Genomic DNA, 93,679 nt, shown 5'->3' with positions numbered 1-93,679 from the left:
GATCGACGGATAAAGCTGCGATTGGGCGACGCCGATATTGGCGGTCGCCGCTGCCAGATTGCGCTCGGCCACGCGGATGTCGGGACGGTTGCGGATCAGGTCGGCCGGGANGCCGGAGATGATGCCGGCACGGTAGACCGGCTGGGCCGACCCCTTCTGCAGTTCGGCCATCAGCGAGGAGGCCGGCAGGCCGAGCAGCGTGGCGATGTGATGCGCCGAGACGCGGAAGTTGGTTTCCAGACCGGGGATTTCGGCCTGCGTCGACTGCACCAGGCCCTCGGCCTGGACGACGTCGAGCCTGGAGGCGGCACCGGCTTCCAGCTGGAACTTGGTCAGGTCGTAGGTCTCGCGGCGCGATTGCAGGTTGGCCTTCGACAGCGCAATGCGCTCCTGGAAGAAGCGGGCGTCGATATAGGTCGAGACGAGATCCTGCAGGAAGGCAAGCCGGGCCACGTCGGCGCTGGCATAGGCCGAATCGAGCGAGGCCAGCGCGCTTTCCTTGGAGCGGCGGTACTGGCCGAAGAGATCGAGCAGCCAGGAGACATTGGCCTCGCCGCCGGAGGTGTTGGTAGCACCCACCCGGGTGCGCTCCGAGCCCATCTGGCCCGACACCGTGTGCGAGGCGCCGACCACCAGGCTCGGCAGCGAACCGGCCCCGGCGACCGTCACATTCGAGGACGCCGAATTGATGCGCTCCATCGCCTGCAGCACGTCGAGGTTCTGGTCGATGCCGCGCGCCACCAGGCTGTCGAGCTGCCTGTCGCGATAAGCCGACCACCAGGCCACCGTCGCAACATCACCGATATTCTTGGTGCTGCCCTCACCGAATTTTGCCGGCAGCGGCATCTCCGGAGGCGTGTGGTCCGGTCCGCTCACGCAGCCAGCCAGCAAAGACGCGATTACGAAATACGCTGTGCTACGAGCTAGTGCTGTTCGCCCCCTCAACCTGTCGACCTCCTTGGTTTTGCTAAAAGTACGCTAAACGTGGTTAATGAAGCGTTGCATTCACGCGTTCGGTCGACCTGCTGCCGGAATGCGACGATGCGGAGGGCTTGGTCTGTGATCGGGGCAACCATTTAAAGCTCACGTCTCGCGGGCACACCCGCCAACGGGGTGCGGGGAGAGCGCGGCACAAAAACCGGCGGACGGAAACGAAAAGCGTCGTTCGGGTCAGCGCTCGTTGGCGCCTGGAGGCAGGATGAGGCATCGGCGCAAGCCGTCAGGCGAGAGGTCTTCCCCGCCATCCTCGCTGCTTGAGGACGGGAGCTTTGCCGCGAAGAATCCTGCGCCGGCCCGGGTCGCGGTTCAAAGATCGGATATATGGCGACGCCCACAGCAAGACTGACGGAAACGCACGTTACAATGTAAAACAGCACAAACCTCATGGCACGTATAACGGCAGTGTCCCGGCGACATATCAACCCGCCCAATATGATTAGGAAGGGCCGGAGATAACCTTCGCTGATGCGCGCGCTTGGCTTTTCAATGCCTTCTAAGCGCAGCAGGCATCCTTGCCATGCGCAGGCCTGCAGCAGGCTTCAGTCTTTCGTGCTTCCTCTTTGAGCCATCGGTCGCGCGGCTTGCAGCTTGCCGGGCGAGGCGCAAGTTCGACGTGCACCAGGCCACCCAGCAAGGCCGGCATGGCCGCGCAATAAAGCTGAATTGGCCGCACGCCGTCGCTGACTTCGAATGTCAGCCTGGCAGAACCGTCGAGCTTCACATGCTCGGTCACCTTGCGGATGATTGCATGAAATTTTCCAGCCGGCATATGCGTGCGGTCGTCCTCGTCGATGTCCCATAGCTGGATGAAAATCTCTCGCCATGCTTCCGGGTTGGCGCCGCAGTCGAGCGCTGCGAACTCACCGGCCTTGACTTCGGTGACGTGGTAGCCCGGTTTCACTGGCCGGCCGTCATAATGGAAAACCAAGGGCGAATCCTTGGCGCCCGCCAGGAAGTCGAGAAGCAGGCCGAGGCTGATGTCGCGGTCCTGCATTTTGCTGTTGTCGATCGCGTTCATTTGCATTAATCCTAATTTCAATAATTCAAGGATTATTGAAATATGGATCAACGTCAAGCCCTGAGCGCCTTTGCCGCGCTCGCCCAGGTAACCCGTCTGCAGATCGTCCGCGTGCTGGTGGTCGCGGGTCCAGACGGCATGGCCGCCGGCATGGTTGCGGAGAAGACGGCCGTCTCGCCGTCGAATGTCTCCTTCCATCTCAAGGAGCTCGAACGATCCGGCCTCATCACCCAGAAGCGTGAATCCCGCTCGATCATCTACACCGCGAACTATAATACGCTGGGCGGCCTGATCCGCTTCCTGATGGAAGACTGCTGCGCCGGAAACCCTGAAATCTGCTTACCTGTTGCGGCGGTCGCCGCATGCTGCGCGCCTAAAGTGGAGGAGAAACTGCAATGACTGCTGACCGTGTCTACCATGTGCTGTTCCTGTGCACCGGCAATTCCGCCCGCTCGATCCTGGCCGAATCCATTCTCAACGCCGAAGGCAAGGGCCGCTTCCGGGCGTTTTCGGCAGGGAGCCAACCCAAGGATAAGGTCAATCCCTATGCGCTGAAGGAGCTGCAGGTGCTGGGCTATCCTTCGACCGGCTTCAGCTCGAAGAGCTGGGACGTCTTTGCCGAGGCGGGCGCGCCGGAAATGGATTTCATCTTCACAGTCTGCGACAGCGCTGCGGGCGAAGCCTGCCCGGTCTGGATCGGTCATCCGATGACTGCCCACTGGGGCGTCGAGGATCCGGCCGCCGTCGAGGGCAGCGAAGTCGACAAGGGCCGGGCTTTCGCGCAGGCCGCGCGATTCCTGAAGAACCGGATCATGGCCTTCCTGAGCCTGCCTTTGTCGTCGATCGACAAGCTCGCTCTGGAGCAGCACCTGCGCCAGATCGGCGCCATGGAAGGTTCGACGAACAATCCGGTGAAGGCAGGATAATGATGATGTTCGATCTGCCGCGCCGCCTTGTGTCTGAGGGCCTCGGCACAGCACTTCTCGTCGCGACCGTGGTGGGGTCGGGCATCATGGCGACATCGCTGACGCACGATGTAGGACTGGCGCTGCTCGGCAACACGATGGCGACCGGCGCGATCCTGGTGGTGCTGATTACCATCCTCGGGCCGGTTTCCGGAGCTCATTTCAATCCGGCGGTCTCGCTGGTCTTCGCGATATTGCGGTCGCTGCCGAAACGCGATTTCCTCTGCTACGTCCTGGCGCAAGTTGCTGGCGGCGCCATCGGGACGATCGCGGCCCATCTGATGTTCGATCTTCCGTTCGTCCAGCTGTCGACAAAAGTGCGTACCGGCGGGGCGCAATGGTTTTCCGAAGGTGTCGCGACCTTCGGGCTGGTGGCGGTGATCCTGGCCGGGAACCGCTTCGAGCAGAAGGCGGTGCCATGGTTGGTAGGGCTTTATATCACGGCCGCTTACTGGTTTACCGCTTCGACTTCCTTCGCCAATCCGGCCGTTGCGTTTGCCCGCTCACTGACCGACACCTTTTCCGGAATCCGTCCGGTCGATCTTCCAGGCTTCTGGATCGCCGAAATCGCCGGCGCGGTCGCGGCCCTCTTTTTTTTCACCTGGTTGCTGCAGCCAGGCGCATCGTCAACCCTTTCACCTGAGGCAAAGCTATGAAAGCCACCATTTATCACAATCCGGAGTGCGGCACGTCGCGCAATACGCTGGCGATGATCCGCAATGCCGGGATCGAGCCGACCGTCATCGAGTATCTGCAAACCCCGCCGTCGCGCGCGGAGCTGGTCAAGATGATCGCCGACGCCGGCCTGACGGTGCGCCAGGCCATCCGCGAGAAGGGTACGCCCTATGCGGAGCTCGGGCTCGATGACGCGGCCCTGACCGACGATCAGCTTCTCGATGCGATGCTGAAAGATCCGATCCTCATCAACCGGCCCTTCGTCGTGACGCCGCTCGGCACGCGACTGGCGCGGCCATCCGAGGTGGTTCTGGATATCCTGCCGGATACCCATAAGGGCGCCTTCGCCAAGGAAGACGGCGAACAGGTTCTAGATGCGGAAGGCAGGCGCATTGTCTGATCTGCCGGCTGCCTCGCGCGAACATCTGCGGCCGCTCGATCTGGCAGCGCTGCGGCCGCCATTCTCCAAGCACAAGCCCCGTATCCTGATCCTCTACGGGTCGCTGCGCACGGTCTCCTATAGCAGGCTGCTCGCCCATGAGGCGGCGCGCCTGCTCGAGCACTTCGGCTGTGAGGTGCGGGTATTCAATCCGGAGGGATTGCCGCTGCCTGATGCGGAGCCGGTGAGCCATCCGAAGGTCCAGGAGCTGCGCGATCTCTCGCAGTGGTCGGAAGGGCAGGTATGGGTTTCGCCCGAACGCCATGGCGCCATGACCGGCATCATGAAGGCGCAGATCGACTGGATTCCGCTTTCGGTTGGGTCGGTGCGGCCAACGCAGGGCAAGACGCTCGCTGTCATGCAGGTATCGGGCGGTTCGCAGTCTTTCAACGCCGTTGGGCAGATGCGCATTCTCGGCCGCTGGATGCGGATGATCACGATTCCGAACCAGTCGTCAGTCGCCAAGGCTTTTCAGGAGTTCGACGCGGACGGCCGCATGAGATCTTCGTCTTATTACGATCGGGTGGTTGACGTGTGCGAGGAATTGGTGAAGTTCACGTGGCTTACCCGCGACGCCTCTGCCTATCTCACCGATCGCTACAGCGAGCGCAAGGAAGAGGCCGATAAGCTCGAACAGCGCGTGAGCCTGAAATCCATATGACCGAACCTCCGCCGATTGCCGTCATTATCGCCCTTGGCATCACGCAGATCATCGGTTACGGCACGCTCTATTACAGCTTCAGCATCCTCGCGCCCGATATGTCTCGGGATCTCGGATGGCCATCCGAGGCGGTCTTCGGGGCATTGTCCGCGGCTCTCCTGATCGGCGGCCTTATGGCACCTGCGCTCGGCAAATGGATCGACCGCTTCGGCGCCGGGCGGATCATGATGGCGGGATCGGTGATCGCGGCGGCGGCACTTGTCGCCTGCGCGCTGGCGCCCGGCAAAATTTCCTTCGTGGCGGCGCTGATCGGCATCGAGGCGGCGTCGAACCTCGTTCAATATGGCGCGGCTTTCGCGCTGCTCGTGCAGATCCGGCCGCAGGCGGCACAACGGAGCATCACCTACCTGACGCTCATCGGCGGGTTTGCCTCGACGATCTTCTGGCCGATCACGACGATGCTGCACGCTGAGATGTCGTGGCAGCACGTCTATCTGGTTTTCGCGGGCCTCAACCTCGTCATCTGCCTGCCGATCCATGCCGTGCTCTCGCGGCAGATGCACCGAAACCGGGCGCGAAGCGGCAAGGCCTCGCCGGCGAGACGCGCGGAAGGAACGCTTGCCGCATCGGCGCGCAGGATTGGTTTCGTTCTGATGGCGCTTTCCTTCTCGCTCCAGTCGCTGGTGAGCTCGGCAATTCTCGTCCATATGGTGCCGCTGCTTTCCGGCCTCGGGCTCGGCGCGACAGCGGCGCTGGTCGGGACGTTCTTCGGCCCCTCGCAGGTGCTCAGCAGGTTCACGAACATGCTCTTCGGCGTGAACCTGCCGCCGCTCAAGCTCGCCATCATCGCGGCCACGCTGATGTCGTCAGCGGTATTCCTGCTCATCCCGACCGCGCCTTCCATTGCCGGCGCTATCGCATTCGCAGTTGTCTTCGGCCTGGGAAACGGCCTTTTCAGCATCGTCACGGGAACGCTTCCGTTGTTGCTCTTCGGAAGCGACGGCTATGGAAAGATGCAGGGCCGGGTGATGGCGGCGCGCCTGATCGTATCGGCGGTCGCACCCTTTGCGCTGGCCTACCTGATCGGGAGCATCGGCGTCGTCTGGTCGCTGGCGCTGACATCGGCGGCCGGCGTCCTTGCCGTGCTGGTTCTGGTGGCCATCGGACAACTCGCCAGGAACGGATCGGCCTCGGACGCTGCCGCGACGCAGACGAGCGGCTGACGGAACCGGCTGACAGACTTGCGTAAGTTCACTGGCGCCTAAGATCGATGTTGCTGGTGACGACAGACCCTCCGGTCGCATGGTCGCGATCGACCGTCCGCAGGCGCAAGCCATCCGCCCCGACCTTCTCGATGGTCATGGTGGCGTTCCGGTCGCCGTTCACGGGGCGGGCCCAGCGTACGGAAAGATTGATGGCGTTTCCGCGGCGGCTTCCAGAAAGCGCAGACGGCAGGCCCATCGGTCCGACATAGGTCCCGGTATAGCGCCCGCCGCTGACCCTCAGATTTGCCGAAACGGCCCGGCGCACGACGACAAAGCCCCGGCAGCTGCCGTTCATGGAGAAGTTGGCTAGGCCCGCTGTCGTTGCGAAGCTGCACCGCACGTTGACGGGATCGGAGCCGATCCGCATCAGCACCTGGCCCGCGCCTTGCCAGTTTCCGGCAAGCGACCGGAGGAAATTGGCTTCCTGAGCGGCTGCCGCAAGCGGCTGGGAGCCGGCGAGTGCGAGGGAGAGCAAGAAAACGGCGCGGCGCATGGCGGTGACCTCGTGAACGGATATTGCCGAACGTCTTTGAGGCAGTTCAGTTCCCGGATTTTGGGCTGCCGGAAGCGCAGTCATCATCTGGCCGTTGCCGAAGAGATGCGCGGGCAAGCTCGACAGGTGTCTTCATGATGATTTCGCGATGCGGGAACGGGATCGAAATGCCGGCTGCCTTGAATGCATCCCATAAGGCCATGAGTACTTCACCGCGCACGTTGGTAAGGCCGTTGCTCGGGTCGGAGATCCAGAATCTCAGCTTGAAATCCACCGATGATGCCCCGAAGGCCGTCATCCAGCAGACCGGCTGGGCGTAGGTGCCGGCAACCCGCGGAATGGTCTTCGCGGCCTCGATCGCGATGCGGGCAACCTCGTGCGGATCGCTATCATACGAAGTTCCGAAATCCACCTCGATGCGGACATAATCGCTGGAAAACGACCAGTTGACGACTTGCTGGGAAATGAAGTCTTCGTTTGGAATGAGGTACTCCTTGCCATCTCTCGTGATGACGGAGACGAAGCGGGAGCGCAGGTCGCGGATGGAGCCGAAGGTCTCCCCCAGTGTAATCGTGTCGCCCGGTTTGATGGATTTATCGAGCAGGATGATGATTCCGGAAATGAAGTTGGAGACGACCTTCTGCAGGCCGAAACCAATGCCGACGCCGACAGCACCTGAAAAAACCGTGAGCGCCGTCAGGTCAATGCCTGTCGCAGACAAGGCAATCGTGCCCGCAAAGACAATGAGCCCAATCTTGATCAGTTTGCTGATGAGAACCTTCAAGGAGGGCGTGAGATCCGCGGACTTCTGGATCCAGTTCGAGGACATGTTGCCGATCAGAACCGCAAGCCAGATCAGCGCGACGGAAAGGACGATGGCCTTCAAGACGAGCAGCATTGAAAGGCGAACGGCGCCTAGATTGACGGCAATACCATCGAGTGCTGCCAGCAGCGCGCGATCCAGCCCAAGCGCGTAAAGTGCAAAGTAAAGCCAGCCGGCAGCGGCAACGACACGCGCTAGCATCTGGTTTCGGATGATGCGCGTGAGTACCGAGATGACGAACCACGCCACTACGAGAGTGAGGGCTGTTGCTACCAGCCACCGGTGCGATGGCCACGCAAATCGCAACAGCACCACATCCGCAATCGCCAGCAGCACAATCAGAAAGAGCCAGCGTGTTCGCCGCATGAATGCGATGATGACGCGTAGCAGATCCGGGTTTCCCTTGATGGTGCGGGCGCGCGATTCCAGTGCCGGCTCGATCCGTTTTGCCAGCAAGCCGGAAAGCAGGTAACCGGCGACAATCAGGGCGGACTGATAGAACGTCCACTCATTGAGAAGGAAAGCCTGCAGCCAGGATCCGGCAGCGTTGACCGCCTCTAGGAAATCCATCGTCGTTCTCTCGCGATTTTGCAGAATAACCAGCGGGATCGGGCTTTTGTTCAAATCCGAGTGTCGAGGCAGTTTGTCCGGCCTGAAGTGGGCACGCGGGTGCCTGGTCTTCTGCGGCCGAACTCATCAGGTAAAATCGACCGACCGCGGAAGGGCGCTTGCTTGATCGGGTGCATCTGAGGCTTCGGGTTCAAGCAATTGTGCTTGACGCCGTCGCCACTGATAGGTTTGCTTTCATATCTATATCAAGACCGGCGATGACGGGGTCGTCTTCAGAAACCTTCCCCGACACTTGTCTCCGATTGCGCGATATTCTGCCCGAGAGCTGCCCAATTATCGCGATTCGTCATCGCATATAAATGTGAAATGCATGCGGCTAACAAGAATTTCCTTAGGAAGGAGAGGAAACGCAGGCATTGTTGGGTTCACGGCGACAGCGATTTCGTAGCTGTCGTCGACCTCCGCCGGATTGAATATTTCCTTTTTGGTGCCGATGATATGTTTTGTGAGATCGAGCATTGCGCCCTCCATCTTCAGCTTTGGTATCTCGTCGAAGGCCTTCGCGGACGACCTGACTTCATTCAACGCGGTGGCGATGAGGCCAATGCTATGAGCGCGGAGCAGGATCGTGCGCATCTTGCGCAACAGCACCGCCCGCGCGATTGCTGCCACGTTTGACTTGCGCATGGCGTCGCGCAGGAGGACGAACGCATCCCGAAGTGCACAGTCTTCCGCAATCGGCCCCAGAGCGGACGTTCGCGTCACTCGTCGGACATGCCGGACTTGCTCTTTAAGCCTCCCGCGCTGCAAAGGATTGCTGTTGAGCGTCCGTTGGCTAAGGTGAGCGGTGACAAAAGCTCACAACGCTTCCGCCGGGGGATGCATGACGAAGCATCGAATCTATTCAGTCAGTATCGCGAGCGTCTATCCGCATTATGTCGCCAAAGCGGAGAAGAGGGGGCGCACGAAAGCTGACGTCGATGAGATCATCTGTTGGCTGACGGGACATACCCAAGAGACGCTAGATAATCAGTTGGCGAATGACACAAAATTTGAGGACTTCTTTGCGCATGCGCCTCAAATGAATCCCTCGCGATCGCTAATTACCGGTGTGATCTGCGGCGTTCGCGTGGAAGACATCCAAGAACCTACGATGCAGGAAATCCGCTACTTGGATAAATTGATCGACGAACTCGCCAATGGGAAAGCGATGGCGAAGATCCTGCGAAAATAGCCAGGCGGGTAGTTCGAACCCGCAAGGCTTGATGTTCTGAGCTTCAGCATGGGATCGCTTCGACCAAACTAGGCTCGCCGTTGCTGAATACCCAAGCTCGGTCCTTATCCGAGGGGCGGCCTGGAGCGCGACCCTGGCAGGATGCGCATCCATCGTGGACCCCGAGTCCCGCGAGACACCATCATCTTGGAGAGTGGCACCCTGCGGCTCGGCCCAGTGCAGCAGCGCAATCATTGCTAAGTCCCATCTGCGCCCTACCTCCATGAGTCTTGGACCAATTGGCATATCGACGCCTTCAAGTCACGACCATAGCAAGGAGGCGGAATTGAAAAACGGCCTCGGGGGTTCTCGCCGTATATACTCAATTCCGCCCCCATCACCCTCACGCATGCCTGCCTTTGCGAGTGTGCTCGCAGTCATTGCCATTCTCTACTTTGCAAAGGAAGTCCTCCTTCCTCTGGCAATCGCTGTTCTGCTGACGTTCGCACTGGCACCAATTTCCTCACGTCTTCGTAAGCTGGGGTTTCCTCGCATTCTGGCGGTAATAACTACCGTCATGCTCGCCTTCCTTGTTCTCATCCTGTTCGGCCTTGTAGTGGCCGGACAGGTTACTGAAGTCGCACAAAACCTCCCTGCCTATCAGACCAACATTGTGGGAAAGATCCGGGCGCTTCAGGAGAGCGGAAGCGATAAGGGTATCGTTCAGCGTCTGACTTCAGTCGTCGAAAGTGTCGGACGGGAACTCAACAGTGTGGAGCAGAGACCGACTGCTCCCGTGGGCGAGCCATCATCTAGGAAGCCTCTGCTCGTAGAGATATTCGCGCCAAGCCGCCCCATTGCAACGCTGACAAGTTTGATCGGCCCCTTGGTCGGTCCGATCGCGTCATTGGGACTTATCATAGTCGTCGTCATATTCATGCTCCTGGAGCGGGAGGAGCTTCGCGACCGCTTTATCCGACTCGTCGGCTACGGAGACCTTCATCGCACCACCGAAGCCCTGCAGGAGGCGGGAAGCCGCGTTGCGCAGTATCTCCTCATGCAGTTGGTCGTGAACTGCGCTTACGGCATCCCCTTGGCGCTGGGGCTTTGGGCGGTGGGAATTCCCAATGCAGTGCTCTGGGGGATGCTCGCCATCGTTCTGCGGTTCGTCCCATATATCGGGCCGGTAATAGCTGCCGTACTGCCGCTCTTCCTGGCATTCGCAGTCGATCCGGGCTGGAGCCTTGTTCTTTGGGTCGCCGCGATCTTTCTTGCGCTGGAGCTGACGAGCAACAACATCGTCGAACCATGGCTGTATGGTTCCCGAACAGGCCTCTCTCCCCTTGCCATCATCGTTGCAGCTATTTTCTGGGCATGGTTATGGGGACCGGTCGGCCTTATCCTGTCGACGCCGCTGACCGTGTGCCTGGCAGTTCTAGGGCGTTATGTCCCGCAGTTTGAATTCTTGGAAGTCCTGTTTGGCAGCGAACCGGTGCTTGATCCCAAGGAACGCCTTTATCAAAGACTTTTAGCTGGGGATCCCGACGAGGCCACCGATCTCGCTGAGGAGATCCTCGAGGAAGATTATCTGGAGGAATACTATGGCAAGGTTGCTATTCCAGCCCTTCTGCTCGCCGAGCAGGACCGCCGTAGAGGCGTCCTGACAGCGGAGCAGATGGAACAAGTGTTCGGCACCGCCATCACGCTGGTCTCGAATCTGGAAGAGATCGCTCGGGAGGAGGAGGAAGAGCAGGAGGACGAAACCGCCGACGAGACACCCTTGACGGCCACGAAGGACGAGGGAGAAGGCGACGAGGAACTGCCGGACGGGACCGGGAAAACGGTCTTCTGCATTGGTGGCAGGGGGCCTCTTGATGATGCTTCAGCGGTGATGCTTGCCCAGGTTCTCCAAGTGCAAGGAGCGGAAGTGGTGGCAGCAAGGCACTCCGACATCGCCAGCCGCCGCAGCCGCGATCTCGTGCCGAATGGAGCAAATGCCATCGTCGTCTGCTTCCTGAACTTTGACTCTGTCAGGCATGCCGGCATACTTGTACGCCGCTTCAAGCGCATGTATCCCACCACGCGCGTAGGCGCAGTGCTGTGGTCTGAGAACGATGAGGACAGGCAACTGCACCAGCTTCCGGAGGCTGATTTCATTGCTTCCACCTTGACCACCGCCGCGCGTGAGATGCTCTCTGATGCGCCGCCGTCTCTGGTAAGCCCTCGGAGGCTCCGTATCAGGCGACCCAAAACCGGGATTGGCACTGCTTTACAGGCGCCCTCTGGTCCTGCCGATCGGCCGCAAGGGCCTGAATAGCCAATCGTTCAGCTACGTGCAGAGGATTGAGGTTAGCGGGTCCCCAGACATGGCTGATCAACGCGGCGAGACCACCGCTGCTATGGGCGGTTCCTGATCCGGCACGCTTCGGGCCCCGCTCCGGGGTTCACCGGAAAAGCACCTGGCGGTCCTAGCCGATGGAATACCGAGTGAAGCGGGAAATGGGAGCCCTTGAGACCGGCTCGTCGTCGAGGTTCGGCTCGACCATGTGCCGACCGATGCGCTGGCGCCCCGACAAGAAACCGTCGCAGTACCTACGAACAGTTCGAGGGAGCGGCCATGGGTAATCCCACCCCTTGACAGCGGACGCCGGTCACCTCTCACGAAGGCGAGTCAGAGTTCGGTCAGGTGCGATCAACGACGCCCTTGACTGCCTCCTTAGTTTTGCCCTTGGCGACCTGGACCTTGCCCTTGCCTTCCTGCGCCGCGCCCTTAGCCTGCATTTCCTTGTTGCCCACAGCTTTGCCAGTAAACTGGCGTGCCTTGCCCGCCAGTTCGTTGGCCTTGCCCGATGCCTTGTCAGATGTGCTTCCCACGTGACTTCTCCTGAACAGCGCCAAACATGATTGTTTGCGTGCAGCTAACTGCGGGGCAGTCGTTTCGTTCCCTCCATGGTGTCATCTTGGTTTAGGCGATCATCGCAAGAAGCGGCTCGACTACCGGAGCGTCGCGATACCACCGAGGGAGGTCGATGCTTAGAGATCCCTGCTGAAGTTGTCGTCCGAGCGGACATGGAAGTAGAATCGCAGTCCTGCCGTAGCCTGCACCATCTTGATCGGACGACGTTATGGTCAACGCCTGAGATGGAGCGCAAAGAGTGGCGCCTCGGCGTGTCGTCCGACCAAAAGATAATTCCCAAGAGATTCGTATCACCGTAATCCTGAGGCGGGAGAGGCGAGCGATTATGACTGGCGGATTGAATGACGTTTTTCCAGGATTTGATCGAAGCGACGCACAGAACGCAACATTTAACGATCTCGCTCTATGCGGCGTTGCGGAGTGATAACGCACCCCACACCTCGCCTTTGAGTAAATGCTTGCAATCCTGGTCGTATCCGATCAGGTAAAGGGGCACCGGGGTCCCCTTCGGAACTTCCCCGGGTGTGTTCTGTTTGAACATCGCACTCAGGGGGCAGACCACCATGCTGCGCTTTCTCGTGATTTCCAGTCGTACGACCCCTTCGACCGTTTCGAACGCTTGGAGATCACTGAACATTGTTCTGGCGGGCCCTGTTGCGGCCAATGCTCTTTCATCTTTTGACCTTGACAGCCATGATGGCGCGATCATCGATCTTGACTACGAGGGTGACGAGATGATTGCGTGCGTGGAAATCCTCGAGGACCGCCAGATCCCTTTCGTTTTCGCCGCCTTCGTTTCGAGTTCATTAAAACCCCCAGGATGCTTCGTTCTGAGTGAAGCGAAAGAAGACATCTTGGCGATTCATCGTCGCGTCTGGGAAATCTGTCGGGCACACTAGGATTCGCTTGAACTCTTCGATAAAGGTCGCAGGCCGCTTTGAGTTCCTTGGAGCGTGCTCGACCTAGAGTGCACCTGAAATTGCCCGCTTTGGCAGGCTTTCTTTTTACCTGGTAGCAGCTTCTGTGAAAGAGGCCTCGTCCAAGGCCACCATCAGCGCCATCCGTGCGCGGCCGACCCGGCTCTTGATGGTACCGATTTCGCACCCGCAATCCTTTGCGGCATCAGCGTACGAGTGCCCGGACACGACAAGCATCAGCGCCCGTCGCATGTGTTCGGGAAGACGGTCGATCGCCTCGGAAACATCCTTCAGCCGCAACGGCCAATCCTGATCCGATGGCACGGAGTTTTCGAGGGAGCCTTCGGAAATGTCGGAGGCCAGACGGTAACGCTTCGACCGCTTGTACTGACTACAATACTGGTTCCGGAGGATGGTGAACATCCAGCTTTTGAGGCTGGTTCCGGGCGTGAAATGATCCAGATTCCTGAGGGCCCTCAAGACCGTTTCCTGTGCCAGATCCTCGGCGTCGGCATCCGATCTGGTAAATCGATGAGCGAAGGCCTGCATTACAGGACGTAAGGCAACGATTTCATCTTGAAGGGAAGGGCATTGCGGCATGGTGGTTCCTCCGAGCACCAACTGTAATGGATACGCGCACTAATGGTTCCCGCTGTTCGCCAACTGTCCGATATCGAACCAAAGATGGTTTCAATCGAGTTTGATGACAAACAAAACGACTTCTAGGATGTTGTCGTCGACGACTACACGCGGGATGCCTTGTTACTCGTTCGTCGCGGAGCTGCAACGACGACGGTCAGATCATGATCTCTCCACCGGTGACTGGAATGACCGCGCCCGTCATATAGCTGCCGAGATCCGACGCGAGGAGGACATAAGCCCCTGCCACTTCGGCAGGCTGCCCAGCGCGTCCGATCAACGTGTTCTCTCCGAACTTGGCCGTCTTCTCGGCCGGCATCGTCGATGGGATGAGAGGCGTCCAAATCGGGCCGGGCGCGACCGCGTTCACGCGGATCCCTTTCTCCGCCAACATCTCGGCGAGGCCCGCGGTGAAGTTCGAGATTGCTCCCTTTGTCGATGCGTAGGCTAGAAGCTGGGGAGATGGCTGTCGGGACTGGATGGATGTCGTATTGATGATCGTGCTGCCGGGCTTCATGTGGGGAACGGCCGCTTTTACAAGGAAGAACGGGGCGTAAATATTTGTCCGGAAGGTCTCGTCCCATTCCGCGGCGCCGATGTCGCTGATATCCGCATAGGTACGCTGGAATGCGGCGTTGTTCACCAGGATGTCGATGCCGCCAAGTTCGTCGACGGCGCGCTCGACCAGAGTGTTGCAGTGCTTCTCCGACTTGATATCGCCTGAGACGACGACAGCCTTGCGTCCTGCTTCTTCCACCCACGTGGCGGTGTCCCTGGCGTCCTCGTCTTCGTTCAGGTAGGAGATGAGGATGTCGGCGCCCTCTCGTGCGAACGCGATCGCCACGGCCTTGCCGATCCCGGAATCGGCACCCGTGATTAGTGCGACCTTTCGTTCCAGCTTGCCGTTGCCCCTGTAGGAATGCTCCCCATGATCCGGGATCGGCTGCATCGATGCGGTCTTCCCCGGCGGCTCCTGATGCTGAGCGGGATAGGGCGGCGTCGGTCGTCGAGTGTCGTCGGACATGTCGTTCTCTCCAAGCTGGGTTTGTGGACGACTAAATACGCCAGACGGGCAACGGTTCCGCGACTCGTTCACGCAAAGCCGCGTTAGCGCGTCGCGCCGAAGACGAAGGCGAGGGCGGCGACGACAGCCACCGCGGCGAAAGGCTGCTGCCGGTTCTTGTCTTCGACTTCGCGAACGAAGCTCCGAGGCTTAGCGTTCGCGATCCGTGCCGTTCCCGATGCGTTCCGACGCCGTTTCTGCCGCGAACCTCCTCGTGATCCCGGTCGAATCCATAACCGGAGGGTCCGCTTTCGCCCGTCGAGCGAAGGGCTTCCTCCACGAGTGGGAAGTTCTCCTCACTCTTGATGGCTGCCGCTTGACGCGTTCGGCTCTGCCGAAGGTGTCTTCCAGCCCCTTGGCCAGCTCTCTCTCGAGCGCGCGTTTGCGCTGCGAAGCCCGCTCGATTTTCAAGACTGACTGCTGGGGATTGTTCTGGATTGGGCATTTGACGTCCTTCGGTTGCACAGTCACGTGCGGATAGTACGATGGCGGTCCCAACTGTAATTGCGCAGTCGATCGGAATGCTCTGCGCTTGCTGTACTGGAGAACCGCGATGCTTCAATCCGCTATCCGCAATCACCTGTTGTCAGGTCTGTCCGCCGACGCCTGGAATGCGATCCGCCCAAGGCTTGAACCCATCGATCTTCCTCGAAACTTCCATATCGCCGGTTTCGACGCCCCCATCGTGCACCATTACTTTCCCGAAGACGGAGTGGCGTCGATGGTCGCCGTGTCTGCGGCCGGCGAACGCACGGAAATCGGGCTTGTCGGAAGGGACGGTGTCACCCCGCTCGTAGCGATACTCGATGCGGAGCGGCATCCCTTCGAATTCATGATGCAGGTGTCCGGAAAAGGTCATCGGATAAAGCGCGAGGCCCTTCAGGAACTCGTGGCGGAAAATGTCGAAGTCAGACAAATCCTGGAACGTTTCGCTCTTAGTCTGTTCACCCAGACCGCCTATACCGCGCTGTCGAACGCCGTCCAACGCATCGACGCTCGCCTGGCGAGGTGGATTCTCATGATCGACGACCGGGTCGACGGCCACCGGATCGACGTGACGCACGAGTTCCTCGCCGTGATGCTGGCCGTCAGACGGCCGGGGGTGACGAACGCTCTTCATGTCCTTGAGGGGGAGAATCTCATCTACTCCGACCGGGGCGTCATCAGAATTCGCGATAGGGGTGCGCTGGAGGCTTTCGCCGGTGCCGCCTACGGGACGCCTGAACGGGTGCTGAGGAGGATGACGATCGAAGGTGGATCCTGAACGCGACGTTCTTCTCCGTAAGAAGGCACCGTGGCGCGGAACAATGCGAAGATCACGGGTCCGACCGTTATTCGGACAGGAGGAGGCTGCTCATAGCGCGCTAATTTTTCAACGTAAGAGCGCCCGCGGAAAAAACGTTGATGATTGCGGTTAATTGGTCGCCGGCTTTGGCGCCGGCTTCGGCTCTGACAGCATCAAACACCCGTTGCACCAACGCTTAGTCCCGGTTGAGAAGCGCAAGTCCTTCGGATGGATATGTATCTTGCCGCATGCGATGATTTCGATTTCGCCCCAGGTGCGGGTCGGCGCGCCATGGTGATCAACCGACCTCGTTGGCGCACCTCCCGTTTCCGTCACCACGTGCCGGCAATCAGGCGGCCTGCGCGTTGACGGTCGCTTTGGCGATCTCGGTAAGCCGTTCGTCTGTCGTTTCTTCTTCGTCAAGAGTCTCCGCGAGGAGGTCAGCTACGTCATTTAAACCGAGCGTCTCGGCCCACGTGACCATCGTGCCGTAGCGGCAGATCTCATAGTGTTCCACCGCCTGCGCAGCGGCGAGCAGGCCCGGATCGAGGGCGACCGTCCCCTTGAACGCCTCCATGACTTCCTTGCCATCCTCGATGATGCCGAGGATGGCATTGCAGGTCTTCGGCTGCGCTGGCTTGCCGATCAGTTCGAAGGCCTGTTCGAGGCGCGTTACGTGATCTTCGCTCTGACCGAGATGTGTTTCGAATGCCTCCTTGAGATCAGGCGATTGCGCGGCTTCAGCCATCTCGGGCAGGGCCGTCAGTATCCGCTTTTCCGCGAAGTACATGTCCATGAGGCTCTCGTGAAGGAGATCGCTAAGATTTTTAGGTTCTGCCATGTTCGTGTTCCTCGTGTTGAGATGATTATAGGTTTCGGCCGCGTGTATATTCTTCAAGGATAGGGCCACGCTTCGTGCCAGCTACGCCCCCGAACCAAGCTGCAGTCACGCCGAGAACGAGTGCGACGAAGCCGAGCAGGGCGCCGCTGGACACGACCTTCGTCGTGGTTTCTGCCGCCTCCAAAGCCTGCTGCTTTGCCTGATCGACGGATGCCCTGTAGTTTGCCTCGTATTCATCGACCTTCGCCCGCGCCTGGTCGACAGGGATATTCTGAGCTTTCGCCAGAGCGTCGGCGGCCCGCGCCTTGGCGTCCTCGACCTTGCTCGGGTCGCCCGTTGCCACGGCTTTCATCGCCGTGACTGCCGCCGCTCGAAGGGCTTGCGGGTCGGAGCCACCGCTGGCCTCGCGAATTTGCCGTTCAATATCGGCCATCGGATCGGTTGCTGCGGCAATCGAAGGCGCTCCGGTGGTCGCCGCAGTTGCTGCAGTCTTGCCGACACCCCCGACCACGCTCGAAAGGCCGCTGAAGGCGCCGCCGACGAGTGCGCCAACCGAGGTGGTCAGGAGGTAGAGAATGACTAGCGTCGTTACGGCCCAGGCGGTAATGCCGTGGAAACCGCCTGTGGACTTGCTGGGACGGCCGGACAACCGGCTTGCAGCATATGCGCCGATAAACGAGGCGACGATGCCGGAAACGACGAACCAGAGGCCGCCCATGATGGAGAAACTGGTTGCTGTAGGATTGTCCGACGTGGCAGGGTCGAGAACTGCAGCGCCAATCCCGACACCGAGAAGATTAAGCAGGAAATGGGCCGCGAGTGCTAGAACGACGCCGGCGAACACCGCACCCCACGATATCTTGTTGATGGTGGCCGTAATGCGCGGGTCTACCGGGTTAACCGCATACGGAGTATCGCCCGGCAGGCGGGAGATGGATGGTTGGGACATGGTAGAAGCCTCCAGAGCTTTTTCACCGTTCTTTGAATGCGCTCCCAACTCCCGCTTCATCCGAATGTTCCAAGAAGTATTTTCGCTTCGGCTAGCGGTCCCCTGAGCGACACCCATGATGCCGAGCAGGACGCAAAAAACGTTCGGCGCACCGATCCTTGGTAACGGTTGCCGCTCTCGTTCATAGGTAAAATCGGTCTCTGAGATGCGCAGTTGAAAGAACGGCACAAATACTCTGCAGAGTTGACCGCGGGGTTTCTTCGATGAGCCAGATTTTACTGGCAATTGCCGGCGGCATCTTTGACTTGGCCCTGAATGCAGTCGGAAGAGTCTTGCTTGCCGGTCGCATCCTTGTCTTTATCGGAAGCCCCCGTGCCGGAGGTGGAAGTGCCGGATCCGCTACCGGACATGGTGCCAGATCCGCTACCGGAACCTGAAGCGCCGCCGGACTGGCCCGAACCACTGGTTCCTCCAGTTCCACCCGTGCCGCCGCTGGCCTGAGCCATGGCCGAAGTTGCCAGACCGATCGAAAGTGCCGAGACCGCGATGAGTTTGAGAAGCATTGGATTCTCCTATTTTGCTTCGTTTCACCTATCCCGAACCTCGTTTATCTTTTGATGTTCCAGATCTAGTGTAAGAAATGTGGTCGACGTTGGGCTGAGCTGCTATGTCGTCGGCCTCCTTACGGGACAAGCCGCTGAGTTTGCGTCCATGGTACGTACGGTAGCAGACCGACAAGCGACTCCGTTTGCCGTGTGAGGCTTTAAAGCGTACTGTTATTCATCGGTCCACGTATGCAACCGGGTGTCGACCGCTTGAGAGACGATCTGCTCTTACCCCAAAGAGGAGGAGAGCCGTCATGTCTCTTTTCGAACTACTTTCCTTTACCGATGATGAGATTGATCTCATAACCTCCGCCCTCTGCCGTTGGTCAGAGAGAAATCACATTAACGTCCACAGCGAGTACGGTCAGGCCGCGCTGAGGCACGCCATCGCGCTTGTTAGCGCAGGCATCCAGTCGCCGGATTCTGTGATCGCAAGGCTCGACGAGGTTTGCGCGCCACCCGCTGCTCACCGTTCGTCCGTTAGGGGGAGCTAAGAGCGAACAATGACAGCCGGTTCGCGCGGAAAATCGGAACTTACCGACACCGCCGGGTGTTAGCTGCTCTCAGCTCACGAGGTGCGGCTATGGGCGGCGGAACCTGGACCACCATTATTGAATTGCAATTGCGGTCGGATGGCGTTGCCGCCGCGCTGATATCGTCGGTCGTCCCGTACATGTTGAAAACCGATCCTGACGGTACGCCTCCGAACGTATTCGACGGGTAAAGAGCGATCACCGGATCAGCCACGGAATTGATCTTGTGAAGTAACCGCAAGGAATGGTCTGCGTCATGGGTGGACGGAGTGGCCTGAATTGAACAGGGAATATTCAACCAAAAAGCGTCTTGTCGTTATCAGCGACTATCAGGCCGGCTGGTACGAGCCTTCCTCGCCGCTTTCTATCGAGGAATTGCGAGGCCAGTGGGCCAGCGGAGCGCGGGGAAGTCCTTCTGCTGCCAAACAGCCAATCCAGGATGTAATGGTGTGGGGCGGCTACATCGAACGCCTGCCCCTTGCTTGCTTGAAGATGGGCATAGTCGACATCGTCGAAATTTGGACGCATTGGCGGGGCGCCCACCCGCCCCCTCAGGATCTGACGAATCCGGTTCTTGTTCGCCGCTCATTCGCAATGAACGGCCCAGAGGCGCCATTCGCGTCGAATGATATGCTGGCCCACATCATTACGTTTGGCGCTCCCGATATCCTCTGCGTGTGGGGGCTTGGCGTTTCCGAAGATATACTTGTCGCATGCAAGAGCAGCTATAAGATCTACAATTCTATCGATGCTCCCACGTGGCGAGTTCCACGATCAATCAGCCAACATTTCGACCTCGTGCTTACCGGCGCCTTGTGGCAGTCGCAGGAGGTGAAGCGGCGACATCCGGAAATGAAGACGGCGGTCCTTCCGATTGGACCGGAATTTGCCTCTGACAGCACATTTTATCCGCTCGATGGCCCTCGACTATATGACGTTATCTATGTAGCCGCCGCTCAAGCCTACAAGCGACACGATATCCTTTTCGATGCGCTCGCTAAGCTTCCGAGTAGTATCCGTGCACTTTGCGTCTGCGGCTATGGGGAACTCGGGGATATTCTGCGTGCACAAGTGCAAGCCTTGGGAATTGCCGTCGACTTTGTTGGCCCGCCCGGCGTGCGATATGCCGACGTCAACCGTCTAATGAGCCAGGCAAAGATCGGTGTGGTCTGCGGCATCAATGACGGTGCGCCGGCGATCTTAACCGAATACATGCTCGCTGGCCTCCCTGTTCTCGCGAATAGCGCACTCGTGTGCGGCCTTCAGTATATTACTTCGCACACCGGAGCGACTGCAGCAGCGGATGACTTTGACCATGGCATTTTGAGCATGCTTGACAACCTCTCAAACTATTCCCCGCGCCAGGCTGTACTCGACAATTGGACGTGGCCACATTCGGTCCGCAAGCTTTGCGAAATCATGGATTGGCATGCGGGGCAGAAATGACTGGGAACAAACCGCCAGAGTGGAGGTTAGAAGGCCTCTAATAAAACGGCGGAACCGCAATGAATCTCTCCAGCTCATTCACCCAAGGGTTCCATAAAGCCCTGGAACGCAAGGCGCCGATCATATGTTTTTCCCATTTGCGTTGGGATTTTGTGCTGCAGCGTCCGCAGCATTTGATGGAACGTTTCGCCCGCGATAGACAGGTTTTCTATTTCGAGGAGTTCATCCCCACAGATCATCATTTAGCCTATCTGGAGATCCATCCATTTGAGGGGACGGCGGTGAAAGCCATACGTCCTCGAATCCCTCACTGGTTAGGCGAGGACGAAAGGGAGCGCGAACTAAGAAAACTGTTGGATGAACTGCTGTCGATCTATGGCGTAGCCCGACCGATACTATGGTTCTATACGCCGCTCATGTATGCGTTCGCTTGCCACATCGATGCGGCGGCGGTCATTTACGATTGCATGGACGAGTTGGCAAACTTCAAGTTTGCGCCGCCAACTCTCAAGGATGCCGAGGCTGCACTCCTTGCACACGCCGATGTGGCCTTCACGGGCGGCCACAGCCTGTATGAGGCTAAGCGGCATCTGCATGACAATATTCATTTTTTCCCGTCTAGCGTTGATGCAGACCATTTTCACGCTGCTCGTGGAAACCTCGAGGAGCCGGCCGATCAAAGGTCTATCAGCAGTCCAAAGCTCGGCTATTATGGTGTCATCGACGAGCGCCTTGACCTCGGACTAATAAGCGCTGTGGCCAACGCTAGGCCGGACCTCTCTTTTGTATTTATCGGGCCAATCGTCAAGATTTCGCCCGACGAGCTCCCCAAAGCGGCGAACATCCATTACCTCGGCCGAAAAGCATATGGCGAACTGCCAGCGTATGTGTCGGGCTGGAACGTCGCACTGATGCCCTTTGCTCTGAACGACGCAACACGTTTAATAAGCCCTACCAAGACTCCGGAGTATCTTGCTGCCGGTCGACCAATCGTATCGACGCCTGTCGCTGACGTAGTGCGTCAATACGGGGGCGTTGCCGGTGTTGCTCTTGCGCGAGATGCCGAGGGGTTTGCCACAGCGTGCGACGACGCGCTTGCTCTCAAAGAATTCGACAGCGCCTGGCTGAGATCAGTTGATATCCTGCTCGCCGCTTCGTCTTGGGACGACACGTTTGATGCGATGAGCGTGCTGGTTGAGGAAGCCATCATCCGTCGGTCCGCATCCCCGCATTCTCCCACACAGTTCCCGTGTTCACAGTCAACCGTCAGGTCAAGGTCATCATACGACTACCTGATCGTCGGTGCGGGCTTTGCAGGCTCGGTGATGGCAGAAAGATTGGCGTCCGATGGGAAGCATGTGCTTTTGTGTGATAAGCGTCTGCATATCGGCGGCAACGCGTACGATTTTCACAACGAAGACGGTATCCTCGTTCATCGATATGGGCCGCATATTTTTCATACCAACAATCTGGAAATTTTTGACTACCTGTCACAATTTACGGCTTGGAGGCCGTACCAACACCGTGTGCTCGCCGATATTGGCGATCGTCGATTGCCTGTTCCCATCAACCGAACGACCCTCAATGGGCTCTATGGTCTCAATCTGAAGGACGACGCAGAGGCCGCCTTATTTTTGGCCGCTCGTGCGGAACCTTGCGATCCGATCGAAACGGCGAAGGATGCGGTGGTCTCCCAGGTCGGTGACGATCTCTACCGCACGTTCTTCCAAGGATACACCCGCAAGCAATGGGGTCTCGATCCGACCCAGCTTGACAGATCGGTGACGTCGCGTGTCCCGGCAAGGGTTAGCGACGACGATCGATATTTCCTCGACACCTACCAGGCCATGCCGTTGCATGGTTACACTGAGATGTTCGAGAAAATGTTGGACCACGAGTGCATCACTGTATTGCTCGGCACGGAATTCGCGGACATCCGAAAGGACAATCTGGCGGCGCATACGATTTTCACGGGCCCGATCGATGAATATTTTGATTTTCGCTTCGGACGTCTTCCATATCGTAGCCTTGAGTTCCGGCACGAAACGCATGATGCCAGACGCCTGCTACCAGTCGGCGTGATCAACTATCCTTCGGAGACGGTGCCGTATACGAGGATTACCGAATACAAGCATCTGACTGGTCAGATCCATCCGAAGACTACCATTTCCTATGAGTTCGCCGGTAGAGAAGGGGAGCCCTACTATCCCATCCCTCGACCGGAAAATCAGGCACTCTACAAGCAATATGAAGCTGTTGCGCGACGTTCTAGCGACGTAACATTTGTCGGTCGGCTTGCGACATACAAGTACTATAATATGGATCAGGTGGTGGGCCAGGCTCTGGCAACATACCGGAAGATGTCAAGGGCGCACGCGAGCACCATTGCTGCGAGCGTGAAATGACAAGTCAATTGCACCACATCGTTATCGCCACCGACAGCCGCGAGCCGTCCGGGATGGGCGAGCACATGCTTACGCTCGGGCAGGCGCTTGGAACACACTACAAAGTCACGCTAGCGGCTCCGCCGAATTGCGCGTTGCTGAACCGCGCCGTCTGCCGCGGCTTGGCGATCAAGAACGCCGATGATCCCGCGGCATTTGAGGAATGGCTGTGTTCATCAGGTGCGTCGCTGCTTCACATCCATGCCGGCATCGGGTGGGAGGGACACGAGATCGCCCGTGTAGGATGCGTTTGCGGAATTCCCGTCATACGAACGGAGCATTTGCCATATTTGCTGACAGATGCCGAGCAGATCGCGCAATATCATAGATCGATTTTGACAGTTGCCCATCATATCGTAGTTTCCGAGGCATCTCGCAAGAGTTTTGAAAGAAATGGTGTGGATCCGGCCCGGCTGACGGTTGTCCGCAACGGGATATATGCGTTGGAGCGGGGGGAAAGCGACGCAGACGGCATAGGCGAACGCGCGCTTCAATCCCGACCAACCCTGCTTACGGTGGCGCGCTTTTCAAAACAGAAGGATCACGCTGCCCTCGTAAGGGCAATGCCAACCGTTGTTGCAGCCCATCCCACCGCCTTGCTTCTTCTGGTGGGGGAGGGCGAGGAAATGAATGCTATCCAAGATCTGGTCGACGGACTGGCACTTCGCGATCATGTCCAGTTTCTAGGACACCGAAACGACATTGCCAACATCATGATGAATGCCGACCTCTTTGTCCTGCCCTCGCGCTTTGAGGGCCTGCCGTTGGCGGTGCTCGAAGCAATGTCTGTAGGACTGGCGGTCGTCGCAACCCGAATTGGGGGGACCATCGAAGCCCTTGGCGAAGATCACCCATTCTTGGCGGAGTCAGGAAATCCCTCCTCCTTAGCTGATGTTTTGATCGACGCGCTCTCTGACCCCATTCGCGCCAGGTCAATAGGTCAGTCTGGCATGGATCGATTTCACAGCGCCTTTTCAGCGGATCGGATGGCCAGCGAAACGGTTGCCGTCTACCAACGGGTTCTCCCCGCCAAAACAGAAGTCGAAAGAGGACATCCTTTCATGGAGAAGACACGGATTGGCTTCATCGGCGTCGGAGGAATCGCGCGCCGCCATCTCGACATTCTTACCGGATTTGACGATGTCGCGCTCGTCGCTTTTGCGGATCCTGATTTAGGTCGCGCAAGCGAAGCTGCATCCCGTTTTGGTGCGAAGGCGTTCACCAGCCACCAGGCCATGCTGGACGACGAAGCGCTCGATGCAGTCTATATTTGCATACCTCCCTTTGCGCACGGCGACGCGGAAAGGGAACTGATCCAACGCGGCGTCCCGTTCTTTGTCGAAAAGCCTATCACTCTCGATTTGGCCCTTGCTGAAGAACTTGCAGCCATGATTGCGGGAGCGAAATTAGTCACGGCCGTGGGCTATCACTGGCGGTATCTCGATACTGTAGAGGAGGCCCGCCGGTTATTGGTGGAAAACCCGGCGCAACTCCTCTCCGGCTACTGGTTGGACCAGACGCCTCCACCGCAATGGTGGTGGAAGATTGATCGATCAGGTGGGCAGATGATCGAGCAGACCACTCATATCATTGACTTGGCGCGTTACCTCATCGGCGAAGTAACGGACGTATACGGTCGTGTTGGCTTTAAAGATCGTTCAGAATTTCCTGGCCTCGATGTGCCCGCAGTTGCGACTGCGACAATGACCTTCGAGTCCGGTGTCATTGCCAACATTTCGTCGACCTGCCTTCTCGGCTGGAACCATAGGGTCGGGCTCAATATCTTCGCCGATCGTCTTGCGATCGAATTGACAGATCATGACATCATGGTCGATGTCGGAGCAGGACGTCCGGTGCGTCAAGCCGAAGGCGATCCCGTCTGGCGCGAGGATCGCGACTTTGTCGACGCCGTGCGCGGGCAAGAAAACCACATTCGCTGTGCCTACTCGGACGCGCTCGCAACGCATCGCATCGCGCTGGCTGTCGCAGCCTCAGCCCGACAAGACGAACCCGTAAAACTCGATCCTCCTGTCTTCGAGCGCAGGCCAATGGCTCCCCTTCAGCATCAATCCCGTAAAGAGGAGCCGCAGAGCCCGCCCCCCGGCCATCGGCGAATTCGTTCGCTGGGCATAGAACGTGCTGGGAAAGCATTCTTTGTGGAGTACGAAGAGGGCCCGCCCGCCGACGGCCATATTCGGTTGGAGACGCTGTATAGCGGATTTTCAGCAGGTACCGAACTCACGTTCATGAAAAATACCAACCCCTACTTCCGTTCGAGGTTCGATGGGGAGAGGGGCGTATTTGTGGAAGGCGAGGCTGACCTTCACTATCCCGTTCCCTTTTTGGGCTACATGGAGGTGGCGCGCGTCTCGGAGACACGGGCTGCCGGCTTCGCAACTGGCGATGTTGTCTCGACGACTTTCGCGCATAAGAGCGGTCACACTGCAGACCCCTGCCATGACTTGCTGGTGCCGCTTCCCATCGATATCGACCCCGTGCTTGGAGTGTTCGTCGCTCAGATGGGACCGATCGCGGCTAATGGAATTTTGCATGCCGATTCAGAGGCGTTCGGAAGCAGCGTGCCCTACCTGGGCGCTGGCGTTGAGGGACGCAACGTCGTTGTCCTGGGTGCGGGAACGGTGGGTCTGATGACTGCGCTGTTTGCGCAGAAGTGCGGAGCTTCCAACGTCATTGTCGCCGACCCGTCGCAATTCCGTCAGAACAGGGCGCACGATCTTGGCCTCGCCGCGATGGAGGAGGAACTAGTGTGGCAGTACGTGAAAGCGCGTTGGCACAACGGCGGCAGAGACCGCGGTGCCGATGTAGTGTTCCAGACCCGTGCGCAGGCGACCAGCTTGCATACTGCGCTCAAAGCGTTGCGCCCGCAGGGAACAGTCATCGATCTCGCCTTTTACCAAGGTGGAGCCCAGGCATTGCGGCTTGGCGAAGAGTTTCACCACAATGGGCTCAACATCAGGTGCGCACAAATCAATCGTGTGCCGCGCGGATTGGGGGCGTCGTGGGACCGATGTCGGCTTGCCCAAGAGACAGTTGGCCTTATGCGGAGCCACGGCTCTGCTATTCGGGATCACATGATCACGCACGTCGTTCCATTTGATGATGCGCCGCAATTCTTGGCCGATCTCATTACAAACCGGCCGGAATTCCTGCAGATTGTTTTTAAGGTTCAGGAATGAGCTCGCGCAAACAACCAGTCCGAATCCTTTTCGTATTTGCATGGTTAGTCGTTGGCGGTGAAGAGACGGAAGTGCGGCTCCTTGCCCGAAATCTCGATCGAAACCGCTATCGCATTGACGTCGTGGCATGTTTCCACAAACCGAGCATGCCCGATCAGACACACGAGCAGCTAACGGCGTTGGGCGTGGATGTCGATACGACCCCTTATACATTGTCGTTCAAGGATACGATAAGCTATCTGGCAACGAAGATCCCAGGCTATGACGTCGTGGTGTCCTGTCAGAATGTCGCCGATATTTACCCGGCGCTTGAACGTATCCACCTCCGCCCGCCGCTGATTGAACATGGCGGGCTGGTGTCGGAGGCGCTTGCGGGGCCGAAGCACTTCACAAGTCGCTACGTCGGCGTCTGTCGATCAATCCGCGATGCCGCAGCCTCCGTGATGCCCGGTCGTGAATTAAGTGCTCTTGAAATCCCGTCGATGGTCGATTTCTCGGAATTTGACGCCACCCGGCGTGTCGAAACCCGTTCGTCACTCGGATTGGCCAAGGATTCGGTCCTTGTCGGCTGGGTCGGACGGCTTGATCCAAAGAAGAACGTCGAAGACTTCATAGAGGCTGCGGCGATTGTGCACAAGGACGTTGCGACTGCGCGTTTTGTGATTGTAGGGGGGGCCGACGCGTTCCACCCGGAATATGCGATACAGTTGCATTCGCTTGCTAATCAGCGGGGATTGGGTGGCGTGCTTTCCTTTCTCGGAGATCGAAAGGATGTTCCCAACCTTCTGTCAGCCTTCGATATTTTTACCTGGCTCTCGCGCGACGAGGGTATGCCGCACGTTCTGGCGGAGGCGGGTGCAGCAGGTCTGCCCGTAATCGCGACGCCTGATAACGGGGCGCTCCAGCAGGTCGAGGAGGGGATTTCGGGTCTCTTCGTGCCCTACAACGATCCCGCCGCTGTCGCTCAGGCCATGATGAAGCTGATCATGTCAGCCGAACTGCGTGCCCGGCTGGGCAAGGCCTTGATGTCAAAAGTTGAAAACGACTACAGCGCCGCTACGATCGTGCCGCGATGGGAAGGTCTTTTTCTGGATGTTCTCGAAGATCGAGTGCGAGCCGGGCCATCTGGTTTGTTCAAATCCTTCATTCAGGGTGGTTTCGAGTGTTCAACGCATCGCCTCCGTCCAGGCGAGGGCGAAACTGCTGGGACGCGTCTCGATGTCCTCGCCTCTACTGGCCACGACTCGCATGCGCGACAGGACTACGATCAACTGAAAGCGCACCGGATCGAAACCGTGCGCGACGGCCTCCGCTGGCATCTTATAGAGCCGTCATCTGGCCGGTATGATTGGTCTAGCTTTCTTCCGATGCTCGAAGCAGCGAAGGAGGTGGGCGTCCAGGTCATCTGGGACCTTTTGCACTATGGCTGGCCAGACGATATCGATATTTGGGGGCAGGATTTTGCACCTCGGCTTGCAAATTTTGCGGGTGCTGTCGCAGCAGTGGTGCGGGAAAATACGAGCGAGGTTCCGTTCTATTGCCCCGTAAACGAGATCTCGTTTTTGTCGTGGGGTGGAGGTGACGTCGGCTATCTGAATCCCTTTGCAAACGGACGCGGCTTTGAATTGAAAGTCCAGCTCGCGCGCGCTTCTATCGCCGCCATGGATGCCATCCTTCTGGTCGATCCACGGGCACGTTTTGTGCACTGCGATCCCGTTATCAACGTTATCCTAGAACCGTCGCGACCCTGGGAGAGGCAACGTGCCGAAGGACATCGCCAGTCGCAGTTCCAGGGGTGGGATCTACTAAGTGGAAGGCTATGGCCTCAAATCGGTGGTGCAGATCGCTATCTCGATATCGTTGGGGTGAACTACTATCACAACAATCAGTGGATCCACGGTGGTTCACCGATCGACGAAACTCATGCGCTTTACAAACCTTTTAGGTCTATTCTGATCGAAACCTATGCCAGATATGGCAAGCCGATATTCGTTGCCGAAACAGGTATCGAAGCTGAAAGGCGGCCCGGTTGGATCATGTATGTTTATAGCGAGGTCGTTGCTGCGATGGATGCCGGGGTCCCGATCGAAGGTATATGCTTGTACCCCATCGTAAACCATTCCGGATGGGACGATAATCGACCCTGTCAAAACGGTCTTCTGTCAGCGGAGATTTCTGACGCAGCTCGTTCCGTATATCAACCTTTAGCAGAAGCGTTGGAACGTATACGGCAAGACGTTATCGGAAGGAGCGGGCGTTTTTAAAGTTAAGTTGCGTTCGAGGCGCTCGCGTGACAACCTATCAGATAATCGAGGACGGCGCCATCGTCGTTCACATCGAGTTCAGCTTAGTAGCCACGATTGCACCTAAGGCCCAGAGGCGCGGAGAAGAGGACCGGCCCCACCGGTCGTAGGCAGAAGGACGTTCGCTGGACGTCGCTTTAGTCGCCAAGCCAGGGGTGTGCTGGCCGCCAGGCCTCTGATTTCGCTACGGGATCGGCCGATTCCGCCGTACGACAGGATCCAGGTGCTGACGGACCCCAAGTCGACCAAGGGGATGAGCTTGGCGGAAATGATATTGGACGATATCGAGAGACGACGGGCGCGCCGCGCGGAGCGCCGAGAAAAACAGCGGCGAGCGAATATCGATCGCGCCGAGAAAATGCATCAAGTCCGGATCGCGAATGAGCACAAAGCGGCAGGAGGACTCGCCGGCGGGCCATCGAATGCTGTCCATATTGGTTGCTCGGGTTGGTATTATTGGCATTGGAAAGGCCAGTTCTATCCAGCAGACGTTCCTTCCAGCGAGTGGTTTTCGCTGTATGAACAACAATTCAAGTCCGTTGAGTTGAACGCTCCCTTTTACTCCTGGCCTACCATTGGGACGGTCAAAACCTGGCTGCGTCAGGCGAAGAGCGACTTTATTTATACGATCAAGGTCTGCGAGCTCATCACCCATATCAAGCGGTTTGACAACACGGGCACCCTCATTAAAGATTTCTGTTACATCGGCGATCTTCTCGGCGACCAAATGGGATGCTTTCTCTTTCAGCTCCCGCCAAGCGTCCACTTCAGCCCGGAAACTTTACAATTGATATTAAGCCAACTCGACAAGCGCCGACGCAACGTGGTTGAATTCCGGCACAAGAGTTGGTGGAACGACGAAACTTTCAGAGCGTTTCAATCCGCCGGAGCTATATTTTGCTCTTGCAGTGGTCCCCACCTTCCAGATGAACTGGTAAGGACTGCCGACGATATCTACATTCGTTTCCACGGGACGACGCGTTGGTATCGTCACGACTACACTGAAGCAGAGCTTAGGGTATGGACCGACCGCGTAAGCCAAAGCGGCGCGACAAGAGTTTGGGCATACTTCAACAACGACCGTGATGGCAATGCGATCAGGAACGCAAAGCTCTTTACGAGGCTGCTGCACCCCTCGGGTAGCTAGCTTCCAAATCGACACCCACCCCCACGCAGCTTTGACGCTCGTTTGGCATTCTGGCTAACTCACTCAACGTGACCAATCGGCGGTCCGCGAAGGCACTACCGCCTCGCGGACGTCGATGTGCCACACCGCGTGGTCCTCGGATCGTCGATGATGGCGATCAATGGGAACATCCAGCGAGAAGGCGACGTAGTCCACCTCGTTGCCCAGCAGGTCTTCGATCTGTCGGACCTGTCAGGGCTTGCCGACCGCGACACGGAGTTCAAGCTGCCGACGGGCACGGGAGACGAGTTTGCGCATGGCGGCGGCCCGGACCCAAGCGACAAGCCGAAGCCTGCGATTCAGCCGCGGGACATCTTCATCCCGGATCTCCATATCGACACCTTGAAGGTGAAGGCGCGAAATTTTCACTAGCTTCGTGTGTCGGTGTCGGATTGTCGTTCCCCCGTTCGTCCTCTGAACAGCACAGGAGAACGGCCAATGAGCAACGAAACCAAAGTCAATATCGATGAAGAGGCGATTATCGCCATGCTAACGCTGCGCGCTTCCGCGCTTGGCGAAAAAGATGCCAAGGGCGCACTTTCCCACGAAACCGAGGATTCTGTCGAGTTTTCGCTAGCACCGCCGCTCGTCTATCACGGCAAGGACGAGGCAGGCCTGCGGGCGTGGTTCAATACCTGGGAAGGTCCGATAGGTGGCGATGTTTGCGATGCCAAGCTAACGGTCGGCGGAGACGTTGCTTTCTGGAGTGGTCTGACGCGCATGACGGGAACTAAAACTGACGGCACCGAGGTCGATCTTTGGTTTCGTCAAACCCTTGGGCTGGTGAAGCGCGATGGCCGCTGGATGGTGTCCCACCAACATGCATCCGTGCCATTCGCCATGGATGGAAGCGGTCGCGCTCTGCTCGATCTCAAACCTTAAACGGCTGGCCTCAGGGTATCGATGTCCCCAGGCCGTCAACGGTGGAGTTTTACTTTGTTCGATGAGGTCCAGGCTCTTATGCCAATCTCAGCGCCTCTTCGCGACGTCTCTTTTCGCTCTCATTGAGAGGTGCACCGATCATCGCGATGGCTTCAAGCTCGGCTGCCAAGTCTCGGGCCGGCGCTTGAGGTTGGGTGGAATTGGCGGGCGGCGCGCGCGGCCCGCCTCTGGGAACAGGCTGCTGCCCAGCGCCGTTCGCGCCATTGAGAATCTGGATGCCAAGCCGGAGCAGGTCATCCCCGCTCAGCTGCGCCTGTACGGGCATCACACTGCCGAAAACAATCAAAAGGACGACGTGAATAATGACGAGCCCACGCATGCACGTTTGTAGCAGAACGGGGCGGTATACCGGCAATCGACCAAAAAGGAGTAAGACCCAATGGATCGGTGAGCAGAATCGAAGGCCTACATTCAGTCCGTCGTCGATCAGGTCGAGGTCGGGGATAGGCAGGTGAGAATTATCGCAAGCAAGGCCACGATCCATCACGCCGTCACAGGCAGCAAAAAATTTTTGGCCAGGTGTTCGCAGTTTGTCTGCATCGCCACATAAGCGCGGATTCTGATCCATTGTTTTCAAACGTAAATCCGGCTTCCAAACCACGATAATCATCGATCGGGACCACTATGATCGCGGATTCCTTATAGTCTGGTAACCGTAAACGCGGATTCAGAAAAACGGTCAGATTTCCGATAAAAAAGAACGGGCGCATTCCTCGCGAAGGCGCCTGTTCTCATCGACGATTAGCTGGATCGAGGTATCTTATAGCGGAAGTAAACCTCGAACTGCCAAAGTTCCTTCGCGAGACGTCCAGTTCGTCGACGCTCGATGCCGACGCTTGCGGTTGTGCCATCGCGGTTTTCTCCCACGTGAACGACGGCCGCGCCCTCTCGACCGCCTTTCGATTGGATGATGTTCCGATGAGTGGTGTAGCTCGCGGCTGATGGCCGTGCTTTGGAGGGGACGGATGACGCGGGCGCGCGCGCAGAATCGGGTATGTTGCAGTATGCCGGAGGTACCGTCCGCCTCAGCGAGGCTGCAGATCCGAGGTTATGCCAACGCCTGCACCCGTGTCCGCGACATCTTGCGGGATCGGCATGCTTGCCTTGCGCAATCCTGCGATAAGACGGGCGGTGTCGGCCGGCTGGAGATTACGCATCTCGAGTTCCGCCACGATGTTCGGCAGGAAGTCCGGTCGCATCCGCACGAACGCCTCGCCCTCGCGCCGGGCGTCGTCCATCATGCCGACCTCGGCGTAGATGACCGCGGCGACCGCATGATAAAGCGGAAACTTCTGCAGGTCGGCCCGCTCGATCTCGCTGACCGCGGTTGGGTAGTCGCGAAGCATGTAGGCGGCGAGAGCGCGCGTGCCGTGATAGTAGCCGCCCCCGCCCGGATTGAGAGCGATCGCCCGGTCGAGCAGGGCGGCTCCCCGTTCCCACTGTCCGCCCATCGCCAGTCGCGTGCCGAACTCGCCCATGAGCTCGGTGTCGTTCGGGTTCGTGGCGAGCGCCTGTTCGCCGATCCGCATTGCCTCCGCCAGCTCTCTGTTGAAGAAAAGCGCCATCATCAGCGCTTGAAGAGCCCGCGTGTTGGTCGCATCGAGCTGTGTCGCGCGCCTGGCCGCTCTAAGCGCGCGCTGCATCGGTGCCTCCGACCCGCGCTCGGAGTTGAACCTGAAGCGGTCCTCGTCAAGGTAGATGATCGACAGCATCGCCCACGAGGTCGCATAGGTCGGGTAGCGCGCGACGGCGGTTTCGAGGCAGTGCCGGACGTCCGCATGTGCCTCGGTGCTCAGTTCCGACCGGTACGCATAGAAGCGTAAGGTGCATTCGTAGGTGCCTGGATCGTCAGGCGACGGATTGGCCGCATCGAGCTGCGCCATCACTCCGTAGGGCTGCGCGATCGTCGTAGCGACCCTGCGTGCGACGTCCGTCTGGATGGCGAAGAGGTCGCCCGATCCAAGATCGTTGTCGTAATCCTGCGACCAGACGATCTCGTTGTCCGACGTGTCGAGAAGGCGCGCCGTGACCCGGAGGCGGTCGTTCGACGCCCGGACGCCGCCGGCCAGAAGATATCGTGCGCCGAGTTCGTCCCGGACCCTTGAGGCATCGACGTCCGAGGGAAGCGACTTCGACGTCTCACGGCCGAAGACCTTGATCTCCTTGAAACGAGGAAGTGCCGTCAGCAGCTCTTCGGTGAGTCCGATGGTGTAGAGCTGTGCCTCGGATCCGTCGCCGAGATTGGCGAATGGCGCGACGACAAGCGTCGGGCGATCCGGAAATGTTTCGCCAGAGGGCCGTGGCGGGGCATACGAGGCAAGGCCGACGGCAGCCAAGTAACCGGAGGCGGCCAGTGCCGCGCCAACGTATGCAAGTACGGCGCGCCTGGCCCGCCACCACGGCTCGCTCGAACGAGGAGGCGAAGTGGGATCGGGCACGGTCTCGATGTGCTCCGCAGGCGCGGTATTCCACGAAAACGACGGCACGTATCCGCCCTTGGGCACATCGATCCTGACGGGATCGTTCCTGCCGCCGACCAGATAGTAGCGCTCGAGCGATCTGCGCAGACGCCCCGCTTCGATGCGGACGACGGGGTCCTCCTGAGTGAACGTCTCATTGCGCCCGAACACCTCGATGGCGATCGAATAGCCCTTGATACGGCTGCCTCGTCCGGCGAGGGCTTCCTCGACGACATATCGCAGGAACGCCGCGGCCCGTCCAACGCCGGGAAACTCCGGACTCGAAACAATGCGCTCGAGCTGCGTTCGGATTTCGTCGACGGATGGCAAGTCGTTCGTCCTTGCTGCTGTCACGGTCCCCTCCATCGACGCCGTCAGCATCGCCGCTCCCAATCCCCCAGAGCTGGCATGTGAAGCCTGTGCGGGAAAAAGAACATACACCCGGAACGTGTCCTCGTCCACGATGCTCCGGCGCGATTGCGACCGATGAAATGGCTGCCGAGCGCCGCCATCAGTGCCCGGCGTTCGCCGTGATGATCCCTAGGTTGCCAAGCCCGCTTACGATCAACTGTATTGCCACCGCGGTCAGCAGGATGCCGAAGACGACCTCCGAGACGACCATGCTGGCTGGTTTCATCCGCTTGGCGAGCTTGTCGATGTTCGTGAACACCAGATAGTCGAACGCACCGACGACCAGGATCAGTCCGGCGACGAGCGCCGCGCTGACGATCGAGACGACTTCACCCGAGGCGAGGATGATGACGGTGATGCCGACCGGATTGAGCAGGTAGGGAACCGCGAGCGGAAACACGGCGAGCTTGTCGGGATCGGCCGGCACCGCAATTTCGTCATGCGGCGCTTCCGTCGGCCCGGACGCCATCTTGATCGCGATAAGCGCCAGGATGATCCCACCGGCCACGGCCACGGCGCCACCCGTGATGTGGAGAAGGCGCATCAGAAGAGCGCCGGTGGCGAACAGAATGAGAGCCGTGACCAATGCGGTCAGAACCATCTGGCGACCGATGCGCGCCTTGGTTTCTGCGTCGAACGCGTGGGTCTTTTCGAGGAAGGGAACCAGCGCGATCTTCGGCCCCATGCCGATCAGGAGCAGGAGCAGAAGCTTTCCGACAAGCGTAGCGTCGATAACTGTGAAATCCATTGAAGTCTCCTCTCAATACTCGAAGGATCGAATTCTGTTCAAGGCGCCTGCTGTGGCCGCTCGCTCAGGCCGTTCCAGCGGCGTTTGCAGCGTTGTGTTTCGCAAGCGCCTGCTGCGCCGCCGCGCCAATGTCGTCGTCCTTTCCGCCCGAGACCTGCACGGTCGGCACGGCGATCTTGATCCCGTTCTCGTTGAATGACTGATGGATCATCCGCAGAGCGCGGCGCTTCAGCGTGAACTGCTCTCCGGGAAGCGTCATGACCTTCATTCGCAGAAGAAGGCCGGAGTCCCCGAGGCTGTCGATACCCTGCATCTTCAGTGGCTCGATCGTGGTCGCCTTGAACTCGGGGTCTTCGAACAGCTCCAGCCCGATCTTCTTGATGATCTTGCGGGCCTTCTCAATGTCGGCGTCGTAGGTCACGGTAATCGTCATCTTCTCGATTACCCAGTCGCGGCTCATGTTCTGGATGGCCCCGAGTTCGCTGAAGGGGACGATGTAGACTGCACCGCGATGATGTCTGAGCTTGACGGACCGTAAGCTGAAGGACTCGACGGTGCCCTTGTAGCTGCCGCTCTGTATATATTCTCCGACCCGGAAGGCGTCGTCGAGCAGGTAGAACATGCCGCTGATGATGTCCTTCACCACCGTCTGCGCGCCGAAGCCGATCGCGACGCCAATGACGCCGGCTCCGGCGATCAGTGGTCCGATCTCTACCCCGAGCGACGACAACGCCATCATGATGGCAATCGCGACGAACAGGATCATCAGGAAGTTGCGCAGGATGGGCAGCAAGGTCCTCATGCGCGTGCGGCGACGTTCCTGCTCGCTGCCGACTTCGAGGACTGTTTGCGTGTCTCCGAGCTTGCGATCGATGAGCACCTTCACGACGTTCCAGGCGAGGTCGACGACCAGGAGGATAATGCCGGCGCTCAATATTCCACGCACGAGGCGCAATGCAGGAGAATCCTGCATCGTCATTCGCGTAAGCTCGATCTCCAGAACGTCCGCGAGGAGAACGATCGCGCCGACGATCAAGCCCGCCCGGATGCCGCGCTCGATGATCACCGAGACGACCGTGCTTTTCTTGTCGCCATCCTCTTCAACGGCAGAGGACCGCAGGAGGTTGTTGACGGCGGCCTTAGTGAGCGCGATCGCACCAGGCAGGCCAGCGCAGACCAGGGCAATCCAGAATAGCTTCATCGCCCCGACCACCCACAGGAGCCAGACTCCGATGAAGTAGGCGGTCCAAAGCCAGTTCCTCGCGCGCAGACCGAGTCGACTGGGCGGTGCCATTTGGGAGAGCCCGGAAGGGCGTCGCCAGACAGCTTCGATGCCGATAACGAGTAGCACCAGGCCAAGCGAATAGGCAACGAGTTGCCGCGCAGGAACAGAGAAGCCGAGCGTTCCAAGCAGCCGTATCGTCACCCAGCCAAAGGCATACCACCCCACGAGATAGCCCAGACGTTTTGCCCAGTGAACGGCGGCCTCGTCCGTGACTGGCACGACCCGATATCGCTCCGGTGAGAGGTCTGTCGCGACGCGAGGAGCCAGAAGCACGTCGAAGAGGACGCTCGCGAGGCGGAAGACCACGACGGCAAACAGATAACCGACGACGATTTCCCGGACGAGCGGGGGCCACTCGAAAAGAAGGAAGAAGCCGATACTGCCGAGGCCGAACGAGAGAACGTAGCACACGGCCCACAGCAATCTTGCGCTTACCGCGACTACTCTCTCCGAAACGGTGGCAAAGGGTGCGCGCGCCATCCATTGACGCCATCCGGCGCTGACCCACCAGAAAAGCCATTGTGCGGCCAGCCCCACGGCAACGAAGGCCGCTACCAGAAAGATGGGCCGCGTGCCGCCGCTCGCCTGAACCTCGCGTTCGAGAACGGTCGCCCCGCGCATGCTCTCAGAAGGAAAGGTTTGCACGGCACCGAGAAGACTGGCAGCATGAGCGCGAAAACGTGTTGAGAACTCGGAGAATGAAACGCCGGTCCCCGCGCTCTCCGCGGCAGGCTCGGCTGCGGCCTTGGCCGCTGCAGCCTGCTGCTGCAGGAAGGTCTGAACGTCCGGATCGGAGAACATTCCAATGAACCGCTGAACGCTTTCGGGCCGTGGCTGTGCGGTCGCCTCGGTCTGTGCCGCGGCGGGGGAAACACCTGTCACAAGAGCAACCGTGAGCGCCGCCGCAGAGAGAAGCGTTCGAAGCGAGGCGAATTTCAAAAGTACGTCCATTGTAGACCTCGATCTGAATGAAGAAGATGCACGCGCCGCCGACAACTAGCGCGCGCACGCCTCCTGCGAGCGCAAGCCGCTCCTGCAGGCTGCCGGCTTTCGCTTGGGTCCTGTCGGACCCGTGAGGCCGCTCACCTGGCTTGCGTAGTTGTCTCTTGTGTCCACATCGACGACTGCGACCGGAGCGGCCAGTATCAGCCCCGCCGCGCTGCCGGCCGCGGCGGCGGTGCTCGTCGTTGCTGCAAGGATCTTGTCTCCGAGACCAACCTTGCTGTCGGTCAGCGTTTGCCCGTCGGAGATGCGCGCTCCGATAAGTTGAACGACCTCGGGGGATTCCGCAAACTTGCCGTGGTTGAGACGGTCCCCCGCCTTGACCTTGGTGAGGTCGATCACCGTGATCTGGCTGTCGGCCAGTTCCTTCTTGAAAGGGGACTGCTCGGGGTCGATGGCGCCGAGTCTCGCGACATCGCCCCACACCCTGCGGGAGACCGCAAGCGCACGGTCGTCGCGCGAGACGAACAATGTGAACTTCGGATGCTGCTTGCCCATGTCGACGATCTGCTGGCGAAAGACATCGACGTCCACGTCGGGCGAGGCCAGCATCACGTTTTCGAACTTGGCGGGGAGCCGGCCGTTGCGGATCGCCATCTGCCGCAGCGACTCCAGCGCCAGCCAGTTCCCCATGGAATGTGCGAGGATGGAGACTTCCTTCACTTCCGGATCCTTCGCGAGGTACTGGAAGAGCGTCTCCAGTGCGTTGCGTGTGTAGTTCGTGCTTTCTCTGTCGTATCCGTAGGCGAGCAGACTGCCGCGCGACGGCCATGTTACCAGCACCGGAGCGCTGTGCACGCCGGAGTCCTGGACGATCTGGGCGAAGCGGTAGACGGAATCCTCGAAGCGGTTGTTGAACCCGTGGATGAAGACCAGGACGCTGCCGTCGGGGCTCTTCCTGACCGATGCGCTCAGCCATTTCTTGGCCTCGTCGCGTGTGATCTCGTCGGCCTTCAAGGTCGCGAAATCGGTCGCCGGATTGGATGGCAGCCGCCGGGGCCAGGCGACTTCGCCAACCTTTCGCACGTTCGCAGGCGGGATGGATACCGTGATGTCCGCGAACGCAGGGGCAAGGGCGCGCTCGCCCGTGAACATCTCACCCGGAATTGTGGAACGGCTGCGTGTGGTCGTAACCAGCATCTTAACCTTGGTGGATTTCGGGGCGCTGTCGGCAACGGGGGTGAGCACGTTCTTCGGGTGGCCGCCGCACCCTCCGGCCGTCGCCAGCGCGGCGATTAGCAGAATCGTTTGCAGACCGCGATGAAGTCTCGTGCGAGTGCGGTCGACAACTTTGTTCGTTCTGCTCACCACTGTTCCTCGCGGTCGTTGCGCCATGACCGAGATTGCCGCTTCATGCAGAAGCGGACGACTCCCGGCCCGAGGAAAAGCTATGTGAACACGAGAGGGCTTACCCGTAGCATCGGGTATGTTACACCGGCCGCGGGACGGTTCCCGGCACCGCGATCAGTCGCAAGTGTGTGCGCTTCCATCGTTCTTTGACTCTGACGGCAAGCAGGACCGCCGTCGGCCAGTCCGAGACCTGTTCGGCAAGAAATCGGCCCGCATCAAGATCGGGCGACGCCGTCGTCGGCTTGTATGATACAGTAACATACTCCACGAACCCCCGTTCATCCACGAACATGAAGCCTTGAAGCACGTTCGATCGGCACGGTCTCAAGTGTCGTGAAATGGAGTCGACGATGGATGAAGGCGTGGCCGCTGTCAGGCTGCAGTTTCCGATCAGAGCCAAGGCGATCGAAGAACTTGCATCACGGGACGACGTGTTCTGCGAGATCTGCCGGGATTTTGCGGAAGCCCAGATGGAGCTGGCCAAATGGCGTGCGTCGGAAGACCCGAACCGCGAGGAGCGTTGTGCGGAATACCAAGAGTTGGTTGCCGGACTTGGGAAGGAGATCGAAGACGCGCTCGACAGCGCGACGGTGCTCCCGCTTCGTCCACCATCCGCGCAGCCTCCCCGGTGAACAGGGCGACGAGCCCGAGACCGCCGACATCGTTGCAGACCAAGACAGATACCCCATACAACTCTCGCATTCGAAGGATGAATACCGTGTTGTCCGAGACCTTACACGAGCCTGCGAGTTCTCCAGCGCCCCGGAACCCATTGCGCAGGATCGCGCTCGTCGTCGTCCTCCTGGCGCTGGTCCTGTTCGTCCTCTCCATCTTCATGGAGCGGCGGACGCCGTCGACCTCGCAAGCTCAGGTTCAAGCCTATGTCGTCGGCATCGCGCCTGAGGTGACCGGCCGGGTCATCGAGGTCAACGTCATCGACAATTCGCGGGTCGACGCCGACCAGGTCCTTTTCCGCATCGATCCGGAGCGCTTCGAACTCGCGGTCAGTGAGGCCGAGGCGAGCCTTGCAAGCGTCGGCCAATCGATGGGCGCTTCAACCGCTGCAGTCGATGCGGCGCAGGCGAAACTCGTGACGGCCCAGGTGGATCGGGACAATCTTCGCGTACAATCTGCGCGCGCCGCAGAGCTGCAACAGCAGGGCGTATACTCCAAGGCACGGGCCGATGCAGCCAAATCGGCTTTCGGTCAGGCAGAGGCGGCGGTCTCCGGTGCTGAGGCCGAGCTGGCCAAGGCAAAGGAGCAGCTCGGTCCCAGCGGAAATGACAATCCGCAGCTCCGGGCAGCTCTGGCTGCGCTCGAAAAGGCTCGGCTCGATCTGGTGCGGACCACTGTTCGAGCACCTTCGGCCGGGGTCGTGACCAACCTCCAACTCTCTACCGGCAAGGTCGTGTCGGCTGCACAGCCCGCCATGACCTTCATCGATGCCGGCACAATCTGGATTGCCGCCGCGTTCAAGGAAAACAGCCTTGAGAAGGTCGCCGTGGGCAACCGAGCGGATGTCCTCTTCGACGCCCTTCCCGGTCGTGTGTTTCCAGCGAAAGTCGAGAGCGTTGGTTTCGGCGTCTCGGAGGGCGGCACAGATCCGAACACCGGGCTGCCGACGATCAGAAACGACAGCGGTTGGGTGCAGGAGGCGCAGCGGTTTCCAGTGCGGCTCATCATGAACGAGGAGGAGCGGCCCAAGGGCGGAGTTCGCTACGGCTCGCAGGCGACGGTCGTCATCTACACGGGCGATAACCCTGTGACGAACGCCTGGGGTTCGCTCTGGATACGCATCATGTCGGTTCTGACCTATGTCAACTGACCGGACTATCGCGGTCGAGGAGCAGAAACGCAAGGGCCTGCGCGTCGCGTTCGCGGTCTCGATCGGCTTCACGTTCGCAGTGTATGCGGGGGCTATCGTGCCGTTCCTCGGTCCGCTCTTTGCAGCACAATTCCTGCTCGGCAGTTCGCGACCGATGCCGTTTGGAAAAACGGTCGGCGCAGCGATGGTGATCCTCATTGCCGGGATCGCAATGATGGCTCTCACCAACCTATTCGGCGACCGGCCTGCGCCTTTCCTTCTCCTGCTGGGGCTGACCTATTTTGCCTGCTTCGTCGCGCAGTCGGCGGGGAAGGGGGGCCAGGCCGTCTTTCTCGTGCTCGTCGTTGCGATCATCGTCCCCCTGCTTGGCATCCTTAACAAGGACCTCGCCAATTCCATCCTGTCCATCCTGGTCACAGGGGTGCTGTCAGGAACGATCCTGATGTGGCTGGCATATGCGATCTTCCCTGAACCCGCCGGGCAGAATCTCGAGGCCGTCTCGTCCGGTGAACGGCCACCAGCCCTGCGTCGGGCGCTGGCGAATACGGGGATACTTCTGACCTCCGTCGTAATCTGCCTGACGAGCGACAACCTGACCGCCGCGGCAGTCATTCCCATAACGGTGGCGTCCCTGCTCGGGCAGCTCGACGTCGCGGGAAGCAGCCGGGCGGCGGTCGGACTCGTGCTCGTCAATCTCTTCGGGGGAGTCCTCGCATCAGTCGCCTACGCGGCGCTGACGTTGCGGCCAAGCCTGCTTTCGATCTTTCTTATCGTTCTCATCGTCGCCCTTTTGCTGGGAGGACGCGCTGCTGGACGGTCGAAGGACGCCGCGGTATTCGCAGGCGCTTTGACGACCTTCCTGATCCTCTTCGGTCTGGGGGTTTCGCCCCTTCCGGGGAGCTCCGCAGAATCCTTCGCCACCCGAATCGTCTATGTCGGCGCGGCCTTGATCTACGCCCTGCTGTTCGCCGCGATCCTTTGGCCGCGCACCAGCAACTCGAAGGGGATTCCGGCATGACGCGGGCGTCGCCCAGGAGTACTTTCATCTTGACGAAATCGGCGGCCGTGAGCTGCGCGATATTCGTGGCCGCAATCTCTTCGGCAGCTTCAGTAGGCGCCGTCGAGAGAACCGAGAACTTCGTCGACGTCCGCAAGCACTGCGAGCTCACGCACCTTTGGAAGGATCCGCCGGATCCGAAAGCGTTCGCCGAGTGCATGAGGCAGGGGCATTATCGGCTCCATTTCTCGCCGACCTGCCAGACCGGCAGCCGCAGGGCGCAGTGTTACGATTTGCAGCCCTGACGCTGGGTTGCGTTTCGGCAAGCAAGCGTTGGAAGATAGATTCACGCGTCTGCAATCCCATCTTCACGCGTGCCTAGCCAAGCCTGCAGCACGGTCCAAAGGATGGCGAGCGTCGTTGCGCCGATAAACATGCCTGTGAAACCCCAGGCCGCCAATCCGCCGATCACGCCGATGAACAGCACAAGCAGCGGCAGCTGGCCGCTCCGTGCGATCAGCATGGGCTTTAGGATGTTGTCTGCTCCCATGAGCACAATCACACCCCAGGCGGCCGTGAAGATCGCCCAGCCCGTCTCGCCTTCCGAACCCAGCCAGATCGCCACCGGAAGCCAAACCGGAAGCGGTCCCAATTGAATAATGGCCAAAAAGAATGTCGCGGCGGCCAAACCGATCGCAGCCGGAACCCCAGCGACTGCGAAGGCGATCCATGCAAGCACTCCCTCGATCAGAGCCGTTCCAATCACACCGATTGCAACGCCCCTTATCGCCTTCCCGGCCGCACCGAGCAGTTCGTTACTCTTCGGGCCCACGATGCGTTCGATGATGGCGGAAACGTATCGCAGCAACTGGGCGCGCGAGGCATGTATCGTGGCGGCCACTATGACACCGATGAAAATCTCCAGGATAGCGACGACAAGACCCGCGCCCAAATTCAGGAGCCACTTTCCTGCGGAAGCGAGCTGGGGTTGATAGCGTTCCAGCAGCACCAGACCATCTCGCTGCAGCTCCTGCCATACTGTCGCTACTTTCTTTCCGAGCACCGGGAAGCCCGCGATCCATCCGGGCAGGTTAGGGATTCCGTGGCTGCTGGCGGCGTTCAGCCACGCTTCGGCGACAGTCAGATGATCGGCGACGGTCGACCAGAGATAGACCAAAGGGACGACGGTGATGGTCGCGACGACTGTGCCGAAGATCACCGCAGCGAGGCGTCGCCTTCCGTTCAACCGCTCCACTAACCAGTCGAAAAGCCCCGCCGTGGCTGTAGCAAGAATTACCGCATAGGTGAGAACGCCGACAAAAGGCAGCAGCACCCAGAATGTCGCGGTTACCAGGACTGACACGAGCAGCAACGCCAGAGCTGTCTCGATGATGTACCGACGCTGATCGTAATCACTGGGCATTTGCTGCATGGGCTTCACCCTTGATGAAGATCGGGATGTTGAGCGCTCTTGGAGAACCACAACAATTCTGAGACTTTGAATAGAAAGGCCGTCGTCCATCCGAACAGCAAAATCCCGTTCACACCCTCGATGGCGCTGGCAAGACGCCATTCCCTGGACAAGGTGATATCGCCATAACCGATCGTCGCGTAAGTAATCGCCGAGAAATAGGTGGCCTCTTCAAAACTCTGCAATTCACCTGCGAAACGGTACGCCGTCGCCCACAGCATGATCTCGATCACATGGGCCAGTACGAAGCCGACGACAAAAAAGCAACTGATGCCCAAGCGGGCGTATGCCCGGGATCTGTGCATATGGGCGATTACGTTTCGTCCCATACGAAAGAGAATCATCACCGCTGCGCCGTGAATGAGGATCGTGGCGAGCAGCAGGACAGTCGCCATGAAAATTTGCACCAACATCGTTACATACCCTCGGCAGACGATTACAAAGCGGAACCACTCACAATTAGCAGTGCTAGCCCCCGGTTTCGAAACCGGGATAGAGCGTCATTCCGCCGTCGACATAGATCGTCGATCCGACGATGTAGTCGGTGAAGTCCGACGCGAGCCACACCGCCGTTCGGCGATTTCCTCCGCTTCGCCAATGCGCTTGTATGGAATGAGCTTCATCAGTTCGGCGTAGGCTTCCGACGTTTCCCACGCGCTGGTATTGATCGGCGTGCGAATGGCACCTGGGGCAATGCTGTTCACCCGGATGCGCTTTTCGGCGACTTCCTGCGCAACACTTTTCATAAGAAGCATCAGTCCGCCCTTGGACGCCGCATAGTTCACGTGCCCGGCCCAGGGGATGACTTCATGGACCGAGCTGATGAAGATAATCTTGCCAGCCGCAACCGAAACGTCAGGACGTACGCCCCGTCGGAGAAACTCCCGGACGGCCGCGCGCGAACATAGAAACGCTCCCTTGAGGTTGACGTTCATGACGGTGTCCCACTGGGCGCTCGTCATTTCGTGAAAGGGGGCGTCTCGCTGAAGTCCGGCGTTGTTGACGAACACGTCGACCGTGCCGAATTCCTTGACGGCGGTCGCGAACATCGCCTCGACCTGCGTCTCATTGGAGACGTCGGTCGCGACCGCAAGTGCGCGTACGCCACCCTGTTGGATCTCGTCCACGACCCGCGCGGCGTCCTCTGGTGCCGTGACGTAGTTTACGACCACGTTCGCTCCGGCCTTGCCGAGGGCGAGGGCGATACCACGACCGATCCCGGAATTAGCACCGGTGACGAGGGCAGTCTGCCCCTTCAACAGATGGACCGGTGGCAGTGTTGGAATCACGGGTCGAGGCAACTGCCGGTTCTCGTAGTAACTTTCCATGATGACCGCTCCTCGTTTGCCGGAGCCGAGCCGTCCGGCGTGAATTCGATCGGCGCCACGAGCATCTGCGGCTAAGAGCTTTTGGCCCGCTCAAGCCACTCCTCGGCCGAATCCGAGGCGAACAGATGCATCGCCCGAGCGATGAACCCGGTCCAGCCCGTCTGGTGGTTTGCGCCAAGGCCGGCGCCGTTGTCGCCGTGGAAGTATTCGTAGAACTGCAGACAGTCGCGCCAGTAAGGATCCTCCTGGAACTTTGCAGCTCCGCCGAACACAGGCCTTGTCCCGTCCGACCCCCGCAGGAAGATGGCCGATAAGCGCTGGGTGAGTTCCTCGGCGACCTGATAGAGGTTCATGTGACGGCCAGAGCCCGTGGGACATTCAACGGTGAAATGGTTGCCATAGTAGCTGTGGTATTGCAGCAGCGCCCGGATGATCAGACCGTTCATCGGCATCCATATCGGGCCGCGCCAATTTGAGTTTCCGCCAAACATGCCACTGTCGGATTCCGCCGGGAGATAGGCTACGCGGTGCTGCTGATCGCCGACCTGGAAGACGTAGGGGTGTTCCGCATGGTAGCGCGACAGTGCCCTGATGCCGTAGGAACTGAGGAATTCGTTCTCGTCGAGCATTGTCGACAGCACACGACGAAGCTTGTTCCCGTCCAGTATCGAGGCGAGCCGGCGATCGGCGTGGCCCGGCTTGCGCGGGTCATGGATGAAGGCGATCAATTCCGGGCGCACATCGAAGAAATGCCTGATCTGCTTGGTGATCTCGGGATACCTCCGATAGAGATCGCCCTCGAAAACTGTGGCGGCGCAGAGCGGAAGCAAGCCGACCATCGAGCGGACCTTGAGACGCTGCGCCTGCCCATCCGGCAGGCGCAGGACGTCGTAGAAGAACCCGTCCTCCTCGTCCCACATTCCGACCTCGTCGCCTGCGTGGATCATCGCCGACGCTATCCATAGGAAATGCTGCGTGAATTTGAGTACCATCTCCTCGCCGCCGGCGCCTTTGAGAGCTAGTTCGGTCGCGATCTCCATCATGTTCTGGCAGTAGAGCGCCATCCATGCGGTGCCGTCTGCCTGCTCCAGGTAGCCCCCGGTTGGCAGCGGCGCGCTGCGGTCGAACACCCCGATGTTGTCCAGCCCTAGGAAGCCGCCTTCGAAAACATTCTTGCCGGATCGGTCTTTGCGGTTGACCCACCAGGTGAAGTTCAAAAGCAGTTTCTGAAAGGACCTCTGAAGCCAGGCGACGTCGCCTTTGCCTGACCTTGCCTGCTCCAGACGGTAGGTGAAGATGGTCGCCCATGCGTGGACCGGCGGGTTGACGTCGCCAAAGTTCCATTCGTATGCGGGAATCTGTCCGTTCGGATGCATGTAGGCTTCGCGCAGCATCAGATCGATCTGATCCTTGCCAAAGTCGGGATCGACCATCGTCAGCGCGATCACCTGGAATGCCAGATCCCAGGCCGCGTACCAAGGATACTCCCACTTGTCCGGCATGGAGATGATGTCTGCATTGTACATGTGATGCCAGCCGACGTTGCGCTGTGCGATCCGGCGCCTCGGGTCGAACGGATCCGTGCCATGTTCCTCCAGCCATCGTTTCACGTCATAGAGATAGAACTGCTTGCCCCACATCATGCCCGCCAGAGCCTGGCGCATGACATTGGCGGCGTCGGCGGTCATCGAGGTCGGCGTGATGGAAGCATAGAACGCGTCGGCTTCCTGACGGCGAGCCTGCATAACGTCGTCGAACGAACGGCCGAACATTCTTCGAGCATCCTTCGACTTCGCAGGCGGCTGCACGTCGCACAACCGGAGCCGCAGCGTCTGCGACTGCGCGGCGTCCACGGTGACAGCGTAATGCGCCGCGGCCTTGGTTCCTATCTGCTTCGGGTTCACCGAGTCGATGCTGCCGTGCACGACAAAGCTGTCGATCCCGTCCTTGACAAACGGACTGGCGCTCGGAATCCCGAACAGACGTTCGTTGTTCGTCTCGTTCTCCGTGAACAAAAGCGCTGGCGACCCGTCGCAGTAGAGATATCGTGTTGTAACCGCTGCCGGCCGCCCGGATTCAACCGCTTCAGCATTTCCAGGAGGCGCCTTGGCTGCAATCACGCTGAGAGCATCGTCGCCCTTTACACGTTCCAGGATCGGCCTCTGGCGTTCTTCACCCCATGACCATCTGTTCCTGAACCACAATGTCGGCAGCACGTGCAGCGTGGCCGCTTGCGGGCCGCGATTGGCCACCGTGATCTCGACGAGAACATCGTCGGGCGCCGCCTTGGCATATTCGACGAAGACATCGAAGTAGCGATCATCGTCGAATACGCCGGTGTCGATCAGTTCGTATTCGAGGTCGTCTTTTCCGCGCCGGCTGTTTGTCTTCACTAGGTCGTCGTAGGGGAAGGCGGCTTGAGGATACTTGTAGAGATACTTCATGTACGAGTGAGTCGGTGTCGAATCCAGGTAGAAGTAGTACTCCTTAACGTCCTCGCCGTGATTGCCTTCGCTGTTCGTGAGGCCGAACAGGCGCTCCTTCAGGATCGGGTCGCGGCCGTTCCACAGAGCCAGCGCGAAACAGAGCCGCTGCTTCTCGTCGCTGATGCCCGCCAGACCGTCCTCGCCCCAGCGATAGGCGCGCGACCGTGTCTGGTCATGGGTGAAGTAGTCCCATGCGCCGCCGTCCTTGCTGTAGTCCTCGCGAACGGTACCCCACTGCCGCTCGGACAGATAGGGGCCCCATTTCTTCCACTCGGCTTTCCCCTCTCGCGCCTCCTTGAGGCGTTGGGTTTCGGCATTCATTGTGCGCTCTCCGAACGAAGAGGGAGGGATCCCGCATGCGCTCGCCTGCAGTGTGCGCCCCCCGGCCAACTACGGTAAGTGTGTTACTGTAACATACATCCAGGACCGGCCCCCTTGTGTGGGCGCGCCGCACGAGAGAGCATTACCTCGACATCATCACGATGACGATGTCGGGCATGGCGGCCGAGCAACTTCTTCTCGGACGCTGGGACGATGGCGCATCTGTCGGAGGGGGATCGGACCTGCACGAAGCCACGAAGATCGCGGTCGCGCTGGAGCGGTCGTATGGCTTGCCTTGGCAACAGCGCCTCGTCATCGTCCGAACAGCCAACCGAGCAGGCCGCGGCGCTACGGCTTTAAGGGCTGTATTTCGGAGCGCTTTTCGCCTTCGGTGCCGTCGTTCCAATTGGCAAAGGGGCGTTCCATCCGTTCGGCATGCCCTGTCAGCTCGCCTCCTCAGATCCGCAGAAGGATTGTCTGGTCGGTCCTCGATCATGTGGTAAGCGGAGTCCGCTTTCTCCGCATCCCTGCCGTGCGCGCAGCGGGAAATATGCCGAGCTTATAATCTGGATCTGTCGGAAGTCGCGGGCTTTAGGGAGCTGCCTCGGCATAGTCTCGGGCTCAGGATAAATTCGGGATCTACACATTGATACCCTGAAGGTGAAAGCGGGAAATTTCCACTAAGCGGCTGGCTTGTCCTCCTGCAGGATCAAGTGCTTCGAGCGGTAATAATTTCCGCTTCCGGAAGCGACGCCTTCCGCTGTCATGCCGATGAACCTTGTGACTTGAACACCCTGTTGATGGCGTCGATTAGCAAGGCGGCCGGAAACGGCTTCCGCAGATAGGCGACGCAACCTGCTCGTGTCGCCTGCGCTTTCAGGGCGTCGTCTTCGAGAGCCGTGATGAAGATCACCGGAAGGCTGGCGCCAGACTCCTTCAGTCGGCTTTGTAGCTCGATCCCGGACATGCCGCCCAGATCGATATCCAGAACAAGGCATTCCGCATGGCTTCCTACATCGCGACCGAGAAACGATTCCGCCGACGTATACTCCTCCACCAGAAATCCGTGGGCATTCAGTAGCCGCAGGACGCTCCTTCGCATGCTTGCATCGTTCTCAACGATCGCCACCGTGCGGCGCAGGTTTTCCAACTTGTGCCTCTCTTTCGCTCGTGTGGAGGATGTTCGGCTCGTGCATGTGACTGTAGGCCTTCCACGGTACGTCGGATATTGTCCTAAGGGGAAACGCCACGCTCACGTACGCTGCAGCGGTCTCGCATCGGAATCGAGGAGGCCCGTTCTCTCGGCGATGGACACCGCCTCGGCCAACGAACGCACCCCGAGTTTTTCCATGATACTATGCCGGTGGGCCTTCACGGTCCTCTCGGACGTGCCAAGGGCATAGGCGATTTGCTTGTTGAGGTGGCCGCGCACGATCAGGCCGAAGACCGCGGTTTCGCGAGGGGTCAATCCAGCCACCAGAGCCTGAAGCGCGCGAATACGATCGTGCTCTTCACGCCGCTTTTCGTATTTGACCAGCGCTCGTTGGATCGCCTCCAGCAAAATATTGCCGGACGCCGGCTTCTCCAGAAAATCTTCCGCGCCGGCCTTCATTGCACTGACACTAGCCCTTATGTCGCCTTGGCCTGTGAGATACACGATCGGCAGCAGGGGCGCTTTCTCCAAAAGGCGGTCCTGCAGTTCCCGACCGCTCAACCCGGGCAGTTCTAGGTCGAGGAGGACGCAGCCCGGCTCGGTGGCATGCAACTGCGCGAGAAACTGCTCGCCTGATTCATAGAGAGCCACGCGGAAACCTGACGTCGACAGCAGCCTTCCGACTGCTGTCCGGAAAGATTGGTCGTCATCGACGATGTGAACGACGGGTTCCATGGATTTACCCGCTTCGTGCAAGAGGCAGCACAACACGAAAAACAGCTCCGCCCTCGGGTCGGTTGTCGGCCCAGATCTTGCCGCCATAAGTTTCGATTATTGCCCGCGCGATGGAAAGGCCAAGGCCTGTCCCGGTGGGCTTTGTAGTGTAGAACGGCTCGAAAACACTGGCGAGCTGTTCGTCAGGGATTCCGCGGCCCGTATCGGAAATTGACAGCTCGACCTGGGATTCCCTCGTCAGCGTTGTCTCAAGCACGAGCCTTCTTTCAGTCGCTACCATCTCCAGCATCGCGTCCATGGCATTGGTCGCGAGGTTGAGAATAACCTGCTGGACATGGATCTTGTCGGCTCGGACCGGAAGCGCCCGTGGGGGCCGGTTGGAACTGACAACAACACCCTTCCGCTCCGCCTCGCCGTGGAGGATCAGTATTGCACTGGTCGTCACTTCATTGAGGTCGAACTCCTGCCAGTCGATCTCGCTTCTCTTCTTAAGCAGGCCTCTCATCCGGGAAATGATATCGCCAGCACGTTGATCGTCGTCTTGAATGTCTATCAGGATCTGCTCGATCAGCTTGAGATCGGGCCTCTCGGATCGAAGAATGATCGCAGCCGCTTCCGCGTTGCTGCGGATAGCACCCAGCGGCTGGTTGAGTTCGTGCGCGATCGAAGCCGACAACGCGCCGGCTGTCGCGGACTGATTGAGATGAACCACTTCGAGGAGACGACGGCGCGATTCTATCTCCGCCTTTCGGCGGCGTCGGCGTTCGATAAGCAGACCGGTGATGACGATCCCCTGTGTCGTGATGACGGCAAGTGCCGCAACCACAGCAAACCAGTACTGTTCCCAGAAGGTCGGTTCCCTGAACATCTGGACTGTGCCTGGAGGAAGGTTCTTCTCCGGAAGCCCCCAGCGCTGTAGTTGCCTCGCGTCTGCGATATAGGTTTGGGGAGACTCGAGGTTGGAGATCGGCTTGCCGGCGAGAGCATCGAGTGCCAGGTCCGCCACGGTCATGCCCAACGACTCGAACGTTACAACGTTGCCACCGACAACGCCGTAATCGACGTAGGTGGGATACGGACCGTATATCGGAGCGCTGGCAGTCCGCGATATTTGTCTGATCGCTTCACGCGGAATGAAATTGCGGCCGGCACTATCTTTGAAAATCGTCAGCGCTATAACGATGCTATCACGGGGAAACTCGGCGGCCCGCTTGACGAACTCGTCGATCGTCAAGTCTTCCAGATAGGTCGTTTCGTAGTCCTTGGAGAATGCCGCAAGATCGGCCCGCGCCTTGGCGAGCCACCACCGATCGAATTCTGATGATCCTCCGACTACGAAGAGGTAACGTGCCTCGGGCTGGAGTCCGCGCGCCATCTCCGCAGTCTTCACGATATCAAACTCGGTGAAGGCACCGATCACATCGCTGGGCAAGTCTATTTTTTCGGCGGTGGAGCTACTGAAGCCTGCGTGAATTATTTTTGCATTCTCGGCAAGCTGCTTGCGGTTTGCTACTATGAATCTTGCCGACTGCTCGCCGAGCGCAACGACCACATCTGGACGACGATCAGCGTATTTGGCGGAAAGATATCGAGCCATACGATCAACATGGGCGTTTTCCGGAAATCTCGAAAGGTCGAGAAATTCGGAGAAAAGATCGATCTTTCCCTGGGTGGCATCCAGCAGCCGCTTTCTCACGGCCTCTCCGGCGGCGGTGGTCGCTGCTATTCGTTCATCGTATGGGTAGAGAATTAGAACACGGGGAACCCGGCCCACGATCTCCATGGGCACGGATGGCATCGAAGCGACCATTACGAGGAAAAAGCAACAGAGGGCCGTACACCGACCGAGCCGGTCCGATCGAAACGCCCACTTGCGCCCCAAGCCCATAGCCTTCCCCCAGAAAAAGCTAATCGACAAATAGCAGTTAAGCCAAGTCGCATCGACCTTGCAACCGCTTAAATATATTTCAAGAGGCTTATAAAAATCCATGGTTGCCCGAAGGTACAATATCGGCGCGGATTGCCGTTCGGTAAGGTGCGAGCCATGAGTGTCCTCGGCGATCTACAACGGATGCTCAGGCTGGATGCCATTCCCGACTGAAGGGCGTCCGCAAATTGAAATTGCTCCAGTTGTTTCGATTGAATTCAGAGTGAATGCGCGACCGGCGGCGCTCGGTTGCCGTCGTGCGTTTGGATGAAGCATCGATCGGCCGGAAATCACACGGGAGGAACTCAATATGAAGCTCAGGATAATCTACGGAATTGGAGCGGTAGTTGCTTCAACCGTTCTTTGGTCTACAGCATCGCCTCTGCAGGCTCAGGAAGCGCCGGCAAAGCCCAACATTCTGTTCATCGTTTCGGACGACACGGGCTACGGCGATCTCGGGCCCTATGGCGGCGGCGAGGGCCGCGGCATGCCGACGCCGAACATCGACAAGCTGGCGGACGAAGGCATGACCTTCTTTTCCTTCTACGCCCAGCCGAGTTGCACGCCTGGCCGCGCCGCGATGCAGACCGGACGTATTCCAAACCGCAGCGGCATGACGACGGTTGCCTTCCAGGGCCAGGGTGGCGGCCTGCCTGCAGCCGAATGGACGCTGGCGTCGGTGTTGAAGCGAGGCGGCTACCAGACCTATTTCACGGGCAAGTGGCACCTTGGCGAGGCAGACTACGCGCTGCCGATTGCGCAGGGCTATGACGAAATGAAATATGTCGGCCTTTATCATCTGAACGCCTACACCTACGCCGATCCCACCTGGTTCCCCGACATGGATCCGGAAACACGGGCCCTGTTCCAGAAGGTGACGAAAGGCTCACTGTCCGGCAGGGCCGGCGGCGAGGTTAAGGAAGACTTCAAGATCAACGGACAGTACGTCGACACACCCGTGATCGACGGCAAGCCGGGTGTCGTAGGCATCCCGTACTTCGATGGTTATGTCGAGAAGGCGGCGATTGAATTCCTCGATGCAGCCGCCAGCAAGCCGGATCAACCATTCTTCATCAACGTCAACTTCATGAAGGTGCACCAGCCGAACCTTCCGGCCCCGGAGTTCCAGCACAAATCCATCTCGAAGAGCAAGTATGCGGACTCGGTCGTGGAACTCGACACGCGTATCGGCAGGATCATGGACAAGCTGCGTGAAACCGGCATGGACAGGAACACGCTGGTTTTCTACACGACCGACAACGGCGCCTGGCAGGACGTCTATCCGGATGCCGGGTACACGCCGTTCCGCGGCACCAAGGGCACGGTGCGCGAGGGCGGCAATCGCGTTCCCGCGATCGCCGTTTGGCCCGGTAAGATCAAGCCTGACGTCAAGAACCACGACATCGTCGGCGGTCTCGATCTGATGGCGACCTTTGCGGCAACCGGCGGCATCCCGCTGCCCGACAAGGACCGCGAAGACAAGCCCATCGTCTTCGACAGCTACGACATGACACCGATCCTGCTCGGCAACGGCAAGTCGGCGCGCAAGGAGTGGTTCTACTTCACCGAGAACGAATTGACGCCGGGTGCCGCGCGCGTTGGCCACTACAAGGCCGTGTTCAACCTTCGTGGCGATAACGGGCAGGCGACCGGCGGCCTCGCCGTCGATACGAACATGGGCTGGAAGGGCGCCCAGTCCTACGTCGCCATCGTACCGCAGGTGTTCGATCTGTTGCAGGACCCGCAGGAGCGCTACGACGTATTCATGAATAACTATACCGAGCATACCTGGACCCTGGTCTCCATCTCCGCAGCGATCAAGGATCTCATGAAGACCTATGTCCAGTATCCGCCGCGCAAGCTGCAGAGCATGGGCTACGACGGTCCGCTCGAACTCTCCAAATACCAGATGCTGCAGTCGGTTCGGGAGCAGCTCGAGAAGGAGGGTGTCAACATTTCGGCTCCGACCGGAAATTAGATGCCTTTGGCGGCCTGGGATCAGCCTGGGCCGCCTGACTCTACAGTCCAAAGGACCCAGTTGCTGACGGCTCAGTGCGAAATTGGGCGGCGTGTCAGTTGGGCAATTTCAATGATGCGGGCCACCGGCACGCCTCGAGCTGTTGGGAGGAATTCAACAATGTATAGATTTAAAAACGGCTGGCGTAGTCTGCTGACTTCCGCTTTTGTTGCGATAGCAGCAATTGCGCCAGCAGCAGCGCAAGATCAGGAAAAACCCAACATCGTCGTCATTATGGCAGACGACGTCGGCATCTGGAACATCGGCGCCTATCACCGCGGCATGATGGCGGGGAGCACGCCGAACCTCGACAAGATCGCCGCCGAGGGCATGCTGTTCACAGACTACTACGCCGAGGCGAGCTGCACGGCTGGTCGCGCGGCCTTTGTTATGGGCCAACTTCCAATTCGCACTGGCCTGACCACCGTAGGCCAAGCCGGCGCCACTGTCGGCATGCCTGCAGAAGCGATGACCATCGCGACGGCGCTCAAGGACTTGGGCTATGCCACGGGGCAGTTCGGAAAGAACCATCTCGGCGACCGCAACGAGTACTTGCCCACGGTCCACGGCTTCGACGAGTTCTTCGGCTATCTCTATCACCTCGACGCCATGGAGGACCCGTCGCACCCCGGCTATCCACAGGAGCTGCTGGACAAGGTCGGCCCCCGCAACATGGTTCACAGCTTTGCGACCGAAACCGACGATGCAACGGTAGACCCGCGCTGGGGCAAGGTCGGCAAGCAGAGGATCGAAGACGCCGGCACTCTTTATCCGGATCGGATGGAGACCGTGGATGAAGAAATCCGCGACGTCGCCTTCAAGTGGCTCGACAAGGCGAAGGCGGACAACAAGCCGTTCTTCCTGTGGCTCAATCCCACACGCATGCATATCGTGACGCATCTGTCACCCAAATACGAAGCTTTGCGCAATTCGAAGAACGGATGGTCGCTTCAGGAAGCGGGCATGGCCCAACTCGATGACATCGTCGGCGCGACCATGCAGAAGTTGAAGGACATGGGCGTGGACGACAACACGATCGTCGTGTTCACGACCGACAACGGCACTGAGACCTTCACCTGGCCGGACGGCGGCAACACCCCGTTCAAGGGGCAAAAAGGCACCGTCTATGAAGGCGGCTTCCGCGCCCCCGCGATGATACGCTGGCCGGGCAAAGTGCCTGCGGGCAAGGTCGAAAATGGCATCGTCTCCGGTCTCGACTGGTTCCCCACTTTCGTTGCCGCTGCCGGCAACCCGAATATCAAGGAGGAACTGCTGAAGGGCAAAACCGTCGGCGACAAAACCTACAAGAACCATCTCGATAGTTACAATCAGATGGATCTGGTCACCGGCAAAGGCCCCTCTGCCCGGCAGGAGGTGTTCTATTTCGGCGAAAGCACTCTCGGAGCGGTGCGCATAGGCGACTACAAGTACCGCTTCATTGACCAGCCCCACGGTTGGATCGGCGTCAAGAATCAGCTCAACGCGCCCACCCTGACAAACCTGCGCCTGGACCCGTTCGAGCGCTTTGGCGATCCTGAAAACGGGACTTTGGATGGCGCGCAGGGAAATTTCATGGGCTGGTTCGTCTACGAGTTCTGGCGCTTCGTGTTCGTCCAACAGCAGGTAGCTGCCCTCGCCCAAACCGCAATCGAGTATCCACCGCTTCAGAAGGGCGCAAGCTTCAACCTCGACGCTGTGAAGGCGCAAATCGAGGCAGCGGTTAAACAACGCGCAAGTCAGTAGCACGGCGTCAATCGGCGCGGCTGATCGCTCTTTGCGGTCGGCCGCCAACATAACAATACGGAGGCTCCCATGCTCGCGAAGTATGATCTCCCCGAACTGACCCGTCGCGTCATATTGGCTGCCGCCGCGGCTCTGCTCGTCGCTCCCCTCGCTATCGCCCAGACCGACCCTCTTCCCTCCTGGAACAACACCGCCCCGAAAGCGGCGATCGTCGCCTTCGTCGAGAAGGTGACAAAGGAGGGGTCGCCCGAGTTTGTCCCGGAACAGGAGCGCATTGCCGTGTTCGACAACGACGGCACGCTTTGGGCCGAGCATCCGATGTACACGCAGCTCGCCTTTGCGCTCGACCGCGTGAAGGTACTTGCACCGGCACATCCGGAATGGAAGGACACGCAGCCGTTCAAGGCGGTGCTCGAAGGCGACATGAAGACGCTTGCCGCATCCGGCGAAAAGGGCCTCGTGGATCTCATCATGACGACCCACGCGGGAATGACCAGCGACGACTTTAAGAAGGTCGTTACCGATTGGCTTTCGGGTGCGCGCGATCCGAAGTTCAAGCGCCCCTACACCGAACTCGTTTATCAGCCGATGATCGAACTGCTCGCCTATCTGCGTGCCAACGGCTTCAAGACCTTCATCGTTTCGGGTGGCGGTGTCGAGTTCATGCGGCCGTGGGCCGAGCAAGTCTACGGCGTCCCGCCCGAGCAGGTCATCGGCTCGTCTATCAAGACCGAGTTCAGGATGCGTGACGACACGCCGACCTTATACCGCCTGTCGCAAGTCAACTTCATCGACGACAAGGCAGGCAAGCCGGTTGGGATCAACGCACATATCGGCCGCCGGCCGGTTGCCGCCTTCGGCAACTCCGACGGTGACCTTGAAATGCTGCAATGGACGACGATGGGCGGTGCGCCCGCGCGTTTCGGCATGATCATTCATCACACCGATGCGGAACGCGAATATGCCTACGACCGTGACACTGAATTCGGCCGCCTTGACAAGGCGCTTGATGCGGCAGCGATCGCCGGTTGGACCGTGGTCGACATGAAGGCCGACTGGAAGCAGATTTTCCGGGAGAAGTAGGACTACGGATGCGCTGTTTTCAGCGGGGGTCTTTGTGGGATGCCTTCCACGATGGGAGTTTTGGTGACGGTAGGTTTGATGAAAATGGCGCGTTTGTCGGCCAATTCTTCGCCCGACGTCTTTAGTCGCGCGTTGAAGCCCGATGCGCGAGTTCCGCTCGGACGGCGGAAGGCCCGATTGCTTTTTCGCATCGGGCGCACTTCAATTTTTCACGCAGCTCTTTTGCTGTGCCTGCTTGCGTTCGCCGGACAGACCCTTGCGGAGGAGGTGGCTCCGGCGTCCACCGCGGATCCTCGGATCTCCATCCACGACGGATTCGTGGACGAAAAGACGTGTGCATCCTGTCATGGCGATCAGGCCGCCGCCTTCGCCAAGTCGCACCACGCCAAGGCGATGGCACTCGCCAATGACAGGACGGTGCGGGGCAATTTCAACAATGTCCGGTTCGATCACGACGGTATCGTCACGAGCTTTTCTCGCCGCAGCGGCCGCTTCTTCGTCCGGACCGAAGGGCCGGATGGCAAGCAGGAGGAATTCGAGGTCAAATACACCTTCGCCTATGCGCCTCTGCAGCAGTATCTGGTCGATCTGGGCGGCGGCAGGCTGCAGGCTCTCGACATTGCCTGGGATACCAGCAAGCAGGAATGGTTCTGGCTTGGCGAAGGCACGCCGCCAAAACCGGGCTTGACATATCATTGGACAGGTCCGTTCTACCGGTGGAACCGCACCTGCATCGACTGTCATTCGACCGATCCCCGTCGCAACTTCCAGTCCCAGACGAACGACTATAAGTCGACCTATGTCGCGACCAGCATCGGCTGCCAATCCTGTCACGGGGGCGGTGCCAAGCATGTCGAATGGGCCGAGGCAAGATCGAAAGGTGCTTCCATGCCCGTCGCTTCAGGCCAGGGGCTATCGCAGGTCGACGTGAATACCTGCTTCGGTTGCCACTCGAGGCGGATCAAGCTTGGTGACGGCTATGCTGCCGGGAAGTCTTTTCTTGGTTATTTTTCGCCGGCGTTGCTCCGTCCGGACCTCTATTTTCCTGACGGACAGATTCTCGACGAGGTGTTTGAGTATGGCTCCTTCCAGCAGAGCAAGATGGCAAGAGCGGGCGTCACCTGCCTCGACTGCCACAGTCCGCACGCGGCAACGTTGAAGGCGGATGGCAACGCCTTGTGCACGCAATGCCATACGGAAACCGCGCCGGAGCGGTTCACCAAGAATGACCCGAGCGGCGTGTTCGACACCCCGGCCCATACCCACCATCCGGTCGGTTCGAGCGGCGCGCAGTGCGCTAACTGTCACATGCCGGAGCGCACCTATATGAAGGTCGATCCGCGGCGCGACCACTCCTTCGTGATCCCGCGCCCCGATCTCTCCGCCGCTTACGGGACGCCGAACGCCTGTACGACGTGTCACGAGGGCAAAACCAATGCGTGGGCGGCGGAGAACATGGACAATTGGTACGGCACCGCTTGGCGCGCGCGCCCGACGATCGCGCACGCTTTCGCCGGGGCCGCAAGAAGCGATCCGGATTCGATCGAGGCTCTGCACAAGCTTGTCGTGGACAAAGAACAGGCCGGCATCGTCAGAGGCAGCGCGATCGCGCAGATGAGCCGCATCGGCGGACCGGACGTCGCCGCGGACGTAAAAGCGGCCGCGGGCGACTCCGATCCTCTGGTCAGGCTGGGGGCGGCGGAGGCGGCCGGCAACTTGCCGCCCGGACTCAGGCTGGAGGCTATCGGCAATCTGCTTGGTGATGAAACCCGCGCTGTACGCGTGGCTGCAGCGACGGCACTCGGCAGCACGCCGTCGTTGGATCTCCTTGGCAATCAACGAAGGAGCTTCGACGCCGCCGTCGAAGACCTGCGTGCCTATGTCGAGGCCAACGCCGACGTCGCCGAGGCCCAGAACAACTACGGCACCTTCCTGTTGGCCCAGCGGCGTGCCGGAGACGCGGAAAAGGCATTCCACAAGGCGATCGTGCTGGACCGGGCGCTTGCGGGTCCGCATATCAACCTTGCAGAACTCTACCGCGCCACGGGGCAAAACGACAAATCGGAACGCGCCTACGCCGAAGCCATCGCGATCTCGCCCGATCGCGCGGATCTGCGCTACGGACACGCGCTGTCGCTCGTTCGCAAGAAAGCAATGCCGCAGGCTATTCGGGAACTCGATGAAGCCGTACGGCTGGATCCGGTAAATGCCCGCTACAAGACGACGCTTGCCATCGCACTCGACTCGCTCGGCCGGACGGAGGAAGCATTCTACCTGCTCGGTCGCGCAGTTGCGGGTGGAGAACTCGACGCCGATCTGCTCGGAACTGCAGTCAAGTATGGACTGAAGCTCCGACGTTTCCCGGAGACGCTGGAATATGCCGAGACGCTGGCCCGCCTGCGGCCGGACGATCCACAGATTGCAGAGCTGGTCAGACAATTGCGGGAAGTAACCGGTACGAAATGATGGCAAAGATACATTGGCCAACTAGTGGCGTCCGCACGACCAAGTATTGCTGTGCTTCGGCTCCAATACTTGCTATTTGAAGAGAGCTGATTTGTCCTTGCGAACGCGCAGACCTTTGGGGACGCTTGCTGCGCTGAACATGACTTAGGCTCGGGGGGAAGCGTGAGCAGTCTACTCAGTGATGGCATCCGCGTCACCTCGTCATCGTCTCTTCGTCGTCTTCGGCGGCTGTCGCTTTGCGTTGCGCTCATCATCCCTGCGGGATGTGGTGGGCATCCAAAAGGCGTTTTGACGCCCGTTGCCGACGCGTCGCCCGGTTCGAGCCGGGTCAGCATGCTAATCACGACCACGCGTGGCCGCTCGGAGCATGCCGGAGAGATGTTCACGGGCGAGCGCGCGCCAGCCTTCGCGGATATCACGGTGTCGATCCCGCCTGTTCGCAAGGTCGGCGAAGTCGCCTGGCCAAAAAGGTTCCCCCCAATCCGGCGACCGACTTCGCGACTTTGAAGGCGGACGAGCTGACCAAAGACGCAGCAAAGACTTGGCTCAACGTCGCCGTCAAGAAGAGCCCTGACCGCAGCGTCCTTGTGTTCATCCTGGGTTCAACAACCGGTTCGAGGACTCCGTCTCGCTTCGCACAGATAGTCCACGACTCAGGCGTCAAGAGGAGACAACTACGCGCACCACGTAAGCGGGATGGCTGGACACATCGGCGGAAAGCAGAAGATTGCGGTAAACGAATGCACATCGAAGCAGACAGCGAGAAGGGATCCGGCATGCCGCGCGGCGCAGAACTTAGGAAGCAAATGGGGCAGCGGTGCCTTCCGACAGAAGGGATAGGACGATGACAAACTTTTTGAAACTCGGGCTCTCCGCGGCTTTCGCCGCCATGATTTGCGGCGGTGCCTAGGCGGCCGACTTATCGCCTCTCCTGACCCAGGACCCGCAGCCTGCCGAGGCTCCGGATGGCTGGACGTTCTCGATTGCCCCAAGAAGATCAACATCTCGACCGTGCTGGCCGGCCAGAAACTGGGGCTCAAGCGACCCCGACAAGCCACGCTACCGATTTCCGATATGGGCGAGGGCGGACCTCAACGGCGCTTCTGAGACGTGGATAACCCCGATGTACGGGTGGGCCATGTCGACCACAAGAAAAACTGCCGCGGCCACCGACAACGAGCACACCAGGATCACGCTTACCACGGTGAGATTTGCGGGAGCCTGAAGTCCGAACGTCGCGAACAGCCATGCGAGCCAGAACACCAGGATTACGAGAAACGCGGTCGGCAGTCCCTCGGCGTCGGTCTCGACCGCCATCCAGTGCGCTTCTGCAAGATTGCCACTCACCTCGAGGGCGCGCGTCTGGATCATGCGGCGAGCGTCGTCCTTTGGAACCAGCGCGCGAAGTTCGGCCTGTATGGGCTCGATGGTCTGCGACACGTCGTAGGGATCGACGACGGGGTCGTCCGGGTTTGCATCGCCCCACCCATGCCTCAGTCTGGCCTCGATGAGATCGCGTAATCGGGCGCGAGCCATCGCGGCCTCGGTGCCGTACTGAGCCATGACGCGGTCAAGCAGTAACACTTGCGCGACCGAACTTCGAAGTTCGGCGTCCGTGGTGTCGTAGTCGTTCTTCGCCGACGCGATGAGAAGACCGAGGGCGAGCGCCGACAGCGTTCCGACGATAGCCGTCGCCAGCCGAATCACGTCCTTGGAGTCGGAATCGAGATGATGACTCGGTATGCGTTCGCGAAGAAACATACCCAGCAGCGCCGCCCCGACAAGGCACACGAACACGGCCCCGCCGATTAAAATCGAGCCCATCTCGACATCTCCGCAGTTGATTTTATGACGCCGTCAAAGGCGGGCCAGGTCTGCGATTCACACACGACCTTGAGGACACAGGGAGCCGTCGTAGGTCTTGTTCGCGTCTGGATCGGTGATCTTGCCCTCATAGCTTCCTTCCTTGCCGTTGAAGTTCCCGATCTGCCTGCCGGCATGCTTCTCCATTGAACCACGATCGAATTTTCACGAGCCGTCGCCTAGAAGTGAAACGCGACGCCGATGATCGGACCCTGCTCGACGACGTCGAATACAAAGCCATCGTGGTTATAGTTCACGCCCACCGCCCGGTAGCCGGCGACCGCAGAGATCGTGTCGGTGAACTTGTAGCCGAGCGCCAGTGAGACATCCCAGTCGATATCCGCGCCGCCGCCGCCGACAAGACCCCAGCCGGTGACGTAGATTTCAGGCGTGAAGAAGTAGTTCCCCCTGACACCCGCGAGGGCGTCGACCCAGGTCGCGCCATCGTCCGCTTCACGGCCGCCCAGGATGCCGCCGTTGAATCCGATCGTCGTATCGACCGACCAGACGCGGACGCCGCCGACGATGTCGAGATGACCCGACTGGTTCTCGAGCACGGAATATCCGGCCCCGAGCAGTCCGGCAAAGGTCTTCGAGGTCACGTCCACGCTGTCTGCGAGGATGCCGTTTCTCGTGTTCGCGTCCGCTCCGAGCTTGGTGTACATGATGTCGCCGAAGATACTGAAGCGGTCGTGCCGGGCTTCGCCTGCCGCCATGAAGGCGAAGTCGAGGTTCTCCAATATGTCGCCGAAGCTGGCGTCGATATGGACTTCGGGCAGACCGATTGCGCCATGTCTCCCGACAACCCTGCAGCCCAGAAGTAGGGAGCCGCGGTGTACGACCAGCCGCTTTCGCTTTCGACCACCTTGGCTTCCGGAATGCCCGGCGCGATGTCCGCGGTCCGTCCAGACGAAGCGGCCGCAAGGCTTGCACAAAGAACCGCAGCCTGTACCAGAATTACCCTCATGAAAGTCCCCTTGTATTGCAGTCACGTTGGTATTGGCGAATCAAAGTATATCACTGACCGGCCGCCGAGGCTGGAAGCCTCGAATACTACCGTTTGCAGTTCGGCGTCGGTCGTCCTTCCTCGCAGTGCTTGACCGTTACTGCGGCCGGCCGCGCGCCACCCGTGCCCGCCACACTGCCGACGTGGCTGGCATAGTTGTCACGTGTGTCCTGATCGACCACGGCAACGGGCGCGGCTAGAACCAGTCCAGCGACCTTGCCTGCCGTGGTCGCCGCCCCGGTGGTCGCCACCAGAATCTGGTCGCCAAGTCCGACGTGACTGTCCGTCAGGGTCGGCCCCTCCGAAATACGCTGGCCTATGAGCTGGACGATCTGGGGAGACTCAGCGAACTTGCCATGGTTCATGCTGTCGCCGGATTTGATCTTAGTGAGATCGATCACCATGATCTCGTTGTCTTCGAGTTCCTTCTTGTACGGAGCCTGCGCAGGATCGATGGCGCCGAGCCGGAAGACGTCGCCCCAGACCCGGCGCGAAAACGCCAGCGCCTTGTCGTCGCGGGACACGAACAGTGTGAACTGCGGATGCTGCTTGCCCATGTCGGCGATCTGCTGGCGGAAGACGTCGACATCGACGTCGGCAGCACCTTACCCTCCATCTTCGCCTTCACGAGATCGGCGAGGGCGGCTTCATAGCGGTCATCGAACGTCGCCGGATCAAACTCGCCCTTCTTCGTCGCGATGATGTGCTTGGCGAGATCGAGCATCTCACCCTCGATCTTCAGCTTCGGCATTTCCTCGAAAGCCTTCTTCGACGAGCGAACCTCGTAATCGTAGTTCATGGTCGTCGCGATGAGGCCTTTGCCGTGCGGGCGTATCAGGGCGGTGCGCATGCGGCGGAAGAGAACGGTGCGGGCGATGGCCGCGACATTCGACTTCTTCATGCCATCGCGCAGGGCAACGAAGGCGTCGCCGCCCATCTTATCCGGCGTGAGGTAGTAGGGCTTGTCGAAGTAGACGTCGTCGACATCGGAGCAGGGGATGAAGGCCTCGATCTCGAGCGTCTTGTTGCTCTCGGGGATCGTCGCCGCGACTTCCTCGGGGTCAATTATGATGTACTGGCCGTTCTCGATCCCGAACCCTTTGGTTTGCTTCTCCTTCGGCACCGGATCCTCTGTCGCTATCGATGAAGACACGGTTGACGCGATTGCCCGTGGCCTTGTTGATGGTGTTGAAGGTGATGCGGCCAGTTGCCTGCGTCTGGTACGGGCGCTTGCCGTCGAAACGCACGAGAAGTGGCTCGAAGCCAACCGCTACATCAACATGGAGGATCTGAAAGAACACAAGAAGATCATGCTCAAAGCAGCCGCATGACCAGCTTCATGACCGCCAATTTTGCAGAACTTGACGCACACAACCATTCGCCAGCCATGAATATTGCCCAGTCTCCAACACTACCGGCCCCTTACCGAACATCGTCAGGATGTACTCCCCGTTGGAGCTAACATAGGATAGCATCACTCCGTCTCCATTGCAGGAAATCTGGTCCGTTTCGCCGGCGGAGGTGCAGGCGAGGGGGCCCGGAAACCTGTCGCCGGAGATTTCGTCCTCGTCGATCCTAGGGTGAAATAGCTTTTCGGCTGAAGCGGACTGCACGCTGGCTTCCGCCATTTTCAGCGGAAAGGACCACGGCGCCCTTGCCGTAACACGCATACGGGCAGCGGACTGACCAACGGACGCAGTTGCTCCAACAGCCTCTCCGTAATCCCGCAGGATTCGAGATCGTCGGATCTTAGCTTCATGTTGGTGACGCAGAAACTCTTGGCATGGCCGATCATCGGCAATATGCGACAGGAATTCTCAACAATCGCACGTGCGTGCTACGCGGCGATGACGGCAGTTTCATAACGCTAAGTCTCCGGGCGTCTCAAATCGCTTCCGCAGAAAGATAAAGCTGTGTCCCGGTGGAAAATCATCCATGATCCCGAAGGCCTCATACCCAAGCCGTTCGTAAAACCCGCGCGCCTGGAAGCTATGGGTTGTGAGCCACGCGCCTCGGCAGCCGCGATCTATCGCCTCTTGCTCAGCGAGCGCCATGAGACGACGGCCAATACCACCATGGCGAAGCGCTTCCGGCACTACCAGTAGATCGACATGCAGGTGGTCATGAATCGTGCTACCCCAAAGCCCACCTTTGATATTTCCCGTTTTGGGCTCAGTGACAGTTAAGACCAGCAGTTTATCTTCGGTCGGATGCCCGATACGAGACGCGTTGAACTCGATCAGCGACGCGGCAATGGCGGACCGTTCATGTGAACCCGGATCTCTGACGAGCTGGATCGTTGCCTGCACGAGCACCCCCCATATGTGATAAAGGACATTAAACCGTTGAGGCTCTAGCTCAAGGCTAGGGCAATTGTGTTTTCCTAACTGTTGCGACAGCACATAGTACGGAGTTCTGCGAAAGCCGCAATGGCCGCTTGTGGCGGCGCATTGCTGCCATGGACACGCCCTTTTTTGGTCTCTGTGGATGGAGCGTCGCCAGCAATTGATTTTGTACAATGTCCCGGCTACCGTCCGGGTATTCGTCAGGCGGACCAGACGGATAAGAAGATGAGGCAGTCGAAACTGCCCGAAGAAGCTCCAAGCGGTATTCAAGCCGCCCGCCACTTTCCCTTGTGAAACATGCACCCGCCGTGATCGGCGTAGCTATGGCTATTGGAGACGAGAATGAAGTTCGCCGTCGTTGATGGTACCCGAGAGGACCTTGCAAACCATCGACAACCCGTTCGGCACGAGGTTGTCACCCATGTGTTAGGTACGTTTTGTTACCGATGTCTCCGGGTGGGACAACAGAAATTTGGCGCACCCGACAGGATTCGAACCTGTGACCTTTGGAATCGGAATCCAACACTCTATCCAGCTGAGCTACGGGTGCATGCCTGAGGCGGTTTGAATCGCCTGTCCGATGGCAGGTTCTTAGCCTAGCTTGCCCTGCGCTTCAATCTCCAAAATTGAAAAGTCCGCCGTTCTTGCGAGCGGCGGACTTTGGTGTTCACGTGTCTATTCGTTCAGACCTGCATGGCGCCGGGGCCGGGGATCGCCTTTGGCGGCACCTTACCAAGGATGATCATGCCGAGCACCTCGTCCTTGGTCACGTCTTCGGTGCGGGCGTGGCCGACGACCTGGCCATTCTTCATCACCGAGACGCGGTCGGCGAGATCGAAGACGTCATGGATGTCGTGGCTGATGAGGAAGATGCCGATGCCTTCCTTCTTCAACTGCTTGATGAGCTCGCCGACCTGCGCCGTTTCCTGGGGACCAAGGGCTGCCGTCGGCTCGTCCATAATCAGGATGCGGGCGTTGAAGAGGATCGCGCGGGCGATCGCCACCGACTGCCGTTGGCCTCCCGAAAGCGCCTTTACCGGCTCCTTGAAGCGCTTGAAGTTCGGGTTGAGGCGTCCCATAACCTCGCGGGCAGAGGCCTCCATGGCGACGTCGTCGAGCGTGCCCCACTTCGTTCGGATCTCGCGGCCGAGATAGAGGTTTGCGGCAGCATCGACGTTATCGGCGACGGCGAGCGTCTGGTAGATCGTCTCGATGCCGTATTTCTTCGCATCGCGCGGGTTGCGGATGTCGGCGGGTTCCCCGTTGATCAGGATGTCGCCGCCGTCGCGCCTGTAGGCACCGGAAAGAATCTTGATCAGCGTCGACTTGCCGGCGCCGTTATGGCCGAGGAGGGCAACGACTTCGCCGGGGTAGAGGTCGACCGAGGCGTTGTCGACGGCGTGGATGCCGCCGAAGGAGATCGAGATGTTTTTCAATTCCACAAGGGGAGTGCTTTGGTGTGTCATGGTTTGGACTCCTCTTACTTGGCGCGGGCGCGGTAAACCGTGTCGAGCCAGACGGCGACGACAAGGACGACACCGACAACGATTCTCTGGAGCGGGCTGTCGATTCCGAGCAGTACCATGCCGGACTGCAGCGACTGCATGACGAGCGCGCCGAGCATGGCGCCGGCGATGGTGCCGGTGCCGCCCGCAAGCGACGTGCCGCCGATGACGGCAGCGGCGATGGTATAGAGTTCGTCCAGCTCGCCTTGCGCGTTCGTCGCGGCATTGAGGCGGGCGGTCGAGATTGCGCCGGCGATAGCGCAGAGCAGGCCCATGAGCGCGAAGATGCGTACCGTGACCCAGCGGGTCTTGATGCCGGCGAGCTCGGCTGCCTCCGGGTTGCCGCCGATGGCGAAGACGTAGCGGCCGAAGCGCAGGCGCGTCGCGACGAAGGTCATGATCGCGCCGACGATGACGGCGATCAGAACCGGCACGGCAATGCCGTAGGGAATATCGAGGCCGGACTCCGGCCAGGGAATGCTGTTTGCCTCCGCATATCTCTTGGCGATGTTTGTCGGCCAGTAATAATTGTTGGCGACGGCGATGGCACCGAGCACGAGCACGCAGCCGAGGGCCGATAGGAAGTATTCGGCCCAAAGCGGGCGCCGCGGGAAGCCGAAGCGCCGGCGCTGGCGGCGGGAATTGATGATGCTGGCAATGATGGCGAGGCAGGCGATGACGCCGACGATCCAGCTCCACGTGGCGCCGATCGAGCCGTCCGTGCCGCCGCCCATGATGCGGAAATTGATATCCATCGGCGCGACGGTCTGGCCGCTGGTGACGAACCAGGTGGCGCCGCGCCAGACCAGAAGCCCGCCGAGGGTGACGATGAAGGACGGCACGTTCAGGAAGGCGATGATCATGCCCTGGAGCATGCCGATCGATCCGCCGACGATGAGGCCGGCAGCAAGCGTGATGATCCAGGTGGCCGGACTGTTGAAGCCGAGATATTGCGGCAGCACCTGCGCCTGCAAGACGCCCATCACCATGCCGCAGAAGCCGAGCATGGAGCCGACGGAAAGGTCTATGTTGCGGGTGACGATCACCAGCACCATGCCGGTCGCCATGACGGCGACGGACGAGGTCTGGACCGAGAGGTTCCAGAGGTTGCGCGGCGTCAGGAAGAGGCCGCCGGTCATGATCTGGAAGCCGATCCAGATGATCAGCAGCGCGCCGACCATGCCGAGAAGGCGGGTGTCGATCTCCGTCGCGCGGAAGAAGCGCGCCACCGGATTGGCTTCCGCGTTGCGCGGCCCGTTGGAAGTCGTGGAATGTACCGTTTCGGCCATGGGTTTGCCGTTCCCCCATCGTTTGGGCAGGCTGCGGCGCTCTTCTTAGTCAACCGCCGCCACTTACGCCCAGTTCTTAAACTATCACCATCACCGATCTCTGCAGATCCGGTCTCAGCTGCCATGACGGCATCGGGCGGGATGGATAATGGCGCTCGATCAGCGGTCGCTACCCGGGCTGGCGCCGGATCTCGATCCGCATCCGGCGCCGCAACGGTTTGCCGTTGCGGCGCCGACACTGTTTTCAACCTGGCGGTAGCGATTTAATTGCAGGCAGCAACCGAACCGGCTTTGACGCCCTGGCAGGCTTCCGCCTTGCTGATCCAGCCGGCGTCGATGACGACGTTGAGGTTGTCCTTGGCGATCGGCAGCGGCTTCAGGAAGACGGACTGCATGGCGACGCCCTTCGGGCCGCCGTTGAAGGTTTCAACGCCTTCGATCTTGTCCATGGTCTTGCCGGCGGCGAGATCGAGGGCGATTTCGGCAGCGCGCTTGCCGAGCTCGCGCGAGTCCTTCCAGACCGAGACCGTCTGGGTGCCGAGGGCGACGCGGTTGAGTGCTGCCTTGTCGGCGTCCTGGCCGGAGACCGGGACGGAGCCGGCGAGACCCTGTGCGTCCAGAGCGGCGATTGCGCCACCGGCCGTGCCGTCGTTCGAAGCAACAACGGCGTCAACCTTGTTGTCGTTGGCGGTCAGGAACTGTTCCATGTTGCGCTGCGCGTTTTCCGGCTTCCAGCCGTCTGTATAGGCTTCGCCGACATTCTTGATCTTGCCGGCGTCGACTGCGGCCTTCAGCACTTCCATCTGACCCGAGAACAGGAAGTCTGCGTTCGGGTCGGACGAGGAACCCTTGATGAAGACGTAGTTGCCTTCAGGCTTTGCGTCGAAGACGCCCTTTGCCTGCATGCGGCCCACTTCCTTGTTGTCGAAGGTGATGTAGAAGGCTGCCGGATTTTCGATCAGGCGGTCGTAGCCGACCACCGGGATGCCTTCGGCGGCGGCCTTTTCGATGGCCGGGGCGATGGCATCGGAGTCTTGTGCAAGCACGATGAGGGCGTTCGCGCCCTGCGAGATCAGCGATTCAACGTCTGTCAGCTGCTTTGCGGCAGACGACTGGGCGTCAGCAGAGATGTATTTTGCGCCCTTGGCTTCGAGGGCCTTCTTGATGGCGGCTTCGTCGGTCTTCCAGCGCTCTTCCTGGAAATTCGACCAGGAAACGCCGACGACAAGATCAGCAGCCATGGCCGCCGTGTGCACGGAAATGAGGATGGCCGTGCCGGCCATCAGCTTCAAAATAGACTTCATATTGTCCTCCCGAATGAATTGCGGTCGACCCAGCCCGAATGTTTCCTCCGGTCGCCGCGGATCGCTGTCCAGAAATCCATAAATTATTTTCTCGACAGTCGAGAAATTTAGTGTCAGAGATTTTTTCAACTGTCAACACCGCACTACCGGCTAAATTCCATTGCGGAAAAACGGCTGGAGATTCGGTGTGAAAGCGGGGCGGAATACGGGGAGAGGGCGGCAATTCATGCTGACCAAATCGAGCACGGAGCTGGTCCGGCAGAGGAATAGCGTGCTGGTGCTTTCCGCTCTCCGCCGCCACGGCGCGGTCGCGCACACCGAGATTTCCGACTACACGCGTCTCTCCTCCGCAACGGTTTCTGCGATCACCGCCGATCTCGAAAAGGCGCAGATCATCGAGAAATCGGAGCATCAGGCGGCAAGCGGAAGAGGACGGCCACGCGTGCTTTTCCGGCAGCGGCGGGACTGCGGCTATCTGATCGTGGTCATCATCTCGTCGGATGCCGTGCAATATTCGCTGGTGGATTATGCCGGCAAGCTGATCGATCGCTTCAGCGAGGAACGTTCGCATGACCCTGCCGGGGCGGCGCGCTTCGCGGCTGCGGTCAAGGCGGGTTTGTCACGTATTCTGGAGCGTTCCCGGATCAGCCGCAACAAAGTCTTGCTGATCTCAATCAGCAGCAAAGGGCTGGTGAATTCGCTCGAGCCCGTGCTCGTCTGGTCGCCGATCTTCGGCAGCGAACAGATCGATTTCGAATCAGCACTGCGTCCGGAATGGCAGGCGAAGATCATCCTGGACAATGAAACACTGCTCGTCGCCGCCGCGCTCGGCGCGCGTGAGGAGAATGTAAAAGGCGAGGATTTCCGCTCGCTTGCCGCACTCTCGCTCGGCCACAGCATCGGCCTCGGCATTGTCAGACGCACGCCGCATGGCGGCCACGAGATATCGGCGCCGAATTTCGGGCATATGCTGCACATGGCCAATGGCGGTCTCTGTCGTTGCGGCGCCAAGGGATGCATTGAGGCGCATGCCGGGTTCTATGCGATCCTTCGAACGGCCTTCGAGGTGCCGCTCGATACGATCCCGGCAAAATTCGTGCCGGTCGCCGAACTCGACAAGATCGCCGCGCAGGCCCGCCAGGGGCATCGCATGCCGGCCTTCGCCTTCCGCCAGGCGGGCCTTGCGCTCGGCAACGGGCTGTCGCGCGTGCTGAGCCTGACGGAGCGCATGCCGGTCGCAATCACCGGGCCGGGCACGCGCTACTACGATTTGCTGCGGCAGGGGATTGAGGAGGGCCTTGGGCAATCGCATATAGTGCGCATGGAAGGCATGCCGGAATTGCGAGTGGTCGCGGACGAGCAGAACCTCGTGTTCGAAGGACATCTGAACCGGGCGCTTGCCGTGATCGACGAGGATATCGTCAATGCAGGCGGAACGGGGCACGGCTGAGCCATCGGCCCTTGCGGGCGCGCTCCACCCAAAGTCCACTGGCGCGATTTGCCTCGACGGGGCGGGCGGAAAATAATCACATGCCCACTTTTTGGTCGTGCTCGCTCGACCGGCCGTCCAGGCCCTCGCGATGCAGCCGCCTAAATGCCCGGTTTTTCGGCTGTTTTTGGCGCCGAGAGCGATTATAGGAATCTTCTCTTCGAACTGTGCATGGTTCTTGCATTGCCTTTTGCATTGTATTCAAATGAACAAAAAGAAGGGGAGCCACACCTTTGGCATTTGATGAAATGATCACCGGGGATGAAAATCCCCGTCAGCCATATGAGAAATATTTCGAGTGGTACAATGCCCAGGACAGGGCGCATCTGATTGCCAAATCTCGCGACGCGGAAAACATCTTCCGGAAAACCGGTATCACCTTCGCAGTTTACGGACATGCGGATTCCTCCGAGAAGCTCATTCCCTTCGACATCATCCCGCGCATCATTTCCGGCCGCGAATGGCGGAAGCTCGCTCAGGGCATCGAGCAGCGCGTCATTGCGCTGAATGCCTTCCTCGACGACATCTACCACAAGCAGGAGATCATCCGCGCCGGCCGCATTCCGCGTGAGCTGATCGAGAAGAACGATACGTTTCTTTCCGAGATGATCGGCTTCCGCCCGCCCGGCGGCGTCTATACGCATATCGTCGGCACCGACATCGTGCGCACCGGCGAGGATCAGTTCTACGTGCTGGAAGACAATGCCCGCACGCCGTCCGGCGTCAGCTATATGCTGGAAAACCGGGAAACCATGATGCAGATGTTTCCGGAACTCTTCCACGAGAACAAGGTCCAGCGCGTCGAGGACTACCCATATCTGCTACGCCAATCGCTTGCCTCGCTCGCCCCCCCCGGCTGCAAGGGCAAGCCACGCGTCGCCGTGCTGACGCCCGGCATCTACAATTCCGCCTATTACGAGCATTCGTTCCTCGCCGACATGATGGGCGTGGAACTGGTCGAGGGGGCGGATCTGCGCGTCATCGACGGCAAGGTGAAGATGCGCACGACCCGCGGCTATGAGGCGATCGACGTGCTTTATCGCCGCGTCGATGACGACTTCCTCGATCCACTGACGTTCCGTGCCGATTCCGCCCTCGGCATTCCGGGCATCATGGATGTCTACCGCTCCGGCAACATCACCATCGCAAATGCGCCAGGCACCGGCATCTGCGACGACAAGGCGATCTATTCCTACATGCCGGAGATCGTCGAGTTCTATACCGGTCGGAAGGCGCTTCTCGAAAACGTGCCGACCTGGCGCTGCTCGGAGGCCGACAGCCTGAAATATGTGCTGGAACACCTCGAAGAACTCGTCGTGAAAGAGGTGCATGGCTCCGGCGGCTACGGCATGCTGGTCGGCCCGACGGCCTCGAAGAAGGAGCGGGCCGATTTTGCCGAAAAGCTGAAGGCCCGGCCGAACAACTATATCGCCCAGCCGACGCTGTCGCTCTCCACGGTGCCGATCCTCGTCAACAAGGGCATCGCACCGCGCCATGTGGACCTGCGGCCCTATGTGCTGGTTTCCGACAAGGTGCAGATCATTCCGGGCGGCTTGACCCGCGTCGCGCTGAAGCAGGGCTCGCTGGTCGTCAATTCGAGCCAGGGCGGCGGTACCAAAGACACTTGGGTATTGGAGGATTGATGCTCGGAAGAACTGCAAACGGACTCTACTGGATGTTCCGTTACATCGAGCGCGCCGAGAATATCGCGCGTCTTATCGATGCCGGCCTGCGCATGTCGCTGACCCGAAGCGGCACAGGCGACGACGACTGGGATGGCGTGCTGCAGAGTGCGGGTGTCCGCGAAGCCTACGACGAAGGGCACGCCAAACTCACCAGGGTCGATGCGATCGACTATCTGCTGCGCGATCATTCGAACCCTTCGAGCGTGATGTCGTGCATCGATTCCGGCCGTAACAACGCCCGCATGGTTCGCACGGCCCTGACGCGCGAGACCTGGGAGGCGACCAACGAATGCTGGATCGAGCTCAAGGCCCTGCTTTCCAAGCGCCTCAAGGCGGCCGAAATGCCCGAGGTCATCGATGTCATCAAGCGGCGCGCGGGCCTTATCCGCGGGGCCTTTCATGGCTCGATGCTGAGAAACGAGCTCTATAACTTCGCGCGCATCGGCACCTTCATCGAGCGGGCGGACAATACGAGCCGCATTCTCGACGTGAAGTACTATGTGCTGCTGCCATCCATCTCGCAGGTGGGGTCCTCGATCGACAATGTGCAGTGGGAATCGATCCTGCGTTCGGTTTCAGCGCACCGTTCCTATAGCTGGGCCTATGATGAGGAGTACAAGGCGGCCAATATCGCCGACTTCCTGATCTTGAATGGCCAGATGCCGCGGTCGCTGGCCTATTGTTACGAAAAGATCGTCAGCAACCTCGGCTACATATCGAGCAGTTATGGCGGTGAACGGCTGTCGGCCCACGAGACCGCCGACGCCATCCGGACATCATTGCAAACGAGGCAGATCAAGGACGTCATGGACCAGGGGCTGCACGAATTCCTTGAGGATTTCGTCAATCGCAACAACCAGCTGGGCATGGAAATTTCCGACGGCTATCGGTTCTACGTATAAGCGGGGCATGAGATGAGACTGAAGATTAGCCATGTCACCGAATACCACTACGACGAGCCGTCGCAGTTCTCGCTGCAGCGGCTGCGCCTGACACCGCCCTCAGCCTTCGGTCAGAACGTTTTGAACTGGTCGTTGCATGTCGAAGGCGCCAAGCCCGAGGTGGAGTATGACGACCAGTTCGGCAACCATGTGAACCTCGTCTCGCTGCAAGGCGAACAGCAGGTGACGCGCATCGTCGCCGAGGGTGAAGTGGAAACCGAAGATCGCCATGGAGTGACCGGCCCACATACAGGCTTTTGCCCGCTTTGGCTGTTCCTGCGCGACACGCCGCGCACCAAGCCCGGCAGGCTCATCAGGGAACTCATACGGACCGTAAACGGGGACAATGAACTCGCGCTGATGCACGCGCTGATGGGGGCCATTCACGAAGCGGTCGACTACAAGCCGGGAACCAGCAACACGGACACGACCGCCGAACAGGCGATGGAGAAGAAGAGCGGCGTTTGCCAGGATCATGCCCACATCTTCGTTTCGGCGGCTCGCGCACTGCAGGTGCCCACGCGCTATGTCTCCGGCTACCTGATGATGGAGGGGAAGGCGGAGCAGGCCGCGACGCACGCTTGGGGCGAAGCGCACATTCCTGGCCTCGGCTGGGTCGGCTTCGATCCGGCAAACGACATCTGCCCCGACGCCCGCTACGTCCGCGTCGCTTCCGGCCTATGCTACCGCGACGCAGCCCCGGTTTCCGGCATGCGCATCGGCACGCCGGGCGAGAAACTCTCGGTCATGGTCACGGTCGAAGATCAGGGCCAGATGCAAAGCCAAAGCTGATGGCAAACGTGGCTTAAAACCATTCGCAGAAAGACGATCGCAAGATTTTCATTTTGGCATTACTTAGATTTCGGCTTAAAGCCGTGCTATAATAAGCTATGGCTTATTCTTCGAAAGATCTGGAGCTTTCCCGCCGGCGCGTGGCGGAAGACAGAAAGCACATCGCGGCGCAGGAAGCCCATATTGCGGGTGTTTTACTGCGGGGAGAACCGAGCTCGCTGGCCACGGAACAGCTCGTCGATTTCAATCAGCAACTGCGTGCTCACACATTTGAATGCGATCTGATCGCTGCAGCTCTTCGCGCTGACCGCGCTCATTTGGAGGACTAACCGAATGACGCTTATCTTTCCCAACAGAAGCCGTACTTTCGACGAAACGAGGAAGGCTGTACGCTTTACCGGCTACGACGGCATGTTCGAAATCAGATTTCTCGTCGAAGCAGCAGCACTTGGACAATCCGCTGCGGCGAACGCTTCGGAGCTTGCCTGTCTCAATGCCTTTGACGCCGCACGCTCTACGATCCAGGAAGCAGCCGCCAGAGCCTATGCAAATCGGCGTGGAAATAATCTGACGCTCACCGCTCGGGATTTCCACTGACTGTGAAAATGTTTTAGGCGATGGCGCCGTTATCGCCGGCCACCTCTTTCGTCACGACATCGAACTGCTTCAATACAGCCGGGCCGAAAGCGGTCGAGATGGCCACATCCGTCGCATCGCGGCCGGTTCCCATCAGTATGCGGCCGATGCGCGGAACGTTGTGCCGGGCATCGACCGTATGCCAGTGGCCGCCCAGATAAACTTCGAACCAGGCACTGAAATCCATCGGCGCAGGATCGGGCGGCACGCCGATATCGCCGAGATATCCTGTGCAATAGCGCGCTGGTATGTTCAGGCAGCGGCAGAGCGTTATGGCAAGATGCGCGAAGTCGCGACAGACGCCGGTCTTGTCGCAATAGCCACCATGCGCGGTACGCAGTAGATCGGCTTTCAGGTAGTCGAATTCGATATGGCCGTGCACGAAATCGGCAATGGCCTGCACCCGCGGCCAGCCGGGTTCCGTGTTCGAGAACGTTGCCCAGGCGAAATCGCTCAACCGGTCCGTATCGCAGTAACGGCTGCCGAGAAGGAAAACGAGCACGTCGTCTGGCAGGTCCTTGATCTCGTGTTGCGGCGCATCCAGCGGCACCGCATCCGGCTGGCCGCTGTCGTAGATCTCGAACGCGGTCGAAATCGTGGTCAGTCCAGGCGGCGCGACGATGCGCGTGCACGAATTTCCAAAACTATCCGTGTAGTTCCATGCCACGATCGGCTGGCTGAACGACAGCACCTGATCCGTCAGGAGGTCGGGACGCCGCGAAGGATGGACATTGAGGACGAGAAGCATTGGCGTTGGCTGCACACATTCATAGCCGATCGTGAAACCAGCGCGAATCTTCATGGAAGCTCCTTCGTCCAGCAAGCCCGCAGGCCATCAAAGAACGCCAGGAGAACCTTTCAGTTCCACAGGGTAGGGGCCTTTCGCCATTTTTTATTGTTCGGTGGTGACATTGACCTGCACGACCAGGTCGTCGAAATCGTCCGCTGCTCCGTCATAGCTGCCCCAGAGCGGAACCGCCTGTCGAGGATCGCGCGCAACGCCGACGCGGATCAGATCATGGTTGCCGACGATGCCGTTCGTGGGATCGAATTCCACCCAGCCGGCGCCCGGGAGGTAAACCTGGCACCAGGCATGCGTCGAGCCGCCGCCAAGCGTCGTCGAGCCGTCGCGATCCGGTACGTAGATATAGCCGGTGACGAAACGGGCGGCGAGGCCAAGCGAACGCGCCGCTTCCATCATCAGCAGGGCAAAGTCGCGGCAAGTTCCCTGCCGCAGCATCAGCGTCTGGATCGGCGCCTGCGTTCCATGTTCAGAGCGGCGGGCATAGACGAAACTCTCGTGGATCGCATAGCAGAGCGTCATCAGGACGTGGCCTGTCTGGCCCGACGAGCTTGTTCCGACGAACTGATGCGCCCAGTGTGCGACCGCGCCACCCGGATCCTCGTAGTGGCGCGTGATCGTGCAGGAAAGGTCCGTCATCTCCTCGTCGTCGTAGGAAAAAGGGTAGGTCAACGCCTTTCGATCGATTTCGAGATCGAGCGGCACCTGCGGCGTGTGGTCGAGGCGAATATTGGTCTCGAAGCGCAACTGATCCGCCGGGCGGTCTATATCCACGAGCGCAATACAGTTCCCGAAGACGTCGTGTATCCAGCGGATTTCTGCCGGTTCCGGATCGATCGTCATCGTTGCATCCAAAAGGCGCTGGTCGAAGCTGTCCCGCGGGCGGAAAAGCACGCGGTGCTGGCCAAAGGCAACAGGCCGTTTGTAGGAATAATGGGTGATGTGCCTGACGGAATAAACGGTCATCCTGCCTCGCCCGCCCCGGAGCTTTGATACGATAAAAGCCTGTGGCTACTCGAATTCCGGCACCAGACCTGACCGGAACAGGATCACCGACGGGCCATGTTCGCCGATGGCATGGTTTTTCTCGCTGCACCAGACGACGACCCCATCATAATCCTTGACGAGCGTCTGGGCGATATAGACGGCCGTTTCTTCCCTCTTCATTTGCCGAGGCTCGAAAGCCGGAATCAGGGTACCGTGCTCGTCCTTGTTGAAGGCACTGAGCACAATCAATTTTTGCACTCCAGGCATGGTTCCCTCCCTACCGCGGTAACGGCGGCGAGGCGAGAACGTTCCGGAAGAAATGCCGGTCGCAAGAAAAAGGCAGAACTTTCGCCCCGCCCTTTGATGCTGGGGACCGTTTGGCACCAGGGCGGCGGGGTCGATCGGGATCTTCGAGCCGCGTGGGGCGACCAAGAAATCGAGGTCGGCACCCTTATCGGTCTGTAAGACCCGTGTGATGTGAGCTGGCCATAGCCGCCCTCGAGCGGCATTTGCGGCTTGACCCAAGCGGTGCGGCGCTTGGCCTGATCCTCATCGAAAAACCTCGAGCTGGATGGTGCGTGCGGGCCTGGATCGGCGCCGCCATGCCAGTCGGCGACACGGCGTTGATCGGCTTGTAAGCCCTTTTCTTTCCAACCAACCAACGAAAAAGGCGGGGCTTGACCCCCCGCCTCTTCATCGATTTGCGGTCTCGGATGCGCTCCGCTAGTGGCTGTCCTTGCCGACCGCGTTTCCGCGACATCCCTTGAGGAAGTCGAGGTCGGCCCCGGTATCAGCTCCTTCGACATGCTGCTGGTGCAGCCAGGCATAGCCGGACGTCGGCAGATCATGGTTCGGCTGCCATTCGGCGAGCCGCCGGGCCAACTCTTCCTCAGAAATGTCGAGATGCAGACGACGGTTCGGCACGTCCATCTCGATCATGTCGCCGTTTTTCACCACCGCGAGCGGCCCGCCGACCGCCGCTTCCGGGGAGGTGTGCAGCACGACGGTGCCGTAGGCCGTTCCGGACATGCGGGCGTCGGAGATGCGCACCATGTCGGTGATGCCCTTCTTGAGCACCTTGGGTGGCAGGCCCATGTTGCCGACCTCGGCCATGCCCGGATAGCCCTTTGGTCCACAGTTCTTCATGACCATGACGCAGGTTTCGTCGATGTCGAGGCTGTCGTCGTTGATCTTGGCCTTGTAGTCGTCGATGTCCTCGAACACGACCGCCCTGCCTCGGTGCACCATCAGGTGCGGGGAGGCGGCCGAAGGCTTCAGCACCGCGCCCTTCGGCGCCAGATTGCCGCGCAGCACGACGATGCCGCCCGAAGAGGTCAGCGCCTTTTCGGCAGGCAGGATCACATCCTCGTTCCAGTTGACGACGTCCTTGACCTCATCCCACATGGTTTCGCCGGATACCGTCAGCGCATCCTTGTGCAGGAGGCCCGCCTCGCCGAGGCGCTTCAGCACCACCGGCAGGCCGCCGGCATAGAAGAACTCCTCCATAAGGTACTTGCCCGACGGCATCAGGTTGACAATGGTCGGGACCTCGCGTCCGCATCGATCCCAATCGTCCAGCGAAAGATCGACGCCGACCCGGCCGGCCATGGCGAGCAGGTGGATGACGGCGTTGGTCGAACCGCCGATAGCCGCATTGGTGCGGATGGCGTTCTCGAAGGCCTCTTTCGTCATGATGTCGGAGGGCTTCAGATCGTCCTTAACCATTTGAACGATACGTCGGCCGGTGAGCTGCGCCATGACCTTGCGGCGGGAATCGACCGCCGGGATCGCGGCGTTGCCGGAAAGCGCCATGCCGAGCGCCTCGGCCATGGAAGCCATGGTGGAGGCGGTGCCCATGGTGTTGCAGGTCCCCGACGAACGGCTCATCGAGGCTTCCGCCTCGAGGAACTCGGCCTGGGTCATCTCGCCAGCCTTCACCATTTCGGAAAACTTCCACAGATGCGTGCCTGAGCCGACGCGTTCACCGCGGAAATAGCCGTTCAGCATCGGCCCGCCTGTGACGACGATCGAGGGCAAGTCGCAGGAAGCTGCGCCCATGAGAAGCGACGGCGTGGTCTTGTCGCAGCCGACCATCAGCACACAGCCATCGATGGGCTGGCCGCGGATCGCCTCCTCCACCGCGAGCGCGGCAAGGTTGCGATACATCATTGCGGTTGGGCGAAAGGTGTTTTCAGATGCCGAGAATACCGGTACCTCGACCGGGAAGCCGCCTGCCTCCCATACGCCCGCCTTCACCTTCTCGGCGAGCTCTCGCAAATGACCGTTGCACGGCGTCAGATCCGACCAGGTGTTGAGGATTCCGATAACCGGCCGTCCGTCGAACAGGTCGTGCGGATGCCCTTGGTTCTTCAGCCAGCCGCGGTGATAGATGACGTCTCGGCTCGTGCCGCCGTACCATTCCTGCGACCGCAGCTTACGCGGCCATTCAGCTTTCTTTTTCATAGTCTCTATCCTTCACGGCTTCCAGGTCGCCTCGCGCGACCCGCAAGCCGATGATGTCGTTACGCCAAGGTGTAGGCGGTCTTGACGGTTGTGAAGAATTCGGCGGCGTATTTGCCCTGCTCGCGCGAGCCGTAGGACGAGCCCTTGCGTCCGCCGAAGGGAACATGGAAGTCGACGCCGGCGGTCGGCAGGTTGACCATGACCATGCCGGCTTCGGCATTGCGCTTGAAGTGCGTCGCGTGCTTGAGGCTGGTGGTCGCGATGCCCGACGACAGGCCGAACGGCGTGTCGTTGGCGACAGCCAGCGCCTCCTCGTAATCCTTGACGCGGATGACCGATGCCACAGGTCCGAAGATTTCCTCGCGGGAAATGCGCATCTGGTTGGTCGCTTCGGTGAACAGCGTCGGCTGCAGGTAGAAGCCGGGTGTGTCACGCGAAATCAGTTCGCCGCCGAAGGCAAGCTTGGCGCCTTCCTTTTTGCCGATCTCGATGTAATCGGTGTCGGTCTTGAGCTGTCGCTCGTCGACGACCGGGCCGATATGCGTGCCGGTCTTCAGCGCGTGATCGACGTTCAGGGTCTTCAGCTTCTCGGTCATGGCCGCCACGAACCTGTCGTGGATGCCTTCCGTCACGATCAGGCGAGACGATGCCGTGCAGCGCTGGCCGGTCGAAAAGAAGGCCGAGTTGGCCGCTGCTTCGACGGCGACGGAAAGATCTGCGTCATCAAGGACGACCATCGGGTTCTTGCCACCCATTTCGAGCTGAATCTTGCGATGATGCTCGATCGAGGACACCGCGACCCGCTTGCCGGTGCCGACGGAGCCGGTAAAGGTGATGCCGGCAAGGTCGGGGCTGTCGAGCATCGTCTGGCCGACGATCGAGCCCTTGCCCATGACGAGGTTCAGCACGCCCTTCGGCAGGCCTGCACGGTTGAGGATGTCGACGATCGCCCAGGAGCAGCCAGGCACGAGTTCGGCCGGCTTGAAGACGATGGTGTTGCCGTAGCAGAGCGCCGGGGCGATCTTCCAGGCGGGGATCGCGATCGGGAAGTTCCAGGGCGTGATGATGCCGATGACGCCGAGTGGCTCGCGGGTGATCTCGACGCCGATGTTCGGACGCACGGAGGGCACGACCTCGCCGGCCAGGCGCAGCGCTTCTCCTGCGAAGAATTCGAAGATCTGCGAGGCGCGGATCGTCTCGCCGATGGCTTCGGGCAGTGTCTTGCCTTCTTCGCGGGCAAGCAGCGCGCCGAGTTCGTCCTTGCGCGCCATGATCTCGTCGCCGGCCTTCTTCAGGATGACGTGGCGTTCCCAGATGCCGGAACGCGACCAGGCCGGGAAGGCGGCCTTGGCGGCGGCGATCGCGTTCCTGGTGTCGGCGGCGGAGCCGCTCGCGTAGAGGCCGACGACCTCCTTCGTATCCGACGGATTGATGTTTTCGACGGCCTCGGCGCCGGTCCATTCGCCGGCGATCAGGTTTTGATAAATGGTCATGGGCTGAACGAGCCTCCTTTACCCTTTACAAAGTGGTCCGGCCGCAGATCGCGGCCAGCCCAGCGCAAAATTCAAAGCTGCTTCACAGCGATATTTTCCTCGGCGGCAACCTTCAGCGGATTGCGCAGCGGCAGGCCGAATTCGGCAACCTCGATTTCGAAAACATCGCCTTCTTCCGTCTTGACGCCATCTGCGAAGGAGAGCGTCGCCGTGCCGAACATGTGGACGTGAACGTCGCCCGGGACGCGGAAGAGGCCATACTTGAAGTGGTGATATTCAAGGTTCGCGAAAGTGTGCGACATGTTCGCCTCACCGGAGAGGAACGGCTTTTCGAAGATCACCTTGTCGCCGCGCTTGATGCGCGAGGTGCCGCGAATGTCTTCCGGGGCAACGCCGATGCGGATTTCCGGACCGAAGCTTGCTGGACGCAGCTTGGAGTGGGCGAGATAGAGATAGTTGATCCGCTCGGTGACGTGGTCGGAAAATTCGTTGGAGAGCGCAAAGCCGATGCGGAACGGGGTACCGTCCTTGGCAATCACGTAGATGCCGGCCATTTCCGGCTCTTCGCCGCCGTCAAGCGCGAAGGAAGGGGAGACGAGGGGAGCGCCGGGTGCTGCAGCGCCGTAGCCGTTGCCCTTGTAAAACCATTCGGGCTGGACGCCCTTTTCTCCGGCCTTCGGCTTGCCGTTCTCGATGCCCATCTTGAACATCTTCATCGAGTCCGTGAGCGTTTCTTCCGCGGCCTCGGTGGTCTTCTTGTGCATGGAATCGCGGGTCGCCGCCGAGCCAAGGTGCGTAAGGCCCGTACCCGTCAGATGCAGGTGAGCAGCATCCGGATGCGTGATCGGCGGGAGGAATTTACCCTCGGCATAGGCCTTTTCCAGATCGACGGCATCGCCATAGCCACGCGCCTCGATGATGGAAACGAGCGACTTGCCGGCGTCTGCAGCTTCCATTGCCAGCGCGTAAACGCTGCCTGCATTCTTCACGGCTTTCGCTGCACCGCCCGGCTCACGCACGGCGACGATGATCTCTCCGTTCGAACCCTTGATCTGCGAAATAAGCACGGCTTTCATCCTCTTTAGCTGGGTGCGGACAAGCTCCGCCTCTCCGACTCCCGTGGGAGCCGGGCCTGGTCTTTCTCATGACTGCAAATGCCTGGACTGGCGCCGGAGCGCTTAGCCCTTATTCTTGTTATAAACGTCGAAGAAGACGGCGGCCAAAAGCACGAGGCCCTTCACCATCTGCTGGAAGTCGATACCGAGGCCGACGATCGACATGCCGTTGTTCATGACGCCCATGATGAACGCGCCAATGACGGCACCGGTGATCTTGCCGACACCGCCGGAGGCCGAAGCGCCGCCGATGAAGCACGCCGCGATGACGTCGAGCTCGAAGCCCACGCCCGCCTTCGGCGTTGCCGAGTTCAGGCGAGCCGCCACGATCATGCCTGCGAGACCGGCAAGGACGCCCATGTTGACGAAGGTGTAGAAGCTCAGGCGCTCGGTGTTGATACCGGAGAGCTTTGTGGCCTTTTCGTTGCCGCCCATCGCATAGATGCGGCGGCCGATCGTCGTGCGGCGCGTGACAAATGCATAGGCTGCGATCAGCACGAGCATGACGACGAGAACGTTCGGCAGGCCTCTGTAGGTCGAAAGCTGATAGCCGAGGAAGAGGATCGCCAGGGAAACGACGGCGTTCTGGGCGATAAAGAAGCCCATCGGCTCGACATCGATGCCGTGGCTCTCATTGACCTTGCGGCGGCGCCAGGCAAGGTAGAACAGCACGACCGGAATAATGAGTGTCAGGATCAGCGACGTGGACTGCACCGGCGTTCCGGCGATGTCGATCATGCTGCCCGGCAGGAAGCCGGTGCTGATGATCTGGAAATCCTTCGGGAACGGGCCGATGTTTTTGCCCCCGAGTACGAAGAGCGTCAGGCCGCGGAAGACCAGCATGCCGGCAAGCGTGACGATGAAGGACGGGATGCGGTGATAGGCGATCCAGTAGCCTTGTGCGGCACCGATGATGCCGCCGATGATCAGGCACAGAATGCCCGCCACGACGAAATTCATCTGCCACGTGACCATCATCATCGCGGCGAGGGCGCCGACGAAGGCGACAATCGAGCCGACGGACAGATCGATATGGCCGGCCACAATGACGAGCAGCATCCCGAGCGCCATGATGACGATGAACGAGTTCTGCAGAACGAGGTTCGTCAGGTTCACCGGCTTGAAGAGAATGCCGCCGGTGTAGAATTGAAAGAAAACCATGATCGCGACGAGCGCAATGAGCATGCCGTATTCACGGATATTGCCACGGATATAGTCGGCAACGGAAACGACGTTGCTTTCTTCGGCTGCTGGAGGGTTGACCGGAGTCATTGTTTCTTCTCCCCTGAGCGCATGATAGCGCGCATGATGGTTTCTTGGCTCGCCTCTCCCTTTGGCAGTTCCGCAACGATACGTCCTTCATTCATGACATAGATGCGGTCGCACGTGCCAAGCAGTTCCGGCATTTCCGATGAGATCATCAGAACGCCTTTGCCGTCGGCGGCGAGCTGGTTGATGATAGTATAGATTTCGTATTTTGCACCGACGTCGATACCGCGGGTGGGTTCGTCGAGGATCAGGACATCGGGATCGGAGAACAGCCACTTGGACAGCACGACCTTCTGCTGGTTGCCGCCCGAAAGATTGACCGCTTCCTGGAAGATGCTGGAACTGCGGATGCGCAGCTTTGAGCGGTAGTCTGATGCGACCTTGGATTCCCTGATGCTGTCGATGATCGTCGCGTTCGACACCCCGGCTAGATTGGCGAGCGTGGTGTTGTGAACGATGTTCTCGCCGAGCACGAGGCCGAGATGCTTGCGGTCCTCGGTCACATAGGCGAGACCGGCGTCGATCGCTTTGCGGACGGTGCTGACATCGACCTGCTTGCCATGCATCAGCACTTCGCCGCTGACCTTGTGGCCGTAGGACTTTCCGAAGACGCTCATGGCGAATTCAGTGCGGCCGGCACCCATCAGGCCGGCGATGCCGACGACTTCGCCCTTGCGGACGCTGATGTTGACATTGTGCAGCACCTGCCGGTCGCGGTGATGCTGGTGATAGGCGTTCCAGTTCTTGACTTCGAGGATCGTTTCGCCGATCGGCACGGAGCGCGGCGGATAACGATCGGCAAGCTCGCGGCCCACCATGTTCTTGATGATGATATCTTCGCTGATTTCTTCGGTGTGACAGTCCATCGTCTTGACCGTCATGCCGTCGCGCAGAACCGTGATCTGGTCGGCAACCTTGCGCACTTCGTTCAGCTTGTGGGTGATGATGATCGAGGTGAGGCCCTGGTTGCGGAACTCGATCAGCAGGTTCAGCAGCGCATCTGAGTCGCTTTCGTTGAGCGATGCCGTCGGTTCGTCGAGGATCAGGAGCTTCACGCTTTTCGACAGCGCCTTGGCGATCTCGACGAGTTGCTGCTTGCCGACGCCGATGTCGGTGACAAGCGTGTCCGGGGATTCGCGCAGGCCGACTTTTGCGAGCAGCTGCCGCGTGCGGTTGAACGTTTCCTGCCAGCTGATGATGCCGCTCTTGGCATTCTCGTTGCCGAGGAAGATATTCTCGCCAATCGACAGAAGCGGCACGAGCGCCAGCTCCTGATGGATGATGACGATGCCGATTTCTTCCGAGTCCTTCAGGACCTTGAAGTTGCGGACTTCGCCTTCGTAGACGATCTCGCCATCGTAAGTGCCGACCGGGTAAACGCCGGAGAGAACTTTCATGAGGGTCGATTTTCCGGCCCCGTTCTCGCCCACCAATGCGTGAATTTCACCCTGACGAACCTTGAGGTTCACGTTCTCAAGCGCTTTTACGCCCGGGAACGTCTTGGTGATGTTCCGCATTTCGAGGATTGTATTGTCCATAGTCAAAATCCAACGCCAGCAGCCGGAAATACGGCGCGACGATCATAAAAGTGAAGACCGGAACCCGCAACCAGCGGATTCCGGCCAACTTGGTACAATTACTTCAGCTGGTCAGCCGTGTAGTAACCGCCTTCGACGAGAACCTTCTCGTAGTTGGTCTTGTCGACCGCTACCGGCTTCAACAGGTAGGACGGAACAACCTTGACGCCGTTGTCGTAGGTCTTCGTGTCGTTGACTTCCGGCTCCTTGCCGGACATGACAGCGTCAACCATTGCAACGGTAACCTTGGCGAGTTCGCGCGTATCCTTGAAGACTGTCGAGTGCTGTTCGCCAGCAATGATCGACTTCACGGACGGAACTTCAGCGTCCTGGCCGGAAACGACCGGGAGCGGCTGATCCGGGGTGCCGTAGCCGACGCCCTTCAGCGACGAGATGATGCCGATGGAGAGACCGTCGTACGGAGACAGGACGGCGTCGACCTTGGCGTCGGTGTAGTTAGCCGAGAGCAGGTTGTCCATGCGGGCCTGGGCCGTTGCCGCGTCCCAACGCAGCGTGCCGACCTTGTCCATGCCGGTCTGGCCAGACTTCACGACGAGCTTGCCGCTGTCGATGTAGGGCTGCAGGACAGACATTGCGCCGTCGTAGAAGAAGAAGGCGTTGTTGTCGTCCGGCGAACCGCCGAAGAGTTCGATGTTGAACGGACCCTTGCCATCCTTGAGGCCGAGGGCGTCAACGATGGAGGTTGCCTGCAGAACGCCAACCTGGAAGTTGTCGAACGTTGCATAGTAGTCGACGTTGGCCGAGTCGCGGATCAGGCGGTCGTAGGCGATGACCTTGATGCCGGCGTCATGAGCCTTCTGGAGAACGTCGGAAAGCGTCGTGCCGTCGATGGCGGCGATGACGAGAACCTTGACGCCCTTGGTGACCATGTTCTCGATCTGAGACAGCTGGTTCGGAATGTCGTCGTCTGCATACTGCAGGTCGGTGCCGTAGCCCGCTGCCTCAAGCTGCTTGACGATGTTGTTGCCGTCATCGATCCAGCGAGCGGAAGACTTCGTGGGCATTGCGATGCCGACGGTCCCCTTGTCCTGCGCCAGTGCCGGCATAACGAATGAAGCGACGCCGAAGGCGGCCGCAGCCATCAATGAGATAATGGATTTCATTTCTCTCTCCCTTGTTAATAGACGGCGGACGAAAATTCGCCCGCCACGAAACTGTGGCAGGTTCCGTAGATTGGATAGTTACTTCAGATGGTGAGAAACGAAGTAGGTCTCCTCCACGATCTCACACGTGTTGAGTGCCAACCAGCACACGGCCGCAAACTCGTATGGAATCTTATAACTGTCAAATAGAATAAGTGGTAAAGTGCATAACAAATTTGGTATATCGTTAAAAAGTATTACTTTTGATGGAAGGCAGATGGGAGGCTGCAACCATGGCGATTGTTTCCGGGTCGATTTCCGAGGATCGAATCGATATCCACAGCGATAATTTTGGCGATGATGCCTTTCTGCGTGCGGGCTTGAAGCTGAATCACCTGCGCATGATCGTCGCAATCGAAGATAGCGGGCAGATTTCCGCGGCAGCGGAGATCCTGAATATTTCCCAGCCTGCCGCCTCCAGAATGCTCGCTGAGATGGAATCGATCGTGAAGACGCCGCTTTACGAACGAATCGCCCGCGGTGTCGTGCTGACGACTTTCGGACAGGCACTCGCCAAGCGTGCACGAAAAATTCTGCTGGAACTGCGCGAGGCCAGCCGCGAGATCAGCGAATTGAAGAGCGGCAAGGGCGGTTCCGTCTTCATCGGCGCGGTCACAGCGCCGGCCATGAGCCTGGTTGTTCCCGCCATCGACAAGGTTCGCAAGGCGTTTCCGGGCATCGAGATCAACATAGAAGTGGAGACCAGCAACGTTCTCGCGCGGGAATTGCTCGCCGCCAGGCACGATTTCATCATCGGCCGCATTCCCGACGACGTTAATCCGCGACTCTTCGAAGTGCGCGAGATCGGCATCGAAAAAGCCTGTCTGATCGTGCGCAGGGACCATCCGCTCCTCAAGAAGAATGCGAGCAGCCTCGCCGATCTCCATGGTTACGGGTGGGTCTTCCAGCCGCCGGGCACGCTGCTTCGGCGGACGCTGGAGGATATCTTTCTGGCGGCGGGCGTGCCGCTGCCGGAAAATATCGTCAATACGTCTTCCTTGCTGCTCACCTGCGCGATCATCTGCGAGACGGACGCGATCGCGCCCGTGGCGCTGGATGTTGCCCAGTTTCTCGCCGGCCAGGATGCGAAGGCATCCGACGTGCGCGTGCTGCCGACCGATTTCAAGATCGACGTAAAACCCTACAGCCTAATCACCGCACGCGAGCGCGCCCTGCCTCCGAGCGCGCGGCTTCTCTACGACCTCATCCTCGAAGAAAGCCGGAAGCAGGGAGGATGAGCGCAAGCCCGGCGCCATGCTGGCGGTGTTTAATGCACCGCTTCGAAGGGAAGGGGCATGTTGTTCGGGCAATCGGTTTTTCAATCCGTTCTGGAGCGGCTGAAAGCGGAGGAGGCGAGCGAAGACGAGGCAGAGGCGTCCGTCGCGCATCGCATCCATGGCTTCAGCACCGGTCTCGCCTTCGACGTCATGGAGGGCGTATCAGCGGCGTCGCAACGGGCCGGCCAAGCCTATCTCGATATTCTGGAACTGGAGACGCCCGTTGCCGCGGCAGACCAGGAAATCCAGCCGCAGCCCGTTGCTGAGCCTGAGCCGGAACCCGTCATGCCGGACCATCTTGCGCGCACTGCGCCTGCCGAAATCGCTGCGGAGCTCTCCATCACAGCCGCCGATACGCTGCAGACGCTGAACGAAAAGCGCCGTGCCTTTGCCAAGTCGAACCATCCCGATCGCGTCGCGCCTGCATTCCGGGAGAATGCAACGAAGCGAATGATGCTCGCGAACCTGCTGATCGATGAAGCCGTGCGACGTCGCAGCCGCTGATTATTCGGGGTCCGTCTCTTCCGGTTTGGGAGCCTCGGCGGCTTCGGCGGGTGGCTGCGGCTTGAAAGTCCAGAAGAGCATGTAAAAAGCATAGACGCCGGCGCCGGCCGACAGCACGCCCCAGAACGGGTCGCCAGTAATGAACTCCAGCGCCGCCCAGCCCAGGCACAGGCCCACGATCAACGCCCGCACCCAGACGCGGCGGTAGGCCGGATGGTTTGGATCGATCAGCTGCATGTGTTCCCCGGTCATATTTCGATCACTTGTCTTTAGGATGGATTTCGAGAATGTGAAAGGGCAACGGGCTTGACTGCTCGAATAGAAGATGGAATGAAAATTCCACAATTGTCACAATTCGGTTTATTTGTTCCGAATTTTAGGGAGGTTCTCATGACAGTCAGATTTGGTCTTCTCGGCGCCGGCCGCATCGGCAAGGTTCACGCGAAAGCCGTGAGCGGCGACGCGAATGCGAAGCTCGTCGCTGTCGCCGACGCGCTTCCGCAGGCGGCTGAAGCGATCGCTTCCGCTTATGGCTGCGAGCTCCGTACGATCGAGGCGATCGAGGCCGCCAAGGATATCGACGCCGTCGTCATCTGCACGCCGACCGATACTCACGCGGATCTGATCGAGCGCTTCGCGCGGGCCGGCAAGGCGATCTTCTGCGAAAAGCCGATCGATCTCGACGTTGCCCGTGTCAAGGCCTGCATCAAGGTTGTCGATGAGACCAAGGCGAAGCTGATGGTCGGTTTCAATCGCCGCTTCGACCCGCATTTCATGGCCGTGCGCAAGACAATCGACGACGGCCGCATCGGCGAGGTCGAGATGGTGACCATCACCTCGCGCGATCCGGGGGCCCCGCCGGTCGACTACATCAAGCGTTCTGGCGGCATCTTCCGCGACATGACGATCCACGACTTCGACATGGCCCGTTTCCTGCTTGGCGAGGAGCCGGTCTCGGTAACCGCAACGGCCGCGGTCCTTGTCGACAAGGCGATCGGCGAGGCCGGCGACTACGACAGCGTTTCGGTCATCCTGCAGACGAAGTCCGGCAAGCAGGCGATCATCTCCAACTCCCGCCGTGCCACCTACGGCTACGACCAGCGTATCGAAGTGCACGGTTCGAAGGGCATGGTTGCAGCCGAGAATCAGCGTCCGTTCTCGATCGAAGTCGCCAACGGTGACGGCTACACGCGCCCGCCGCTGCACGACTTCTTCATGACCCGTTACACGGAAGCCTACGCCAATGAGATCGCAAGCTTCATCGCCGCGGTCGAGAAGGACGCAACGATTTCGCCCTCCGGCGCCGACGGCCTTGCCGCGCTGGCGCTCGCCGATGCGGCGGTCCAGTCTGTCAAGGAAGGCAAGCTCATCAAGATCGGCTGACGGCAACTCCCGGCCGCAAGCCGCGCATGAGATGGCCGGGCAGACGCCCGGTCATTTCGGTTTTCGCGCCAATCATCAGCGAAACTTGAAATAAGTATCAATGCTTCGCCTTTGACGAGAAAGCGCTTGGAGGCTATCAGCGGCCGATACCGCTTTGCCCCGAGCTTCCATGCCCCTTGATCGTTTCGCTCCCGCCATTTTTGTCCTGCTTTGGTCCACCGGCTGGGTCGTCGCGAAATATGCGGCACGGCATTCGGAGCCCTTCACCTTCCTCGGCATCCGTTATGCGCTTTCGGCGCTCGCGTTTTTCGGTCTCTGCTGGGTGCTGAAGACGAAATGGCCGGATCGCGCGACAGTTCTGCGCGCGATCTATTCCGGTTTCTTTCTGCACGGATTCTATCTTGCCGGCCTGTGGTGGGCGATTGCCAATGGCGTTGCGGCTGGCGTTTCCGGCATCATCGCCGCGCTGCAGCCGTTGCTGACGGCGATGGTGGCGCCCTTCCTGATCGGCGAACGCCTGCAGCCCACCCAGAAGTTCGGACTTCTCCTCGGCTTCTTCGGCATAGCGATCGCCGTTTCCCCGAAACTTTTTGATTCAGCCTCCGCGAGCCTCGTTCAAGCCGCGGTGCCGCTCGCGATCAACCTCATCGCCATGGTCTCCGTCACATACGGCACGATCTACCAGAAGAAACACTTGCAGACCGGTGATCTCAAGACGATCGCGACGATGCAATATGTGGGGGCGCTTATCGTCACCCTGCCGCTCGCGCTCGCCTTCGAGCGCCTGCATTTCGACGCAACGCCAGAGGCTTTCGGCGCGCTGATCTGGTCGGTCTTCGGCCTGTCGATGGGCGGGATCGGGCTGCTTCTTTATCTGATCCGCCGCGGCCAGGTCTCGCGCGCCGCATCGCTGATCTACCTGATGCCGCCGACGGTCGCGATCGAGGCCTTCATCGCTTTCGGCGAACCGCTGACCGTGCCGCTGATCATCGGAACGATCGTGGTCGTCACCGGCGTCTATCTGACGAACCGGAAAAGCGCCCGGATGGCTGAGGCTTGATCAAGCCTGATGGTTGGCATGGGTCAACTGCGCGATTTTCCGCACATGCGTGACGGCCGCGGTCCCGCCGGCTGTCTTGGTGAACAGATCGAGCTTCTCTTCCTCGCCGTCATCAACCGGCGTCAGCGCCTGGTCCATGTAGTTTTTTGATGCCGGATTTCTTTTGATGAGGAACGCAGTCGCGCTCATGCGCAGGATGGAGCCCGCCAACGAGACGTGCTTGGCAACGGTTTCCCACACGAATTGCGGCCAGAAGACGAGGGGATGCTGCTGCGGCAGTCCGGGCCGCCGTTCTGAGGGGTGCTTCAGCCGCAGAACACCGCTTTGCAGGGGATGCACCTTTTCGAGCGGTACCGTTGTTGCAAAGGACACCAGCACCTTGACGAGGCTTGCAAGCGGCAAGCCGCTCGCAACGGCCCGGCGCAGCAATGTCTTCACATGCTCCGGCGAATAGTAAAGCGACCAGGCCTCGTGATAGATGCTCTCCCATTCCTGTCTGCTCATCTTCTCGTGCGCAGTGCAGACATGTTCGACGTCATAGGTATTGAGGTCGGTGTCCATCGGGATGCCCTTGCGCCAGAGCGTCTGGTGATCCTCCGAGCCCGGCAGCGGCGTCAGGACGAAGAACTCGATGACATCGAGCGGCAGCTCGTGCTGAATGATCTTGATGTCGCGGCGAATGGTTTCCGGCGTGTCGGACGGAAAACCGAGGATGTAACCGGCGAGCGTCATGATGCCCTGCGCTTTCCAGGCGAGCAGCATCTTCCGGTATTCGGTGATCTTGTTCTGGTTCTTCTTGGCAGCCGTCAGGTTGTCCGGATTGACGTTCTCCAGGCCGATGAAGACCCGCGTGACGCCGGCGCGTTTTGCCTTTTCGATGAAGTTCGGGATCTTGTGACAGAGCGTATCGACCTGGATCATTAGGCCGAGCGGGATGCCATGCCTTTCCTTCAGTTCAATCAGCCGGTCGAAGATCGCTTCCCAGTGCTTGTTGCGGGCGAAGTTGTCGTCGGTGATGAAAAATTTGTGGATGCCCTGCGCCCAGTTCATCCGCACCAGCTTTTCGATATCGTCGGTGGAGCGGAAACGGGATTTGCGGCCCTGCACATTGATGATCGTGCAGAACGAGCATTGGTAGGGGCAGCCGCGGCCGGCATCGAAGCTGCTGCTTAGCCCGAGCGTGTGTTCGACATTCTTTTTGGGCAGGAAGGGCACAGGCGTGCCGCCGATGCCCGGAAGGTCGTTCATGAAATTGTAGACCGGCTCGAGCTCGCCATAGGCCGCGTCCTGCAAGACCTTGTCGAGCCTGCCTTCGGCCTCGCCGGCGAACATCGAAATGCCCATCTCCCGGCAGGCGTCGAGTTCGACCGCCTTGCCGTCGAGCATCGAAAGACAACCGGAAACGTGAAAGCCGCCCATCGAGACGGGAATGCCGGCCGCGCGAAACGGCCGGGCAATGTCGAGCGCCCGCGGATACTGGTTCGACTGAACGCCGACCAGCGCGACCATGCCGAAATTACCGTGCTGCTTCAGCAGCGCGAGCAGTTCCGGAATATGCACGCGGGTATTGGTTTCGTCGATCACCTTGATGTCGATGCCGACGCCGGGGCCGAGGATTTCGCGCTCCGCGCAGTCTGCTGCAATGCCAAATAGAGCCGCCAGCGAGTTCGAAGGGATCATGGCCCGCCACCAGCGGATCACATAGCCGTCGTCGTCATAGTGCGACGGCTTGAGCAGAATGAGCTGAAAGCGGCGGCTGCCGGACGCTACGGGTGATCGCAAGGTCTATCTCTCTTATTGAATAGGCAGTCTGTCGTTGAATGCACTCAATGAGGGCCAGTGTCGCGAGGCGCTGGCATGCAAACGGAACTGCTAAGATCGGCAGATATGCCCGGAAAATAGCAATGCGGATTGCGATAGTATTCACATGTTCCCGGCGCGCAGTCCTTTTAGACCGTCTCGCCGGGGTAAGCCGTTCACCTATGCTTAAAGCAAAAAAAGGCCGGAAGATACCCGGCCTCGTTCAGTTCTGCATTCAAGCCTGTTCGCGACGCTGGCCGCCGCCGTTGCGGGGGCCTTTGCGACGTATGCCGCCAGAGCCGTCCTGACGGTGCTCACCGTGAGCCTGCTGGCCGCGATCCTCACCATGCTTGCGGCCAGGGCGACCGTGCGCGTTACGGGCGCCGCCGGGATGATGGCGGTTCGCATCGGCGCTGCCGTGCGGGCGCTGTTGCGGCTTCTTGGCCGGTCGGAAATCCGAGGTCGATACGAGATCGTTGTCCGGTCCCTGGGGTGTCGCTTCACCGCGGCGCTGGCCGCGGAAGTCCTCGTTGCGGGCAGTCTGGCGCTCGGGACGCGGACGGCGCTCGCGGCGTTCCTCGTTGTTCGCGCGGACCTCGCCTGCTTCGCCTTCGCGGCGCGGACGGCGGTCCTGGCGATTGCCGGAGCGCTGTTCACCCGGACGGCCATCGCCGCGACCTTCGCCACCACGGCCCTGGCCGCCGCGATTGCGGTTGTTGCCGTTGCCGTTGCCGCGGCGCGGAGCCGCGCGCATGTCTGCCGGCGGTTCGCCGCTGGCAACGATGATCTCGATGCCCATCAGCCTTTCGATATCGCGCAGCAGGCGTGCCTCATCCGGCGCGCAGAAGGCGATAGCGATGCCGTCGCGGCCGGCGCGAGCCGTGCGGCCGATGCGGTGCACATAGGCATCCGGCACTTCCGGCAGATCGTAGTTGAACACATGGCTGACAGCCGGAATATCGATGCCGCGGGCGGCAACGTCGGTTGCGATCAGAGTCTTGATGCCGCCGTCACGGAATGATTTCAGGGCGCGCTCGCGCTGGCCCTGGCTCTTGTTGCCGTGGATGGACGCGACCGAATAGCCGACGTGATCGAGATGCTTCATCAGCTTTTCGGCGCCGTGCTTGGTGCGCAGGAACACGATCGCGCGGCCATCCGGATTTTCTGAAAGCGACTTCTTCAGCAGTTCCGTCTTGTCATTCTTGCCGCCGACGAAGTGGACGTACTGTTCAACCTTGTCCGCAGCCTTGCCGGGGGGCGTCACTTCCACTTTGATCGGATCGGTCAGGTATTCGCCCGCAAGATCGGCGATCGCCTTTGGCATGGTTGCAGAAAAGAGCATCGTCTGGCGGCGCTTCGGAACGAGCTTGGCGATCTTGCGCAGATCATGCACGAAGCCGAGATCGAGCATCTGGTCGGCTTCGTCGAGCACGAGATAGCGCACCGTCGTCAGCGTGATGGCGCGGCGGTTGACGAGGTCGAGGAGGCGGCCGGGTGTCGCGACGAGAATGTCGGTGCCGCGTTCGAGCTGCAGCTGCTGCTTGTTGATGGAGACGCCCCCGACAACGACATTGATGCGCAGCGCCGATTTGCGGACGAAGTTCTTGAGGTTCTCGGCGATCTGGTTCACCAGCTCGCGGGTCGGAGCGAGGATGAGCGTACGCGTCGTGCGGTTGTCGGGACGCTTGTCATCGGCGAGCAGTTTTTCAATGAGCGGCAGGCCGAAGGCAGCCGTCTTGCCAGTGCCGGTCTGGGCGAGGCCGATCAGATCGCGGCCTTCGAGGAGAAGAGGGATTGCCTGCGCCTGAATGGGCGTTGGCGTTTCAATGCCGAGCTGAAAAAGCGTGGCGACGATCGGCTTGGAGACACCAAGCGATTCAAAATTAGTCAAGTCATAACCTTTCGGGGCGCCGAAACGATGTGCCGGATCACACCATGCGGTCCGGTATCATTCTGGCGTCAAGAACCCCGCGTGAAGTGGGAACTTGTTTGTTGGAAAAACTTTCCAGCGCTTCTGGCCGCACTTGGGATCGCGGCATTCTATGAAATGCGCTTTTATCCTTCTTCTTGCGTTTGTCTTTTTTCGCAGGGGCAGCTCACGCGGCGGCCGGAAGGTGAAAGCTGGCCTGCATTTGGTCTAGTTCAGGTTGAAAGTCAAGAGACGACCGAGAGAAAGGTGCTGCGCCGCCGCCTGAACGAGCGGCGGCGTGCCGCACTCATGTTCCTTAATAGCCGGGGCAGACCCGAACTCTGACCCATACGTCCGCTCGGTGATCGTAGCGCCGCTCCACACCGCAATATCCATAATTGCGGTAATAGGCCGGGTAAGGCCGATAGTAGGAGCGATAGTAAGGCCGGTAGTAGCTCCGATAGACCGGATACGGCCTGTAGTAAGGCCTGTAGTACGGTCTATAGTAGGCTCCGTAATAAGGTCCGGAGTCGGCTCCATAGTAAGGTCCGGGATAATAATAGCCGTAGCCAGGGTAGGGACGCGCAGCCTGCGAGAGCAGGATGCCGCCGATTGCTCCGGCCGCAACACCGCCCCAAAAGGCATCGCGTCGCGAACGGGCGTCCGCCGGCGTTGCCGGAATGAGGGAGGTGCCAGTCAAAGTCAACGCCATCAAGCCCGCCGCCATGCTTTTGTGAAGTACGGACATGATCGTCTCCTTTCATAGACGAACTTGTTTCTTGAAGCCGTCAGGAGAAACCGTGGCGAAACGCGGCCAACTGATCGAGTTCAGTCTTACAACGTGGGAGATTATAGCATAGTTCCTGATACTCTTGGGCCGAACTTGTTGTTCCGGGGTCAGATTTCCGGAACGTGTCATGGTTAAAACCTTGTTAAACGGCTTACACTATAGTGGATGCCAGAACAAAACTCCTTCTCCTGGCAGCGAGGCGACATCTTTTGACATCGAGCGGGGACCTTCTCGAACTGGCATGCAGCCGGATCGCAGATCTGGATACGCCTGCCTATGTCAAGAACAGCGAGCTTCGCTACGTTGCCGTCAACGAAACCTATGCCCGCTTCTTCGGCAGGGAAATTTCCGATTTCATCGGCCGCCGGACCCGTGAAATTCTCGATCGTGCCGAAGAGGAAGAGCGTGAAGACAAGGAGCGCCGCGCGCTCGTCTTCGGCACCGAAGAAACCGCCATCTGCTTCGATGCTGCCGGAACCGAGCATGAGCGCGTCCGGATCGAGAGCTTCATGCCGTCGGAAGACCGGGCCTATGTTCTCGGTATCTTCGAGACGCGCGCGCAGCCCCGCCGACCGGTTCTCTCGGGGCCGGATCAGGCTTTGCTCGCCGATTTCGAGCGCGTCCGTGCGACGCTGGAAAAACTCGATTATCCGGTCGGCATTTTCGCTGACGACGGCCGCCCGCTGATCGTCAATTCGGCCTATCGAAACGGAGGCAAAGCATCGCACGCTGAAACCGGATGGCACGAGAGCGTGAATGAGCTCGATCTCCTGCGGACCATCATGGAAGATCTGCCGGTCGCCGCCTTCGCGCGTAATGAACAGCACCGCCTCGTCTATGCCAACCAGTATTACGAGACCTTCACCGGCCATGTCCGGTCGAGGGTGCTTGGCCTCACAGAGTTTGAGATGTTCGGCGAGGAGAGTGGCGCCAGCATCTATGAGGAAAACGCTCTGGCGCTCAAGGACGGCTCGCTCACGGAGGTCGAAGGTAAGCTGCCAAGCACGGACGGAACAGTTTATCCGATCTTGACGCGCGTCAATCGCGTCCAGACGCCGGACGGTAAGGTCTATGTCGTCGGCTCTTTTTCGGACATCTCTCCGCTCAAGGAGCGTGAAGCAAAGCTGATCGAGGCGCAGAAGCATGCCGAAATCCTGCATCGCGACATTGAAAACATCCTGCGTTCGCTGCCGGTCGGCGTGCTGATCCTCGATAACAATCTCGATATCCTCTACATAAACGACGAATTCTACACGATCTGTGATCTGCCGCCTGACGATCGTTTTGACGGCCGGCCGTTCATCGATGTCATCCGCCGCAATTGTGAACTCGGGCGCTATGGCTACGAGCACAGCCCGGAAGAGATCCTGGCGGAGCGCCAGCGCCATTTCGGTTCGGATGGGGAGCAGGAGCCGATCGAACTCAGCTGGTCGGGCGGCAAATCGATTGTCTTCGACAGCCGCCGCATCTCGAACGACCGCATTCTGCTCTCCTATTCCGATATGAGCGCCATTCGCGCGAGCGAGAAGGAAATCCATGAAGCGCGCGCTGCCCTGGAGCATCTCGGCGAATTGATGCGGGATGCGACGCGGGCCATGCCGCAAGGCCTGACGATCGTACAGGACGGCATCATCAAGCTCTCCAACGATGCGCTTTCGCAAGTCCTACGCATTCCGCCGGAATACCTCGTTGCGGGCCGCGGCTGGATCGACCTCTTCAATTTCTGCGCCGATCGCGGCGACTTCAAGGGCACCGCCGCCGAGGTGTTGCACTATTGGCGTACGAACATCGCTGCGAAGCAGCCGATCGCCACTGTCTTCCATGTGGCCGGAGAGCGCTGGGTGAACATGGAGGCGACGATCAGCGAGCGCGGCCATTGGGTCGCGCTCTTCACCGACGTCACCGAAATGAAAGAGCGCGAGGAAGAGCTTGAGAGGCTTCTGGCACGGGCTGAAGCTGCCGATCGCGCCAAGTCGGAATTTCTCGCCAATATGAGCCATGAAATCCGCACCCCGATGAACGGCGTGCTCGGCATGG

General features: G+C 59.7%; 76 protein-coding genes, 1 tRNA gene and 9 pseudogenes (1 of these 86 only partly in view). 39 read left to right on the top strand and 47 right to left on the bottom strand.

Annotated features, from left to right (window positions below):
* Both A3C3_RS0124230 and A3C3_RS0124225 read right to left on the bottom strand, forming a co-directional pair.
* A partial coding sequence (locus A3C3_RS0124230) for an efflux transporter outer membrane subunit (RefSeq protein ID WP_033419810.1) occupies window positions 1–900 on the bottom strand: 900 nt, incomplete at its 3' end.
* A 592-nt stretch (window positions 901–1,492) separates the two neighbouring features.
* Window positions 1,493–2,017, bottom strand: coding sequence for a DUF6428 family protein (locus tag A3C3_RS0124225; protein ID WP_028739953.1), 525 nt, complete (start codon window positions 2,015–2,017; stop codon window positions 1,493–1,495).
* Between the two features lie 42 nt (window positions 2,018–2,059).
* Here A3C3_RS0124225 and A3C3_RS0124220 point away from each other — a divergent pair, with 42 nt between their 5' ends.
* The 6 genes from A3C3_RS0124220 to arsK are packed head-to-tail and all read left to right on the top strand — an operon-like array spanning window position 2,060 to window position 5,980.
* On the top strand, window positions 2,060–2,416 hold the full coding sequence (locus A3C3_RS0124220) for an ArsR/SmtB family transcription factor (RefSeq protein WP_022717165.1): 357 nt from the start codon (window positions 2,060–2,062) through the stop codon (window positions 2,414–2,416).
* The gene (locus tag A3C3_RS0124215) at window positions 2,413–2,943 is read left to right on the top strand and encodes an arsenate reductase ArsC (protein WP_022717164.1); all 531 of its coding nucleotides are present in this window, start codon (window positions 2,413–2,415) and stop codon (window positions 2,941–2,943) included. Before A3C3_RS0124220 ends, A3C3_RS0124215 begins: the two co-directional genes overlap by 4 nt.
* Window positions 2,943–3,638, top strand: a complete 696-nt coding sequence (locus A3C3_RS0124210) for an MIP/aquaporin family protein (RefSeq protein WP_022717163.1) — start codon at window positions 2,943–2,945, stop codon at window positions 3,636–3,638. The genes A3C3_RS0124215 and A3C3_RS0124210 overlap by 1 nt, the downstream gene beginning before the upstream one ends.
* Entirely contained in the window at window positions 3,635–4,057 is a 423-nt protein-coding gene (arsC, locus tag A3C3_RS0124205; RefSeq protein WP_022717162.1) for an arsenate reductase (glutaredoxin), read from the top strand. Before A3C3_RS0124210 ends, arsC begins: the two co-directional genes overlap by 4 nt.
* Window positions 4,032–4,757, top strand: a complete 726-nt coding sequence (arsH, locus tag A3C3_RS0124200; RefSeq protein WP_022717161.1) for an arsenical resistance protein ArsH — start codon at window positions 4,032–4,034, stop codon at window positions 4,755–4,757. Before arsC ends, arsH begins: the two co-directional genes overlap by 26 nt.
* A complete protein-coding gene (arsK, locus tag A3C3_RS39170) occupies window positions 4,754–5,980 on the top strand; it encodes an arsenite efflux MFS transporter ArsK (RefSeq protein WP_022717160.1) in 1,227 nt (408 codons plus the stop codon). Before arsH ends, arsK begins: the two co-directional genes overlap by 4 nt.
* A gap of 28 nt (window positions 5,981–6,008) precedes the next feature.
* Here the strand turns inward: arsK and A3C3_RS0124190 are convergent, their stop codons facing one another.
* The 3 genes and pseudogenes from A3C3_RS0124190 to A3C3_RS39165 all read right to left on the bottom strand — a co-directional run.
* Window positions 6,009–6,515, bottom strand: coding sequence for a hypothetical protein (locus A3C3_RS0124190; RefSeq protein ID WP_022717159.1), 507 nt, complete (start codon window positions 6,513–6,515; stop codon window positions 6,009–6,011).
* 46 nt (window positions 6,516–6,561) lie between these two features.
* A complete protein-coding gene (locus A3C3_RS0124185; RefSeq protein ID WP_022717158.1) occupies window positions 6,562–7,908 on the bottom strand; it encodes a mechanosensitive ion channel family protein in 1,347 nt (448 codons plus the stop codon).
* 429 nt (window positions 7,909–8,337) lie between these two features.
* A pseudogene (locus tag A3C3_RS39165) lies at window positions 8,338–8,622 on the bottom strand (Ku family protein); the annotation flags it as partial.
* A 169-nt stretch (window positions 8,623–8,791) separates the two neighbouring features.
* Here A3C3_RS39165 and A3C3_RS0124175 point away from each other — a divergent pair.
* The 3 genes and pseudogenes from A3C3_RS0124175 to A3C3_RS47255 form a co-directional block, all read left to right on the top strand.
* Window positions 8,792–9,142, top strand: a complete 351-nt coding sequence (locus A3C3_RS0124175) for a DUF2200 domain-containing protein (protein WP_022717156.1) — start codon at window positions 8,792–8,794, stop codon at window positions 9,140–9,142.
* A 262-nt stretch (window positions 9,143–9,404) separates the two neighbouring features.
* Window positions 9,405–11,438 (top strand): AI-2E family transporter, encoded by a 2,034-nt coding sequence (locus tag A3C3_RS39160; RefSeq protein WP_051154517.1) that lies wholly within the window; start codon window positions 9,405–9,407, stop codon window positions 11,436–11,438.
* A 120-nt stretch (window positions 11,439–11,558) separates the two neighbouring features.
* Window positions 11,559–11,759: pseudogene (locus A3C3_RS47255) on the top strand (ATP-dependent DNA ligase); the annotation flags it as partial.
* Between the two features lie 44 nt (window positions 11,760–11,803).
* Here A3C3_RS47255 and A3C3_RS0124165 read toward each other — a convergent pair.
* Window positions 11,804–11,995: a CsbD family protein gene (locus A3C3_RS0124165; RefSeq protein ID WP_022717154.1), complete on the bottom strand. Its 192-nt coding sequence runs from the start codon at window positions 11,993–11,995 to the stop codon at window positions 11,804–11,806.
* A gap of 576 nt (window positions 11,996–12,571) precedes the next feature.
* Here A3C3_RS0124165 and A3C3_RS39155 point away from each other — a divergent pair.
* Window positions 12,572–12,937 (top strand): response regulator, encoded by a 366-nt coding sequence (locus A3C3_RS39155; RefSeq protein WP_145611770.1) that lies wholly within the window; start codon window positions 12,572–12,574, stop codon window positions 12,935–12,937.
* Between the two features lie 105 nt (window positions 12,938–13,042).
* On the opposite strand, the gene A3C3_RS39150 is transcribed toward A3C3_RS39155, so the two are convergent.
* Window positions 13,043–13,555, bottom strand: coding sequence for a sigma-70 family RNA polymerase sigma factor (locus A3C3_RS39150; protein ID WP_022717151.1), 513 nt, complete (start codon window positions 13,553–13,555; stop codon window positions 13,043–13,045).
* Between the two features lie 196 nt (window positions 13,556–13,751).
* Window positions 13,752–14,618, bottom strand: coding sequence for an SDR family oxidoreductase (locus A3C3_RS0124145; protein ID WP_022717150.1), 867 nt, complete (start codon window positions 14,616–14,618; stop codon window positions 13,752–13,754).
* 592 nt (window positions 14,619–15,210) lie between these two features.
* On the opposite strand from A3C3_RS0124145, the gene A3C3_RS0124135 reads away from it, so the two are divergent.
* Window positions 15,211–15,921 (top strand): Crp/Fnr family transcriptional regulator, encoded by a 711-nt coding sequence (locus tag A3C3_RS0124135; RefSeq protein WP_022717149.1) that lies wholly within the window; start codon window positions 15,211–15,213, stop codon window positions 15,919–15,921.
* A gap of 370 nt (window positions 15,922–16,291) precedes the next feature.
* Here the strand turns inward: A3C3_RS0124135 and A3C3_RS0124125 are convergent, their stop codons facing one another.
* From A3C3_RS0124125 to A3C3_RS46205, 3 genes are all read right to left on the bottom strand, one after another.
* A complete protein-coding gene (locus A3C3_RS0124125; protein ID WP_022717147.1) occupies window positions 16,292–16,783 on the bottom strand; it encodes a YciE/YciF ferroxidase family protein in 492 nt (163 codons plus the stop codon).
* 25 nt (window positions 16,784–16,808) lie between these two features.
* A complete protein-coding gene (locus A3C3_RS39145; protein WP_033419804.1) occupies window positions 16,809–17,732 on the bottom strand; it encodes a hypothetical protein in 924 nt (307 codons plus the stop codon).
* 275 nt (window positions 17,733–18,007) lie between these two features.
* On the bottom strand, window positions 18,008–18,295 hold the full coding sequence (locus tag A3C3_RS46205; protein ID WP_022717145.1) for a hypothetical protein: 288 nt from the start codon (window positions 18,293–18,295) through the stop codon (window positions 18,008–18,010).
* 854 nt (window positions 18,296–19,149) lie between these two features.
* On the opposite strand from A3C3_RS46205, the gene A3C3_RS39135 reads away from it, so the two are divergent.
* From A3C3_RS39135 to A3C3_RS0124070, 7 genes and pseudogenes are all read left to right on the top strand, one after another.
* Window positions 19,150–20,316, top strand: coding sequence for a glycosyltransferase (locus A3C3_RS39135; protein WP_028739952.1), 1,167 nt, complete (start codon window positions 19,150–19,152; stop codon window positions 20,314–20,316).
* 59 nt (window positions 20,317–20,375) lie between these two features.
* Window positions 20,376–22,721, top strand: a complete 2,346-nt coding sequence (gene glf / locus A3C3_RS0124095) for a UDP-galactopyranose mutase (RefSeq protein ID WP_022717141.1) — start codon at window positions 20,376–20,378, stop codon at window positions 22,719–22,721.
* 65 nt (window positions 22,722–22,786) lie between these two features.
* Window positions 22,787–25,957, top strand: a complete 3,171-nt coding sequence (locus tag A3C3_RS0124090) for a glycosyltransferase (RefSeq protein ID WP_376774944.1) — start codon at window positions 22,787–22,789, stop codon at window positions 25,955–25,957.
* A complete protein-coding gene (locus tag A3C3_RS0124085) occupies window positions 25,954–28,221 on the top strand; it encodes a glycosyltransferase family 4 protein (protein WP_022717139.1) in 2,268 nt (755 codons plus the stop codon). Before A3C3_RS0124090 ends, A3C3_RS0124085 begins: the two co-directional genes overlap by 4 nt.
* A 307-nt stretch (window positions 28,222–28,528) precedes the next feature.
* Window positions 28,529–29,407, top strand: a complete 879-nt coding sequence (locus A3C3_RS0124080) for a DUF72 domain-containing protein (RefSeq protein ID WP_183906883.1) — start codon at window positions 28,529–28,531, stop codon at window positions 29,405–29,407.
* A gap of 126 nt (window positions 29,408–29,533) precedes the next feature.
* Window positions 29,534–29,818, top strand: a pseudogene (locus tag A3C3_RS39130) (hypothetical protein); the annotation flags it as partial.
* A 66-nt stretch (window positions 29,819–29,884) separates the two neighbouring features.
* Complete coding sequence (locus A3C3_RS0124070) at window positions 29,885–30,328, top strand: YybH family protein (protein WP_022717136.1); 444 nt, start codon at window positions 29,885–29,887, stop codon at window positions 30,326–30,328.
* 76 nt (window positions 30,329–30,404) lie between these two features.
* Here A3C3_RS0124070 and A3C3_RS0124065 read toward each other — a convergent pair whose 3' ends face one another.
* From A3C3_RS0124065 to A3C3_RS0124045, 5 genes are all read right to left on the bottom strand, one after another.
* A complete protein-coding gene (locus tag A3C3_RS0124065) occupies window positions 30,405–30,998 on the bottom strand; it encodes a hypothetical protein (protein WP_145611772.1) in 594 nt (197 codons plus the stop codon).
* Window positions 30,999–31,413: 415 nt separating this feature from the next.
* Entirely contained in the window at window positions 31,414–33,213 is a 1,800-nt protein-coding gene (locus A3C3_RS0124060; protein ID WP_033419800.1) for an adenylate cyclase, read from the bottom strand.
* Window positions 33,214–33,358: 145 nt separating this feature from the next.
* Window positions 33,359–34,006 carry a MarC family protein gene (locus tag A3C3_RS0124055; RefSeq protein WP_022717133.1) on the bottom strand — a complete coding sequence of 216 codons (648 nt, stop codon included), beginning with the start codon at window positions 34,004–34,006 and terminating at the stop codon, window positions 33,359–33,361.
* 64 nt (window positions 34,007–34,070) lie between these two features.
* Window positions 34,071–36,242 (bottom strand): mechanosensitive ion channel family protein, encoded by a 2,172-nt coding sequence (locus A3C3_RS0124050; protein WP_022717132.1) that lies wholly within the window; start codon window positions 36,240–36,242, stop codon window positions 34,071–34,073.
* A gap of 45 nt (window positions 36,243–36,287) precedes the next feature.
* A complete protein-coding gene (locus tag A3C3_RS0124045) occupies window positions 36,288–37,628 on the bottom strand; it encodes an alpha/beta hydrolase (protein ID WP_051154516.1) in 1,341 nt (446 codons plus the stop codon).
* A gap of 365 nt (window positions 37,629–37,993) precedes the next feature.
* On the opposite strand from A3C3_RS0124045, the gene A3C3_RS0124035 reads away from it, so the two are divergent.
* From A3C3_RS0124035 to A3C3_RS0124025, 3 genes are all read left to right on the top strand, one after another.
* Window positions 37,994–38,275, top strand: a complete 282-nt coding sequence (locus A3C3_RS0124035; RefSeq protein ID WP_028739949.1) for a hypothetical protein — start codon at window positions 37,994–37,996, stop codon at window positions 38,273–38,275.
* Window positions 38,276–38,361: 86 nt separating this feature from the next.
* The gene (locus A3C3_RS0124030) at window positions 38,362–39,468 is read left to right on the top strand and encodes an HlyD family secretion protein (RefSeq protein ID WP_028739948.1); all 1,107 of its coding nucleotides are present in this window, start codon (window positions 38,362–38,364) and stop codon (window positions 39,466–39,468) included.
* Window positions 39,458–40,486: a DUF2955 domain-containing protein gene (locus tag A3C3_RS0124025; RefSeq protein WP_022717127.1), complete on the top strand. Its 1,029-nt coding sequence runs from the start codon at window positions 39,458–39,460 to the stop codon at window positions 40,484–40,486. The genes A3C3_RS0124030 and A3C3_RS0124025 overlap by 11 nt, the downstream gene beginning before the upstream one ends.
* Window positions 40,487–40,575: 89 nt before the next feature.
* On the opposite strand, the gene A3C3_RS47970 is transcribed toward A3C3_RS0124025, so the two are convergent.
* The 8 genes from A3C3_RS47970 to A3C3_RS0123985 all read right to left on the bottom strand — a co-directional run bounded on the left by A3C3_RS47970 (window position 40,576) and on the right by A3C3_RS0123985 (window position 49,847).
* Window positions 40,576–40,698, bottom strand: a complete 123-nt coding sequence (locus A3C3_RS47970) for a hypothetical protein (RefSeq protein ID WP_267903834.1) — start codon at window positions 40,696–40,698, stop codon at window positions 40,576–40,578.
* A 113-nt stretch (window positions 40,699–40,811) separates the two neighbouring features.
* Entirely contained in the window at window positions 40,812–41,987 is a 1,176-nt protein-coding gene (locus tag A3C3_RS0124015; RefSeq protein WP_233450615.1) for an AI-2E family transporter, read from the bottom strand.
* The gene (locus A3C3_RS0124010) at window positions 41,903–42,349 is read right to left on the bottom strand and encodes a potassium channel family protein (RefSeq protein ID WP_022717124.1); all 447 of its coding nucleotides are present in this window, start codon (window positions 42,347–42,349) and stop codon (window positions 41,903–41,905) included. The genes A3C3_RS0124015 and A3C3_RS0124010 overlap by 85 nt, the downstream gene beginning before the upstream one ends.
* 87 nt (window positions 42,350–42,436) lie before the next feature.
* Window positions 42,437–43,264 (bottom strand): SDR family NAD(P)-dependent oxidoreductase, encoded by an 828-nt coding sequence (locus tag A3C3_RS41735; RefSeq protein WP_312866252.1) that lies wholly within the window; start codon window positions 43,262–43,264, stop codon window positions 42,437–42,439.
* Between the two features lie 71 nt (window positions 43,265–43,335).
* Window positions 43,336–46,071: an MGH1-like glycoside hydrolase domain-containing protein gene (locus A3C3_RS0124000; protein WP_028739945.1), complete on the bottom strand. Its 2,736-nt coding sequence runs from the start codon at window positions 46,069–46,071 to the stop codon at window positions 43,336–43,338.
* Window positions 46,072–46,834: 763 nt separating this feature from the next.
* A complete protein-coding gene (locus A3C3_RS0123995) occupies window positions 46,835–47,221 on the bottom strand; it encodes a response regulator transcription factor (RefSeq protein ID WP_022717122.1) in 387 nt (128 codons plus the stop codon).
* A gap of 102 nt (window positions 47,222–47,323) precedes the next feature.
* Window positions 47,324–47,959 carry a response regulator transcription factor gene (locus A3C3_RS0123990; RefSeq protein ID WP_022717121.1) on the bottom strand — a complete coding sequence of 212 codons (636 nt, stop codon included), beginning with the start codon at window positions 47,957–47,959 and terminating at the stop codon, window positions 47,324–47,326.
* A gap of 4 nt (window positions 47,960–47,963) precedes the next feature.
* Entirely contained in the window at window positions 47,964–49,847 is a 1,884-nt protein-coding gene (locus A3C3_RS0123985; protein ID WP_084797015.1) for a sensor histidine kinase, read from the bottom strand.
* 349 nt (window positions 49,848–50,196) lie between these two features.
* Between A3C3_RS0123985 and A3C3_RS0123975 the strand changes: the two genes are divergently transcribed.
* The 5 genes and pseudogenes from A3C3_RS0123975 to A3C3_RS47245 form a co-directional block, all read left to right on the top strand.
* Window positions 50,197–51,864, top strand: coding sequence for an arylsulfatase (locus tag A3C3_RS0123975; protein ID WP_022717119.1), 1,668 nt, complete (start codon window positions 50,197–50,199; stop codon window positions 51,862–51,864).
* Between the two features lie 159 nt (window positions 51,865–52,023).
* Window positions 52,024–53,646, top strand: a complete 1,623-nt coding sequence (locus tag A3C3_RS0123970; RefSeq protein ID WP_022717118.1) for an arylsulfatase — start codon at window positions 52,024–52,026, stop codon at window positions 53,644–53,646.
* A 69-nt stretch (window positions 53,647–53,715) separates the two neighbouring features.
* Window positions 53,716–54,729, top strand: a complete 1,014-nt coding sequence (locus tag A3C3_RS0123965) for an HAD family hydrolase (protein ID WP_022717117.1) — start codon at window positions 53,716–53,718, stop codon at window positions 54,727–54,729.
* Between the two features lie 78 nt (window positions 54,730–54,807).
* The gene (locus A3C3_RS0123960) at window positions 54,808–57,195 is read left to right on the top strand and encodes a multiheme c-type cytochrome (protein WP_376774943.1); all 2,388 of its coding nucleotides are present in this window, start codon (window positions 54,808–54,810) and stop codon (window positions 57,193–57,195) included.
* A gap of 228 nt (window positions 57,196–57,423) precedes the next feature.
* Window positions 57,424–57,857: pseudogene (locus tag A3C3_RS47245) on the top strand (alpha/beta hydrolase); the annotation flags it as partial.
* Between the two features lie 397 nt (window positions 57,858–58,254).
* On the opposite strand, the gene A3C3_RS0123950 reads toward A3C3_RS47245, so the two are convergent.
* The 5 genes and pseudogenes from A3C3_RS0123950 to ku all read right to left on the bottom strand — a co-directional run.
* A complete protein-coding gene (locus A3C3_RS0123950; RefSeq protein WP_022717114.1) occupies window positions 58,255–59,019 on the bottom strand; it encodes a bestrophin-like domain in 765 nt (254 codons plus the stop codon).
* Window positions 59,004–59,199, bottom strand: a pseudogene (locus A3C3_RS41725) (hypothetical protein); the annotation flags it as partial. The pseudogene A3C3_RS41725 and the gene A3C3_RS0123950, both read right to left, overlap by 16 nt.
* Before the next feature lie 38 nt (window positions 59,200–59,237).
* Window positions 59,238–60,025 (bottom strand): annotated as a pseudogene (locus tag A3C3_RS41720) (hypothetical protein).
* An 86-nt stretch (window positions 60,026–60,111) separates the two neighbouring features.
* Window positions 60,112–60,666, bottom strand: a pseudogene (locus A3C3_RS43925) (alpha/beta hydrolase); the annotation flags it as partial.
* Window positions 60,663–61,266, bottom strand: a pseudogene (gene ku, locus A3C3_RS41715) (non-homologous end joining protein Ku); the annotation flags it as partial. The pseudogenes A3C3_RS43925 and ku, both read right to left, overlap by 4 nt.
* Window positions 61,267–61,269: 3 nt before the next feature.
* Here ku and A3C3_RS45440 point away from each other — a divergent pair.
* Window positions 61,270–61,395 (top strand): annotated as a pseudogene (locus tag A3C3_RS45440) (IS256 family transposase); the annotation flags it as partial.
* Between the two features lie 528 nt (window positions 61,396–61,923).
* Here A3C3_RS45440 and A3C3_RS0123915 read toward each other — a convergent pair.
* From A3C3_RS0123915 to xylF, 5 genes are all read right to left on the bottom strand, one after another.
* Window positions 61,924–62,373, bottom strand: coding sequence for a GNAT family N-acetyltransferase (locus tag A3C3_RS0123915; RefSeq protein ID WP_028739942.1), 450 nt, complete (start codon window positions 62,371–62,373; stop codon window positions 61,924–61,926).
* Between the two features lie 509 nt (window positions 62,374–62,882).
* Window positions 62,883–62,959 (bottom strand) — tRNA-Arg (locus A3C3_RS0123910).
* 133 nt (window positions 62,960–63,092) lie between these two features.
* Entirely contained in the window at window positions 63,093–63,875 is a 783-nt protein-coding gene (locus A3C3_RS0123905; protein WP_022717108.1) for an ATP-binding cassette domain-containing protein, read from the bottom strand.
* A gap of 14 nt (window positions 63,876–63,889) precedes the next feature.
* On the bottom strand, window positions 63,890–65,203 hold the full coding sequence (locus A3C3_RS0123900) for a sugar ABC transporter permease (RefSeq protein ID WP_022717107.1): 1,314 nt from the start codon (window positions 65,201–65,203) through the stop codon (window positions 63,890–63,892).
* A gap of 263 nt (window positions 65,204–65,466) precedes the next feature.
* A complete protein-coding gene (gene xylF / locus A3C3_RS0123890) occupies window positions 65,467–66,507 on the bottom strand; it encodes a D-xylose ABC transporter substrate-binding protein (RefSeq protein ID WP_022717105.1) in 1,041 nt (346 codons plus the stop codon).
* Window positions 66,508–66,733: 226 nt separating this feature from the next.
* Between xylF and A3C3_RS0123885 the strand changes: the two genes are divergently transcribed.
* The 6 genes from A3C3_RS0123885 (at window position 66,734) to A3C3_RS0123860 (ending at window position 72,011) form a co-directional block, all read left to right on the top strand.
* Window positions 66,734–67,957 (top strand): ROK family transcriptional regulator, encoded by a 1,224-nt coding sequence (locus tag A3C3_RS0123885; RefSeq protein ID WP_022717104.1) that lies wholly within the window; start codon window positions 66,734–66,736, stop codon window positions 67,955–67,957.
* A 272-nt stretch (window positions 67,958–68,229) separates the two neighbouring features.
* Complete coding sequence (locus A3C3_RS0123880) at window positions 68,230–69,639, top strand: circularly permuted type 2 ATP-grasp protein (protein ID WP_022717103.1); 1,410 nt, start codon at window positions 68,230–68,232, stop codon at window positions 69,637–69,639.
* Window positions 69,639–70,583 (top strand): alpha-E domain-containing protein, encoded by a 945-nt coding sequence (locus A3C3_RS0123875; RefSeq protein ID WP_022717102.1) that lies wholly within the window; start codon window positions 69,639–69,641, stop codon window positions 70,581–70,583. Before A3C3_RS0123880 ends, A3C3_RS0123875 begins: the two co-directional genes overlap by 1 nt.
* Window positions 70,584–70,595: 12 nt before the next feature.
* A complete protein-coding gene (locus tag A3C3_RS0123870; RefSeq protein WP_022717101.1) occupies window positions 70,596–71,414 on the top strand; it encodes a transglutaminase family protein in 819 nt (272 codons plus the stop codon).
* 98 nt (window positions 71,415–71,512) lie between these two features.
* Complete coding sequence (locus A3C3_RS0123865; RefSeq protein WP_022717100.1) at window positions 71,513–71,743, top strand: hypothetical protein; 231 nt, start codon at window positions 71,513–71,515, stop codon at window positions 71,741–71,743.
* A 4-nt stretch (window positions 71,744–71,747) separates the two neighbouring features.
* A complete protein-coding gene (locus A3C3_RS0123860) occupies window positions 71,748–72,011 on the top strand; it encodes a DUF1488 family protein (protein WP_022717099.1) in 264 nt (87 codons plus the stop codon).
* A 13-nt stretch (window positions 72,012–72,024) separates the two neighbouring features.
* Here A3C3_RS0123860 and A3C3_RS0123855 read toward each other — a convergent pair whose 3' ends face one another.
* The 9 genes from A3C3_RS0123855 to chvE all read right to left on the bottom strand — a co-directional run bounded on the left by A3C3_RS0123855 (window position 72,025) and on the right by chvE (window position 82,880).
* Window positions 72,025–72,852, bottom strand: coding sequence for a transglutaminase-like domain-containing protein (locus A3C3_RS0123855; RefSeq protein ID WP_028739941.1), 828 nt, complete (start codon window positions 72,850–72,852; stop codon window positions 72,025–72,027).
* Between the two features lie 90 nt (window positions 72,853–72,942).
* On the bottom strand, window positions 72,943–73,818 hold the full coding sequence (locus tag A3C3_RS0123850) for a transglutaminase family protein (protein WP_022717097.1): 876 nt from the start codon (window positions 73,816–73,818) through the stop codon (window positions 72,943–72,945).
* A 45-nt stretch (window positions 73,819–73,863) separates the two neighbouring features.
* Complete coding sequence (locus tag A3C3_RS0123845) at window positions 73,864–74,088, bottom strand: hypothetical protein (RefSeq protein ID WP_246719151.1); 225 nt, start codon at window positions 74,086–74,088, stop codon at window positions 73,864–73,866.
* Between the two features lie 474 nt (window positions 74,089–74,562).
* The gene (gene araD, locus A3C3_RS0123835) at window positions 74,563–76,302 is read right to left on the bottom strand and encodes an L-arabinonate dehydratase (RefSeq protein WP_022717094.1); all 1,740 of its coding nucleotides are present in this window, start codon (window positions 76,300–76,302) and stop codon (window positions 74,563–74,565) included.
* Window positions 76,303–76,361: 59 nt separating this feature from the next.
* The gene (locus A3C3_RS0123830; RefSeq protein ID WP_022717093.1) at window positions 76,362–77,795 is read right to left on the bottom strand and encodes an aldehyde dehydrogenase family protein; all 1,434 of its coding nucleotides are present in this window, start codon (window positions 77,793–77,795) and stop codon (window positions 76,362–76,364) included.
* Window positions 77,796–77,866: 71 nt separating this feature from the next.
* The gene (gene araD1 / locus A3C3_RS0123825; protein ID WP_028739940.1) at window positions 77,867–78,862 is read right to left on the bottom strand and encodes an AraD1 family protein; all 996 of its coding nucleotides are present in this window, start codon (window positions 78,860–78,862) and stop codon (window positions 77,867–77,869) included.
* Between the two features lie 111 nt (window positions 78,863–78,973).
* Window positions 78,974–80,182 carry a multiple monosaccharide ABC transporter permease gene (gene mmsB, locus A3C3_RS0123820; RefSeq protein WP_022717091.1) on the bottom strand — a complete coding sequence of 403 codons (1,209 nt, stop codon included), beginning with the start codon at window positions 80,180–80,182 and terminating at the stop codon, window positions 78,974–78,976.
* Complete coding sequence (gene mmsA, locus A3C3_RS0123815) at window positions 80,179–81,717, bottom strand: multiple monosaccharide ABC transporter ATP-binding protein (RefSeq protein WP_022717090.1); 1,539 nt, start codon at window positions 81,715–81,717, stop codon at window positions 80,179–80,181. Before mmsA ends, mmsB begins: the two co-directional genes overlap by 4 nt.
* A 98-nt stretch (window positions 81,718–81,815) precedes the next feature.
* A complete protein-coding gene (gene chvE, locus A3C3_RS0123810; RefSeq protein ID WP_022717089.1) occupies window positions 81,816–82,880 on the bottom strand; it encodes a multiple monosaccharide ABC transporter substrate-binding protein in 1,065 nt (354 codons plus the stop codon).
* Window positions 82,881–83,152: 272 nt separating this feature from the next.
* Between chvE and A3C3_RS0123805 the strand changes: the two genes are divergently transcribed.
* Both A3C3_RS0123805 and A3C3_RS0123800 read left to right on the top strand, forming a co-directional pair.
* The gene (locus A3C3_RS0123805; RefSeq protein ID WP_022717088.1) at window positions 83,153–84,157 is read left to right on the top strand and encodes a LysR family transcriptional regulator; all 1,005 of its coding nucleotides are present in this window, start codon (window positions 83,153–83,155) and stop codon (window positions 84,155–84,157) included.
* A gap of 57 nt (window positions 84,158–84,214) precedes the next feature.
* Window positions 84,215–84,700 carry a hypothetical protein gene (locus tag A3C3_RS0123800; RefSeq protein WP_022717087.1) on the top strand — a complete coding sequence of 162 codons (486 nt, stop codon included), beginning with the start codon at window positions 84,215–84,217 and terminating at the stop codon, window positions 84,698–84,700.
* Here the strand turns inward: A3C3_RS0123800 and A3C3_RS0123795 are convergent, their stop codons facing one another.
* Window positions 84,701–84,937, bottom strand: coding sequence for a hypothetical protein (locus tag A3C3_RS0123795; protein ID WP_028739939.1), 237 nt, complete (start codon window positions 84,935–84,937; stop codon window positions 84,701–84,703).
* A gap of 153 nt (window positions 84,938–85,090) precedes the next feature.
* Between A3C3_RS0123795 and iolG the strand changes: the two genes are divergently transcribed.
* Together iolG and A3C3_RS0123785 are read left to right on the top strand one after the other, a co-directional pair.
* On the top strand, window positions 85,091–86,083 hold the full coding sequence (iolG, locus tag A3C3_RS0123790; RefSeq protein WP_022717086.1) for an inositol 2-dehydrogenase: 993 nt from the start codon (window positions 85,091–85,093) through the stop codon (window positions 86,081–86,083).
* A gap of 169 nt (window positions 86,084–86,252) precedes the next feature.
* Window positions 86,253–87,143, top strand: coding sequence for a DMT family transporter (locus A3C3_RS0123785; protein ID WP_022717085.1), 891 nt, complete (start codon window positions 86,253–86,255; stop codon window positions 87,141–87,143).
* Here A3C3_RS0123785 and A3C3_RS0123780 read toward each other — a convergent pair whose 3' ends face one another.
* Both A3C3_RS0123780 and A3C3_RS0123775 read right to left on the bottom strand, forming a co-directional pair.
* On the bottom strand, window positions 87,144–88,925 hold the full coding sequence (locus tag A3C3_RS0123780) for a B12-binding domain-containing radical SAM protein (protein ID WP_022717084.1): 1,782 nt from the start codon (window positions 88,923–88,925) through the stop codon (window positions 87,144–87,146). It abuts the gene before it with no gap.
* 253 nt (window positions 88,926–89,178) lie between these two features.
* Window positions 89,179–90,834, bottom strand: coding sequence for a DEAD/DEAH box helicase (locus tag A3C3_RS0123775; protein WP_022717083.1), 1,656 nt, complete (start codon window positions 90,832–90,834; stop codon window positions 89,179–89,181).
* A gap of 81 nt (window positions 90,835–90,915) precedes the next feature.
* On the opposite strand from A3C3_RS0123775, the gene A3C3_RS45435 reads away from it, so the two are divergent.
* A complete protein-coding gene (locus A3C3_RS45435; RefSeq protein WP_145611780.1) occupies window positions 90,916–91,197 on the top strand; it encodes a hypothetical protein in 282 nt (93 codons plus the stop codon).
* Here A3C3_RS45435 and A3C3_RS0123770 read toward each other — a convergent pair.
* The gene (locus tag A3C3_RS0123770) at window positions 91,169–91,600 is read right to left on the bottom strand and encodes a hypothetical protein (protein ID WP_084797014.1); all 432 of its coding nucleotides are present in this window, start codon (window positions 91,598–91,600) and stop codon (window positions 91,169–91,171) included. The genes A3C3_RS45435 and A3C3_RS0123770 overlap by 29 nt on opposite strands.
* Before the next feature lie 251 nt (window positions 91,601–91,851).
* Here A3C3_RS0123770 and A3C3_RS0123765 point away from each other — a divergent pair, with 251 nt between their 5' ends.
* Window positions 91,852–93,679, top strand: partial view of a response regulator gene (locus A3C3_RS0123765; protein ID WP_022717081.1) — the 5' portion only. The gene runs 1,553 nt beyond the window's last position; only the first 1,828 of its 3,381 coding nucleotides appear in the window; its start codon is at window positions 91,852–91,854; its stop codon lies beyond the right edge, outside the window.

The organism is Rhizobium mongolense USDA 1844 (assembly GCF_000419765.1).
Taxonomy (GTDB): Bacteria; Pseudomonadota; Alphaproteobacteria; order Rhizobiales; family Rhizobiaceae; genus Rhizobium; species Rhizobium mongolense.
This window is presented reverse-complemented; position numbering and strand designations above follow the sequence as displayed.

Coding starts and splice junctions, on each gene's coding strand:
- A3C3_RS0124010 (WP_022717124.1), bottom strand. CDS start 42,349: ATGTTGGTGCAAATTTTCATGGCGACTGTCCTGCTGCTCGCCACGATC.
- glf (WP_022717141.1), top strand. CDS start 20,376: ATGAATCTCTCCAGCTCATTCACCCAAGGGTTCCATAAAGCCCTGGAA.
- A3C3_RS0123970 (WP_022717118.1), top strand. CDS start 52,024: ATGTATAGATTTAAAAACGGCTGGCGTAGTCTGCTGACTTCCGCTTTT.
- A3C3_RS0123785 (WP_022717085.1), top strand. CDS start 86,253: ATGCCCCTTGATCGTTTCGCTCCCGCCATTTTTGTCCTGCTTTGGTCC.
- A3C3_RS0124000 (WP_028739945.1), bottom strand. CDS start 46,071: ATGAATGCCGAAACCCAACGCCTCAAGGAGGCGCGAGAGGGGAAAGCC.
- A3C3_RS46205 (WP_022717145.1), bottom strand. CDS start 18,295: ATGCTTCTCAAACTCATCGCGGTCTCGGCACTTTCGATCGGTCTGGCA.
- A3C3_RS0124055 (WP_022717133.1), bottom strand. CDS start 34,006: ATGGATTTCACAGTTATCGACGCTACGCTTGTCGGAAAGCTTCTGCTC.
- A3C3_RS0124065 (WP_145611772.1), bottom strand. CDS start 30,998: ATGATTATCGTGGTTTGGAAGCCGGATTTACGTTTGAAAACAATGGAT.
- A3C3_RS0123850 (WP_022717097.1), bottom strand. CDS start 73,818: ATGACCGTTTATTCCGTCAGGCACATCACCCATTATTCCTACAAACGG.
- A3C3_RS0124210 (WP_022717163.1), top strand. CDS start 2,943: ATGATGATGTTCGATCTGCCGCGCCGCCTTGTGTCTGAGGGCCTCGGC.
- A3C3_RS0123990 (WP_022717121.1), bottom strand. CDS start 47,959: ATGGAACCCGTCGTTCACATCGTCGATGACGACCAATCTTTCCGGACA.
- arsH (WP_022717161.1), top strand. CDS start 4,032: ATGCGGAAGGCAGGCGCATTGTCTGATCTGCCGGCTGCCTCGCGCGAA.
- A3C3_RS0123860 (WP_022717099.1), top strand. CDS start 71,748: ATGACGCTTATCTTTCCCAACAGAAGCCGTACTTTCGACGAAACGAGG.
- A3C3_RS0123805 (WP_022717088.1), top strand. CDS start 83,153: ATGGCGATTGTTTCCGGGTCGATTTCCGAGGATCGAATCGATATCCAC.
- A3C3_RS0124085 (WP_022717139.1), top strand. CDS start 25,954: ATGAGCTCGCGCAAACAACCAGTCCGAATCCTTTTCGTATTTGCATGG.
- xylF (WP_022717105.1), bottom strand. CDS start 66,507: ATGAAGTCTATTTTGAAGCTGATGGCCGGCACGGCCATCCTCATTTCC.
- A3C3_RS0124050 (WP_022717132.1), bottom strand. CDS start 36,242: ATGGACGTACTTTTGAAATTCGCCTCGCTTCGAACGCTTCTCTCTGCG.
- A3C3_RS0123865 (WP_022717100.1), top strand. CDS start 71,513: ATGGCTTATTCTTCGAAAGATCTGGAGCTTTCCCGCCGGCGCGTGGCG.
- A3C3_RS39150 (WP_022717151.1), bottom strand. CDS start 13,555: ATGCCGCAATGCCCTTCCCTTCAAGATGAAATCGTTGCCTTACGTCCT.
- arsC (WP_022717162.1), top strand. CDS start 3,635: ATGAAAGCCACCATTTATCACAATCCGGAGTGCGGCACGTCGCGCAAT.
- A3C3_RS0124045 (WP_051154516.1), bottom strand. CDS start 37,628: ATGGCGCAACGACCGCGAGGAACAGTGGTGAGCAGAACGAACAAAGTT.
- chvE (WP_022717089.1), bottom strand. CDS start 82,880: ATGAAATCCATTATCTCATTGATGGCTGCGGCCGCCTTCGGCGTCGCT.
- A3C3_RS0124220 (WP_022717165.1), top strand. CDS start 2,060: ATGGATCAACGTCAAGCCCTGAGCGCCTTTGCCGCGCTCGCCCAGGTA.
- A3C3_RS0123800 (WP_022717087.1), top strand. CDS start 84,215: ATGTTGTTCGGGCAATCGGTTTTTCAATCCGTTCTGGAGCGGCTGAAA.
- A3C3_RS0124015 (WP_233450615.1), bottom strand. CDS start 41,987: ATGGACGACGGCCTTTCTATTCAAAGTCTCAGAATTGTTGTGGTTCTC.
- A3C3_RS0123770 (WP_084797014.1), bottom strand. CDS start 91,600: ATGTCCGTACTTCACAAAAGCATGGCGGCGGGCTTGATGGCGTTGACT.
- A3C3_RS0123900 (WP_022717107.1), bottom strand. CDS start 65,203: ATGGCCGAAACGGTACATTCCACGACTTCCAACGGGCCGCGCAACGCG.
- A3C3_RS0124185 (WP_022717158.1), bottom strand. CDS start 7,908: ATGGATTTCCTAGAGGCGGTCAACGCTGCCGGATCCTGGCTGCAGGCT.
- A3C3_RS39145 (WP_033419804.1), bottom strand. CDS start 17,732: ATGTCCCAACCATCCATCTCCCGCCTGCCGGGCGATACTCCGTATGCG.
- A3C3_RS0123870 (WP_022717101.1), top strand. CDS start 70,596: ATGAGACTGAAGATTAGCCATGTCACCGAATACCACTACGACGAGCCG.
- A3C3_RS0124090 (WP_376774944.1), top strand. CDS start 22,787: ATGCTTACGCTCGGGCAGGCGCTTGGAACACACTACAAAGTCACGCTA.
- A3C3_RS0124190 (WP_022717159.1), bottom strand. CDS start 6,515: ATGCGCCGCGCCGTTTTCTTGCTCTCCCTCGCACTCGCCGGCTCCCAG.
- A3C3_RS0123830 (WP_022717093.1), bottom strand. CDS start 77,795: ATGACCATTTATCAAAACCTGATCGCCGGCGAATGGACCGGCGCCGAG.
- A3C3_RS0124175 (WP_022717156.1), top strand. CDS start 8,792: ATGACGAAGCATCGAATCTATTCAGTCAGTATCGCGAGCGTCTATCCG.
- A3C3_RS0124070 (WP_022717136.1), top strand. CDS start 29,885: ATGAGCAACGAAACCAAAGTCAATATCGATGAAGAGGCGATTATCGCC.
- A3C3_RS0123885 (WP_022717104.1), top strand. CDS start 66,734: ATGCTGACCAAATCGAGCACGGAGCTGGTCCGGCAGAGGAATAGCGTG.
- A3C3_RS0123985 (WP_084797015.1), bottom strand. CDS start 49,847: ATGGGCTTGGGGCGCAAGTGGGCGTTTCGATCGGACCGGCTCGGTCGG.
- A3C3_RS41735 (WP_312866252.1), bottom strand. CDS start 43,264: ATGGAAAGTTACTACGAGAACCGGCAGTTGCCTCGACCCGTGATTCCA.
- A3C3_RS47970 (WP_267903834.1), bottom strand. CDS start 40,698: ATGCCCCTGCCTCATGCACTCGGCGAACGCTTTCGGATCCGGCGGATC.
- mmsB (WP_022717091.1), bottom strand. CDS start 80,182: ATGACTCCGGTCAACCCTCCAGCAGCCGAAGAAAGCAACGTCGTTTCC.
- A3C3_RS0124060 (WP_033419800.1), bottom strand. CDS start 33,213: ATGGAGGGGACCGTGACAGCAGCAAGGACGAACGACTTGCCATCCGTC.
- A3C3_RS0123960 (WP_376774943.1), top strand. CDS start 54,808: ATGAAAATGGCGCGTTTGTCGGCCAATTCTTCGCCCGACGTCTTTAGT.
- A3C3_RS0123795 (WP_028739939.1), bottom strand. CDS start 84,937: ATGCAGCTGATCGATCCAAACCATCCGGCCTACCGCCGCGTCTGGGTG.
- A3C3_RS0124080 (WP_183906883.1), top strand. CDS start 28,529: ATGATATTGGACGATATCGAGAGACGACGGGCGCGCCGCGCGGAGCGC.
- A3C3_RS39160 (WP_051154517.1), top strand. CDS start 9,405: ATGAGTCTTGGACCAATTGGCATATCGACGCCTTCAAGTCACGACCAT.
- A3C3_RS0124025 (WP_022717127.1), top strand. CDS start 39,458: ATGTCAACTGACCGGACTATCGCGGTCGAGGAGCAGAAACGCAAGGGC.
- araD (WP_022717094.1), bottom strand. CDS start 76,302: ATGAAAAAGAAAGCTGAATGGCCGCGTAAGCTGCGGTCGCAGGAATGG.
- arsK (WP_022717160.1), top strand. CDS start 4,754: ATGACCGAACCTCCGCCGATTGCCGTCATTATCGCCCTTGGCATCACG.
- A3C3_RS0123855 (WP_028739941.1), bottom strand. CDS start 72,852: ATGAAGATTCGCGCTGGTTTCACGATCGGCTATGAATGTGTGCAGCCA.
- mmsA (WP_022717090.1), bottom strand. CDS start 81,717: ATGGACAATACAATCCTCGAAATGCGGAACATCACCAAGACGTTCCCG.
- A3C3_RS0124225 (WP_028739953.1), bottom strand. CDS start 2,017: ATGAACGCGATCGACAACAGCAAAATGCAGGACCGCGACATCAGCCTC.
- A3C3_RS0124035 (WP_028739949.1), top strand. CDS start 37,994: ATGGATGAAGGCGTGGCCGCTGTCAGGCTGCAGTTTCCGATCAGAGCC.
- A3C3_RS0124135 (WP_022717149.1), top strand. CDS start 15,211: ATGCTTCAATCCGCTATCCGCAATCACCTGTTGTCAGGTCTGTCCGCC.
- A3C3_RS0124215 (WP_022717164.1), top strand. CDS start 2,413: ATGACTGCTGACCGTGTCTACCATGTGCTGTTCCTGTGCACCGGCAAT.
- iolG (WP_022717086.1), top strand. CDS start 85,091: ATGACAGTCAGATTTGGTCTTCTCGGCGCCGGCCGCATCGGCAAGGTT.
- A3C3_RS0124125 (WP_022717147.1), bottom strand. CDS start 16,783: ATGGCAGAACCTAAAAATCTTAGCGATCTCCTTCACGAGAGCCTCATG.
- A3C3_RS0124145 (WP_022717150.1), bottom strand. CDS start 14,618: ATGTCCGACGACACTCGACGACCGACGCCGCCCTATCCCGCTCAGCAT.
- A3C3_RS0123875 (WP_022717102.1), top strand. CDS start 69,639: ATGCTCGGAAGAACTGCAAACGGACTCTACTGGATGTTCCGTTACATC.
- A3C3_RS0123950 (WP_022717114.1), bottom strand. CDS start 59,019: ATGGGCTCGATTTTAATCGGCGGGGCCGTGTTCGTGTGCCTTGTCGGG.
- A3C3_RS0123905 (WP_022717108.1), bottom strand. CDS start 63,875: ATGACACACCAAAGCACTCCCCTTGTGGAATTGAAAAACATCTCGATC.
- A3C3_RS0123965 (WP_022717117.1), top strand. CDS start 53,716: ATGCTCGCGAAGTATGATCTCCCCGAACTGACCCGTCGCGTCATATTG.
- A3C3_RS0123975 (WP_022717119.1), top strand. CDS start 50,197: ATGAAGCTCAGGATAATCTACGGAATTGGAGCGGTAGTTGCTTCAACC.